The 113,602-nt window shown below is 55.3% G+C and carries 111 protein-coding genes and 1 pseudogene (1 of these 112 running past the window's edge); 62 read left to right on the top strand and 50 right to left on the bottom strand.

Annotated features, from left to right (window positions below; genetic code table 11):
• A protein-coding gene (locus BM205_RS08105; RefSeq protein WP_092414005.1) for an SPOR domain-containing protein crosses the window boundary here: on the top strand, nt 1-190 show its 3' end. 500 nt of this gene lie to the left of the window's left edge; the window shows 190 of its 690 coding nt (coding positions 501-690); its start codon lies off the left edge, out of view; the stop codon is at nt 188-190.
• Here the strand turns inward: BM205_RS08105 and BM205_RS08100 are convergent.
• Nucleotides 141-383, bottom strand: a complete 243-nt coding sequence (locus BM205_RS08100; protein ID WP_092414004.1) for a cysteine-rich CWC family protein — start codon at nt 381-383, stop codon at nt 141-143. The two genes, BM205_RS08105 and BM205_RS08100, sit on opposite strands and share 50 nt — an antisense overlap.
• A gap of 493 nt (nt 384-876) precedes the next feature.
• Here BM205_RS08100 and BM205_RS08095 point away from each other — a divergent pair, with 493 nt between their 5' ends.
• The 10 genes from BM205_RS08095 to argB all read left to right on the top strand — a co-directional run bounded on the left by BM205_RS08095 (nt 877) and on the right by argB (nt 14,314).
• Nucleotides 877-2,286 carry an OprD family outer membrane porin gene (locus BM205_RS08095; protein WP_092414003.1) on the top strand — a complete coding sequence of 470 codons (1,410 nt, stop codon included), beginning with the start codon at nt 877-879 and terminating at the stop codon, nt 2,284-2,286.
• A 43-nt stretch (nt 2,287-2,329) separates the two neighbouring features.
• Complete coding sequence (locus BM205_RS08090; protein ID WP_175511208.1) at nt 2,330-4,414, top strand: glycosyltransferase; 2,085 nt, start codon at nt 2,330-2,332, stop codon at nt 4,412-4,414.
• Nucleotides 4,415-4,538: 124 nt separating this feature from the next.
• Nucleotides 4,539-5,498, top strand: a complete 960-nt coding sequence (locus BM205_RS08085) for a phytanoyl-CoA dioxygenase family protein (RefSeq protein WP_092414001.1) — start codon at nt 4,539-4,541, stop codon at nt 5,496-5,498.
• 64 nt (nt 5,499-5,562) lie between these two features.
• Nucleotides 5,563-7,101: a beta-N-acetylhexosaminidase gene (nagZ, locus tag BM205_RS08080; protein ID WP_092414000.1), complete on the top strand. Its 1,539-nt coding sequence runs from the start codon at nt 5,563-5,565 to the stop codon at nt 7,099-7,101.
• Between the two features lie 130 nt (nt 7,102-7,231).
• On the top strand, nt 7,232-8,548 hold the full coding sequence (locus BM205_RS08075) for an MFS transporter (RefSeq protein ID WP_092413999.1): 1,317 nt from the start codon (nt 7,232-7,234) through the stop codon (nt 8,546-8,548).
• Nucleotides 8,549-8,694: 146 nt separating this feature from the next.
• Nucleotides 8,695-10,089 (top strand): MFS transporter, encoded by a 1,395-nt coding sequence (locus tag BM205_RS08070; protein WP_217646030.1) that lies wholly within the window; start codon nt 8,695-8,697, stop codon nt 10,087-10,089.
• A gap of 17 nt (nt 10,090-10,106) precedes the next feature.
• Nucleotides 10,107-11,009, top strand: a complete 903-nt coding sequence (locus tag BM205_RS08065; RefSeq protein ID WP_092413997.1) for a glucosamine kinase nucleotide-binding domain-containing protein — start codon at nt 10,107-10,109, stop codon at nt 11,007-11,009.
• Nucleotides 11,009-12,145 carry an N-acetylglucosamine-6-phosphate deacetylase gene (nagA, locus tag BM205_RS08060; protein WP_092413996.1) on the top strand — a complete coding sequence of 379 codons (1,137 nt, stop codon included), beginning with the start codon at nt 11,009-11,011 and terminating at the stop codon, nt 12,143-12,145. The genes BM205_RS08065 and nagA overlap by 1 nt, the downstream gene beginning before the upstream one ends.
• Nucleotides 12,138-13,148: an SIS domain-containing protein gene (locus tag BM205_RS08055; protein ID WP_092413995.1), complete on the top strand. Its 1,011-nt coding sequence runs from the start codon at nt 12,138-12,140 to the stop codon at nt 13,146-13,148. Before nagA ends, BM205_RS08055 begins: the two co-directional genes overlap by 8 nt.
• Nucleotides 13,149-13,411: 263 nt before the next feature.
• Complete coding sequence (gene argB, locus BM205_RS08050; RefSeq protein WP_038493964.1) at nt 13,412-14,314, top strand: acetylglutamate kinase; 903 nt, start codon at nt 13,412-13,414, stop codon at nt 14,312-14,314.
• A gap of 82 nt (nt 14,315-14,396) precedes the next feature.
• Here the strand turns inward: argB and BM205_RS08045 are convergent, their stop codons facing one another.
• Nucleotides 14,397-15,116, bottom strand: coding sequence for a pseudouridine synthase (locus tag BM205_RS08045; protein ID WP_092413994.1), 720 nt, complete (start codon nt 15,114-15,116; stop codon nt 14,397-14,399).
• Nucleotides 15,117-15,202: 86 nt separating this feature from the next.
• Nucleotides 15,203-15,781, bottom strand: a complete 579-nt coding sequence (locus tag BM205_RS08040; protein WP_092413993.1) for a DNA-3-methyladenine glycosylase I — start codon at nt 15,779-15,781, stop codon at nt 15,203-15,205.
• A 188-nt stretch (nt 15,782-15,969) separates the two neighbouring features.
• Between BM205_RS08040 and BM205_RS08035 the strand changes: the two genes are divergently transcribed.
• Nucleotides 15,970-16,818 carry a D-amino acid aminotransferase gene (locus tag BM205_RS08035; protein ID WP_092413992.1) on the top strand — a complete coding sequence of 283 codons (849 nt, stop codon included), beginning with the start codon at nt 15,970-15,972 and terminating at the stop codon, nt 16,816-16,818.
• A 182-nt stretch (nt 16,819-17,000) separates the two neighbouring features.
• Nucleotides 17,001-17,294, top strand: a complete 294-nt coding sequence (locus BM205_RS08030) for a DUF493 family protein (RefSeq protein ID WP_092413991.1) — start codon at nt 17,001-17,003, stop codon at nt 17,292-17,294.
• A gap of 12 nt (nt 17,295-17,306) precedes the next feature.
• Here the strand turns inward: BM205_RS08030 and gcvA are convergent, their stop codons facing one another.
• Nucleotides 17,307-18,236 (bottom strand): transcriptional regulator GcvA, encoded by a 930-nt coding sequence (gene gcvA / locus BM205_RS08025; protein WP_092413990.1) that lies wholly within the window; start codon nt 18,234-18,236, stop codon nt 17,307-17,309.
• A 159-nt stretch (nt 18,237-18,395) separates the two neighbouring features.
• Here gcvA and BM205_RS08020 point away from each other — a divergent pair, with 159 nt between their 5' ends.
• The 4 genes from BM205_RS08020 (at nt 18,396) to BM205_RS08005 (ending at nt 21,614) form a co-directional block, all read left to right on the top strand.
• Nucleotides 18,396-18,704, top strand: a complete 309-nt coding sequence (locus BM205_RS08020; RefSeq protein ID WP_092413989.1) for a DUF2917 domain-containing protein — start codon at nt 18,396-18,398, stop codon at nt 18,702-18,704.
• Between the two features lie 151 nt (nt 18,705-18,855).
• Nucleotides 18,856-19,530 carry a lipoyl(octanoyl) transferase LipB gene (gene lipB, locus BM205_RS08015; RefSeq protein ID WP_092413988.1) on the top strand — a complete coding sequence of 225 codons (675 nt, stop codon included), beginning with the start codon at nt 18,856-18,858 and terminating at the stop codon, nt 19,528-19,530.
• A gap of 38 nt (nt 19,531-19,568) precedes the next feature.
• A complete protein-coding gene (gene lipA, locus BM205_RS08010) occupies nt 19,569-20,564 on the top strand; it encodes a lipoyl synthase (protein WP_092413987.1) in 996 nt (331 codons plus the stop codon).
• Between the two features lie 423 nt (nt 20,565-20,987).
• Complete coding sequence (locus BM205_RS08005) at nt 20,988-21,614, top strand: SH3 domain-containing protein (protein WP_092413986.1); 627 nt, start codon at nt 20,988-20,990, stop codon at nt 21,612-21,614.
• A 43-nt stretch (nt 21,615-21,657) separates the two neighbouring features.
• On the opposite strand, the gene BM205_RS08000 is transcribed toward BM205_RS08005, so the two are convergent.
• The 8 genes from BM205_RS08000 to pxpB form a co-directional block, all read right to left on the bottom strand.
• A complete protein-coding gene (locus BM205_RS08000; RefSeq protein WP_092413985.1) occupies nt 21,658-22,074 on the bottom strand; it encodes a F0F1 ATP synthase subunit epsilon in 417 nt (138 codons plus the stop codon).
• Nucleotides 22,075-22,203: 129 nt separating this feature from the next.
• Nucleotides 22,204-22,866 (bottom strand): pyroglutamyl-peptidase I, encoded by a 663-nt coding sequence (gene pcp / locus BM205_RS07995; RefSeq protein ID WP_092413984.1) that lies wholly within the window; start codon nt 22,864-22,866, stop codon nt 22,204-22,206.
• A 12-nt stretch (nt 22,867-22,878) separates the two neighbouring features.
• Complete coding sequence (locus BM205_RS07990) at nt 22,879-23,889, bottom strand: DUF2891 domain-containing protein (protein ID WP_092413983.1); 1,011 nt, start codon at nt 23,887-23,889, stop codon at nt 22,879-22,881.
• Nucleotides 23,890-23,898: 9 nt separating this feature from the next.
• On the bottom strand, nt 23,899-24,885 hold the full coding sequence (locus BM205_RS07985) for a DUF979 domain-containing protein (RefSeq protein ID WP_092413982.1): 987 nt from the start codon (nt 24,883-24,885) through the stop codon (nt 23,899-23,901).
• A complete protein-coding gene (locus BM205_RS07980) occupies nt 24,882-25,601 on the bottom strand; it encodes a DUF969 domain-containing protein (RefSeq protein WP_092413981.1) in 720 nt (239 codons plus the stop codon). Before BM205_RS07980 ends, BM205_RS07985 begins: the two co-directional genes overlap by 4 nt.
• A 93-nt stretch (nt 25,602-25,694) precedes the next feature.
• Entirely contained in the window at nt 25,695-26,522 is an 828-nt protein-coding gene (pxpA, locus tag BM205_RS07975; RefSeq protein ID WP_092413980.1) for a 5-oxoprolinase subunit PxpA, read from the bottom strand.
• Between the two features lie 9 nt (nt 26,523-26,531).
• Nucleotides 26,532-27,509 (bottom strand): 5-oxoprolinase subunit C family protein, encoded by a 978-nt coding sequence (locus tag BM205_RS07970; RefSeq protein WP_092413979.1) that lies wholly within the window; start codon nt 27,507-27,509, stop codon nt 26,532-26,534.
• Nucleotides 27,506-28,159, bottom strand: coding sequence for a 5-oxoprolinase subunit PxpB (gene pxpB, locus BM205_RS07965; protein WP_092413978.1), 654 nt, complete (start codon nt 28,157-28,159; stop codon nt 27,506-27,508). The genes BM205_RS07970 and pxpB overlap by 4 nt, the downstream gene beginning before the upstream one ends.
• 361 nt (nt 28,160-28,520) lie before the next feature.
• On the opposite strand from pxpB, the gene BM205_RS07960 reads away from it, so the two are divergent.
• Entirely contained in the window at nt 28,521-29,033 is a 513-nt protein-coding gene (locus BM205_RS07960; RefSeq protein ID WP_092413977.1) for a winged helix DNA-binding protein, read from the top strand.
• Between the two features lie 47 nt (nt 29,034-29,080).
• Here BM205_RS07960 and BM205_RS07955 read toward each other — a convergent pair whose 3' ends face one another.
• The 7 genes from BM205_RS07955 to BM205_RS07925 form a co-directional block, all read right to left on the bottom strand.
• Complete coding sequence (locus tag BM205_RS07955) at nt 29,081-29,611, bottom strand: TlpA disulfide reductase family protein (RefSeq protein ID WP_092413976.1); 531 nt, start codon at nt 29,609-29,611, stop codon at nt 29,081-29,083.
• Nucleotides 29,612-29,697: 86 nt separating this feature from the next.
• Nucleotides 29,698-31,665, bottom strand: coding sequence for a M48 family metallopeptidase (locus tag BM205_RS07950; protein WP_092413975.1), 1,968 nt, complete (start codon nt 31,663-31,665; stop codon nt 29,698-29,700).
• Between the two features lie 48 nt (nt 31,666-31,713).
• Nucleotides 31,714-32,304, bottom strand: a complete 591-nt coding sequence (locus BM205_RS07945; protein WP_170851160.1) for a LemA family protein — start codon at nt 32,302-32,304, stop codon at nt 31,714-31,716.
• 118 nt (nt 32,305-32,422) lie between these two features.
• Nucleotides 32,423-33,100: a BON domain-containing protein gene (locus tag BM205_RS07940; protein WP_254783795.1), complete on the bottom strand. Its 678-nt coding sequence runs from the start codon at nt 33,098-33,100 to the stop codon at nt 32,423-32,425.
• Nucleotides 33,093-33,689 (bottom strand): phosphoheptose isomerase, encoded by a 597-nt coding sequence (locus BM205_RS07935; protein ID WP_092414058.1) that lies wholly within the window; start codon nt 33,687-33,689, stop codon nt 33,093-33,095. Before BM205_RS07935 ends, BM205_RS07940 begins: the two co-directional genes overlap by 8 nt.
• 169 nt (nt 33,690-33,858) lie before the next feature.
• On the bottom strand, nt 33,859-34,182 hold the full coding sequence (locus tag BM205_RS07930; RefSeq protein WP_371326471.1) for a YraN family protein: 324 nt from the start codon (nt 34,180-34,182) through the stop codon (nt 33,859-33,861).
• A gap of 62 nt (nt 34,183-34,244) precedes the next feature.
• A complete protein-coding gene (locus BM205_RS07925; RefSeq protein WP_092413973.1) occupies nt 34,245-35,396 on the bottom strand; it encodes a penicillin-binding protein activator in 1,152 nt (383 codons plus the stop codon).
• 12 nt (nt 35,397-35,408) lie between these two features.
• Between BM205_RS07925 and rsmI the strand changes: the two genes are divergently transcribed.
• Both rsmI and BM205_RS07915 read left to right on the top strand, forming a co-directional pair.
• Complete coding sequence (rsmI, locus tag BM205_RS07920) at nt 35,409-36,323, top strand: 16S rRNA (cytidine(1402)-2'-O)-methyltransferase (RefSeq protein ID WP_092413972.1); 915 nt, start codon at nt 35,409-35,411, stop codon at nt 36,321-36,323.
• Between the two features lie 252 nt (nt 36,324-36,575).
• Nucleotides 36,576-38,477 (top strand): potassium transporter Kup, encoded by a 1,902-nt coding sequence (locus tag BM205_RS07915; RefSeq protein ID WP_092413971.1) that lies wholly within the window; start codon nt 36,576-36,578, stop codon nt 38,475-38,477.
• 51 nt (nt 38,478-38,528) lie between these two features.
• Here BM205_RS07915 and BM205_RS07910 read toward each other — a convergent pair whose 3' ends face one another.
• The 5 genes from BM205_RS07910 to BM205_RS07890 all read right to left on the bottom strand — a co-directional run bounded on the left by BM205_RS07910 (nt 38,529) and on the right by BM205_RS07890 (nt 42,161).
• Nucleotides 38,529-39,209 (bottom strand): tRNA (guanine(46)-N(7))-methyltransferase TrmB, encoded by a 681-nt coding sequence (locus BM205_RS07910; RefSeq protein WP_092413970.1) that lies wholly within the window; start codon nt 39,207-39,209, stop codon nt 38,529-38,531.
• 131 nt (nt 39,210-39,340) lie between these two features.
• Nucleotides 39,341-39,598 carry a BTH_I0359 family protein gene (locus BM205_RS07905; RefSeq protein WP_014008142.1) on the bottom strand — a complete coding sequence of 86 codons (258 nt, stop codon included), beginning with the start codon at nt 39,596-39,598 and terminating at the stop codon, nt 39,341-39,343.
• Nucleotides 39,599-39,900: 302 nt separating this feature from the next.
• Nucleotides 39,901-40,323: a hypothetical protein gene (locus tag BM205_RS07900; RefSeq protein WP_092413969.1), complete on the bottom strand. Its 423-nt coding sequence runs from the start codon at nt 40,321-40,323 to the stop codon at nt 39,901-39,903.
• A gap of 199 nt (nt 40,324-40,522) precedes the next feature.
• The gene (locus BM205_RS07895; RefSeq protein WP_092413968.1) at nt 40,523-40,735 is read right to left on the bottom strand and encodes a DUF3460 family protein; all 213 of its coding nucleotides are present in this window, start codon (nt 40,733-40,735) and stop codon (nt 40,523-40,525) included.
• A gap of 73 nt (nt 40,736-40,808) precedes the next feature.
• Nucleotides 40,809-42,161 carry a YifB family Mg chelatase-like AAA ATPase gene (locus tag BM205_RS07890; protein ID WP_371326470.1) on the bottom strand — a complete coding sequence of 451 codons (1,353 nt, stop codon included), beginning with the start codon at nt 42,159-42,161 and terminating at the stop codon, nt 40,809-40,811.
• On the opposite strand from BM205_RS07890, the gene BM205_RS23975 reads away from it, so the two are divergent.
• Nucleotides 42,147-43,775, top strand: a complete 1,629-nt coding sequence (locus BM205_RS23975) for a recombinase family protein (protein WP_139227225.1) — start codon at nt 42,147-42,149, stop codon at nt 43,773-43,775. The two genes, BM205_RS07890 and BM205_RS23975, sit on opposite strands and share 15 nt — an antisense overlap.
• A 368-nt stretch (nt 43,776-44,143) precedes the next feature.
• Here BM205_RS23975 and BM205_RS07875 read toward each other — a convergent pair whose 3' ends face one another.
• On the bottom strand, nt 44,144-45,127 hold the full coding sequence (locus tag BM205_RS07875; protein WP_139227224.1) for a hypothetical protein: 984 nt from the start codon (nt 45,125-45,127) through the stop codon (nt 44,144-44,146).
• 774 nt (nt 45,128-45,901) lie between these two features.
• On the opposite strand from BM205_RS07875, the gene BM205_RS07870 reads away from it, so the two are divergent.
• Complete coding sequence (locus BM205_RS07870) at nt 45,902-46,723, top strand: hypothetical protein (protein WP_092413966.1); 822 nt, start codon at nt 45,902-45,904, stop codon at nt 46,721-46,723.
• Here BM205_RS07870 and BM205_RS23970 read toward each other — a convergent pair.
• On the bottom strand, nt 46,720-46,956 hold the full coding sequence (locus BM205_RS23970; RefSeq protein WP_139227223.1) for a hypothetical protein: 237 nt from the start codon (nt 46,954-46,956) through the stop codon (nt 46,720-46,722). The genes BM205_RS07870 and BM205_RS23970 overlap by 4 nt on opposite strands.
• Nucleotides 46,957-46,960: 4 nt before the next feature.
• On the opposite strand from BM205_RS23970, the gene BM205_RS07865 reads away from it, so the two are divergent.
• From BM205_RS07865 to BM205_RS07860, 3 genes are all read left to right on the top strand, one after another.
• The gene (locus BM205_RS07865) at nt 46,961-48,934 is read left to right on the top strand and encodes a replication endonuclease (RefSeq protein ID WP_175511207.1); all 1,974 of its coding nucleotides are present in this window, start codon (nt 46,961-46,963) and stop codon (nt 48,932-48,934) included.
• A 100-nt stretch (nt 48,935-49,034) separates the two neighbouring features.
• Entirely contained in the window at nt 49,035-49,202 is a 168-nt protein-coding gene (locus BM205_RS24245) for a hypothetical protein (RefSeq protein WP_175511206.1), read from the top strand.
• A 52-nt stretch (nt 49,203-49,254) separates the two neighbouring features.
• Nucleotides 49,255-49,758: a hypothetical protein gene (locus BM205_RS07860; protein ID WP_092413964.1), complete on the top strand. Its 504-nt coding sequence runs from the start codon at nt 49,255-49,257 to the stop codon at nt 49,756-49,758.
• A gap of 190 nt (nt 49,759-49,948) precedes the next feature.
• Here the strand turns inward: BM205_RS07860 and BM205_RS07855 are convergent, their stop codons facing one another.
• From BM205_RS07855 to BM205_RS24240, 5 genes and pseudogenes are all read right to left on the bottom strand, one after another.
• Nucleotides 49,949-50,677 (bottom strand): DUF2971 domain-containing protein, encoded by a 729-nt coding sequence (locus BM205_RS07855; protein WP_092413963.1) that lies wholly within the window; start codon nt 50,675-50,677, stop codon nt 49,949-49,951.
• Nucleotides 50,678-50,846: 169 nt separating this feature from the next.
• Nucleotides 50,847-50,954: pseudogene (locus BM205_RS24755) on the bottom strand (magnesium chelatase subunit ChlI); the annotation flags it as partial.
• A gap of 10 nt (nt 50,955-50,964) precedes the next feature.
• Nucleotides 50,965-51,207, bottom strand: a complete 243-nt coding sequence (locus BM205_RS07845; RefSeq protein WP_092413962.1) for an accessory factor UbiK family protein — start codon at nt 51,205-51,207, stop codon at nt 50,965-50,967.
• Between the two features lie 144 nt (nt 51,208-51,351).
• Nucleotides 51,352-51,792 (bottom strand): GNAT family N-acetyltransferase, encoded by a 441-nt coding sequence (locus tag BM205_RS07840; protein WP_092413961.1) that lies wholly within the window; start codon nt 51,790-51,792, stop codon nt 51,352-51,354.
• 284 nt (nt 51,793-52,076) lie between these two features.
• Nucleotides 52,077-52,235 carry a hypothetical protein gene (locus BM205_RS24240; protein WP_175511205.1) on the bottom strand — a complete coding sequence of 53 codons (159 nt, stop codon included), beginning with the start codon at nt 52,233-52,235 and terminating at the stop codon, nt 52,077-52,079.
• Between the two features lie 73 nt (nt 52,236-52,308).
• Here BM205_RS24240 and BM205_RS07835 point away from each other — a divergent pair, with 73 nt between their 5' ends.
• The 15 genes from BM205_RS07835 (at nt 52,309) to BM205_RS07760 (ending at nt 69,549) form a co-directional block, all read left to right on the top strand.
• Nucleotides 52,309-53,097: a TorF family putative porin gene (locus tag BM205_RS07835; RefSeq protein WP_092413960.1), complete on the top strand. Its 789-nt coding sequence runs from the start codon at nt 52,309-52,311 to the stop codon at nt 53,095-53,097.
• Nucleotides 53,098-53,185: 88 nt separating this feature from the next.
• Nucleotides 53,186-53,524 carry a P-II family nitrogen regulator gene (locus BM205_RS07830; RefSeq protein WP_038493850.1) on the top strand — a complete coding sequence of 113 codons (339 nt, stop codon included), beginning with the start codon at nt 53,186-53,188 and terminating at the stop codon, nt 53,522-53,524.
• 13 nt (nt 53,525-53,537) lie between these two features.
• On the top strand, nt 53,538-55,082 hold the full coding sequence (locus BM205_RS07825; RefSeq protein WP_092413959.1) for an ammonium transporter: 1,545 nt from the start codon (nt 53,538-53,540) through the stop codon (nt 55,080-55,082).
• A 126-nt stretch (nt 55,083-55,208) separates the two neighbouring features.
• Nucleotides 55,209-55,757 (top strand): GNAT family N-acetyltransferase, encoded by a 549-nt coding sequence (locus tag BM205_RS07820; protein WP_254783794.1) that lies wholly within the window; start codon nt 55,209-55,211, stop codon nt 55,755-55,757.
• 355 nt (nt 55,758-56,112) lie between these two features.
• Complete coding sequence (gene gshA / locus BM205_RS07810) at nt 56,113-57,411, top strand: glutamate--cysteine ligase (protein WP_092413957.1); 1,299 nt, start codon at nt 56,113-56,115, stop codon at nt 57,409-57,411.
• Between the two features lie 54 nt (nt 57,412-57,465).
• Nucleotides 57,466-58,407: a glutathione synthase gene (gene gshB, locus BM205_RS07805; protein ID WP_092413956.1), complete on the top strand. Its 942-nt coding sequence runs from the start codon at nt 57,466-57,468 to the stop codon at nt 58,405-58,407.
• Between the two features lie 135 nt (nt 58,408-58,542).
• Complete coding sequence (locus tag BM205_RS07800; RefSeq protein ID WP_092413955.1) at nt 58,543-58,947, top strand: PTS sugar transporter subunit IIA; 405 nt, start codon at nt 58,543-58,545, stop codon at nt 58,945-58,947.
• A gap of 42 nt (nt 58,948-58,989) precedes the next feature.
• Complete coding sequence (locus BM205_RS07795) at nt 58,990-59,259, top strand: HPr family phosphocarrier protein (RefSeq protein ID WP_092358004.1); 270 nt, start codon at nt 58,990-58,992, stop codon at nt 59,257-59,259.
• Nucleotides 59,260-59,468: 209 nt separating this feature from the next.
• Entirely contained in the window at nt 59,469-61,223 is a 1,755-nt protein-coding gene (gene ptsP / locus BM205_RS07790) for a phosphoenolpyruvate--protein phosphotransferase (RefSeq protein WP_092413954.1), read from the top strand.
• A 238-nt stretch (nt 61,224-61,461) separates the two neighbouring features.
• Complete coding sequence (locus BM205_RS07785; RefSeq protein WP_092413953.1) at nt 61,462-62,640, top strand: homoserine O-succinyltransferase MetX; 1,179 nt, start codon at nt 61,462-61,464, stop codon at nt 62,638-62,640.
• On the top strand, nt 62,630-63,232 hold the full coding sequence (metW, locus tag BM205_RS07780) for a methionine biosynthesis protein MetW (protein WP_092413952.1): 603 nt from the start codon (nt 62,630-62,632) through the stop codon (nt 63,230-63,232). Before BM205_RS07785 ends, metW begins: the two co-directional genes overlap by 11 nt.
• A gap of 106 nt (nt 63,233-63,338) precedes the next feature.
• On the top strand, nt 63,339-64,574 hold the full coding sequence (locus tag BM205_RS07775; protein WP_092413951.1) for an AmpG family muropeptide MFS transporter: 1,236 nt from the start codon (nt 63,339-63,341) through the stop codon (nt 64,572-64,574).
• A 200-nt stretch (nt 64,575-64,774) separates the two neighbouring features.
• Nucleotides 64,775-66,697, top strand: coding sequence for a PrkA family serine protein kinase (locus tag BM205_RS07770; RefSeq protein WP_092413950.1), 1,923 nt, complete (start codon nt 64,775-64,777; stop codon nt 66,695-66,697).
• A 60-nt stretch (nt 66,698-66,757) separates the two neighbouring features.
• Complete coding sequence (locus BM205_RS07765) at nt 66,758-68,023, top strand: YeaH/YhbH family protein (RefSeq protein WP_092413949.1); 1,266 nt, start codon at nt 66,758-66,760, stop codon at nt 68,021-68,023.
• On the top strand, nt 68,020-69,549 hold the full coding sequence (locus BM205_RS07760; protein ID WP_092413948.1) for a SpoVR family protein: 1,530 nt from the start codon (nt 68,020-68,022) through the stop codon (nt 69,547-69,549). Before BM205_RS07765 ends, BM205_RS07760 begins: the two co-directional genes overlap by 4 nt.
• 28 nt (nt 69,550-69,577) lie before the next feature.
• On the opposite strand, the gene guaD is transcribed toward BM205_RS07760, so the two are convergent.
• The 4 genes from guaD to xdhA form a co-directional block, all read right to left on the bottom strand.
• Nucleotides 69,578-70,930 (bottom strand): guanine deaminase, encoded by a 1,353-nt coding sequence (gene guaD / locus BM205_RS07755; RefSeq protein ID WP_092413947.1) that lies wholly within the window; start codon nt 70,928-70,930, stop codon nt 69,578-69,580.
• A gap of 77 nt (nt 70,931-71,007) precedes the next feature.
• A complete protein-coding gene (gene xdhC, locus BM205_RS07750) occupies nt 71,008-72,096 on the bottom strand; it encodes a xanthine dehydrogenase accessory protein XdhC (protein ID WP_092413946.1) in 1,089 nt (362 codons plus the stop codon).
• 34 nt (nt 72,097-72,130) lie between these two features.
• Complete coding sequence (gene xdhB, locus BM205_RS07745) at nt 72,131-74,494, bottom strand: xanthine dehydrogenase molybdopterin binding subunit (protein WP_092413945.1); 2,364 nt, start codon at nt 74,492-74,494, stop codon at nt 72,131-72,133.
• Nucleotides 74,495-74,538: 44 nt separating this feature from the next.
• Nucleotides 74,539-76,080: a xanthine dehydrogenase small subunit gene (gene xdhA, locus BM205_RS07740; RefSeq protein WP_254783793.1), complete on the bottom strand. Its 1,542-nt coding sequence runs from the start codon at nt 76,078-76,080 to the stop codon at nt 74,539-74,541.
• A gap of 516 nt (nt 76,081-76,596) precedes the next feature.
• Here xdhA and BM205_RS07735 point away from each other — a divergent pair.
• Nucleotides 76,597-77,898 carry an NCS2 family permease gene (locus BM205_RS07735; protein WP_092413943.1) on the top strand — a complete coding sequence of 434 codons (1,302 nt, stop codon included), beginning with the start codon at nt 76,597-76,599 and terminating at the stop codon, nt 77,896-77,898.
• An 89-nt stretch (nt 77,899-77,987) separates the two neighbouring features.
• Here the strand turns inward: BM205_RS07735 and metH are convergent, their stop codons facing one another.
• From metH to rocD, 3 genes are all read right to left on the bottom strand, one after another.
• Complete coding sequence (gene metH / locus BM205_RS07730; RefSeq protein WP_092413942.1) at nt 77,988-81,755, bottom strand: methionine synthase; 3,768 nt, start codon at nt 81,753-81,755, stop codon at nt 77,988-77,990.
• A 120-nt stretch (nt 81,756-81,875) separates the two neighbouring features.
• Nucleotides 81,876-82,754, bottom strand: a complete 879-nt coding sequence (locus BM205_RS07725) for a dimethylarginine dimethylaminohydrolase family protein (RefSeq protein ID WP_092413941.1) — start codon at nt 82,752-82,754, stop codon at nt 81,876-81,878.
• Nucleotides 82,751-83,989 carry an ornithine--oxo-acid transaminase gene (gene rocD, locus BM205_RS07720; RefSeq protein ID WP_092413940.1) on the bottom strand — a complete coding sequence of 413 codons (1,239 nt, stop codon included), beginning with the start codon at nt 83,987-83,989 and terminating at the stop codon, nt 82,751-82,753. The genes BM205_RS07725 and rocD overlap by 4 nt, the downstream gene beginning before the upstream one ends.
• 348 nt (nt 83,990-84,337) lie before the next feature.
• Between rocD and BM205_RS07715 the strand changes: the two genes are divergently transcribed.
• Nucleotides 84,338-84,805 carry an Lrp/AsnC family transcriptional regulator gene (locus BM205_RS07715; RefSeq protein ID WP_092357973.1) on the top strand — a complete coding sequence of 156 codons (468 nt, stop codon included), beginning with the start codon at nt 84,338-84,340 and terminating at the stop codon, nt 84,803-84,805.
• A gap of 23 nt (nt 84,806-84,828) precedes the next feature.
• Here the strand turns inward: BM205_RS07715 and BM205_RS07710 are convergent, their stop codons facing one another.
• Both BM205_RS07710 and BM205_RS07705 read right to left on the bottom strand, forming a co-directional pair.
• Entirely contained in the window at nt 84,829-85,155 is a 327-nt protein-coding gene (locus tag BM205_RS07710) for a type II toxin-antitoxin system RelE/ParE family toxin (protein WP_092413939.1), read from the bottom strand.
• A complete protein-coding gene (locus BM205_RS07705; protein ID WP_092413938.1) occupies nt 85,152-85,424 on the bottom strand; it encodes a type II toxin-antitoxin system Phd/YefM family antitoxin in 273 nt (90 codons plus the stop codon). The genes BM205_RS07710 and BM205_RS07705 overlap by 4 nt, the downstream gene beginning before the upstream one ends.
• 230 nt (nt 85,425-85,654) lie before the next feature.
• Between BM205_RS07705 and BM205_RS07700 the strand changes: the two genes are divergently transcribed.
• Both BM205_RS07700 and BM205_RS07695 read left to right on the top strand, forming a co-directional pair.
• Nucleotides 85,655-86,287 carry a cysteine hydrolase family protein gene (locus BM205_RS07700; RefSeq protein ID WP_092413937.1) on the top strand — a complete coding sequence of 211 codons (633 nt, stop codon included), beginning with the start codon at nt 85,655-85,657 and terminating at the stop codon, nt 86,285-86,287.
• Between the two features lie 43 nt (nt 86,288-86,330).
• Nucleotides 86,331-86,741: a tautomerase family protein gene (locus BM205_RS07695; RefSeq protein WP_092413936.1), complete on the top strand. Its 411-nt coding sequence runs from the start codon at nt 86,331-86,333 to the stop codon at nt 86,739-86,741.
• Here BM205_RS07695 and BM205_RS07690 read toward each other — a convergent pair.
• Nucleotides 86,738-87,049, bottom strand: coding sequence for a 2Fe-2S iron-sulfur cluster-binding protein (locus tag BM205_RS07690; RefSeq protein WP_092413935.1), 312 nt, complete (start codon nt 87,047-87,049; stop codon nt 86,738-86,740). The genes BM205_RS07695 and BM205_RS07690 overlap by 4 nt on opposite strands.
• A 125-nt stretch (nt 87,050-87,174) precedes the next feature.
• Between BM205_RS07690 and BM205_RS07685 the strand changes: the two genes are divergently transcribed.
• On the top strand, nt 87,175-87,333 hold the full coding sequence (locus tag BM205_RS07685) for a DUF3096 domain-containing protein (protein ID WP_092395435.1): 159 nt from the start codon (nt 87,175-87,177) through the stop codon (nt 87,331-87,333).
• Between the two features lie 15 nt (nt 87,334-87,348).
• Here BM205_RS07685 and BM205_RS07680 read toward each other — a convergent pair whose 3' ends face one another.
• Both BM205_RS07680 and BM205_RS07675 read right to left on the bottom strand, forming a co-directional pair.
• A complete protein-coding gene (locus BM205_RS07680) occupies nt 87,349-88,251 on the bottom strand; it encodes a LysR family transcriptional regulator (RefSeq protein ID WP_092413934.1) in 903 nt (300 codons plus the stop codon).
• 47 nt (nt 88,252-88,298) lie between these two features.
• Nucleotides 88,299-89,339, bottom strand: coding sequence for a BMP family ABC transporter substrate-binding protein (locus BM205_RS07675; RefSeq protein WP_175511204.1), 1,041 nt, complete (start codon nt 89,337-89,339; stop codon nt 88,299-88,301).
• A gap of 286 nt (nt 89,340-89,625) precedes the next feature.
• Between BM205_RS07675 and BM205_RS07670 the strand changes: the two genes are divergently transcribed.
• Entirely contained in the window at nt 89,626-90,396 is a 771-nt protein-coding gene (locus BM205_RS07670; protein WP_092413932.1) for a class II glutamine amidotransferase, read from the top strand.
• 43 nt (nt 90,397-90,439) lie between these two features.
• Here BM205_RS07670 and BM205_RS07665 read toward each other — a convergent pair whose 3' ends face one another.
• Nucleotides 90,440-91,207: an exodeoxyribonuclease III gene (locus BM205_RS07665; RefSeq protein WP_092413931.1), complete on the bottom strand. Its 768-nt coding sequence runs from the start codon at nt 91,205-91,207 to the stop codon at nt 90,440-90,442.
• Nucleotides 91,208-91,448: 241 nt separating this feature from the next.
• Between BM205_RS07665 and pyrE the strand changes: the two genes are divergently transcribed.
• Both pyrE and BM205_RS07655 read left to right on the top strand, forming a co-directional pair.
• Nucleotides 91,449-92,114 carry an orotate phosphoribosyltransferase gene (gene pyrE / locus BM205_RS07660; RefSeq protein WP_092413930.1) on the top strand — a complete coding sequence of 222 codons (666 nt, stop codon included), beginning with the start codon at nt 91,449-91,451 and terminating at the stop codon, nt 92,112-92,114.
• Nucleotides 92,115-92,207: 93 nt separating this feature from the next.
• On the top strand, nt 92,208-92,852 hold the full coding sequence (locus BM205_RS07655; RefSeq protein ID WP_092413929.1) for a DUF4124 domain-containing protein: 645 nt from the start codon (nt 92,208-92,210) through the stop codon (nt 92,850-92,852).
• Between the two features lie 52 nt (nt 92,853-92,904).
• Here the strand turns inward: BM205_RS07655 and gatB are convergent, their stop codons facing one another.
• The 4 genes from gatB to gatC form a co-directional block, all read right to left on the bottom strand.
• Nucleotides 92,905-94,359, bottom strand: a complete 1,455-nt coding sequence (gatB, locus tag BM205_RS07650) for an Asp-tRNA(Asn)/Glu-tRNA(Gln) amidotransferase subunit GatB (RefSeq protein WP_092413928.1) — start codon at nt 94,357-94,359, stop codon at nt 92,905-92,907.
• Between the two features lie 92 nt (nt 94,360-94,451).
• Entirely contained in the window at nt 94,452-94,982 is a 531-nt protein-coding gene (locus tag BM205_RS07645; RefSeq protein WP_092413927.1) for a hypothetical protein, read from the bottom strand.
• A gap of 16 nt (nt 94,983-94,998) precedes the next feature.
• Nucleotides 94,999-96,465, bottom strand: coding sequence for an Asp-tRNA(Asn)/Glu-tRNA(Gln) amidotransferase subunit GatA (gene gatA / locus BM205_RS07640; RefSeq protein WP_092413926.1), 1,467 nt, complete (start codon nt 96,463-96,465; stop codon nt 94,999-95,001).
• A 93-nt stretch (nt 96,466-96,558) separates the two neighbouring features.
• Entirely contained in the window at nt 96,559-96,861 is a 303-nt protein-coding gene (gene gatC, locus BM205_RS07635; protein WP_061541870.1) for an Asp-tRNA(Asn)/Glu-tRNA(Gln) amidotransferase subunit GatC, read from the bottom strand.
• A gap of 247 nt (nt 96,862-97,108) precedes the next feature.
• Here gatC and BM205_RS07630 point away from each other — a divergent pair, with 247 nt between their 5' ends.
• The 11 genes from BM205_RS07630 to BM205_RS07580 all read left to right on the top strand — a co-directional run bounded on the left by BM205_RS07630 (nt 97,109) and on the right by BM205_RS07580 (nt 108,793).
• Nucleotides 97,109-98,152 (top strand): rod shape-determining protein, encoded by a 1,044-nt coding sequence (locus tag BM205_RS07630; protein ID WP_041742639.1) that lies wholly within the window; start codon nt 97,109-97,111, stop codon nt 98,150-98,152.
• A gap of 167 nt (nt 98,153-98,319) precedes the next feature.
• On the top strand, nt 98,320-99,330 hold the full coding sequence (gene mreC / locus BM205_RS07625; RefSeq protein WP_092413925.1) for a rod shape-determining protein MreC: 1,011 nt from the start codon (nt 98,320-98,322) through the stop codon (nt 99,328-99,330).
• Nucleotides 99,327-99,839: a rod shape-determining protein MreD gene (gene mreD, locus BM205_RS07620; protein WP_092413924.1), complete on the top strand. Its 513-nt coding sequence runs from the start codon at nt 99,327-99,329 to the stop codon at nt 99,837-99,839. Before mreC ends, mreD begins: the two co-directional genes overlap by 4 nt.
• A 75-nt stretch (nt 99,840-99,914) precedes the next feature.
• A complete protein-coding gene (mrdA, locus tag BM205_RS07615) occupies nt 99,915-101,930 on the top strand; it encodes a penicillin-binding protein 2 (RefSeq protein WP_092413923.1) in 2,016 nt (671 codons plus the stop codon).
• Nucleotides 101,931-101,938: 8 nt separating this feature from the next.
• A complete protein-coding gene (rodA, locus tag BM205_RS07610) occupies nt 101,939-103,051 on the top strand; it encodes a rod shape-determining protein RodA (protein WP_092413922.1) in 1,113 nt (370 codons plus the stop codon).
• A 76-nt stretch (nt 103,052-103,127) separates the two neighbouring features.
• Entirely contained in the window at nt 103,128-104,255 is a 1,128-nt protein-coding gene (locus BM205_RS07605; RefSeq protein ID WP_092413921.1) for a septal ring lytic transglycosylase RlpA family protein, read from the top strand.
• 260 nt (nt 104,256-104,515) lie between these two features.
• Entirely contained in the window at nt 104,516-105,361 is an 846-nt protein-coding gene (gene phnC / locus BM205_RS07600) for a phosphonate ABC transporter ATP-binding protein (RefSeq protein ID WP_254783791.1), read from the top strand.
• 88 nt (nt 105,362-105,449) lie between these two features.
• Nucleotides 105,450-106,430, top strand: coding sequence for a phosphonate ABC transporter substrate-binding protein (gene phnD / locus BM205_RS07595; RefSeq protein ID WP_092413919.1), 981 nt, complete (start codon nt 105,450-105,452; stop codon nt 106,428-106,430).
• Between the two features lie 27 nt (nt 106,431-106,457).
• Entirely contained in the window at nt 106,458-107,237 is a 780-nt protein-coding gene (gene phnE, locus BM205_RS07590) for a phosphonate ABC transporter, permease protein PhnE (protein WP_254783790.1), read from the top strand.
• A gap of 139 nt (nt 107,238-107,376) precedes the next feature.
• The gene (locus tag BM205_RS07585) at nt 107,377-107,871 is read left to right on the top strand and encodes a GNAT family N-acetyltransferase (protein WP_092413917.1); all 495 of its coding nucleotides are present in this window, start codon (nt 107,377-107,379) and stop codon (nt 107,869-107,871) included.
• A 70-nt stretch (nt 107,872-107,941) separates the two neighbouring features.
• Complete coding sequence (locus BM205_RS07580) at nt 107,942-108,793, top strand: D-hexose-6-phosphate mutarotase (RefSeq protein WP_175511203.1); 852 nt, start codon at nt 107,942-107,944, stop codon at nt 108,791-108,793.
• A gap of 10 nt (nt 108,794-108,803) precedes the next feature.
• Here the strand turns inward: BM205_RS07580 and fmt are convergent, their stop codons facing one another.
• A complete protein-coding gene (gene fmt / locus BM205_RS07575; protein WP_092413915.1) occupies nt 108,804-109,757 on the bottom strand; it encodes a methionyl-tRNA formyltransferase in 954 nt (317 codons plus the stop codon).
• A 99-nt stretch (nt 109,758-109,856) separates the two neighbouring features.
• A complete protein-coding gene (def, locus tag BM205_RS07570; protein WP_092413914.1) occupies nt 109,857-110,387 on the bottom strand; it encodes a peptide deformylase in 531 nt (176 codons plus the stop codon).
• A gap of 173 nt (nt 110,388-110,560) precedes the next feature.
• Between def and BM205_RS07565 the strand changes: the two genes are divergently transcribed.
• From BM205_RS07565 to BM205_RS07555, 3 genes are all read left to right on the top strand, one after another.
• Nucleotides 110,561-111,634 carry a LysM peptidoglycan-binding domain-containing protein gene (locus BM205_RS07565; RefSeq protein ID WP_092413913.1) on the top strand — a complete coding sequence of 358 codons (1,074 nt, stop codon included), beginning with the start codon at nt 110,561-110,563 and terminating at the stop codon, nt 111,632-111,634.
• 107 nt (nt 111,635-111,741) lie between these two features.
• Nucleotides 111,742-112,842 carry a DNA-processing protein DprA gene (gene dprA, locus BM205_RS07560; protein ID WP_371326467.1) on the top strand — a complete coding sequence of 367 codons (1,101 nt, stop codon included), beginning with the start codon at nt 111,742-111,744 and terminating at the stop codon, nt 112,840-112,842.
• Nucleotides 112,843-112,988: 146 nt separating this feature from the next.
• The gene (locus BM205_RS07555) at nt 112,989-113,468 is read left to right on the top strand and encodes a Smg family protein (protein WP_092413911.1); all 480 of its coding nucleotides are present in this window, start codon (nt 112,989-112,991) and stop codon (nt 113,466-113,468) included.
• Nucleotides 113,469-113,602 lie beyond the last annotated feature (134 nt).

The following is a 113,602-nucleotide window of genomic DNA, read 5'->3' as shown; positions in this document are numbered from 1 at the left end:
AGCCGCTCAAAAGCAAGTCGCCAGTCTGGCCAAGCGTGGCCTGGGCGGCGCCAAGGTCGGCACGCGCACTGCAAGTTCCAGCAAAGTGGCATTCCAGTTGCGCGATCTGGGTGGCGACGCCAAGATCGCGTTCGACAAGATCAGATTGGATTTTCCTGGCCAGGAAGTGCGTAGCTGCCCGGGGCCTTAGCGATCGGTGCATGATCGGCACCAACTGTTTGTTGTTGCCGCACCAAGCGTTCCAGGCAGTCCGGGCAATAGCACTCCGTGGCTGCCGGCCCGGTGTTGGCCAGCGGCGGCAGCAGGCTGCACCAGCAAGGCTGATCCGCATGTTGGCCGGCGCCACACGAAAACTGTTGCTGGCAGGCGGGGCATTGCGCCATGGTGCGTTTCCTTTGCGTGACTACTACGTAGTGGGCTGACAAATTCCCCCTGTTTTTATTGCCGTCAACAGCAACACGGTTGCTGGCTCTCCTCCAGATCGCTCATCGGCTTTCTGCATGTTCTTCCTCCCGCCTCAGTGTACTCGACATGTAGTGCTGCTCATTCTCCCGAAACTCCGCCCACGCTATTGACGCGAGCGTAGCCGAGCCGGTTCTGCAAGGGGGATTGATTGCTTCAAAGTGCTAGAAGTTGCCGCATTTCCTAGAGCTACGCATCTTATTCCAGCAACGATTTTTACGCCAAAAACCAAGATTTTGCCCCCGAAGCAACAATCTTCTTTTTAAGTATTTTCCTATCTTTTAGCCAATCCGTTGATAACACATTCGCAATGTATTATTATTTATTTAACAATACCAATTAGATACCAGTTAAACCGTTGGAGCTACCAAACGGTGAGATTTATACAATTTTGCATGGAGGAGACCCATCGCAATGAAATTATCATTACGTTACGGCAGCTCAGCCTTGTTGTTGCTTTTGTCGTACCAATTCACCCTAGCCAAAGTGCCGGTGGAGAGTTCTGACGATAGCAGAATGAGTGGTCTGCAACGGTTCAATACCCCCAGCATTGAATCTGCGGCAAATGGAGCGGCTTTCTTTGACGAGAGCGACATTAAGTTTCGGTCAACCTGGTATAGCCGAGACCGCCGCACGAGTGACGGCAAAGATCAGATCAGGGTTTCTGCCGTAGCGCTCGGTATAGACGCACTCTCAGGTTACGCATGGGGTCTCATAGGTTTTGACCTCACGGCGAATCTGAGCGGCAAGCTGGGAGCAAGCCGCGGTTGGTCAGAGGTCTTGTTTCACGATCTTGAAAACAATCAGGAGCGTAGCAACGCAACAATTGGACAAGCTGCGCTCAAGCTCAAATTTACGAATGGCAACGGCAACGATGGCTTGTACCTGCGGGCCGGGTATACGCCGATTGACGTCGGTACGCTGGGAACTTCCGGCGGCTTGCTAGAAGATGCCTATCGTGGCCTGCAAGCGAAATACCAGCTTGGCGCCTTAACGTTTGGCTACGGCTGGGCAGATCGTTTTCGTAACGAGTGGGACGATCGCTACAGCGAAATGACCAGCGGCTGGCATCAGAATCGCGGCCCGTTTGCGGGTACAGCCAACAAGATCAACTACATTCACAGTCTTGGCGTGCGTTATGCCGCGACGGATGCCGCATCTACATTGGTTGATGCCGGCATTGGCGAGGGAGACGGTTACCGCCGCAACGGGCAGCTTGCCGTGGCAACCACAATTCCGCTCGGAGCAAACGCTGCAAATGGAAATGTGCGGGTGACTGGCTATGCGTTTGGTGCGAAGTATCTGTCTGCTCTTTCCGAGTTTACGGACCCATCCATGGAATGGCATTTGGGTAGCTCTGCTACTTACACCCGTGGTCCGTTGGCCTTGAGCGCGGGCTTCGCTACCACGCGTGCGCCGGATTCAGGAGAAATGAATTTTCGTCTGACCGCGTGGGCAAATAGCGACAACCGCAATTACATCCAGACCTGGGGGCAGCTTGACGATTTTGTCTGGCATGGGCAAAAGGTCGTCAAGTTGGGACTGAACTACGATTTATCCGATGCCCTTCAGTTTCCCGGCTTATCGGCAGGCATATCTACCAACCTCTCAGTGGGTTTGCGTAATCAGGATGGCAGTACCGGCCGCATGCGTGAACTGGATGGGCGTCTTTCGTATGCCGTTCAAGGCGGACCGCTGAAAGACATGACGATTGATTTGTTGCCGGGGCGCCTGGTCACACAAAATTTCAGCGGAAAACAAAGTCGTAGTGATATCAAATTTATCGTGGGTTATGCCTGTACGTTTGATAAGTGCTGGCAATGAGGATGCTGCAGATTGCGTTGAACAGTCCCGAGGAAAGGAAAAGATGACGACATTCAATATCGAATATGAAATTCAAATCAGGGATTTGAAATCCGGATTCATTGCTTGCCAGGAGTGGAAGTCTTATTGCATCTCCAATAAAGTGAATGAGTCGGATGCCGAAACACGGCTGAATAAATTAAAAGCAAACTATAGAGAACGTTTGTGCGAATTACAAAAATTCGTCATTTCTCGTTTCGAGGCGTTTGATGCAAGAAATATTTCGTCATTGGTCGGAATCCCTTCTCAATTAATCAGTGACGATGAAAAATTAGTACATCGTATCTGGATGGGTGGAAGTTTGCCGACAATAGCGGTAGAGACGATACGCCAATGGGGCGAGGCTCTAGGTGAAATTGAGTCCACGATGAATATTAGCTATACCAATATTCTTTGGGTCTGGGATAAGAATCAATTGCGAGACGATCCGCTATTCAAATCGGCGGTTGGTGCAGGCCGATATGCCATTGGCTGTTACTCGATCGGAAAAAATGTGCTGGTAGTTAATTGTCTGCATGATCTGATGATCGATTTTGCAGCGGTGAATGCTGATCTCATCAAAGAATTGCACAAGAAAAAATACTTCGTCAATTTATCTGATTTTTTTAGATTGGTGATATTGCAGACATTCGGCGGAATTTACCTTGATGTTGACATCATACCGCACAGGTCGGCCACGATCTTCCTGGCGAAACCCGAAGTTCCAGATTACATGGATTTCAAACTGGACGAAGGCACTGGAAAAATACAGCATTACAACGTGAGCTGGATGAATCTGTTCAATGATGAAAATGGAGTACTGATTTCAAAAAAAGGAAATCGATCACTAAAAAAACTGGTCGAAAAAATGAATGAAAATTTAGAAAAAATAACTTCAAATTTCCTTGAGCAAACCAGCCATCCGGCAGCATCAAAAAAATATGCGTCAATGTTGCATGACGTTACATACGGAGTATGGCAACAGAACATAGGCCATACGCTGCAGAGCTATGACGACATCAGCAAAAATTTTTCTGTTCTTCACTATGGAGAAAAAGAAACCGTTATTGGTGGCTTACATGGAATGCGCCTGGTAGTAGATGCAATAACGAATGTGGAAATCCCGCTAACTGCTGAAGAGGATTACAGCTACAAGCGATGCATCAATACCTTGGAAAGGCTTAATTGGCGCCTGGATAACGCGCTGGATCTGGAGCATATCGCAGCCGTTTCTTATCTCGATGAAATTCCAAGAATGGCGTATCCATCGCAGCTGCGCACCGAAGTCAATAACTGTCACTACTATTCATTCTTGTCGCATGATGAAAAACTGGACCGGGTGAACTCCCTGTTCGGCGCGTATTTGGTCGCAAAAAATTCAGAGCGAATTAAGAAAAGAGATTTTTGGCATAAGGTCAAAGGAGACCAGGCGCGGGCCAATTATCATCTCAGCGCGCCAATTTCCTTCAGCCAGAATCGAGTTGAGAAAACCGAATTGACTTCAGCTACACACACACCTGGATCGATTGATTCTGTTCATTTCGTGCCAGCAAAAAATATGCCGGGCGAAGAGTATAAAAATCGCATGGCGAAACTGCTGTTTTCCACCAGCTATCTTGAGTACTGCTCGTTTAGTAATAAATTAAATTTGCCATTTGTCGAATTGCAAAGACATCAAAATATTGATCAATATATCTCGCATATCTATGGGATGTTCGATCGCGAACGCAAGTTCGCTGGATTCTTTACCGCAGGAACAATGGAAGAATTCGGTAGGGTAAAAGCGGTCTCTTATTATCGAGATGAAATGAAGGCGATGGATGATGCCTACGATGAATTTGTTTCGAAAAATACAGATGCCTCTGATCTATTTGTTCCCAGCCTGGCTGTAGAGCATGGATATCGAGGCAGAGGTCTTTTCAACATGATGTTCAAAGAAATTAAATCGCTGGCTCATCGGAAAGGCAGCAGGCGCATCGTTCTTGCTGTGTGGGGAAAGAATGATGCGTTCCGGATGTACCTTAAAAAGGGATTCAAGATAAGCAGCACCTTCGAGTATGCATATGACATATTTTTCGATCGCTTGCACATTCTCGAGTACGGCGTTTGATCAAAAGATTACGCTGAGATCAAATCGAACCACCGTGGTTTCCAAGGCGGAGCCATGCATCTGACTGGCTCCGTTCCAGTGATTGTGACGGCTAACCAATTTTTTCAACCAGGTTTAAGTCTTTATGAACAAAAAAATAGACAGCATTGATAAAAATAGCATCTCCACCCGCAATTATTCAACTCTTGCAAAGAATGGATTCCGCTTAAATGATCGTTCAAACGGAAACCCATTGCGCATACTCTCCGAAGAGGATTGGCAGTTCTGGACTCAAAATGGTTACATCGTGATCAAGAAAGCTGTTGAGCCTGAAAAGATCTGTAATTTGGAGAGGCTTATGTGGGAATTCGAAGAACTTGATCCTGACGATCAGGGTACCTGGTATCCACCGCAAAAATCAGAATTGAGAAAAACAGAATTAAGCTTCAACGCAGGCATGGTGGAGCTGTATAACCATCAATACCTTTGGGACACTCGCCAAACTCAACGAGTATACGATGCGTTTGTCGATGTCTGGGGTGCGCGTAAATTGTGGGTATCGATCGACAGATTAAATTTCAATTTGCCGCCGGAACCAGGTTTTGAATTCAAGAGTTTCATGCACTGGGATTACGACCCGGAATCCGATCCGCAGAATGTCCAAGGCGTATTGTCCGTTAGCGATCAGACCGACGAGGACGTGGGCGGATTCATGTGTATTCCCGAGCTGTTCAAAAACTATGATTCATGGAAATCGAAACAACCCGGCAACTGGGATTGGTACAGACCAAATGTTGCTGATTTCACGCCCACTCGAGTCCCATTGGGAAAAGGTGATCTTCTACTTTGGAACAGCAAACTTTGTCATGGCATCCGACAGAATACATCCAAAAATAAAGTTCGGATGGCGCAATATATTTCCATGATGCCTGCTCAGGAGAGCAATACCGAGTTAAAAAACTGGCGCATCCGTTCATGGGAACAGCGTCTTGCTCCGGAAGGATACAGCTTGCACGGAGATCCCCGTCACTGGGAAAGAGATAGATATCAAACTGCAAAATTGTCTGCTTTGGGTGAAAAGCTACTTGGAGCGGCAATATGGTAAATGCAGGGCGGTACTTTATTTTCTGAAATTCTCTTCATCATAAAAACGCTGGAAGGATTGGATTATGAATCAGGAATTACAAAAAAAAATAGGGCAGTTATTCATGGTTGGTTTTGATGCCCTAGAGGTAAATGAGGGCATTACCCGACTTATTCAGCAGCAGAAAGTGGGCGGCATCATACTTTTTCGCCGCAATATGCAAACACCTGGACAAGTCGCTACACTTTGCCGCCATTTACAGGAAATCAATGCGCAAGTCAGCGATGTGCCATTGCTCATTGCGCTTGACCAGGAAGGAGGCATGGTGATGCGGATTGAGCAAGGAGTGACGCCTATTCCTGCTGCAATGGCTTTTCAGGCTGCCGGCTCGATACAGGATTGCGAAGCACTAAACCATATCAGCGGCAATGAAATGCGCCAGATTGGTATCAATATGTTCCTGGCGCCGGTTTTGGACGTCAACAATAACCAGCAGAATCCGATCATCGGCGTACGCGCCTACGGCGAAGAACCTGAAAGCGTCATTAAGTACGGCATGGCCGCTATGCGAGGTTTGCAATCCGCCGGCATGATAGCTACCGCCAAGCATTTTCCCGGTCATGGTGATACATCTACCGACACCCATTACGCGATGTCACTGGTGCCCCACGATAAGGAGCGCTTGCACGCGGTGGAATTAGCTCCGTTCAAAGCGGCAATAGCCCAAGGCGTAAACGCCATTATGACGACGCACCTCGCGTTCCCGGCCATCGAGCCAGATATTACGGTCCCTGCAACGCTGTCAAAGGCCGTGCTCACAGACCTGTTACGCGATGAGATGGGCTTCAAAGGAGTGATAATTTCCGACTGTCTGGAAATGGCCGCCATTTTCGAAGGCGTGGGTGTTGCCAGAGGTGCGGTTGCAACATTGCAGGCGGGTGCCGACATAGTACTCATTTCGCATCAGGAAACGCGGCAGCAAGCTGCCATTGAAGCCGTGGTGCAGGCCGTAGAACAGGGAAGCATTTCTATCGAGCGTATCAATGATGCACTTCAACGTGTGTCTCAACTCAAAACAATCAATGCCGTCAGCGAATGGCGCAGCACGCCAACCAGGCCAGAAGGTTTAAGGAAACCTGAGGCGTTGGCGTTAGCTAGAAAGTTGCAAAATGCAGCGTTGCTTGTGCAAGGGAATTTCCGGCCATTGGATGTGGGACTGCCAGTCACGCTGATTACGGTGGAGGTGCGCTCGCGTAGTGAGGTGGATGAGGTAGTGATGGTGCGTAACAAGGAAGCCCGTAGTTCCATGCTGCCAGCTTTGCTGGAAGCGGGCATTAGCGTGCGCGAATACATGCTGTCAGCCGAAGCGTCTGAGGAGGAGGTGGTAAATGCGATTGCATTTGCCGAAGGCGCGCAACAAATTGTGTTGCAAACCTATAACGCCATGTTCGTCAAAGGTCAGCAACGTCTTCTGGCTGCGATACCACACGACAAGCTGTGGGTAGTGGCGGGTCGCTTGCCCTACGATCTGGATCTGGCTCCGATGGCCCAAGGCCGTCTCGCCAGCTATGGCTGTCGCCCGGCTGCCCTGGAACCGATAGTCGAAAAGTTGTTAAGTGCGTAACTGCGAACAGCTATTTTGGAGAACCGCACGTGAGTAAAGACTGTCGGGGCGAGTGTCGTTGCTCCGACTGCACGATGATCTTTACATAAGCTTGAATAAAAACTGACAAAAACGAAAGCATACAGAGACCATGCAAAACGGAAAAACCCCTAAACGTCATCCCATCACATGGGTGCCTACTCTATATTTTGCTGAAGGCCTGCCATATTTTCTGGTGGCGACAATGGCAGGGCTGATGTACAAAAGTATGGGCGTAGAAAACGAGCAGATTGCTTTGTGGACCGGTTTGCTTGGTTTCGTCTGGGTTTTCAAACCGCTGTGGAGTCCCTTTCTAGAGGTCGCGCGCAGTAAAAAATCCATTGTCTTGCTGTTTCAATTTATTGGTGGCGCGGCGCTTGGTTTGTTAGCGCTGGCGTTGCAGTTGCCGGTCTATTTTGCCGCAAGCATTGCCTTGCTGGCCTTGGTGGCGATTGCTTCGGCAACCCACGATATCGCTGCTGATGGTTTATACATCAGCAGCTTAAGTGACAAACAACAAGCTGCTTATGCAGGGTGGCAAGGTAGCTTTTACAATGCTGCGCGATTTTTCTCTCTGGGTGGCTTGGTAGTGTTGGCTGGTTATTTTGAAAAAAAGATGGAGGTAGCGCATGCGTGGTCCATCATTTTTGGAATGCTTGGCGTGATCATGATCGTCTTGGCCACGTACCATTCCTGGGCTCTGCCAAATGCAAAAAATAGTGTGCGTGCCGATGCCGACCCAATCACTATGCGGGGTGTGTTTGCTACTCTGCAAGACGTGATAGTTGATTTTTTTAAGAAGCCGGGCATTTGGCTTGCGATTCTTTTCATCATTTTATTTCGCGCTGCAGAAGGACAAGTGACGACCATCGGACCGTTGTTTCTGCGTGCAGCGCGCGAAGAAGGCGGCTTAGGTTTGAGTACCGGCGAAGTCGGTGTCTTGTATGGGACATTGGCGACGCTGGCCTTCATCGGCGGCAGCATATTGGGAGGTTATTTCACTGCATGGCTAGGATTGAAACGCGCGATGTTCTTTTTAATCCTGGCAATGAATTTGCCTAACGCCGCATTCTATTTTTTAAGCGTGGCGATGCCGAGCGACTTCAGTGTGATTGCTGTTGCGCTCAGCGTCGAGATGTTTGGCTATGGCTTTGGTTTCGTCGGCCTGATTTTATTTATCATGCAAGAAGTGTCGGTCGGTAAATATCGGATGGCCCATTACGCCATCGGCACAGGTGTGATGCAACTTGGTTATGTCCTGTTCAAGATGATGAGCGGAGCGATACAGGCTGCATTGGGATATCAACATTTTTTCTTGTGGGTCCTGTTGTGCACGATACCGGTGCTGGTGTTGTCGCGCATTGTTCCGATAGGACGACATGAAAAGCCGGTGGTGGTTGCCTCTTCCGTTCGTGCAGCTGAAAGTTGATGGCCAACCTTTGGTTTTTCAAACCACGTCCTAAGGACGTGGTCATCCTGACAGATATCCGTCTTCAATGCGATACAGCGACTTGCTACGTCAATGCGGCGTATGCCGCAGCGCAATCCATCTGTTTGTCGCGGTGAGGATCGTGATTGTGTATCGCTCGTTTCTTCCGAAGTCTTCGAATTTCAACAAAAGCGGCGCGTGCGCTTCTTCGCCCCACGCATTTTGCTCAAACTATGCAAAAAATTTCTCTGCTTACCCGCAAGACCATGATGTTTCCATTGGCACTAGTGTTATTTGAATTCTCCGTCTACATCGCAAACAACATGATTCAACCTGGAATGTTGACCGTAACTCGAGAATTTGGCGTTAGCGCGGCTTGGATGGCATCAGCGATGACGGCCTTTTTATTTGGAGGTGCGGTACTCCAATGGCTGTTTGGTCCGCTCTCCGACCGTATCGGACGGCGGCCGGTGATGCTGGCGGGTGTTTTATTTTTCATCTTTTCTTGTTTCGCCATTGTATTTTCAAAGAACATGGAAAATTTCATACTTCTGCGCGTCCTTCAAGGTCTCGGCCTATGTTTTATTTCTTCGGTCGGTTACGCCGTCGTGCAAGAAGCATTTGAAGAAAAAGCAGCAGTGAAAGTTACCGCAATAATGGCCAATGTCGCCATGCTTGCACCATTGGTCGGCCCGATCGCAGGTGCCTTCATGATAGAAGTCTGGTCATGGCGGATAGTGTTTGTGTCTATCGCTTGCATTTCCAGTATTGCTTTCATCGGCCTCGCCCTGCACATGCCGGAAACAGTCAGCAAACGTCAGGACCATCAGGAAAAAGTACCACTGGTACAGATTTGGCACGACTATCGTGCGGTATTCAGCAATCGTTATTTTTTGAGGGGTGCGCTGGCGATGCCTTTTCTGTTGCTTCCATTATTCGGCTGGATTGCGATGTCGCCCATGATGTTGGTGGTCGATGCCCACTTGAGCATGATGGAATATGGCCTCTGGCAAATTCCGGTATTCGGTAGTTTGATTGCCGGTAATCTGCTGTTGGCAAGTAAAACCGATAGCTGGCGTTTGGGTGCCTCCATCAGCTACGCCCTATATCCGATCTTGCTGGGAACATTACTCATGCTGCTTGGCGTAGCACCAGTCAATCCACTGTATTTCATCATCGCCGGGGTCAGTCTTCTGGCATTTGGTCAAGGGCTGGCTTTTGCCGTATTAATGCGCTTTACCCTTACTGAAAGCTCCGTATCAAAAGGTACGGTTGCTGCCGCGATCGGCATGCTCAGCATGTTGATATACGGCTTAGGTATAGAAATTTATAAGCTGTTGTATCTACACTTCGGGATGATCGGATTTGTGATGTTATCCGCGTTGACGATCGCGCTTTATTGGCGTTTGTCGCATGCGGTGGTAAAGCGCGGAATGGCGATACGGGAGCGCGAGAATCCGGGGCAATACGCAACCGGCGAAATTGCAGTGCGCTTGCAGGTGGTAGTTCCGAATGCCATTGATCATTCAAATAGCAAGTAAGCTGAACAGGATCTACAGTGACAACAGACTACGGATATTTGATTGGCGTTGATGGTGGTGGCACCAAAACGCATGTGCGAATCCATACTGCCGACGGCACAGAAATAGCCGAGGCGACCGCTGGACCATCGGCGTTGATGCATGGTCGTCAGGCGGCCTGGGCCGCCATTTGCGATGCGATTCAAGCGGCCTTTTGCAAGAGCGGCATCACTCCGCCAGTATATGAACACATGGCATTGGGGTGCGGCCTTTCTGGTGTCAATGTTCCGCAATGGGCCGACGAATTTTCCGGATTAAACCCGGGGTTTGGCAGCCTTGCCATCGCTTCCGATGCAATTACTACTTTACTCGGTGCGCATCAAGGTAAACCGGGTGCGATCGTCGCCATTGGCACCGGGAGCATAGGGGCAGCGCTGTTGGCCGACGGCAGGCTACGCACGCTTGGTGGCTGGGGGTTTCCCTCAGGCGATGAAGCTAGTGGCGCCTGGCTTGGGTTGCATGCCATTAACCATGTACAGCAAGTGTTTGACGGTCGTGCAAATCCGGACATACTTTCAGCGGACGTCATGCAATTCTGTGGTGGCAACAACGGAAATGGCGATCGCAACTGCGTGCTTGGCTGGCTGGCACGCGCTAATCAAAGCATGTATGCCCAACTGGCCCCGTTGGTGAGCAATCATGTGATACACAGCGCGGTAGCACGCAACATCATGGAGAAAGCGGGAAGTGCAATCGAAAAACTCGCTTTAGCGCTTGATCCTTCGGCGCGATTGCCGCTGGCGCTTTGCGGTGGTTTGGCTGTACCTCTGCAAGAGTTCTTGCCGCCAGCGTTGCGCCAGCGAGCGATCTGCCCGGTAGCTGATTCTGCCGCTGGCGGCTTGATCCTGATTCGTCAACAATTAGCTATGGAATGCATTTAATGCCCGCCATCACACAACTTAACGGCAATATACTGACCCCCCAAGGCTGGGTGTCCGGAGTGGTTCATTTCAATGATCTGATCACCGGTATCAACGGTACGCCTCTGAAATTTGATCCCTCTGATTCAGGCCGCGACGGCGACTATGTCTTGCCCGGCTTTATCGACTTGCACGTGCATGGCGGCGGCGGTCTAGATGTCATGAACGCTGGTGATGCGCCTCACACCATCTCACGCATGCATGCGCAACATGGCACCACCAGTATGCTGGCAACCACCATGACGGCGCCACCTGCCGATCTGGAACATGTATTGCTGGCTGTTGGTCGCGCTTGCCTGACGCGACAAACGGGTTGTGCTCGCATACTCGGTGTGCATCTGGAAGGGCCCTATATCAATCCTGGAAAACTCGGTGCCCAGCCTAATTTTGCGACCGCAGCAACGGTGGGGCAAATAGATTGGTTACGCAGCTTTGCACCGTTGAAATTGATTACCATCGCGCCAGAAATGAGGGGACATTTTGCCTTGATAAAGAGGCTTGGCGATCAGGGGACGCGTGTACAAATCGGCCATACGCTGGGGACCTATGAAGATGGCGTCGCCGCACTGAAAAGCGGTGCAACGGGTTTTGCTCATCTGTTCAATGCCATGACCGCCTTGCGCCATCGGGAACCCGGGATGGTCGGCGCAGCCTTGGCCCATGCCGAATACGCTGAGCTGATTCCCGATTTACTGCACGTGCATCCGGGCGCCATGAAAGCAGCGATACGGGCTATTCCTTACTTGTATTGCGTCACTGACTCCACCGCCGCGTCGGGTATGCCGGACGGTGAGTACATGTTGGGTAGCCAGGTTGTTCACAAATGCCTGGGCGGCGTCCGTTTAGCCGATGGAACGCTAGCGGGCAGCACCTTGACCATGGACCAGGCTTTACGCAATCTGCTCTCAATCGGCTTGACGCTGGAAGAAGCCTCCCTACGTACGTCCACTTATCCCGCCGATTATCTTGGCATTGCCGAACGCGGTCGCCTCAAAACCGGCTGTTTCGCCGACATCCTGGTGTTTGACCGCCAGCTCAAACTCAAAGCCGTTTACGTAGAAGGAGAACAGATTGACCTCAGCCCCACTCATGCTTAAAGAAGCCCAATCCGCCAGCCGGCACGTTGCCATGCAATTAACGCAAGACAGAGAACGTTACGCTGAACTCGGCAGACAACTACGGGCTGAACCGCCCGGCAGTATTTTGACAGTGGCTCGTGGCAGCTCAGACCACGCTGCCAACTATTGCGCATATCTCATCATGGCGCGTTTGGGGCGTATCGTCGCATCCTTGCCAATGTCGCTCGTAACCTTGAATAACGCACCGCTGATAGCGAAGGATGCTCTGGCCATTGCTATTTCGCAATCCGGGCAAAGCCCGGATGTGATCGAACCAATACGTTATTTTCGCGATGCCAGAGCAGCGACGGTTGCGCTGGTCAATGATGTCAGCTCGCCACTAGCTTTGAGCGCTGAATGGGCTATTCCCCTGCATGCAGGGGCAGAACTTTCTGTCGCTGCCACGAAAAGTTTTATTGCGAGCCTGGTTGCTAGCGCATTGTTGACTGGGTATTGGCAAAATGATATCAAATTTCTGGCCGCGTTGGATGCTTTACCAGAAGCATTGGACATCGCCAGCCATACCGATTGGTCAATGGCCTTAGAGGTGTTGGTACCGAGTACCAACATCATGGTAGTGGGACGCGGCGTCAGCTTCCCGGTGGCGTTGGAGTCAGCATTAAAGTTTAAAGAAACCTCCGCAATACAAGCAGAAGCCTTTAGCGGTGCAGAAATCAAGCATGGGCCGATGGCCTTAATCGGCGAGGGTTATCCGCTGCTGATGTTCGCTACCCGCGGGCCGGCACAAGCAGGTCTGTTGAAACTGGCCGAAGAAATGCGCGGACGTGGCGCCAAAGTATTGCTGGCGGCGCCAAGTGATGTCGCGGATCGGGACTTGACTCTGCCTACCGCAGCAACACCGGATCTTGATCCAATCGTAGCGATATTAGCGTTTTATGTAATGGCCGCGCAATTGTCGATCGCCCGCGGCATGGATCCGGATCGCCCACGTCATTTGAGCAAAGTGACGAAAACCAACTAGGAGTGGTCGGCATGTAGCGGCAAGAATCGCTGTTTAGAGAAATTCCCAAAGTCGGGCGGGGTGAAGTCCGACGCGGTGATATGGATCTTGCCGGATGTGCCACAACCGCGACACATGACGTGCTTGCTACACCTAAGCAAGCGCATTTCCATGTAAAATCGCGCTGATCCTTCTCGCAGCGATTTTTAACTCCCCCGAGTTGCAGTCTTTGCACTTTTTTACTTTCTTCTGACAAGCTCAGAACCTCTCTTGTAGGACTGTTCATGGCCGATTTGACCAACGATCTAGCCAACGTTGCCCCAGGAATCAAAGCTGAAATTCTGGCCGAGGCGTTACCGTACATCCGTCAATTCCACGGTAAAACCATTGTCGTCAAATACGGCGGCAATGCAATGACCGAAGAGCGCCTGAAGCACGGCTTCGCGCGCGACGTGATTTTGTTGAAACTGGTCGGCATGAACCCGGTGGTGGTGCATGGCGGCGGCCCGCAAATCGACAATGCCCTGAAGAAAATCGGCAAGCAAGGCACCTTCGTGCAAGGCATGCGGATTACCGACGAAGAAACCATGGAAGTGGTGGAGTGGGTGCTGGGCGGCGAAGTGCAGCAGGATATCGTGATGCTGATCAACCACTACGGTGGCCAGGCTGTCGGCCTGACCGGCAAGGATGGCGGCCTGATCCGTGCGCGCAAATACCGCATGCCAGACCGCGAGCATCCGGGTGAATTCCTCGATATCGGCTTTGTCGGCGAAATCGAAGCCATCAATCCGGCGGTGGTCAAAGCCTTGCAGGACGATGCGTTCATTCCGATCATTTCGCCTATCGGCTTTGGCGCCGACGGCCAGGCCTACAACATCAATGCCGACGTCGTGGCAGGCAAGATCGCGGAAATCCTGCATGCTGAAAAGCTGATCATGATGACCAATATTGCTGGCGTGCAAGATAAGCAGGGCAATCTGGTGACAGACTTGTCGGCACGCGAAATCGATGAAATGTTCAAGGACGGCACCATCTCCGGCGGCATGCTGCCGAAGATTTCGTCGGCGCTGGATGCAGCCAAGTCGGGTGTCAATACAGTGCACATCATCGATGGCCGTATCGAGCATTCGTTGCTGCTGGAAGTGTTGACCGAACAGGCGTTCGGCACCATGATCCGCTCACACTGATTTTCCAGGAAAGCTTGAATCAGTAAAAACGCAAGACTCAGGTCTTGCGTTTTTTTTGCGTTTTTTTTTGCGTTTTTTTGTACTAGGCCGACGGCACCAGCAAAGCCAGGTGTTCCGGCTCCAGATAGCACCATTCCCCCAATTCCAGCTCCAGGGCTTCCAGGGTCAGGCCGCCGATTGCGGTGCGGCGCAACGCCGAGCAATGATTGCCAGCCGCCACCAGCATGCGCTTGACCTGATGATATTTGCCCTGTTCCAGCACGATCTCAATTTCATGCGGGCCCACTATGCGGCAGCTGACGGCGGCCAGAGTCTGCGGCTCATCATGCAACTTCACGCCGGCCAGCAAGCTTTGCACCAGTTCCTCGGTCACAGGCTCATGCGTGGTGGCAACGTATAACTTCGGCACGTGCCGCTTGGGCGACGACTGGGCATGGATGAAGCTGCCGTCGTCCGACATCAGCAGCAAGCCGGTGGTGTCGTGATCGAGCCGTCCAACCGGCTGCACGTCGCGCCAGCTGAACTGTTCCGGCAAGATGCTTAGCACCCCGGGGTGATGGCTGGGTTTGCGCGAGCACTCGATATTGGCCGGTTTGTTGAGCACGATATAGACGTGTTCGCGGTAAACCCATTCTTCATCGAACAAGGTGAACACCAGGCCGTCGGTGTCGGGCGTGGATTTATAGTCGGTAACGGCAACGCCGCCGATGACGACTTCGCCATCTTCAATTAACTCGCGGCAATATTTTCGGCTGCCGAAGCCCTGCGATTGCAGGATTCGGTCTAAGGTCAGTTTAGGCATGGCGGGAATGTAACAGAATGGCGCGGGAACGAAAAGAGGGCGGCGATCCGGGTATCCTGACCGTCGCCCAGGAGGCCGATCGGGAATTACTCTGCCACTGCCTGATGCCGGAAACATTCGACGCAATGGTCGTTCACCATGCCGATCGCCTGCATATAAGCGTAGATGATGGTGGAACCGACAAATTTGAAGCCGCGCTTTCCCAGATCCTTGGAAATGCGGTCGGATAAAGGCGTTTTGGCCGGATTTCCGCCAAGTAATGTCCACTGATTCTGGATCGGCTCGCCATCGACGTAGGCCCATAAGAAAGCATCAAGACCGCCGACTTCGGTGCGCAGGCGCAGATAAGCCTGGGCGTTGCTGATGGTGGCGGCGATCTTCAGGCGGTTGCGGACGATGCCGGCGTCGGCCAGCAGGGACGCCACTTTGACCTCGTCGTAGCGGGCGATTTTTTTTGCGTCCCAGCCGTCGAAGGCGCGGCGGTAGTTGTCGCGCTTGTTGAGAATGGTTTCCCAGCTCAGGCCGGCTTGCGCACCTTCCAGGTTCAGCATTTCGAACAGTTGCACCTCATCGTGGCAGGGTTTGCCCCATTCCTCGTCGTGGTAGGCCAGGTAACGGGGATTGGCGGGATTGGCCCAGGCGCAACGGGTAACGATGGTGGTCATGGTCAGGCGCAGGAGGAACTTTGGCGGTTCCTCGAAGTTGAGGTATGTGTATGCTACCGCATCACGTCAACATCGCGCGCCTCCATCTTGGAGCGATGCTTTCCAGATCATTCGCATACTTTTTTTGCATACCCCATGGTCCGGTGCTGTGCCAGAATTGGACTCTCTACTTTTTTAGGAATCCGATCATGCAAGACCCGCTGGTCTATCTCAATGGCAGCATGACACCGCTGTCCGAAGCGAGCATCCCGGTACTCGACCGCGGCTTCATTTTCGGTGATGGCGTGTATGAGGTGATTCCTATCTACGGCCGTAAATTATTCCGTTCCGAGCATCATCTGGCGCGCCTGTTTCGCAGCCTGGCAAAGATCAGTATTACAAATCCGCATGACAAAGAGCAGTGGCTGGCGCTGATTCAAGGTGTGATCGATGCCCATCCGGCGGATGACCAGATGGTCTACATCCATGTCACCCGCGGCGTCGCCAAGCGCGGTCATGCGTTTCCGAAAGAAGCGCTGACGCCGACGGTATTCATCATGACCAACCCGCTGGTATTGCCGAGCGCGGCATTGCGCGCTAGCGGCGTGCCTTGCGTGTCGATGGAGGATCAACGCTGGCTGCATTGCGAGATCAAGTCGATTTCCCTGTTGGGGAATGTGCTGGCGGCGCAAAATGCTGCCGAGCATGGCGTGGTGGAAGCAATTCAGTTTCGCGATGGCTGGCTGACCGAAGCGTCGTCTTCCAATGTCTGGATCGTCAAAAACGGCAAACTGATGGCGCCGCCTAAGGATAATCTGATCCTGGAAGGGATCCGCTATCGCCTGATCGAGGAATTGTGCGCTGCCGGCGGCATTCCGTTCGAAGCTCGCCGGATTGCGCGTGAAGAGGTGTTTGCGGCGGATGAAGTGCTGTTGTCGTCAGCTACCAAGGAGGTATTGCCGGTGGTTTCAATTGACGGCAAGACTATTGGAAATGGCGAACCCGGCCCCATATACAAACAGTTATACGAGGCTTATCAGGCGGCCAAGGCGGCTTAACTACGGAACGCAGTAGCGCACAGCTGTTGTAGATATTGCAGGGTGGAAATCATTTGGTTTTCTGCCTTGTTTCCTTTTACACATACCATACCGGCAAATCCCGGTCGCCGATAAGCTTTTAGTGCAGGAATCCGTTTCGGGAGTAAACTAGTATCCTGCGTCACCATTAAAGAGCAACCATCATGACCGAGCCCACTGAAAACCAGGTTATCCCCCCTGCTGAAAGCCTGATCGAATACCCAAGCGATTTTCCCATCAAGATAATGGGGCCTACGCATGACGCATTTGCGCCGACCATGGTTGGCGTGGTGGTGCAGCATGATCCGACTTTTCATATCGACAAGCTGGAAGTGCGGCCATCGTCCAAGGGTAACTATACCGGCCTGACTGCTACTGTTCGTGCGACAAGCCGTGAACAGCTGGATGATTTGTATCGGGCGCTGTCTTCGCACCCGATGGTAAAGATGGTGCTTTAAATTCGTATTGAATCATGATGGCTCGGGTCCTCCGGGCCATTCGCTTTGTGCCTTGAAAGTCCTGATTTCGTCCAGCAGCCAGCGATGGAAAGCCTGCACTTGCGGTTTACTCAGTGCTTCCTTGGTGCAGGCGAAATAATAGGATAGCGGGCAGAGCGCGACGACATCGAACAAACGCACCAACTCCCCCGAAGCAATTTCCTGCAGCGCAATCGCGTGCCGCGTCAAAGCAATCCCCAATCCATCCGAAGCCGAACGCAACAGCATCGACGCATCCTCGATCAGCAAGCCGCCGGTCGGTTCCACCAGGTCGATACCCGCGGCCTCGAACCACGGCATCCACGACGATTCGGTATCCATGCGCAACAGGCTGCACTGCTCTAGCTCCTGCGGCGTATTCGGCAGATTGCCGTCACGGTAGTGCGGGCTGGCCACCGGATAGTAATAATCGTCCATCAGTTTTTCCACCACCAGGCCCGGATAGTGGCCCAGCCCGTAGCGCAGGCCGACATCGATAGGTTCGCGTTCCAGGTCATTGAGGTGGCTGCTCGATTGCAGCACTACCTCGGTATCCGGATGCAGGTCGATGAATTTCCACAGTCGCGGCGCCAGCCAGCGTGCGGCAAACGAGGGCAGGGCGGAAATGGTCAAGCGCTTCTGCTTGGCATCCATCTTCAAGGCTTCGGCCGCAAACGCGATTTCATTCAAGGATTTACGGATGACCGCGGCAAAGCGCTGTCCTTGTTCGGTGATCGTGATGCGCTTGCCGTGGCGGCTGAACAACATGATGCCCAGTTCCTGTTCCAAGGCCCGGATTTGATGGCTGATCGCACCCGGCGTCACATAGATTTCTTCGGCGGCGCGCGAAAAGCTGTCATTGCGTGCTGCAGCCTCGAAGGCACGCAGGGCAGAAAGGTTAGGCAATTTTCGGAGATCGGCCATTTTATATGAGGAAAATTAGCAAGGGAGGAGAAAATTACTCGTTTTGTTACTGCCTGTGGATTGTCTAAAATGGCTCTGTAGAAACAAGGAACGTCTATATCAAGTGGTGTGGATTGTGATGTGGCGTCCAATATACCAGTAGTTTCAAGGAGTGACATCATGAGAAAATTATTAGCTAACGAGTCTTTAACCATAGATGCCGGTACAGCCACATCGGTAACCGCCCCGGTAGCCCAAACCCTGCAAATCACGCAAGGCCGCGTGTGGGTGACCGTAACAGGACACGGCGACGACTACTGGTTGTCTGCGGGGCAATTCCTGAGCGTTGCCGCTGACAGTCATATCGTCATCGAAGCGGTCAAAGGCAAAAGTGTGGTGCAAATTCAACAGCAATCGACTCGTCTGCCGTCGTCGAGCGCACGCGCCGGCTTTAGCAAGCCACTCGGCGCTAGTCCGGCAGCTTGCTGATTTGATATCAGATGTGCACCCGCTGCCGTGACGTGGTCGCAACGTCGCCTTGCTCTCGACATTGCGTTTCCGGGTATCGTCAGGCCGCATTCCGGCCTGACGGCGCGCCCGTTGGCGCACGCCGACCCCCGATTTTCGGTACACTTGCGGTATGTCCAGTGCGCAGCAACTCATTTCCCCAGATCTTCTGCCTAGCCCCCAAATCATTCAGCGTGGCGTAGAACCTTATCAAGTCAGTTTTGACGCGATGCGCGCGTTTACCGATTCCCGTTCCCCCGATACGCCAGACCAGTTGTGGATAGTTGAACATCCGCCGGTGTTTACACTGGGTTTGGGAGCCGATCCGAGCCATGTGCTGGCGCCGCACCAGATTCCGGTGATACAGACCGATCGCGGTGGCGAGGTGACTTATCACGGGCCGGGTCAGGTAGTGATTTACCTGTTGCTGGACTTGCGCCGCCGCCGTCCCGCCGCGCGTCTGTTCGTACGTGAATTCGTGCAGGGTATCGAGCAGGCGGTGATCGACACGCTGGCAGCGTATAATCTGACCGGTGAACGCAAGGCCGGTGCCCCCGGGATTTATGTTGCCGACGGCGCCTGGCAGGGTGCGAAGATCGCTGCTCTTGGCTTGAAAGTAAGAGGCAGCGGCTGCACTTACCACGGTGTGTCGCTCAATGTTGCCATGGATCTGACGCCTTTTTCCTGGATCAATCCATGCGGCTACGAAGGCCTCGCCACAGTCGATATGAAAACACTAGGCGTTGATAGTGCTCTCTCAGAGGTGCAGTTAGCGCTTGCTCACAAATTGATAGACCGTTTTAACTGAGTCCTTTTTCGAGACTCCAGCAAGGAAATGCCCAGACCATGACCACAGAAACCACGCCGTCGCTGCCTGCAGAAGCCACCATCGCCACCGCTAGCTACAATCCATCCGAAAAGCAAAAAGGCGCCAGCAAGACTTCGCGCATTCCAATCAAGATTATCCCGATTGAAGCCCTGAAAAAGCCGGACTGGATACGCGTCAAGGCAGCCTCGCCATCGTCGCGGTTTTATGAAATCAAGGACATCTTGCGCGCCAATAGCCTGGTCACGGTTTGCGAAGAAGCCAGCTGCCCGAATATCGGCGAATGTTTCGGCAAGGGCACGGCCACCTTCATGATCATGGGTGACAAATGCACCCGTCGCTGCCCGTTCTGCGATGTCGGCCACGGCCGCCCGGATCCGCTCGATGTCAACGAGCCGGAAAACCTGGCCAAGACCATCGCCGCGTTGAAATTGAATTACGTCGTCATCACCAGCGTCGACCGCGACGATTTGCGTGACGGCGGTGCCGGCCATTTCGCCGATTGCATCCGCCACGTACGGGCGTTGTCGCCGAATACCCGGATTGAAATCCTGGTGCCCGATTTCCGCGGCCGCATGGATCGCGCGCTGGAAATCCTCAACCTGGCGCCGCCCGATGTGATGAACCACAACCTGGAAACCGCACCACGCCTGTACAAGGAAGCGCGGCCCGGCTCCGATTACGAGTATTCACTGAACCTGCTGAAACGCTTCAAGGCGCTGCATCCGAACACGCCGACCAAATCCGGCATCATGGTCGGCCTCGGCGAAACCGATGAAGAAGTACTGCAAGTCATGCGCGACATGCGCGCCCATGACGTCGACATGCTGACCATCGGCCAGTACCTGATGCCAAGCGGGAATCACCTGCCGGTGCGGCGCTACGTGCATCCTGATGTCTTCAAGATGTATGAGGAAGAAGCCTACAAGATGGGTTTTGCGCACGCCGCCGTGGGCGCCATGGTGCGCAGTTCTTACCATGCCGACCAGCAGGCGCATGATGCTGGCATGGTGTGAGCAATCAGTAGTTGACGAGGCTATTTCCATGGGGTTCGCAGACAGGTTTTCGTCGTACTGAATTCCTGTGGATATAGTCAGGCGTGAACCTTGGTGGTCAGATCAATGGCAGGCGCCTTCATCTCGGCAAGGGTAGTTTTTAAGGTCAGGTTGCCGTTTTCGCCGAAAGCGCGATAAAGCTGAAATCTTCCCCAGGATCGTAGTTTGTCAGCTTTTCTATAGTCATTTCATTCGCTCCATTCAACAGCAAGACGCTTTGCCGTTTTGATGTCTTTTACGCATGATTTCATGCGACTATTCATCTCCGTGCCAAGTAATAGCGTGTATCAATGAACCTGGCATTTCCATTAAGTAATTTTCGATGTATTCTTAACAGCGTTCGCGCAGGGCGCAGTATCGATTGTCAATCCATTGGAGATGGTCATGATTCGCATCCGCTTGTTGCCGTTGATTGCAGTCGCTTGCCTCAGCGTTCCTGTTGTCGCGTTCGCTCAGCAGCAGGCTTTTACCAGTAAAAACGTTAATCTGCGGGCCGGTCCGGCACGCGATTATCCGCTGGTGGCGCAGCTTCGTCCCGGCACTCCGGTATCGGTGGCTGGTTGTATCAACGGTTATACCTGGTGCGATGTATCGCTGCCGGACGGCAATCGGGGTTGGGTGTATGCGCAAAACCTGAACTATCCTTACCAAGGCAATCCGGTACCGGTGATGAGCTACGGCAGCAGCATCGGATTGCCGATCATCGCCTTTACCCTTGGCGCTTATTGGAATCAGAATTATCGCAACCGGCCCTGGTATGGACAGCAGTCGCACTGGGCGCATCGGCCGCACCGGCCGCGTCCTCCGGTAGGTGTGCGGCCGCCGCCAAGGCCACATCCGAAACCGCCGGTAGTCAAGCCAGGCAGGCCGCATCCGCAGCCGGGCTTCGGCGGTGGAAATCGTCCGCCACACGGCGCCAGGCCGCCGGGCGGGAACCGGCCATCAGGTGGCAGGCCCCAGGGTGGCGGTGGCCGGCCATCGAATGGCGGAATTACACTGCAACCGCGTTGATTTGCCGTGAGGTGTCTGGCATTAGCCAGGCGCCTCGATCAGGCTATTTGCCGCGTCGCATCTGCGCCAGCGTGGCGAGTTGTGCAGTCGCTTCCGCTAACTCGGCTTGCGCCAGCGCGTAGTCGATATTCGACGCCAGGTTCTGCAAACGTTCCTCGGCCTGCTGCCTTGCCGCGGTGGCTTTGGCTTCGTCCAGATCCTTGCCGCGGATCGCGGTGTCGGCCAGGATAGTTACCGAGTGCGGCTGGATTTCGGCGTAGCCGCCGGCGACATAAATGAAATCATCTTCGCCCGTCAGCCGTTTGATATGGACCGCGCCTGGCTTCAGGCGAGTCAGTAACGGAGTGTGGCCCGGCAAGATGCCCAGCGAGCCGGCGATGCCCGGCAGGGTGACCAATCCGGCGCTCCCGGCGTACAGCTCGCCTTCCGGGCTTACTACAACGACTTGAGTTTCCGACATACGGGTTCCTGTAACTTGACTGCATCATCGGGCGTTTTTCAACGCCCCCGTTAAACCAATGATACAAGATCGGCTTGCCGAAAATCAGGAAATTAGCGGAATCCGTATGCGCCGGCGCATGTACTTGCTTTAGTGCAGCTGGCCGCCGCCTTCGATCACATCCTGCTGCAACGTCATGGCGCTCTGCAGCGCAATCCGTAAACCCTCGATGACCGTATCCAGCGCCAGGCTGGGTTGGCCCGGATGGCGTGCAGCCTGCGAAGGAATATACGGGATGTGAATGAAGCCGCCGCGGACTTTGGGCGCATGTGTGGCCAGCTGATGCATCAAGCCATAAAACACATGGTTGCAGACAAAGGTGCCGGCGGTTTGTGAAACCTCTGCCGGAACACCGGCAGCGCGCATCGCCTTGACCAGGCCCTTGATCGGCAGCGTCGAAAAATACGCTGCCGGGCCGTCGCTATAAATCGGCTGGTCGACCGGCTGGCGTCCGGCGTTGTCGGCAATCCGTGCGTCGTCGACATTGATGGCCACTCTCTCCACCGACAGCTGGCTGCGGCCGCCGGCCTGGCCGACGCAGATGACCAGTACCGGTTTGAGCTCATCGATCAACTGATCCAGCACCTCCAGCGCCGTGCCGAAAACGCAGGGCAATTGACGTGCTGCCACGCTGGCGCCTTCGCACTGCCAGCCGTCCAGCGCGCGTACGGCTTCCCATGATGGATTGAGCGGTTCTTGTTCGAACGGCTCAAAGCCGGTAAGTAAAATGCTGCGCTGAATTTTCTGAACCATAGGTCACCTGTCTTAGTTTGGCGTTTCCATCGCCATCATGGCAAACGTTGCCAGCCAGTGCTCGCCGGCATATTCGCCGCTAACGACATGCGGCAAGCCGGCCTCGATATGGCGGCGTGCCGCTGCAGTCAGCGTGGCGGTGGCCGGGTCATTTTCCGGGAGACGCCGGGCAATCTTTTTCATGCACCAGGCACGACTTAAATTCAAACCATTCAGATGAGCGATTTTCGGATCGCCATGGTCGCTGACCTCGGCCGGATTCATCAGCCGGTCGATGTCGGCCAGCGCCGGCAAATACTGGGCAAACCAGTCGACGAAGACATCCGCATCGAGCACGTCCGCCATCAGCAAAGCTTCGGTCAGCGCGGCCGACAGGAACTCGTCGCCGCCCGGTTCGTAGTGCGCCGGGTAATTGCTGTCGCCCATGAAGTAACGGCAGGCGGCAGTGACCACGGCGCTTTCCAGTTCGCTGTCCTGGCGATGGCGGGCGAAATCGAGTATCAGTTTCAAGGCAAACGCGCTGTTGTAATGCGTGCCGACCCGAATCGCATAGCTGAGCTTGGCGAAATAGCTGAACACGCGGCTGCGGATTTCAGCCACCAGCGGCTCCATGGCCGCCAGCCAGGTTTTGGCCTTGGGGTGCTGCCAGGTTTCCAACTCCTGGGCCAGCGCCATGATCCAGGCCCAGCCGTATGGGCGTTCAAAAGAAACCCGCCCCGGCGCCTGGAAATACGCCAGTTCCTGCTGCATGTTGGCAACGGTGAAGTGCTCGTCGAACAGCGTCGCGATTTCATTCTGCTGCGGCAACGTCGGATACAGGCGGGCGCAGCGTGCCAGCAGCCAGTAACCATGTACCGCGGAATGCCAGTCGTAGCAGCCGTAGAACACCGGATGCATGGCGCGTGGCGTTTGCGCATCTTGCGGGCCGTTCAAGGCGTGCATGATGTAGTTCGGATATTCGTGGCGTAGCGAGCGCAAAGGCAAGCGCGCAAACGCCGCCACCTGGTCAAGAGTTAGGTGCATGGTGTCTCCTTAGCGGAATGCAATGAAGTACATCAGCAAGACGTTAGCTGTCAGCAGCGTCACGGCCGTGGGAATCTGTATTTTGATTACCTTGTATTTGTCGGTCAACTCCAGCAGCGCAGCCGGCACGATGTTGTAGTTGGCGGCCATCGGTGTCATCAGCGTACCGCAATAACCGGCCAGCATGCCGATGGTAACCAGTGGCGCCGGATCGGCGTGTTGACCGGTGATCAGGAATGGCAACGCAATGCCGGCGGTCATTACCGGGAAGGCGGCGAAGGCGTTACCCATGATCATGGTAAACAAAGCCATGCCGACGCAGTAAATCACGACCAGCATGAAACGATTGTCTGGATTGACGAACAGGGTGACTACTTCTTGTACTGATTTGCCAGTCTGAGCAGCGACGAATACTCCGCCCAGCATCGCCAGCATCTGCGGCAGGATCGCGGCCCAGCCGATGGCGTCGACCAGCCGGCGCGATTCGCGTACCGCCTGCAACGGCGTGCCGCCAGTCAGCTTCCAGCCTGCCAGGATCGCGCAGACGCTGGCTACGCATAGCGCCGCCAGCGTCAATTGTTTCTGGTCGAGCAGATAGACGCCGCCGATCGAAACATTCTTCAGCAGCACCGTGCACAGCACGGTGATCAACGGGATCAACAACGCAGGTAGGAAAATCCAATTGCCGAAACGGTTGGCCGATGCCTGGCGTTCCTCGGCGCTGCGTTGTTTGTATGAACCAGCCGACAGCAGGCCGAAACCGGCGATTAGAGAAATCAACACGACTACGGTGCCAATGACACGGTAGGCCAGCGGTTTGCCGAGCCCGGCTACCAACATGTCGCCAAACAGGAACACCGCGCCAAACAGAAACCAGAACAGCGCCGTGGTCAGGCGTTTCGGATTGCCCCTGTCGCGCAGTGTCATGCCGACCAGCAGCATGACAATGATGCCGACCAGGTAATAGATCTCGTTGATGGTGAGGAGGGTCTTCATGCTGTCACCTCCTGGCCTTCGGTTTTTCTCCAGGCTTCGACATCGCGCCGGATGCTGGCGTCGAGCCGGGTCAAGCGCGTCATGTGAATGACGAGCGCGGCGAGGGCAGTCGGGATAGCCCACAGGCCGAGATGGAGCGGTTCGATATTGGTGATGCCGTTTTCCTTCAGGAAGGCATCCATTAGCAGTACTGCGCCGAAGGCGATGAAAATGTCTTCACCGAAGAACACCGCAATGTTGTCGCAAGCGGCAGCGTGAGCGCGGATTTTGTCGCGGATCGGCACCGGCAGTTCGCCATATTTGGCGACCGCAGCGCCTTCTACCATCGGCGCCAGCAAGGGCCGTACGGTTTGCGCCTGGCCTCCGATGTAGGTGAGGCCGAGCGCGCCCAGGAATTGGCGCAACACGAAATACAGCATCAGGATGCGCGCTGAGGTGGCGTTGGCCAAGCTCGCAATCCAATCCTGCGCCCGTTCTTTCAAGCCATAGCTTTCGAGCAGGCCGATCACCGGCAAGATCAGCAGAAAGGTCGCCAGCGAACGGCTGTTGACGAACTTTTCACCAAAGGTTTCCAGCAAAGTCCCGATATCCATGCCTACCGACAGACCGGTCGCAAGACCCGCGACGGTCACGACCAGCAAAGGATTGAATTTCAAGGCAAAGCCTGCCACCACAATCGGTATGCCGATCAGCGGCAATAGTTCTGTTACGGTCATTGCTATCTCCTAATGTTGAGGCGTTCGTTGTTGCGTCGCCGGTTCTGTTGACTTCCTGGTGTTGATTTTTTTGTTTTGTCTTTGTTTTGTCTTTTAGCCCAGCAACGGAAACAGGCTGTCTGCACTGGCTATCCGGGGCGCGCGGATGGCGATGTCCTGCTGCTTCAGCTCGTCATGGATGCGATGCGCAAACGCCAGCGCATGCGCACCGTCGCCGTGCAGGCACACCGTATCCGCCGTGACCGGCGCCCAGCTGCCGTCTGTCGCATGGACTTTGCCGTCACGGATCATATGCATGGTTTGTGCCAACGCCTGCTCTTCGTCTTCGATCAAGGCGCCTGGCGTGCCGCGTTTGACCAGGCTGCCGTCCGCCATGTAGCCGCGGTCGGCAAACACTTCTTCCACTGCCTGCAAGCCGGCGCGATGGGCGGCGGCGATCAGCTCGCTGCCAGCCAGGCCGAACAAGGCCAGCGCCGGATCGACGTCGCGGATCGCGGCGACGATGGTGTCGGCCAGTGCGGCATCGCGCGCTGCCATGTTATACAGCGCGCCGTGCGGCTTGACGTGCGCCAGCTGCACACCATGGGCGCCGGCGATCGCCGCCAACGCACCGATTTGATACTGCACGCCGCTGTAGATTTCGTTGGCCGGAAGCTGCATTTCGGTGCGGCCGAAATTGTCGCGATCGGGAAAACTCGGATGGGCGCCGATGGCGACTCCTTGCGCCACCGCCCAGGTTACGCATTGCTGCATCATCAAGGCGCTGCCGGCGTGCCAGCCGCAAGCGATGTTGGCCGAGCTGACCAGCGCCAGCAATGCTTCGTCGCTACCGTCGCTCTGTTCACCGAGGTCGGCGTTGAGGTCGACCTGATGGTGTCGCTTTCCGTGTCGTTGATCTTGTCGTTTATCTTTCGTGGGCATGGTCTGCTCCTATTTGGCCGGCCGCAACCAGTGCATCGCGGTTTCGATTTGCTGTAGGTATGCCGCTTCCTGGCGCAATTCCTCGCGCGCCTGGTCGGCGTCGCATTCGACAAACTGTATGGTCCGATTGAAGCGCAACTGCGCCAGTTTGGCCAAATCGGCGCCGATCACGACGCCTATTTTTGGATAGCCGCCGGTGGTTTGGGCGTCCGCCATCAGGACGATAGGCTGGCCGGCAGGCGGCACCTGGATTACGCCCGGCAGTACGCCATGGGACAGCAGGTCGTTGCCTTTCTTGATCTTGAGCTCCGGTCCGCTCAGGCGAAAGCCCATGCGATTGCTCTGCGGCGTCAAGGTCCAGCTGCTGTTCCAGAAAGTTTTTTGTGCGGCCACTGTGAACATGTCATATTCGGGTCCGGGTATGACGCGGATCGCCAGTGTTTCGGTATCGTCGGCCTGGTACCAGGCTGGCGGGCGTACACCGAAAGACGCCGCGGTATGCAGCGCCGCGGCGGGGTTGTTCAGTGCGCCGGCAGACAGGCCGTCGCCTTCAGTCAAGGCACGGCCGCCATGGCCGCCAAAGCCGGCCTGCAGATCGGTGGCGCGCGAACCTAGCTGGGTCGCGGAATTGATGCCACCGGCGACTGCGAGGTAAGCGCGCATCCCGTGGCGGGCAGCTTCCAGCGTCAGAATTTGTCCTGCACGCACGCGTACGCTCCACCATGACGGCAGTGCGCGGCCATCCAGCGTTGCCGCGAAATCGGCGCCGCCCAGGGCGATGCGGCAGTCGAACGTGAATTCAAGCTGGCACGGGCCAAGCGTGAATTCGATGGCGGCAGCGTCGCGCGGATTGCCTACCAGCAGATTGGCGATGGCGAGTGCGGTGCGGTCCAGCGCTCCGGATTGGCAGATGCCGAGATGGCGCAAACCGCTGCGGCCCATGTCCTGGACCGAATTGATGCGTCCGGCGCGAAGGATCTTGATCATGCAATCACCTCGCTGGCGACGAAACGTACGCGGTCACCCGGTTGCAGTATGGTAGGAGGATTGGCAGCAGGATCGAACAATTGCAGCGCACTATGGCCGATGAGTTGCCAGCCACCGGGCGAGGCGGCCGGATAGATCCCGGTCTGGCTACCGCCAATGCCGACCGAGCCGGCAGGTACCACCAGCCGCGGTTCGCTGCGGCGCGGGGTGGCCAATTGCGGGTCGAGCCCGCCGAGGTAAGGAAAACCCGGCTGGAAGCCGATGAAATAGACAATATATTCAGCTGCCGTATGGCGTTTGACGATCTCCGCCGGCGTCAAGCCGGTGTGTCGCGCGACTTCTTCCATGTCGGGGCCGCTGGCGCCGCCATAGACCACCGGGATGTCGATTTTTCTTCCAGTCTTCTGGCTGATCGAGGCGGCGTCCCATGCATTTTGGAGTTTCTCCGCCAGTTGCCCGGCGTCGGCCGCTAGCGGATCGAACAGGATAGTCAGGTTATTCATGCCCGGGACGACGTCGCGTACGTGCGGCCAATGCGAGGCTTTGGCAGCGATGGCCCACAAGCGTTGTTGGCATTCCAGGGTAGCGTTGGCCCCTGCATTCAATATCAGGGCGCTTTCACCAAGGACTTGTATGACGGCTTGGGTCATGACGGCTGGCTTCCTTCGTCAGAATAGTCGGCAGTTGCGGCGCAGAGGGTAACACCGCAGGGCGGCGCATGGCTCTGTCCCCGACTGCTGGGACAACACGTTGAATTGCAAAGAAAATGGCGGAATAAGTTAGCAACAGTGTTAGCTGCCGTCGCAGCGTGCTGAATTAGTCTACCCCCAACAAGCTTACTCTTTATCACCAGAGCTTAATTAAGGGGCAATATCGTTCATCAAAAATAAAATGTCAATAATTTGTGTGTAAATAGTTTATGTTGTTGCAGAAACGCAGGCATAAATTCGCTCTGGTTTTTAGCGAAACTAGTTGTATGATTAATTTTTCTTGGCGTTTTGTAGGAAATGTATGAACGTTGCTGCCCCTAAAATCCTGTCTTCGGCCCATCTGGCTTCGGAAAGCAGTGTCGAACTGTCCGAGCTGGAATACGCATTGATCATTGCCGGCAATGCGTTCAATCGCTGGATGGCGCGGTGCATGTCGGCTGCCGGTGTCAAGGATATGACGCCGGTCGAGGTTTCTTTGTTGCATCATGTTTGTCATCGTGAACGCAAAAAGAGCCTGGCGGACATTTGCTTCGTACTGAATATCGAAGATACGCATATTGCCAGTTACGCATTGAAGAAACTGGTGAAAGCCGGCTATATAAAAAGCGAAAAAGTAGGCAAGGAGGCGCATTTTTCCGCGACTGAGAACGGCTACGCGCTGTGCCTCAAATATCGCGAGATGCGCGAAGAGTGTTTGATTACGGTGCTGTCCGATACCGGTTTGTCGAACCAGGCGTTGGGCGATGCGGCGAAACTGTTACGGACCGCCTCCGGCTTGTATGACACGGCTTCGCGTGCCGCGACATCGAGATAGATTTGATTTCTACAGGCATGAAAAAAGGCGCTTGATGCGCCTTTTTTTTATGCTGCTGCCAGTGCTTTATCGAGCAGGGCGTGCAACTCTTCAAACTTGGGTGCGCCAACGTAGCGCTTGATGATGTTGCCTTGCTTGTCGATGACAAAGGTGGTCGGTGTCAGCTTGACGTCGCCAAAGGAATTGGCCATCTTGCTTTGCGTGTCCAGCGTTACCTGGAACGGCAAGCTGCGGGTTTGCACAAAATTCAACACGTAGTTAGGCGGGTCGTAGCTCATTGCCACGGCGACGTAGTCGAGACCCTTGTCCTTGTACATGTTGTAGGTTTGCACCATTTGCGGCATCTCGGCGACACAGGTGGTGCAGCTGGTGGCCCAGAAGTTCACCATCACCACTTTGCCGCGCAAGCTCTTCAGCGATACCTGTTCACCCTTGAGGTTGGTAAACGAGACATCGGGCGCGGCATGCGTGTTTGACATCGACATATAGCCAGCCACGGCTAACGCTACCACCGCTACGGCCGCCGCGGCCTTGATCCAAAGCCGTTTACCGGCGGTATTTTCAACTTGAGCTTGCATGACGGCATCCAATACGGGAAACCCCGAGAATGCTCATTATAACGATCTGTTCGAGGGCCTGCCGAAAGCAGCAGAATTATTGTTAATTAATTATCGAATTGCCACGGATAGGCGTGATAAGTGGCGGCGACCGCCGGCGGGATCGGGGCTTCGATGCCGGCGCAAATTGCGCGCAGGATGTCGGCGCTGGCAATCGGCAATTCAGCGCCGTTGTCGGCGACGGCAAGTAAAGCTTTGATCAATTGCGGTTTGGCCAGCGGCGCCAGTTGATTGGCGTGGTCCAGGGCCAGCCTCACTTGCGGGAAGCCGAGGCTGGCGCCGTCGCAATAGTCCCGGGCTGCGAGCTTGAGTTCCGGGCAAAGCTGCGCACCGCGCAGGAAAGCAGCCATGCGCGCAGCGACGGCGTCGCCACGACTCGTCGATATCGCCACATGCGCTACCAGCGAAAGCAATACGGCGACCTCGCTGTTCAGTTCGGACAGGCGATTGTATTTGATCGGCACCAGACGTCCGGCGCGCGCTGCCAGGCGGCGCGTTAATATGGTCTGCACCACAAATTCTGCTAGCGTGATGCGGCTGTCGGCGGCGATCAGCTGGTCTGCCAGCGCCAGCATCTTGTCGCGTTCAGGTTGCGCCAGCTGACGCAATGCCGGTGTCGCCAGATCGACCAAAGGCAGCCTGGCGCTCAGCGGCAACTGCCTGATCGACTCGGCCAGGAAAGTGGCCAAGGCGGCTTGCTGTGGCGCTTCTTTTTTGAGCATGGAGAGTTGTACATCGCGCTCTGCGCCCGCTTCGCCCAACAACAAGGCATAGACCACAGCGCACGCCGCGACAGGGTCGTGCACCGCGTTTTCGAGCTGTGGTGAAAGCGGCGATCTGCCGCTGCTATTGCCGAACTCAAGCGACGGCGTCGACAATCCGCCCGCTATCGGTGAGGACACCGGCGCAGCCGTGGCGCCCGCGAAACCGGCAGTGACGAATGGCAGATCGGGCATGCGTTCAACGCTCGCTGCATACGGCACTGCCAATTCAGGTGCATCGAGCGGCGTCATGTTACGGCCGTAGATGCGCTTCAAACGCTCTGCCAGCGGCGGGTGCGTGGCAAACCAGCCATCCAGCAAATTGGGGCGGACGCTGCCGAGGAACAGATGCGAGAGTTGTTCCGCTTTAGGATGATTGATTTGCGAGCCGATTTTTTTGCCGTCGGTGAGGCCGCCGATTTTGCGCAGGGCGCCGCCAATGCCTTCGGGATTACGTGTGAACTGGACGGCACTGGCGTCGGCCAGGAATTCACGCTGGCGCGACACCGCGGATTTGATCAGGCGGCCAAAGAATATGCCGATGTAGCCAACCGCGAACAGCACCAGGCCGGCCACGAACAGCACCAGTTGCCAAGGAGGCCCCTTGTCATCGCGCCCACCCCAGTAGCGACCGGCGTTCATTAGCTGCTGGCCGAAGCCTGCGATCATCTGGATACCGAACAAGACGCCGATCAGATGGATGTTCAAGCGCATGTCGCCATTCAGGATATGGCTGAACTCATGGCCGACCACGCCCTGCAATTCGTCGCGCGTGAGCCGGTTCAGGGTGCCGCGCGTGACGGCGACTACGGCTTCATTCGGGTTGTAGCCGGCGGCAAAGGCATTGATCGCATCCTCACGTTCCAGCAGGTAGACCTTGGGACACGCAATACCGGAAGCCAGCGCCATTTCTTCCACTACGTTCAACAGCCGCCGCTCTTGCAAATCGCCACTGGATGGCGAAACTATGCGGCCGCCGGCCATTAGCGCGACGGCATCGCCGCCATCGCGCAGGTTGAAGGTCTGGATCAGGGTGCCGCCGACGATCAGAAGCAGCGTGATCAAGGTATTGACCGCGAAAAAACCTTTGGGATACTGGCGCAGGAAGCCGTGGTGGCTGCCGAACTTGAAGGTCCATACCAGCGCCATCGCCAGATTCACGGCGACCACGATCGCGATCACCGCCAGCACGAACAGGAGCACCAGCTTCCTGGTTTCCTGCCGCGCCTGATGCTGCTGTTCAAAGAAAGTCATGCGTGCCGGTTCAGTTCAAGACGGATTGCGAGCTGAATCCGAACTTGCTCAAAACGTGACCTTGACTGCCTTGCGCTCTTCCGGCGCTTCGGTCGCCTGCAATAATTCTGCCGGCTTGAAAGCAAACATGTTGGCGAATATCGACCCCGGGAATTGCTCGATAGCGGTGTTGTATTCCATCACGCTGTCGTTATAGGCCTGGCGTGAGAAGCCGATTTTATTTTCTGTGCCGGTCAACTCTTCGGTGAGTTGCATCATGTTTTGATTAGCCTTCAGATCGGGGTAGGCTTCCGACAAGGCAAACAGTTTTCCGAGGCTGGCGCTGAGAGCGCCTTCGCTGGCCGCCATTTGCTGCACAGCTGCGGCATCGGTAGCGTTGCCGCCGACCTTGGCATTGGCGCTGACGGCCTGGTTGCGCGCCGAGATCACCGCTTCCAGCGTTTCGCGCTCATGCTTCATGTAACCCTTGGCGGTTTCCACCAGGTTCGGAATCAGGTCATAGCGGCGTTTCAGTTGCACGTCGATCTGGGCGAACGCGTTCTTGAAGCGATTGCGGAAACTCACCAGTCGGTTATAAATACCGACCACCCAAAATACGATGCCAAGCACAATTGCCAGAAAAATGATGAAACCGATCATTGTTTTCCCCAAAAAAAAGCCGCCGGACAATTTGTCCAGCGGCAACGTTATATGACAAGAAGCGGAAAAGCAAGCCGCTTCACAAGCCGGCCCGCTCCGCTGTTTCACGGCAATCGTTTTATTTGGCGCTATCCTTGGCGCTTTCCCGTGGCGCCGATGACATTTGCGTCAATTCGTCTTCGGTGATGTATTCAAACACCTTGACTACTTTTTGCACACCGCTGACACCCGCGGCGATTTCACCGGCACGTTTGCCTTCCCGTTCGGTGACGCGTCCCATCAGGTAAACATTGCCGCGTTCAGTCACGACCTTGATCGAGTTGCCGAACACATCCTTGGCATCCACCAGCGAGGCGATGACTTTACTGGTGATGAACGTATCATTGGAGCGTGCGGAGAAAGTCGACGGTGCGCCGATTGCCAGTTCATTGACCACGGAATGCACGTTTTCGATGGATTGCGCTTCGCGTTCCGCCGCGGCCTTGGCCGCATCGTCACGTACTTCGCCGGTCAGCAATACCTTGCGGTTGTAGCTGGTGATGTTGACATGGCCATCCTGGCCGACGACGCCCGGCATCCGTGTCTCGGCTTTGACGATGATGGACTTGTCTTCAGTCTGCGCACCCAGCGTGCGGCGATCCGTCGCGGCAAAGCCGCTGGCGACAGCAGCGCCGCCCAGCGCTACCGCTACGCAACCTTGCAAACCAATTACTATCGTGCCGCACAATGCTACTGTAGCCAGCGGACGTTGCCAGTTGCTCCAACCTGCCTGCCACCGGTTTTGCCGATCAATCATTCGCATCTCCTCCAAATAAAGCGACATCGATGCCGTCGCATAAGCAGTGAATCGTTAGCAGATGGACTTCCTGGATGCGCGCGGTACGGTCATGCGGCACACAGATATGCACATCTGCTTCAGTCAGTTTCTTGCCGATGGCGCCGCCGCCTTTGCCGGTCATGGCAACGACGCGCATGTCGCGCTCCAGCGCGACATCGATGGCGGCAAGCACGTTGGCTGAATTGCCCGACGTCGAGAACGCCAACAGTACATCACCGGCTTGTCCAAACGCTTGTACCTGTTTGGAAAAGATTTCGTTGTAACTGTAGTCGTTGCCGATCGCCGTGATAATCGAGGTATCGGTAGTCAGCGCCAATGCGGGCAACGGCAGGCGTTCACGTTCAAAGCGTCCTACCAGTTCAGCCGCAAAATGCTGGCAGTCGGCAGCAGAACCGCCGTTGCCGCAGGCAAGAATCTTGTTGCCATTGGACAGCGCAGAGAACATAAGTTCAACTGCGTTGGCAATCGGCCCTGCCAAAACCTCTGCTGCGCGGGCCTTGAGTTCGGCACTTTCGTTGAAATGCGCCAGGATGCGTTGATTTATCATGATGTCGGTATGGAGTGTGAAATGCTGCACTTCAGCCTATTGAGCGATATAGGTTTGATTGGCAGAATTGTTTTCTGATTGATAAGTGTATCGGAATTCTTGCTGTGACTAGTGCGGTTACCATGGTGACCGGATTATAGCGGCGTTGCCGTCGCGGCCGGTAGATCAATCAAGCCTCGAAAGCTTGCCTGATCCATTCGATGGCTTCGTCCTCAATGGCAATCACGTCGAAACGACAGGCCGGCAGATCGGCATAACGCTGCAGGAAGACCTGGGCGGCAATGATGAGTTTGGCTTGTTTGCCGCGCGTTACGCTAGCCGCGGCGCCGCCGTAGCGTTGGCTGCTGCGCTGTCTGACTTCGACAAAAACCAGCAGGTTCAAAGCCGGCTCGGCCAGGATTAAATCGATTTCGCCGCCTTTGCAACGAAAATTCCTTTCGACCAGCTTCAAGCCGCGTTGCTGTAAATAAGCCAGCGCGCGGTCTTCCGCCATCTGGCCGCTGACCTGGCGCGGCGATTGCACTTTCAGGAATTTGATCACGGCGCCAGGCGGAATCAGGGAGCGCCGAGCGGCATGACTATGCCATTTTGGTAGGTAGCGGCCGGCTCTATGCGCTCAAAGCGCGGTGTGCCTGCGCCAAAACTGATATTCAGCTGGCCGGTCACGCCATCGATCTGGAACACGGTATTGCGCGCGGCGATTTCGTGGGCGATGCGAAAAGCATCGATGCCCAGCGCATATAGGCGCTCCAGATCGGCATTGGGGCGCTGGTCGGCGGCCACCGGCTGGTGCGGATATGCCATGACGGCGGGGTGGTCGGGTTCTACCTGCCAGGGAATATCTAGCAGCCGCACGCCGTTAAGTTCAGGGATTTGATGTTCCGGATTATTATCGTTGGAGATCAGCGGATTCATTTGGGAAATACCGAAGATAGGCGTGTCCTCGCCAATCGCGCTGCGTATCTGCTTGGTCTGGTCGGCGTTCAGCGCGGCAAACAGCAAACGCGGCTTTTCACTTTGTATGCGTTGCTGCAATTGTGTCAGTGCGCCGGCGTTGAAGGTGCCGTCTTCCATGCTTAACGTCATCAGGTTGGCGTGCAGTCCGCTGCCTTGCACTTGCTGCATGAAGGCGTTGGCGACGCGCTTTTGCCAGGCTGCATTGGTGCTCAGGACAAATACCGTGCCAGGCGAGTAGTCGGAGCCGACCCAACTGCCGACTTGTCGCGCTTCGGCTTCAATCGACAAGCCGATAGGCAGCAACTGCGCCGGCAGGGCCATTTCTTTGCTGGCGGCAAAATCCGGCTGGGTCAGGGCAATCGTTGGTTTTTCCACTTTGCCGCTCTGGATGATGGCGGTCAGACCTGTGCGCGACAGCGGGCCGACCAGGATATCGTACTTTTTACTGGCAGTGAGATAGGCGGCCAGCATGTCGCCAGGCGTATCGGCGGCTTCGATCACGGTGACGGCCAAACCGCTCTTGTCGCGTTCGTAAGCATTTAAAAATCCTCCGCGCACGGCATCGGCGGCGGCCCCCAGCGGGCCAGAGCGCAAGGGCAGCAACAGGGCGATGCTAGCCAGCGGGATCGTATCGGCGCCGCCATCCAGGCTGGCCGATCCGGCTGTGGTTGTGTTCGCCAGCGCAGGCGGGCACAATCCGTTCAACAGGATACCCGCCACTAGCGTTAGCTTGGCCCATTTATATAACATTCATAACTCCCAATGACTCATCAATCTGCCCGCAACCTCATCAACCCAGCGATTTTGGATGAGGTCGCGCAGCAAGCGTATCCCGCTTCCACATTATATGTGTTGGCCACACCGATCGGAAATGTCTGCGATATCAGCCTGCGGGCCTTGCACGTATTGTCCCTGGTCGATGCAGTGGCATGCGAGGACACCCGGAATACCGCCCATTTGCTGAATCGCTATGGTTTATCCAAGCCTCTGGTGGCGGCGCACGAGCATAACGAACGGGAAGTCGCCGACAAGATCGTCGCGCGCTTGCAGGCTGGCGAGCGCATCGCGCTGGTGTCCGATGCGGGCACGCCTGCAGTGTCGGACCCTGGCGCGCGGATTGTCGACGCCGTGCTGCGCGCCGGTTTGCGCGCCTTGCCGTTGCCTGGGCCATCGGCGGCGGTGACCGCGTTGTCGGTCAGCGGCCTGGTGAACGATCAGTTTCAGTTCGTTGGATTCTTGCCGAGCAAGGCACGGCAGCGCGAGATCGTGCTGGCCGGCTTGGCGGGCGCCACTGCTACATTGGTGTTGTATGAGGCGCCGCATCGGATCTTGGAAACCGTCGATGCCTTGTTGCAGGCCTTCGGGGCCAGCCGCCAAATCGTGCTGGCGCGCGAGTTGACCAAATTGTTCGAGAGCGTGCATCGTTGCCCATTGGGCGAAGCGCCGGCCTGGTTGGCGGCCGACGGCAATCGGCAAAAGGGCGAGTTCGTGTTGCTGATCGAAGCCGCGCCGGTGGCGCTCGACGACAGCGCTGAAGGGGAACGGGTGTTGCAGATATTGTTGGCGGAGTTGTCGATCAAGCAAGCCTCAGCCTTGGCGGCGCAAATTACCGGGCAAAAGAAAAATGCCCTGTACGAACGAGCGTTGGCATTAAAAAACACTGAAGGCACTGAGTAGGGTAGGTATGATAATCTTTTGTCATCGGTAAGTATTGTCATGAACGCCTGAACTTACTCATGAATAGGCACAAATTGCGGCGCGCAGCGATGTATTTTAGCAACGGCAGTAACATTCCCGATTAGTTCCGGCCTGGGGTTCGATAGTAAAATCCGCCTCCTTGTGCAATGCGGTAAAAGATTCAGGCAGTTATCAAATTGAAGTAAGTGGGCCATGTATGCCAGACTTGCCCTTACCAATAAGAGAGAGAACATGAGTAACACGCAAACCAGCAACAGCCCCGGATTCAAGTCATCCCGTCTACACATCATTACGCTGGCTGCGTTAGGCATCGTGTTCGGCGATATCGGCACCAGCCCGCTGTACGCGTTGAAGGAGTGTTTTAGCGCGGAGCACGGCATTCCGTTTACGCCGGCGGCGGTGCTGGGGATTATCTCGATGCTGTTCTGGGCGATCACCATCGTGGTCTCGCTGAAGTACGTACTGTTCGTGATGCGCGCCGATAATAACGGCGAAGGCGGGGTACTGGCCTTGATGGCTTTGTCCCTGCGTACCGCAAAAGCCGGTTCAAGACGGGCCAAGGTGTTAATGATGCTGGGCGTATTCGGGGCTTGCATGTTTTATGGCGACGTCGTGATTACTCCGGCAATCTCAGTGTTGTCCGCGGTTGAGGGGCTGGAAATCGCCACGCCGGGACTATCGCGATATGTGTTGCCGTTGTCACTGGTGATCCTGATTGCCTTGTTCCTGATCCAGAAACACGGCACAACGGTGGTGGGAAAATTATTCGGCCCGGTGATGTTCGTCTGGTTCCTGTCGCTGGGCGTACTAGGCGTCTACAACGTCATCAAAGCACCGGAGATCCTGGTAGCGATCAATCCTTATTATGCTTTCGCATTCATGCAACAACATGCCCTGCAGGCTTTCGTCGTGCTGGGTTCGGTAGTGCTGGTGCTGACCGGCGCCGAGGCACTGTATGCTGACATGGGACATTTCGGCATCCGGCCTATCCGCTTTGCCTGGTTGTTTACCGTCATGCCTTGCCTGATGTTGAATTATTTCGGCCAGGGCGCAAACCTGCTGACCAATCCGAGTGCGATCCAGAATCCGTTTTACCTGATGGTGCCGGACGCCTTGCTGCTGCCCATGGTGCTCCTGGCGACCGCCGCCACCGTGATCGCATCGCAAGCCGTGATCTCGGGTGCGTTCTCGTTGACCAGCCAGGCCATCTTGCTGGGCTTCGTACCGCGCATGCGGATTCTGCATACTTCCGAAGATGAACGCGGCCAGATCTACGTGCCGGTGATCAATTGGATGTTGCTGATACTGGTGGTGGCAGTAGTCCTGGCCTTCAAGAAATCCGACAACCTGGCCGCGGCCTACGGTGTTGCCGTGACTACCACCATGCTGATCACGACCGTGCTGGCAGCGGTGGTCATGCGTACCGTATGGAAGTGGAATCCGTTCCTGGTGGCGTTGGTCATCAGCGCCTTCTTCATTGTCGATTTCGCCTTCTTCGCCGCCAACCTGCTGAAGATTGTCGACGGCGGCTGGTTCCCGCTACTGCTCGGCGGTTTTGCCTTCTTCCTGTTGATGACCTGGTACTCCGGCCGCATGCTGCTGCGTGAGCGCAGCAAGGACGAGGGTATTCCGCTGGAGCCTTTCATTGAAGGCCTTCTGGCGCATCCGCCGCATCGGGTCGAAGGTACTGCCGTGTTCATGACCGGCAATAAGACGACAGTACCGGTGGCGTTGTTGCACAACCTTAAGCACAACCGCATCCTGCACAAGCGCGTGTTTTTCATGAAGATCAGTATCTGGGACGTGCCTTTCGTTGAAGACAGCAAGCGTTTAACCTTGAAGGAATTGGGTAGCGATGTGTATGTGCTGCGCGCGGCTTTCGGCTTCAAGGAAGCGCCCGACGTACAGACTGTGATGGCATTGACGACCGCGCAGTTCGGCCTTGAGTTCGACGTGATGGATACGTCGTTCTTCCTGGCGCGCGACACCGTGATACCGAGCAAGATCCCCGGCATGCGGTTATGGCGTGAAAAGCTCTTTGCCTGGATGTATCAGAATGCCGCCAAGCCTTCTGACTTTTTCCATATCCCGGTGAATCGGGTGGTTGAACTGGGTACCAAGGTCGAAATTTAAATTATCCGGAATATCCCCGCAGACCGTTCTGGTTTGCGGGCTTCCTGGAATTCATGGCTGGCTGAGGTTGACCTGGCAGCGCCACAAATGATGGCCGGAAGCCAGGTATTTACTCTCAAACGGGGTAATCGGCAGTGTCGGCCGATACGCTTCGCAGCCAACGTCCTTGCCACTTAGCTGGCCCAGGGCGCTGGCGCATTCCTCAACATAGATCTGCCAGTTGCTACGGCATTCCAGAATTCCCCCGAGGGCGACGATATCCGGAAACACCGGATGGCCATGCCAGCGGCGGCTCAGCTGGCCAATCTTCGGCCACGGATTCGGATACAGTAAATAGTGTCGTGCCGGGAAAATCCGGGCAGCCAGCAGCAGCCGCCAGTAATCCACCAGATCGGCACGAATCCGCAGGAAGTTGTCCGGCAGCGGCGTCGCGCCCGGCCATAGCGTGTTACGGCCAACCCGGTCTGCAGACTGATCGACTCCAATCACGAAATGATCGGGGTACTGCGCTGCCAGGTGCATGGTCGACAAGCCAACGCCACAACCCGCATCCAAAATCAAAGGCAGGCTGCCGGCGGTGCGCCAGGCGGCAATGCTGTCGTCAAAAGCGCGCTGGTTATAAGCGCTGACCGGTTTTTGAAAAGTGTGCGCCGCATGTTTGGCTACGGTCGCTGCAAGCTGGTCATGAACGCCGCTTTGGGCACTGTGAATCGGGCTGGAATTGGCGTACATGGGGAAGACGTGGGAAATGCGCCGCAAGCGAAGCTACGGCAACAATGCTTAAGCCGTCCCAGTCTTCCTGATGGCTGTCGACGGCGTCGGCAACAGCAGGTTGACTGAAACGAGGTGGATCGGAAAGGAAGTTACTGCAATGTTACCGGCTGACTCATCATCGAGTCATAATTGCCTAAAAAGGCATCGATATCTTCGATGCTCGGCTCGGTCGCAATCAAATCTTCGACCCCTTTACGGAAAAACTCAGCCAAAGCACCAGCAATGAAAATCTCGCGCTTGAATGATTTATCGACGATCTCGTAGCCGCCGAAACGTAAAGCTTCGCGTTGTTCATCGGCACCAAATTCGACGACGCTGTATTGGTCACTGTTATAAATCAGGTTCATATGCGCTCCCGGTAATTAAGACAGAAGGTAATGATCGAGTAAGCAGTTTTCAAGCCAGCAAATGAAAATATTATTTTTTAACTCCTTTTCCGAGAGACATGTTTCAAATGAGACATATTTATCTTGTGAAGAATTTAAATATTTCTTTCATTTATATACTACGCCAGCGTTGATATTTGTCACGAACTAAATATTGATGAAAGCTACAGTTTTTCGTGCCAGCCTTCAGAGTCCGTCTATTCCGTGGGCACTGCCTGCTCGGATCGTTGTTACCAAATATTGCTAATAATGTTGCAGATCCGCTACTCGGACCATTCAAACATGATGTGTTGATGCGATCCCGGCTTGATTGTCACATCGTGGGCCTTGGTCTGGCCGTTCTTGATTGCATCGATGTGATAACGCCCGGCTGGCAGTTGCGCCAGGAGGAAAGGGCCCTTTGATACTGTGTCCAGGACGCTGTTGTGCTTGGCGTCGCTCACTTTCACTTGTACATCAGAAGTAAATTCATCCTTGGGCGCGGCCTTGATGACAAATTCGAGGGTCAAGGAATAATCTTTTGCCGCCTGCTGTATGGCAGTTGATTCGTCTTGCCCGATACCGCCGGAAACATAGGTGGCGACGCCGCTGGTGGTTGGCTGCAGCCGACTTTGCGTAGCATCGGCAGCAAATGCCAGGTTTGCCGACATCAACACTGATAGGGCAAAAAGAGTGCGCTTGTTCATGATGCCTCCTCCAAAATTGCATCTCCCACAATGGGAGAAGAGCTGAATGGGGAAAAATACGACATTGCACAATGCAAGTTGGCGCGACTGTGAGGAATTTGGGGCGCCTACGGAATCCATCTTAGCGGCCACAAATTAAAATAAGCTTAAACCGGCATCGGTGGGGCTAAACGGTATGACCGATTTACTCCTGGCCGAGTTAGCTGTAGTAGTAAGGTTTGGCCGGCACGCTGTCCTCGTCAGCCTTTTTCAATTCGCCCAGGTCGACGTCGCGATCCCAGAATATGTGCCAGCCCCGGCTTTGTTCGTCGATTACTTCTGGATGTTCCTCGAGAAACTTGTCCAGGAACTGCGTGATTTCCGAGACATAGCCTTCATGACCGGCCTTATAGCCTTTCTGTTTGGCAAACATGTGATCTCCAGTCCTGTTATTTTTTGGACTGCCAAAGGCGCAGCGAGTTTCAATGTGTTTTTAATGGGCAAGATCATGGATTCTGCAGCGCCCGTCGATATTGAATTGCTTCAGCCACATGTACAGCGCTGATAGTATCGGCTGCGGCCAGGTCGGCAATCGTGCGCGCTACTTTCAACACCCGATGATAGGCGCGCGCTGACCAGTGCAGATGCGCCATTGCGCCGCTCAACAGCTTTTCACCGGCACCATCAGGTTTGCAATACAGATCGATTTCACTGGTTGACAAGCCATTGTTTTCCTTGCCTTGACGAGCCAGCTGTACCGCGTGGACTTGCGCCACCCTGGCCGCTATGGTGGCTGACGATTCGCCGTCGGCCTGCCTGAGCAATTGATCGTGAGGCACTGCTGCCACCTGGATCTGCATGTCGATGCGATCCAGCAGCGGCCCCGAGATTTTGTTTTGGTAGCGCAAGATATTATCGGGCGTGCAGCGGCATTGCTTGGTGGTATGTCCAAGGTAGCCGCAAGGGCAGGGGTTCATTGCTGCGATTAACTGGAATCGAGCTGGAAAATCAGCCTGGCGCGCCGCCCGCGAAATCGTGATGTGGCCGGATTCCAGTGGTTCACGCAATGCTTCCAGTACGCGTCGGTCAAACTCCGGCAATTCATCGAGGAACAATACGCCACGATGCGCCAGCGAAATCTCACCGGGGCGCGGTGGGCTGCCGCCACCTACCAGCGCTACGCCGGATGCGGTGTGATGCGGCGAGCGATACGGCCTGACTTTCCAACGCGCGCTGGAAAAGCCGCTGGTGAGCGACTGTACTGCCGCTGATTCGAGTGCTTCGCGGTCGCTCATGGGCGGCAGGATTCCGGGAAAGCGTGCCGCCAGCATGGATTTTCCGGTGCCGGGTGGACCCACCAGCAGTACGCTATGAGAGCCTGCAGCAGCCACTTCCAGTGCGCGTTTGGCCTGCGCTTGTCCCTTGACGTCGTTGAAATCGCGGTAGGGAGGCGGCTGTCGCAATGGTTCCTCAACGTGGCGCACCAGCCTGGTTTCTTGCTGCCTGGAGGAAAAGTGGGCGCACACTTGCAATAAGCTGTCTGCGGGGAAAATGCAGGCCTCGCTGACCAATGCAGCTTCATCGGCATTGCCACGCGGCAGGATGAAAGCATGGCGCTCATCGCAATTTGCGGTCATGGCGAAACCACCAACTTGGTGATTGCTATTGACAACAAGTATAGTCCATAAAAATAACGTGATTCGACGTGAGGGAAATTCAAAACGGGAATTTTGCAGCGCCGCACGGACCCGGTCTTTGGATTCCTTGACCTCGGTTTCGGGCAGGCCGACGATAGTAATTGTATGTGACAATACACCAGACACAAAATCACAAGGGGTGAAGACATGGCAGCGGCTTATTCCTACATTCGTTTTTCGAGCGTTGAACAAAAGAAGGGCGACAGCTTTCGCCGGCAGCGTGAACAAAGTTCACTCTGGGCCGATGCGCGGGGAATAATGCTGGATGAAAGTCTCGATATTAGCGATCTCGGAACTTCCGCATATCGGGGGAAAAATTCGACGGATGGCGGTCTCAGTGCATTTATCGCTGCAATTGATGATGGTCGGGTTGCTAAAGGTTCTTTCCTACTTGTGGAGAATCTGGACAGGCTTAGCAGGCAGCCACCGCTTGCTGCTTTGCATTTGCTCCAGTCGATCGTGGAGCGTGGGGTTACTGTAGTAACTCTAGTTGATAAATGTGAGTACACCGGCGAGAGTTTGCAGAACGATCCATCGTCCCTATTGATCAGCATCATTACGATGTTTCGGGCGCATCAGGAAAGTAAGGTTAAGGGAGATCGCGTAAGGTCTGCGTGGAAGCGTAAAAAGCAAAAGGATGCTCGCGAAGGTAAGCCAATAACAAGGATGGCGCCCTCTTGGTTGCGGATTGTAAACGGGGCGTTTGAAATTATTGAAGAGAAAGCCGAAGTAGTCAGAAGAATTTTCGATCTGGCGACGAACGATGGACTTGGGCAACGCGCCATCGTCACAGTGCTGAAGAAAGAACTTGTTTGTCCCATCGGCCGCATAGCGACCTGGAGCGAAACCAGCGTTAGGCGGATTCTCCAAAGTCAGGCGGTTATTGGAGTATATCAACCCAGATCGCTCGATCTCGAACGGCCTAAGATCCGCATCGACGATGGCGAACCAATCGATGACTATTACCCCTCAATAATCCCACGACCACAATTTTATGATGCTCAGCGGTTACGAAAGGAGTCACTGATTCCTAAGGGGCCCCGCGGAACCTCGCTTGCAACGATCCTTACTGGGATCGTTTTTTGCGGAGCCTGTGGCGCTACAATGCGGCGAAAAGGGGCATCAACAAACGACGTACATCACAGGCTTAGGTGCTCCGGATCATGCGGGGCGAGTTCTTGGAAATACGAGCCACTTGAGCTGGTCATCTTAGGCGTCTTGTCGGCCAATATTCTCCCGCATATGCAACTGAACAATAGCGATAAAAAGATATTGCAAGAACAGCTCTCAGAAGCGGAAGCGAACCTGAAAAGTATGGGCGAGCGCTCAGCTCGACTGATAGATGCGTTGGAGAATGGTCTCGATTTGTCCGTTGTACACAAACGATTGCGGGAAGTTGAGGATACGCGTGCGTCGGCTGCAGCCGACGTGAAGCGCCTTCAAGAAGAAATAAAAATTGTTGAAATGCGGCAATTCTCGGGTCTAAACAACAGCAATCCGCATGATGGCATTGTTGAGCTTCTCCAAGGGATTGACGTCGATGATGGAAAAATCAAAGAAAAAATTCGCTATGCACTTAGTCGGAGCGTCGACAGGATAGTGTTGCTCGATAGTAAAGTACATCGTACTGTACGAATGGAAGTCGGAACAGAAGCCCGTCATATTGATATTAATAGAAATGAAATGACTTACAGTTTTCGCGAAGACGCAAGCGTTTCGGGACAACTTGTATTAAAACACCCTATCTCAAAGAACCTCATAGTGATGATCCCATAAGGACTTGAAAACTACCGATTTTCATCTCCTTTTTGAAGAAAAATAGCAATTTATTCAAAAAAATGCTTTGGGCTTGCCGTATTGGAAAACAGAAGCCGTCCGACGTGATATTTTTTACAGATGAGGACGCAATTTTGCATGTCTCACCTCATCGGAAAGAACGCATATGGACGGCTTTACGATTCACGGAAAATTCATCGAAACAACCGATCAACGCGCTTGGCATGACGTAACTAAAATCGGTGCATTTTCGCTTGAAAAAACAAGTGCCAATACTTACAACATAGAAGCTACATGCGACGGACGCGCCGAAATTTTCGGTAGTTTCAAAACTGCAGATGAAGCGCGTCACGCAACCGCGCTTATGCTCATTTCGGTTTCTGGAAAATCATCTGTTTCAGGGGGGAAACAGGATCGTCAGGAGCAAGGTTTTCTTGCATCGCTAACACCACGGAAGTAAGGGCATCAATCCTCTTCTTCAGCAGCCGATTTTCATTTTCGAGCTGCTTTCTGTTTTCTCCCGCAGCAGTTACCGAGGCAGCCTTTTTCCGTATTTCGTCATCCTTAATGCGTAGCATGCCTGATGCTTCGATAAGGCGATTCTGAGACATTAAAATATTACGCCGAGATTGCTCAACTTTCTCCCGATCCAATTCGACAGCTGACGCCGCCGCGATTATTTCAGCGGCTTTCGTCTCTGCGTCATTTATGACGCATCGCGCATGAGTTGTGGCTAACGCAAGGGAAGTGTTCGATTGCTGTTCGGCACGCCATGCAGAACGAGTCAAACGCCGTCTCTTTGGCCCGATCCGTGCCAGCCCTGACTCTACCCCCACATTTTTTGAGTAATCGTCTTGCAGCGCCCTTTCGGCAATTTTATAAGCGTCTGATTTTTCTTTTTTTCCTTCAACCTTGCTGGCCGCTGAAAAACCCGCATGCAGCGACTTTATGCTTCTACCCGCATCACAGCAAAGGGCGTGGATGTGGCCATACGACTCGTCGGTATGCTCCATGACAGTCACCAACGTGCCTTTGTAGTGGTCCTTCAGCCACGCGACCGTACGGCCTCGCCATTCGACGTACAGCGGATCCGATTCGTCAGCCGGGCCGGGATATGACGCCACTGCTCCTAGCAAGATTGGGGTATCGCTGCGCTGCTTTCGCTCCCCCTTAACAGTCGACACTGTCACATTCTTCGACATGTCTTCGACTTGCTCCCACCACAACGCAAGGTCTTCCGCTGCCATGCCAAACAAAAGGGTCGGCGGCTTCGGCGAATCAACGTGCGGGGCCGCGCCTTGCTCGCGGATTGCTTCAGCAATAACCTGACGAGCCGCCAATTTGCCGAGCATCCGCTTACCATTGGCAAGCCTACCAGCGCCGGTTCTCGGCGCGGCCTGGCCTCTCACTCTTGCGTAACATTCTTCTCTTATGAATTGGCAACCCATGATTATCTTTCGACGACTGTTGCCCTTAGATTATCATAGGTCTATTGACCGAATAGACCTAGTAAACTAGGTTCGGCCATTACATGGAGTCAAAGCGAAAATTCACGACCAACCCGGCAGGGCTCCGCCCCGCCACCCCGCAACCGACCGCGGTTGACGCTCGCGGCATGTGGGGTAAAACACACCACACACCGAGAGCTTGAGCATGGGGCGCTACGCGGCATCAAGGGCTTTCGCGGCATAAAACGTGACGAACGGCCGTCACATTTATTCCACGTCCCTTGACCCCTCTTCGCACCAACGATCGGGACTAGCGAACGGATTTTTTACAGGCCCGGTTTCAGGTGGCCGAGCTACGAAACACGGACCGACGATATGAATATGTTGAAAACCATCGGCGCACATTCATTTCAGTTCTCGAACCACGAATTTATAAATAATTCCCAAATCTCTTCCAAGATTTCAATATGCCAAGGCAAAAAATGTCAATATGGAGTTGAAATCAAAGAAATGTTTTCAATACATAATTTGGGGCCATTATTAAAGGCCTTCACGATTATCCGGAACACGCACCAATTGACTGAGTAGACGTTTAACCATGCCTAGGCTGATCCCCAAAAACGAGGCCCTCCTTCCTCGCTGGCATGGTTTCCCCATAAGGAATGCGCGAGGAAACGCATGCTGGAACCTATTACACGTACGATTCAGGGCATTACCTTAGCTGATGCAGCTGCTATCGCAAGCGAAAAAACTGGCAAAGAAATTGCTGGCTCCGATCTGTTATTTTCCGCGTTTGATCGCGTCGATGGCGACCCGCTAACTCTTTACGCGGTCTCACACGAGTTCGTAATGACGCAGGCGTTTGACCATAGCAAGCTGTTTTCCGGTGCAAAGGCAACCGTCAAGCCGCCGCGTGATGCTGAAGTCAAAGCTTCAAACCAGTCGTTTGCCAAGGGCGAGTTATTTCAGCTTCATCCTAAATTCATCGAGCGTTTGGCAATGGTAGGCAGCATGAACGTGTCGGACTGCCCAATTCACAGCGTAACCCACATCCGATCGGATAAAGCAATCCGGAGTTGGACGCCCGCAATCAACAACCATGTAGAAAAGCAGTATTGGACGAAAATTTTTGATTCGCGAATTGTGAACACCGACGATTTCTGCATAACTCTGAACGATATTCGGGTCGATAAAAACGAACTGGTCTCTTTTTTTGGTCTGAAGATCGCCTTGCCTGAACTTAAGCATGATGTCGAGGATGCGACGGAGGTGGCAGATAATGGGCCAATGACCCACTGGATGATGCGAGTACAAGCTGAGGCAAACGCACGATGGATCAGGCTTCGTAAATCTGGGGCGAGCCCTACTAAACATAACCTTCGCGACGATTTGGCGAAATGGTGCCGTGAAAATGACATCCGGACAAAACAAGGTGCTTTCCCGACTGGAGCGTATATCGCCCGGCATGTGCTGAAAAAGTGGGTGCCACCCGTGGATTAACCTGCTTCGGCAAGTTCGGCAAGTTCGGCAAAAAATCTTGCCGAACATTTTGCTGAATCCGACAAATACCGCAGACCCAATGGCAGCGAGCTTCCCGAAGCTTTGCTGCCATTTTCTTTTTCACCCCTTTGCCCAAGTTGCCCAATCAGAGTTAAACCACGCTTCGCATTTCTTATATTTGCGCTGACGTGGCTTGATGTATTCGCGAAGCGCAGCCACGCCAGTTGAGGCATGGCTATGGAAAATCGCTTCGAGGCATTATGTGCGTCGACTGAATCTTATTCCCCGTTCAAGACCGAGCGCGCTCGGCAAGAATGGGCAAAGCTTAAGCAAACTTGGCAAATACCCGAGCGTGCTACGCCAGCGCGGATTGCTCCGCGCCCTTCAATGCTCGGAGTAAGCGCTCTGCTGTCGAAAGAAATGGATGCCGAACAAGGGAGACTTACAGCCGCAGCCTATCTTTCGACGCTTTCAGCTCCATTCGACTTGGCCGAACGTCTTGCGCAACGTCGAGAAGAGCTAACTGATTCAATCGGTGGAATCGGTGAATATTTGCATTACTCAGAGCATGATATCAAGGCGCTTGCGCTGCGACTTGCACAAGAAGAATTAGCGCCGGTGGAGAAAATCGAACAAGCAGAAAAACTTCTCGGAACACAGATTCCAGGTGATACCTTCAACTCCCAACTAGCGCGGGTCTGGGATGCGCGTTTTTGGCGGCGCGCACTTCGCGTGCGCATCATGCGTGCACGCGAGCATTTTTTCCTACGCATGCAGCTGATTGGCAAAGGCAGAGAAAATTATGCCTCCGACTCAACCGTTCGAATGCGCGCCGCGCAAATGGAGCGCCAAGATGCGTGGATGAAGGACACGGTCATTGTGCCTCGTTTTTATACCCCTCAAATGCAAAAAGGCGAACGGTCTTTTGAAGCCCTCTCGTTGGCCAAACTTGCGAAAGGCCCCAAGGAACGTTTCGCGAAATTATATTCGTTCGTCAAAGCGCTGGACGTGTTGAGCATGCAAGCGGGCTTGTCAGCTTCCATGCTAACACTGACACTGGAAGCAGAATGGCATCCCAATCCAGCCAATGGCAATAATTGCTGGAATGGGTTAGCGCCCCGCGCCGGTCATCAATCATTTTGCGATCGCTGGCAAGCAGTGTTACGAGACCTGCATCGCGTGGGGATTCGCATGTCGGGGTTGCGAGTGGCTGAGCCGCATCAAGACAGCTGTCCGCACTATCATATCTGGGCACTGTATCGACCCGAGCACGAGCGGGCGATTCTCATGACCATCATGAAATATTTTCCAAATAAACTTAAAGTGCGGTCCCCGGCTGGACATGAAGATGATACGGCTGGCGACGTGATGTATGACACGCGGGCAAGACTCGCCGTGGACGAGTCGCGTCCACTCACGCATGCGAAAGAGGGTGCGCAAGTTGAGCTGTCGCGCATTGACCGGAGCATTTCGTCTGGCGCCAGCTATGCAATGAAATACTTGCTTAAAACAGTGGATGCAGGAGATGAGCTCAACCTTGAGGCCGGGCTATTTGTTCAAGACGATGTGGAAACGCAGAAGAAAAAAGAGAAGCACAAGCAGTCGGCGAAAAGAGTCGATGCCTTCCGAAGCGTCTGGGGTATCAATCAAGGACAGCTGTTTGGCGTCGCAAAATGTCTGACGGTATGGGATGAGCTGCGTGCCCTTACCACGGCACCCGCGCATCGGTTTCTTAAAAAATTATGGGAGTTGGCACGAGGTGGAAAAGATGAAGGGCGAATTGAGGCAGGGGCCAACATACAAGGAAATGCTGTAGGATTCCTCCGCATGCTTGGCGGCTTGGATGCGGCACGAAACGGCAAATCGAAGTTGGGCCGGAGATTTGCACTCGGGCGTTTAGTCGTGGAGGGAATAAATCGCTATGGCGACATCATCAGGAAAACAAAAGGAGTGACTTTGCTGATGAAAAAAAAGGTGCGCGTGGCAATCGAAATAAAAGGCGTCGGTAATAACGATGCCAAAACAGTGATGGTGTGGAGAATTCAAACTACGCTATTAGCGTCTGTGAAAACGCGTTTGAACGAATGGTCCATGATCAAGAAAAGCGGTGCCCCGCTCGTCATGGCGCGCATGAAAAAATTGTTTTTGCAGGGACTTTTCGAAGACATCGAAAAGTCCGAGGCGGAATCTCTCGTAATTTGCATCTTGTAACGGCCTAACGCAGGTTCTGCAGGGCAGTATGAATTTATCCGGGCACCGGATGTTTTCGTTCGTCCAGGGACGTTGTTGCCTAATTCCGACGATCTAGATAATGCAAACAGTAGCTTTACTTTTCGATAAACTTAATATTTTACTTAGCAAAAATACAAGTCAGGCTGCGATGAGAGTAGGCGAGCAGCCTGACCTGATTTTCGAATGCGGAAAACTTTACTTAGTTATCCAAGGTAAAAATAGTCCATATGGCATTGCCAAAAGGTAACTGCTGATGTAATTTAAGTAACGGCTCATTCGCAGGAAAATCAAAGGGCGTCATGTCAAATCTGAGCACATTCAAGAGACTATGCACCACGGCCGGTGACGTCTTCACTGTTATGCTAATCGCGGTGCTGATCCTGTTCCCGGCATTTATGTGTTCTGTAGGGATATTGATTGTCCTGATGTGGCTTGGGCTGCAAGAACAGGGAAAGGTATCACTGTGGATCATGGGTATTGTGTTTGTTGCAACCTATCTACCCATGCTCGCGGTTTGGCTCTTTAAATCATACGGAGCCCGGATCGGCTTCATCGACTTCTGCAACAAGCATCCGCGCTTCGGTGCCGCAACGATGCTGGCGGTTAATGGCGGCGGAGGGATTTGGCGGGTAGTCAGGATGGTTGGTAAGCTGATTGAGAATGTTATTGCGTGGCTTGCGACCTCAGTAATGGCCCTGCTCGTCTGCATAATCATCGGGGTCATTCTTTACGCGCTTGTCGGTGCGCTGTCGGCGCCATGGTGGGCACTCGTCATCATCTATCTGCTGCTGAAAGAAAAATAAGACTTGGGTGCAATGAACAAACTTTTGCAATTGGCTCCTTCGTGGCGCGCTAGCTTCTCGTTGGGCTGCTGACAACCGAAGATAGGCGACCGGCGCGGGGTGTAACGGAAGCGGTCTGTCGGAGACAGCCGGTGACTTCACTCTTCCGGCCAGAGGCGCCGCAGGTGACTGGCAATTTTCGGGTTGGCTATTACTCCTTGCCGTATTGACGCAGGGCTTCTGCGAGTTGCCTCTGTTTATTCAATGCGGGCTCGACCCCCGAGATGGTTTTCCTCGGTAGCTCACGGTTCGCACACATGTTGAAAGTACCGTGTGCTGCACGGGCCGTCCATATCTCAACATTCGCCTCAGGCTCTGTCCCAATCGCCTCAGCCACATCTACGATTGACAAGGTCGAACGCGCTCCGATGATGACCTCGCGCAGTGCCATACCGTTGTTAAATGAATTGTAGTAGTTGCTATCTCGCCGTTCCTGTAACGCGGCTCGCAAACGGTACTCCTTCTCGTATTTCCAGCCACTGTGCTTGACGTTCAAGCACTTGGCCAACATTGGTTCGTCGACACCTCCAAGCGGCTTGCTGAAATCAATCGGGCTGGGCAGCCTCCTCGAAACGTAGTCAATCTTCGTCAAGTGTGGGCCGTCTTCGATGTCGAATCCGAGGCACATACCCGTGTGTTTGTCGCCGTAATGCGCCCACATCAATGTTGTCCGCCAAGACTTAGAGAAGCAAAGCACGCCATGCTCTTGGGATAGCACGTTCACAACCATCTTTGTGTGCGCCCGAGCTTCCTTGTCAGTCTGCGTAAACGGCAGAAGTTCGAAGGGGTCGTTCAAGTCGGCGTATTGCGCGATTTTTAATCGCTTCTCCCATAGCGACTTCATGCCCCATTGCTTCGCGGTGTAGTAGTACAGACGCATACGATGCCTCCAGCCAAAAAAATGCCCCTTCCTCCGAGCGTGTGTTGAGTCTACTCGACAATCTCAAGTAAAAAAGTAGGTGCAACCATTCAGCAATATGGCAGCTACCGTTCATATGGAACTGGGGCTGAACCCATCAATATCGACAAAAATTATCAGGTGTATTGTTGCCAACGATGGTGAATGACGGGAGGCCGTTGGCCAGGTGGACTTCAACTGTGACGGCGGGCGCTTGCATACCTGCCAGCGCCCGGCTTTTGAGGACAGCCAGCGTCACCGGCGCGGCATCATGGGCGCTTCAGTTGTGCTTCAAGCTCGGTCACGCGGGCTTCCAGTGCTTCAAGTTTTTCACGTGTGTTGGCCAATACCTGCGCTTGCACGTCAAATTCTTCGCGTGTGACCAGATCCAGCTTGGAGAAACCCTGGCCTAGCATTGCCTTGACGTTTTTTTCGATATCTTTGGCAGGTGAATTTTCGATGGCCTGATTGATTTTGGCTTGGATGTCGTCAAAAAAGTTGGGTTTGTTCATGGTCGGTCGCCCTTTAGCAGTAAATAAAAAAAATGATAACCGATACACGCAAACCCGGTATTGAAATCGCGATTCGGCGCGGCAATTTAAGTCATTACTGCTTTGCCGGAATCAGCCGGTTGTCCAAGAGGATTCAGCGCATTTTCAATCGAGCTGCTTGCGATATTGCACAAAGCCTGAACGCACCGCGATGCGGTCGTACAGTTGCATGGCGGTCTTGTTGGTCTCATGCGTCAGCCAGTGCACACGGGTGCTGCCGGCGGCTTTGGCTTCCTGGTACACGTGTTCGATCAGTTGCCGGCCGGCGCCGGTGCCGCGCTGTTGCGGCGAGACGTACAAGTCTTGCAGGTAACAGGAGTTTTCCACCGTCCAGCAAGAGCGGTGGAAAACCCAGTGGACCAGGCCGACTGCCTCGCCATCCACTATCGCCAGTGCGCCGAAGATCGGTTCCTTCGGATCCAGCAAGCGCTGCCAGGTTACCAGTCTTGTGGCCTGCGGAATGTCAACTTCATAAAAGTCCTGGTAGCCCTGCCATTGATGTTGCCAAACAGCAAAATCCTGCTCGCTTAGCGGTTTGATATGCATTTGCGCAAGTGATGCTGGTGATGTTGATTCTGAAGCCAAGATAATCTCCTGTGAGAGTGCGGTGACGGTTGACGAGGGAAGAAACGAAAGCAGCGCCCATCGTAATGATCGTAGCGCCATAAGTTGGCATCATCAAAGATCCAGGATTGATTATATTCATGGGGCCACTGCGAAGCCTGTGCCGCCCTCTCGATGAATCTGGATCCCGTCGGCATTGCGTTGTAGTCAACTACAGACTGTCATGTAGTTATCCCTGAAAATTTTCGCACCAAAGTAGAGCCGATTTAATCGCCCGCTTTATTATGGTGCATTCTTTTGCCAAAACTTCCCACGGAAGAACGTTCCCTCATCATCTGTTTAGTAATAATCGATGAAAGGTGTTGAATAAATATCACCACAACAGGTTGCGGCGGGCCAAAAAGGGCAACCAGACCAGTTGGCATGGGTTCTGCTATGGAAAGCTTGAAGAGTAGTGATTTTGCAGTTTTTCATTTCAACATACCAATAGGGACAACCATGAAAAAGCTGATTCTAGCCGCAGCAATAGCCTCATGTTTTACAGCAAGCCTGGCCTATGCAGAAGATGCCAAGCCCGAAGAAGCCAAGCCGGATAACGAAATCAGTTACAACATCGGCGCCGTCAACGACTATCGCTTCCGCGGTATCTCGCAAACGCGTTTCGACCCCGCAGTGCAAGGTGGCGCGGACTACACCAATAATCCGACCGGCCTGTATGCAGGAACCTGGTTGTCCAACATTAAGTGGATCAAGGATGCGGTCGACAGCGCCAATACCGGCACCGGCGGCAAGGGTCCGGTGGAGTGGGATATCTACGGCGGCAAACGCGGCGATCTGCCTGGCGGTTTCACGTATGACGTGGGCGGTCTGTACTACTACTACCCAACCAACAACTACAGCCAGATCGGCAGAAACGCCAATACTTTCGAGCTGTACGGTCAGATCGGCTACGGCCCGGCCTATTTCAAATATTCGCATGCGATGACCAACCTGTTCGGTACCGTCAACAGCAAGAACAGCGCTTACTACGATGCCGGCGCTAATATCGATGTCGGTGCAGGCGTCACGCTCGGGCTGCATCTCGGCCACCAAACAGTGGAGAACACCAGTTTTGCCAGTTACACCGACTGGAAAATCGGCGCCACCAAGACCTTTGATCAGCTCGCAGGCATCACGTTGGGGCTGGCTTATGTCGGCACCGATGCCAAGGATGGTGCGTACGTTAGCCCGAGCGGCAAGAACCTGGGTCGCAACGGCGTAGTGTTTTCTGTAGCGAAGACCTTCTAATCGACACAAAACAGCAGTATCCACGGCGGCAAGCTAGGGCAATCCAGGCAATCTATGCGAGCCGCCACTCAAAATAAATGAGGCCGACATGAAACTGATTACAGCGATCATCAAACCATTTAAGCTCGACGAAGTGCGTGAAGCACTTTCGGCGATTGGCGTACAAGGCATAACCGTGACCGAGGTCAAGGGTTTCGGCCGTCAAAAAGGCCACACTGAGCTGTACCGCGGCGCCGAGTATGTGGTCGACTTTTTGCCGAAAACGAAAATCGAAGCAGCGGTGGATGACAGCATTCTGGAGCAGGCCGTAGAGGCGATTGAAACGGCAGCCCGTACCGGCAAGATCGGCGACGGCAAGATCTTTGTGTTTGATCTGCAGGAAGTTATTCGTATTCGTACCGGTGAAACCGGCAAAGACGCAATCTAAGGGGATAAAAAAAATGAACAGAATGCTTACTACGATTTTAGCGGCTTGTGCGCTGATCGCGGCAACTTCGATGTTGCCGGCATCAGCCGCCGACGAGGCGTCTGCCAGCGCCAGCGTAGCAACGTCGGCCAGTGCAGATGCTTCAGCTGCTGCACCGGCTCCGGCTGCACCAGCGGTTGCTGCACCAGCTGCAGCTCCTGCTGCTGCCGCTGCCAGTGCTCCAGCTGCAGCAGCACCTGCTGCACTGGTGCCGAACAAGGGCGACACCGCCTGGCTGCTGGTGTGTACCGCGTTCGTGATCTTGATGACTTTACCTGGCCTCGGTTTGTTCTACGGCGGCCTGGTGCGCAGCAAAAACATGCTGTCGGTGCTGATGCAGTGTTTCACTGTATTCTCGCTGATCATCGTGCTGTGGATACTCTACGGTTACAGTATCGCGTTCACGGAAGGCAATGCGTTCTTCGGTGGTTTCAGCCGCCTGTTCTTGCATGGCATGACACCGGATTCGGTCGCGGCCACTTTCAGCAAGGGCGTGGTAGTGCCTGAGTTTGCCTACGTAGTGTTCCAAGGCGCATTTGCTGCGATTACCTGTGCCCTGATCATCGGTGCTTTCGCCGAGCGCGCCAAGTTCTCCGCGATCCTGGTATTCACCGTGTTGTGGTTCACTTTCGCCTACCTGCCGATGGCGCATATGGTCTGGTTCTGGCCTGGTCCTGACGGCTTTACCGATGCTGCCGCCGCCGAAAAAGTGACTGCTGCAAGCGGCTGGCTGTTCCAAAAGGGCGCGCTGGATTTCGCCGGCGGCACCGTGGTGCATATCAACGCTGCTATCGCTGGCCTGGTTGGTTCGTATGTCATCGGCAAGCGTGTCGGCTACGGCAAGGAAGCGTTCAAGCCGCATAGCCTGACCCTGACCATGGTCGGCGCATCGCTGCTGTGGTTCGGCTGGTTCGGCTTCAACGCCGGCTCCGCCCTGGAAGCTAACGGCAGCGCCGCACTCGCATTCATCAATACATTGTTAGCGACTGCTGCTGCTGTACTGAGCTGGAGCGCCGGTGAATGGATCGGTAAAGGTAAGCCTTCCATGCTGGGTGGCGCTTCCGGTGCTGTTGCCGGTCTGGTGGCGATTACTCCTGCAGCCGGTTTTGTCGGCCCGATGGGCGCCTTGATCATGGGCTTGCTGGCTGGCTTCGTCTGCCTGTGGGGTGTTACCGGCCTGAAGAAATTGCTGGGTGCGGACGATGCGCTGGACGTGTTCGGCGTGCATGGCGTCGGCGGTATCATGGGGGCGTTGCTGACTGGCGTGTTCGCTGCACCTAGCCTGGGCGGCACCGGTATCTATGACTACGTCGCCAATGCCGTGGCTCCTGACTACTCGATCCCTGGCCAACTGTGGATTCAGTTTGAAGGCGTGCTGACGACCTTGATCTGGTCCGGCGTGGTTTCGCTGATCGCATTCAAACTGGTCGACATCGTCATGGGTTTGCGTGTTACGGAAGAAGAAGAGCGCGAAGGCCTGGACATCTCCAGCCATGGCGAATCTGCTTATCACGATTAAGTTTTACCGACAGGCGCCGGATAGCCGCAGCAAGGCTATCCGGTGCGACGTTCCACGTAATCCCGGGTCGTTATCGATGGCCCGGGATTTTCGTTTTCTGCCACATCCGTTTCAGGAGATTTCAGTTTGGACCCGACCATCACTCCGCAACGCTTGACCACATGCACGGTCGAAGACGTCAGGGCGGATCAGTTCGATCAGGTAGTAGGCCCGCTGGCCGAGATTCTGATGGCTTGCGTTGAGCAGGGCGCCAGTGTCGGCTTTTTGGATAAGCCGGATACGGAAGATGCATTTTCCTTCTGGTACGGTGTCAGCGGCTCACTGGTGAGCGGCGGTCGTCGCCTGCTGGTGGCGCGCTTCGCCGGCCAGATCGTCGGCACCGTGCAGCTGGTGCTGGCGGCGCCGGCCAATGGTCGTCATCGCGCCGAAATTTCAAAACTGCTGGTACACCCGGACGTCCGGCGCAAAGGCGTTGCGCGGATATTGATGCAGCGGGCTGAGGCAATCGCGCGCGCCGACGGCCGTTCTTTGCTGGTTCTGGATACGCGTACCGGCGATGCCGCAGAATCCTTGTACGGCTCGCTTGGGTTCGAATTGGCCGGCATCATTCCCGCCTATGCCCGTTCGACGACCGGTAAGTTGGCCGATACCAGTTTCATGTACAAGCGGATTTGAATATTGCTGAATATTGGTGATTCTTGCCGCTTCTTGCGTTTGATTCGATATCAATATGGCATTGTTAAAAAGGCGCGTAATAGCGCTTTTTTGTTTTTCGGGACTTTAAAAATTCGCAACTGACCCGATGTAAACTTGGCTCGTATACCCGGTGGCTGCCGGGTCGCTACCAGGCAGCTGAGCCCGCCGTTGGATCGCCATGTTTAGTGGCATCACACCGGGTAACCGGCGAAACAATGCATTTCCCGTTAGAATCTGCGTCTCTTGCCTGTCGTGAAAGTCCTGAAAGTACATTCCATGACAGGCAGTTGCGCAAGTTGCAGACGCTACATAGCTCCCAAAAAGAAAGCTTTATATGGTTCCCCACCTTGTCACCGCCTTGAACGGCCCTTTGCTCGAACTGGAAAAGAAAATTCTCGCGGCCACGCCTGCCATCGAGCGTTGGTTCCGTATGGAATGGCAAGAGCACACACCGCCGTTCTATTGCTCGGTCGACCTGCGTAATTCAGGTTTCAAGCTGGCGCCGGTTGATACCAACCTGTTTCCAGGCGGATTTAGCAACTTGTCGCCAGAGATGTTACCGCTGGCAATACAGGCGGCGATGGCCGCCATCGAAAAATATTGCCCAGATGCCAAGAATCTGTTGTTGTTGCCTGAGCTCAACACGCGTAACACTTTCTATTTGCAAAATGTAGCCCGCCTGATGCAGATTTTCCGCCAGACCGGACTGCATGTCCGGCTTGGTTCGCTTGATGAAAACCTGAAGGAACCGCAAACCATCGAACTGCCGGACGGCAGCACGATCACGCTGGAGCCGCTGGAACGTTCTGCCAATGGCCGTCGCCTGGGCCTGAAAAATTTCGATCCCTGCACCATTTTGCTGAATAACGATTTGTCTTCCGGCACGCCATCGATCCTGGAAAACCTTAACGAGCAAAACCTGTTGCCGCCGCTGCATGCCGGCTGGACCGTGCGCCGCAAGAGCAACCATTTCGCAGCCTACGACGAAGTGGTCAAGAAATTTTCCAAACTGGTCGATGTCGATCCGTGGATGCTGAATCCGTTTTTCGCCAAGGTCGATCAGGTCGATTTCGAAGCCGTCGACGGCGATGACAAGTTGGCCGCCAGCGTCAGCTCGCTGCTGGCAAAGATACGCAAGAAATACAAGGAATACGGCATCACGGAAAAACCGTTCGTGATCGTCAAGGCCGATGCCGGCACCGACGGCATGGGCGTGATGAGCGTGACCGATGTCAGCCAGATCAAGGAACTGAGCCGCAAGCAGCGCGAGAAACTGTCGCTGGGCAAAGCCGGCGGCGAAATCCACGACCTGATCATCCAGGAAGGCGTGCATACTTTCGAACATATCAATGATGCGGTGGCGGAGCCGGTGGTGTACATGATCGACCGTTATGTGGTCGGCGGTTTTTACCGTGTGCATGCAGAACGCGGCATCAACGAAAACCTGAACGCGCCGGGCGCCCATTTCGTACCCTTGGCCTTTGCCCAGCAACATGCGTTGCCGGATATGCTGGCCAAACCCGGCACCACTGCACCGAACCGGTTTTACATGTACGGCGTGGTCGCGCGTCTGGGTTTGCTGGCGGCCTCGCTGGAGATGGAAAAGACCGATCCGAATCCGGAAGAATATTAATACTATTAATATTATTGATTAGCACTCTGTCCTGACAACCATAGGGCCACAAAAATGAAAATTGCTTTCCTCGCCGATCCGCTCGATACCTTCAAGACGTATAAGGACTCAACTTACGCAATGATGGTCGAAGCTGTCAAACGCGGCCATACCATCTATGCGTTCGAGCAAAAAGACATGGCGCTGGAAAGCGGGATTGTCACCGCTAACGTGATTCGCGTCAGCCTGACAGGAGACGATAAGGACTGGTACCGCGCCAGTGCACCGGCGTCCATGTTCTTGTCGGAGTTCGATGCGATCCTGCTGCGCAAAGACCCGCCTTTCGACATGGAATACATCTACACCACGTATCTGCTGGAACTGGCGGAAACACAGGGTGCACGGGTATTCAACAAGCCGCAGGCGATCCGCGACCACAATGAAAAGCTGGCGATTGCACAATTCTCCAAATACACCTCGCCCACGTTGGTGACGCGCGATGCGGCGCGCTTGCGTGCTTTTCACGAAGAGCATCAGGACGTAATCCTGAAACCACTCGACGGCATGGGCGGCACCGGCATTTTCCGGGTCCGGCAAGACGGCCTGAATCTGGGATCGATCATTGAAACCCTGACCGACAACGGTCATCGCACCATCATGATCCAGCGTTTCATTCCCGAGATCGTCGCCGGCGACAAGCGGGTGCTGGTGATTGGCGGCAAAGTCGTGCCTTTTTCGCTGGCGCGGATCCCGCAAGGCAGCGAAGTACGCGGCAACCTGGCTGCCGGCGGCATCGGTGTAGCGCAGCCGCTGACGGCACGCGATCGCGAAATCGGCGAAGCACTTGGACCGGTGTTGCTACAGCGTGGCCTGTTACTGGTAGGATTAGATGTAATTGGTGATTATCTGACGGAAGTGAATGTGACTAGCCCGACTTGCTTCCAGGAAATTAAGCAGCAAACCGGTTTTGATGTTGCCGAGATGTTCATTAATGCGCTGGAAGCGGCGCTGCAGTAATCGCGCTGTAGTAATCGATTTATGTTGTCCTGATCGCCACGGTAAAAGTCGCGAAACAGGATGGTCGTTGTTGTAAAACCGTTATAAATATATAAACCCCGGACAAATCCGCAAGCAGGATTTGAGATTGAAACTATGATTGGCATTCTTCTTTTAACCCACGCCCCGTTGGGCCAGGCATTCATCGCAGCCGCCTCTCACGTGTTTCGCCAGACGCCGGAGCGACTCGAAGCGATCGACGTGATCGCCGACCAGAATCCGATTGAAGTGCAAAAATTGGCAAAACAGGCTGCGGCGCGGCTGGACGATGGTTCCGGGGTGTTGGTGATCACTGACGTCATGGGCGGCACGCCGTCCAACTGTACGCTGCCGTTTTGCACTGGCAGCCAGACTCAGGTGATTGCCGGCATCAGTTTGCCGATGCTGTTACGCGCCTTGACCTATCGTAACGATACTCTTGATGTGGTGACTGAAATGGCGTTGGCCGGCGGTCAGGGCGGTGCGGTGCGGGTTGATAACCGGGTACGGTTGGCGCACTGATAGCCAAGTCTTTCAATAAATCAAATATTAGATAAAAGACAAATGATTCAACAAGAAATCGAAATCATCAACAAACTCGGCTTGCACGCTCGCGCGTCAGCCAAATTTACGCAACTGGCAAGCAAATTCAAATGTGAAGTCTGGATGACCCGCAACAAGCGTCGCGTCAACGCCAAGTCGATCATGGGCGTGATGATGCTGGCAGCAGGCAAGGGCAGCACGATATTGCTGGAAGCCGACGGCGAGGATGAGAAAAACTGCTTTGATGCCTTATATCAGCTGATTCAAGATAAGTTTGGCGAAGGTGAGTAAAACGGCTGGCAGTGAAACGGTCCGAAGTGACACGGCCCGAAGTGACACGGCCCGAAGTGACACGGCCCACACCTAAGCGCCCTTCGACAGTTTCGAGCCCGGTTGCCTTGGAGATGGAGTATTGCCGCTAGCCCGCCTGAATGGCTTCGCGGCGCTGAAACTCTGTCTCGCAATTGATAAAATCATATTCTTTTCAGCGGGCTGACCAGATGGCATCCTTTACCTTACATGGCATTCCGGTTTCGCGCGGCATCGCGATCGGCCGCGCCCATTTGCTGGCGCCGGCGGCAATGGACGTCAAACACTACCTGATCGGCGAAGCCGAGGTCGAAGCAGAAGTCCAGCGCTTGCAAAACGCGGTAACCAAGGTACGCACCGAACTGCAGACTATCCGCAGCGATTTACCCAAAGAATCCCCGCCCGAACTAGGCGCTTTTGTAGATGTCCATCTGCTGATCCTGTCGGACCCGATGCTGGCTGAGATGTCGCTCGATATCATCCGTCACCGCCAATATAACGCCGAGTGGGCGCTGGTGACCCAGATCGACGAGTTGTCGGCGCAGTTCGACGAAATCGAAGATACCTATCTGCGCGAACGCAAAATGGACGTGCTGCAAGTCGGCGAGCGTCTGCTGAAAGTGCTGACCGGCACCGCCACCCGATTACCGGAAGTTGATGGCGATGGCGCTTCTTTCGGGAATATCGTGGTGGTCGCGTATGACATTTCACCGGCCGACATGTTGCAATTCCGTGACCGCGCCTTCGCCGGTTTCGTCACCGATCTCGGCGGCCAGAACTCGCATACCGCGATTGTGGCGCGCAGCCTGGATATCCCGGCCGCGGTCGGCATGAATAACGCCTCCCGGCTGATCAAGCAGGATGACTGGATTATCATCGACGGCGATGCCGGCGTAGTGATTGTCGATCCGGCAACGGTAATACTTAAGCAATATCGGGAGCGGCAGGCGCATCTGCTGCGTGCACGCAGGAAGCTAGGCAAGATCAAGAAGACCCGCGCGGTTACCCTGGACGGTACCGAGATCACCTTGCTGGCCAACATTGAACTGCCTAGCGACTGTGCGGCGGCGATGGATGCCGGCGCCAGCGGAGTGGGGCTATTCCGCTCGGAATTCCTGTTCATGGGCCGGATCGGCCCGCAACATGAGCTGCCGACCGAGGATGAGCAGTTCGAATCGTATCGGCAGGCGGTGATGGCAATGAAGGGGCGGCCGGTGACTATCCGGACATTGGATGTCGGCGCCGACAAACCGATCAACATAGAGGAACAGACCGCGCTGAACCCGGCGCTGGGTTTGCGCGCGATTAGATACTGCCTGGCAGAACCGCAACTGTTCCTGACGCAATTGCGGGCAATTTTGCGTGCCTCCGCCCTGGGGAAGGTGAAACTGCTGATTCCGATGCTGGCACATGCCTTTGAAATCGATCAAACCTTGGCAATCATCGAGCAAGCCAAGCAGCAATTGCGCGATGAAGGCACTGCTTTCGACGAAACCATCCAGATCGGCGCCATGATCGAAATCCCGGCAGCAGCTCTGGCGTTGCCGATGTTTATCAAACGCATGGATTTCCTGTCTATCGGCACCAACGACCTTATCCAGTACACGCTGGCGATCGACCGTGTCGACCATGAAGTCGCGCATCTGTATAACCCGCTGCACCCGGCAGTCTTGTTTTTGTTGTCAACCGTGATTGCATTAGGCCGAAAAGCCGGGATCCCGGTGTCGGTATGCGGCGAAATGGCAGGCGATGTCAAATTCACGCGTTTGTTGCTGGGCATGGGTTTGCTGGAGTTTTCAATGCATCCGGCGCAGTTGCTGGCGGTGAAACAGGAAGTGTTGAATAGCGATCTGGACAATCTGATGCTGCAAACCAAAAAAATCCTGCGTAATACCGAGCCGAGCGCGATTGCTGCGGCAGTCAGCCAGATGCGCATGCCGGCATAATCACTGTCCTGAAGTTCTAGTTTGACGCCAGGCCCCGACTTGGTTATTCTTGAGCTATCGCGCCGATTTGAATGGTTTCACCACCTCAGCTTGCGGGCGCGCGGCATCACCAGATCCCAGGATCAGGCGATGCTAAATAAATACGGCTAAAGCGAGCTTGAAGTACAAGCCCAGAATTTAGCCCGATTAGCGAAAGCTCTCGGGCTTTTTTTATTGTTATCAGGATCAGGTCCCTACAATGTCCCTCGGAATAGTTTCCCCGCAATCCATGCATTTCGCGACGCCGCTGCAGTTGCAAAGCGGCGCGCTGCTGGCGGATTACACGCTGGTGTACGAAACCTATGGCAGTCTCAACGCCGACAAATCGAATGCGGTGCTGGTTTGTCATGCCTTGAACGCCTCGCATCACGTTGCCGGCGTATATCAGGATGACGAAAAGAATGTCGGCTGGTGGGACAATATGGTGGGGCCTGGCAAGGCGCTCGACACCAACAAATTCTTCGTCATCGGCGTCAATAACCTGGGTTCCTGCTTCGGTTCTACCGGACCGATGCATATCAATGCCGCCACCGGCAAGCCGTACGGCGCGGAATTCCCGGTAGTGACCGTGGAGGACTGGGTGCAAGCGCAGGCGCGCCTCGCCGATGCACTGGGTATCACGCAATTTGCCGCCGTCATGGGCGGCTCGCTGGGCGGCATGCAGGCGCTGGCCTGGAGTCTGATGTATCCGACCCGTCTGCGCCACTGTGTTGTGATCGCTTCGACGCCCAAACTATCGGCGCAAAACATCGCTTTCAACGATGTTGCACGCCAGGCGATCCTGACTGATCCCGGCTTTCATGGAGGCGATTATTACGCGCATGGCGTGGTGCCCAAGAACGGCTTGCGCGTGGCGCGCATGGTGGGGCACATCACCTATCTGTCGGATGACGACATGGCGGAAAAATTCGGCCGCGACCTGCGCTCCGGCGCTTACCAGTTCGGCTTTGGCATCGATTTTGAAATTGAATCGTATCTGCGCTATCAGGGCGATAAATTTTCTGAATATTTTGACGCCAACACCTATCTGCTGATCACCAAGGCCCTCGATTATTTCGACCCGGCCAAGGAATTCGGCGGCGATCTGACTCTCGCTTTGAGCAAGACCCAGGCGCAGTTCCTGCTCGTATCGTTCATGACCGACTGGCGCTTTTCGCCGGAACGCAGCCGCGAGATCGTGCAGGCTCTGGTAAACAATAAACGTCGTGTCAGTTATGCCGAGATCGACGCACCGCACGGCCACGACGCCTTTTTGCTGGATGACCCGCGTTATATGGCGGTGGTGGGCGAATATTACAACCGCATCTGGCAGGAGCTGGAGCAGCCGGCCGTATCGAATGCCGTCACTGAAGTGGCAGGAGCAGTAAATGAATTTTGATCAACTAAGCAGTTTGCGCCCGGATCTGGCCTTTATCGCACATTGGGTGCGCGGTGAATCGCAAGTGCTCGACCTGGGTTGTGGCGACGGCGTCATGCTTGATTATCTGCAATCCGACAAGCAATGCGCAGGCTACGGCGTCGAAATCGATGACAGCAAGATTCCCGCGTGCGTGGCGCGCGGCGTTTCGGTGATCCAGCAGGATATGGAAGCCGGGCTGAACCTGTTTGCCGACGATGCCTTCGACACCGTGCTGTGCCTGTCGGCTTTGCAAATGATGAAAAATGTCGAAGGCGTATTGCGCGATATCGCCAGGGTCGGGCGCGAAGCGATTGTATCCTTCCCCAATTTCGCTTACTGGCCGCACCGGGTAGCGTTAATGCGCGGCCGCATGCCAGTATCCAAGACTTTGCCGTACGAATGGTACGACACGCCCAACCTGCGTTGCGCCACCATCAAGGATTTTGAGGAACTGGCGAACGAAGTCGGCCTGGAGGTGCTCGAATGCGTAGCCCTGCATGATGGCCAGCCGATATCGGTGCTGCCTAACTGGCGTGGTAGTCTTGCGGTATTCCGCTTTCGCAAGAAATAAACCGGTAAAAAATACAGGATATGACGCCAGGCCCCGGGCCCCGGAGCATTGCCGGGACCGCGCTCTGGTGTCATATCTTAAACTCCCCGCCGCCGCGGGCGCATCCATGACATCAGATTCAAATTCTTGGCATCACTATCTCAACCGGCGCATGCTGATTTGCGCCTTCCTCGGCTTCAGTTCAGGTCTGCCGCTGTTTATTCTCCTTAGTTTGCTGCAAGCCTGGTTAAGTAAATCCGGCCTTGACGTGAAAGCGCTCGGCCTGTTTGCGCTGGTGATGTTTCCCTACACCTGGAAATTCGTATGGTCGCCGTTGATGGACCGCTTCCATTTCGGCAAACTCGGACGCCGGCGCAGCTGGATGATGCTGACCCAGGCCAGCTTGTTCGTCGCCATCGGCGGCATGGGCATGCTCGATCCGCACACGCAGATAGCGGCGATTGCCGTCATGGCTTCAGTGGTGGCGTTTTTGTCGGCCAGCCAGGATATCGTGATCGATGCTTATCGCCGCGAGATCCTGCCGGATAGCGAACAAGGCCTGGGCGCGGCGATTAACGTCAATGCCTATAAAGTGGCGGGCATGGTGCCGGGCGCCTTGTCGCTGTTCCTGGCCGATCACATGAGCTGGCAGGCGGTATTCTGGATCACCGCGGGATTCATGCTGCCGGGCTTGATCTGCACGCTGATGATCAAGGAGCCGAGCGTGTATGGCGCACCGCCAAAGAACCTGCGGGAAGCCGTCTTGTTACCGTTTCAAGAGTTTATCGCGCGAGATGGCTGGCGCAGCGCCCTGTGGATACTTGCCTTCATTTTTCTGTATAAGCTCGGCGACAGCATGGCAACTGCGCTTGCTACCAGGTTTTATATCGATATCGGTTTCACGCTGACGCAGATCGGTTTGATTTCCAAGACTACAAGCTTGTGGGCCAGCCTGGTCGGCGGCCTGGTCGGCGGCATCTGGATGGTGCAGATCGGGATTAACCGCGCCTTGTGGATTTTCGGCGTGGTGCAAGCGGTAACCATTCTTGGGTTTGCCTGGCTGGCGCAGACCGGTCCCGATCCATTGGTGCTGGCTATCGTGATCGGCGGCGAAGCATTTGGCGTGGGTCTCGGCACTGCTGCTTTTGTTGCCTATATCGCGCGCACCACCGATCCGCGCTACACCGCAACGCAATACGCCTTGTTCACCAGCCTTGCTGCGGTGCCACGTACCTTCATCAATTCCTCGGTCGGTTATATCGTTGCGGAAACAGGCTGGTTCCATTTTTTCATTTTATGTTTCGTACTGGCGTTGCCCGGGATGTTGATTTTATTCAAGGTCGCACCGTGGAATGAAAAGTAAGCGCAGATACTTGTGTAGCAAAAACAGATAAAACCCTGTTGCATCTTAGAAAAAGGTTTAGAATCGAATCGTGTAATCCTCTTCTGGGCCGTATCGAAAGTGTAGTCAGCCGGTCAAGGAACTGCGAGTATCTGAAGAGGTCAAACTCGGTAGAAGTAATCTTCAATTTGTTTTCGCAACATCGTTGATGCGGGGGTGATATGGATATCTACAGCAGCTTTGCGAGTCGGTTCGACAAAACCAGAGAAGAAGAATTTTCCTTAGAAGAATATCTTGCGCTTTGTAAGACTGATCCCAGCTGTTATGCAACGGCCGGGGAACGCATGCTGATGGCGATAGGCGAGCCGCAACAGGTTGATACGCGCCACGATCCATCCTTATCGCGCATCTTCGCCAACAAGGTGCTCAAGGTTTATCCGGCGTTCAAGGAATTCTACGGCGCCGAAGAAGTGATCGAACAAGTGGTCGCTTATTTCCGGCACGCAGCGCAAGGCCTGGAAGAACGCAAACAGATTCTGTATCTGCTGGGTCCGGTTGGGGGCGGTAAATCGTCGATCGCCGAACGTCTCAAACAATTGATGGAACATGTACCGTTTTATTCCCTTAAAGGATCGCCGGTCAACGAGTCGCCGCTGGGTCTGTTCGATTATGAAGAGGACGGCGCGATCCTGGAAGAACAATACGGCATCCCGCGCCGTTACCTGAGATCGATACTGAGTCCGTGGGCCGTCAAGCGCTTGCATGAATTCAACGGCGACATCCGCAAATTCCGCGTAGTCAAACGCTACCCGTCGATCTTGCGGCAAGTAGCCATTTCCAAAACCGAACCGGGCGACGAAAACAACCAGGATATTTCAACCCTGGTCGGCAAGGTCGATATCCGCAAGCTTGAACAATATTCGCAGGACGATGCCGATGCCTACAGCTATTCGGGCGGGCTGTGCTTGTCCAATCAAGGTTTGCTTGAATTCGTCGAAATGTTCAAGGCGCCAATCAAGGTGCTGCATCCGTTGCTGACTGCTACGCAAGAAGGTAACTTCAAAGGCACCGAAGGTTTTGGCGCGATTCCGTTCGACGGCATTATCCTGGCGCACTCGAACGAATCGGAATGGAAGGCATTCCGCAACAACAAGAATAACGAAGCTTTGCTGGATCGTATCTACATCGTCAAGGTGCCGTATTGCTTGCGGGTGTCGGAAGAAATCAAGATTTATGAAAAACTGATACGCACGTCTTCTTTGGGCAAGGCGATTTGTGCACCGGGCACGTTGAAAATGATGGCGCAGTTCTCGATCCTGACCCGTCTGGGTGAACCGGAAAATTCCAGTATTTTTTCGAAAATGCAGGTGTATGACGGTGATAACCTGAAAGATAGCGATCCGAAAGCCAAATCGTTCCAGGAATATCGCGACTATGCCGGCGTGGATGAAGGCATGACCGGGGTCTCGACCCGCTTCGCCTTCAAGATATTGTCACGCGTATTCAACTTCGACTCGACCGAAGTCGCCGCCAATCCGGTGCACCTGATGTATGTGCTGGAGCAGCAGATCGAACGCGAGCAGTTTCCGCAAGAGCTGGAGCAGAAATACCTGTCCTACGTCAAGGATACGCTGGCAACGCGCTATGCGGAATTTATCGGCAAGGAAATCCAGACCGCTTATCTGGAGTCGTATTCAGAATACGGCCAGAACGTCTTCGATCGTTACGTCACCTATGCCGACTTCTGGATACAGGATCAGGAATTCCGCGACCATGACACCGGCGAAAGCTTTGACCGTGCTGCCTTGAATGCTGAACTGGAAAAGATTGAAAAGCCGGCTGGTATCAGCAATCCCAAGGATTTTCGTAACGAGATTGTGAATTTTGTGTTGCGGGCACGGGTCTCGAACGCCGGCAAGAATCCGCTCTGGACCAGTTACGAAAAACTGCGCGTGGTGATCGAGAAAAAAATGTTCTCGAATACCGAAGATTTGTTACCGGTTATTTCATTCAACGCCAAAGGGTCGAACGAAGAATTACGCAAGCATGAGGATTTCGTCAATCGCATGGTCAGCAAGGGTTACACGCCGAAACAGGTACGCTTGCTGTGCGAATGGTATCTACGCGTGCGCAAATCGTCGTAAGGTGCGCATTGGGTACGTATTGAATAAAAGTACCAGCGACTCACCCTAGGAGAGCCGACCGTGTTGCATCAGATAATCGACCGTAGACTGTCTGGCAAGAACAAAAGCATTGCCAACCGAGAGCGCTTTTTACGGCGCTTCCGGGCGGCTATTCATCGCTCCGTGACCGAGGCCGTGCGCGATCGCGGCATCAAGGAAATCGAAAACGCCAAGAGTATCAGCATTCCGCGCAAGGGGATCAACGAGCCGATATTCGGTCACGGTCCCGGTGGCAAGCGTGAGATGGTCCATCCCGGCAACCAGGATTATCTGCAAGGCGATCGCATCGCCCGACCGGATGGCGGCGCCGGCGGTGGCGGCAGTTCGGCCAGCGATCAGGGTGAGGGCGAAGATGAATTCGTGTTCCAGTTATCGCGCGAAGAATTCATGCAGTATTTCTTTGAAGACCTCGAATTGCCGCGCCTGATCAAGACCAACCTGCTCGCGGTGCCGAGCTGGAAAAACATGCGCGCCGGTTATTCGACTGACGGCAGTCCCAATAACATCGATATCGTCCGTTCGCTGCGCAGCTCGCTGGGACGCCGGATTGCGCTCGGCTCGCCGCTGGTGGTCAAGCTGCGCGAACTGGAACTGCTGATGGAGGCGCTCAAAGCGGATCCGGATGACCGGCGCGATGAAATCAAGCGCCTGGAAGACGATATCCATCATCTGAAAGGCCGCATCTGGCGTATCCCGTTCATCGATCCGTTCGACCTGCGTTATGTGAACCGGGTCAAGGTGCCGCAACCGTCTAGCCGGGCGGTGATGTTTTGCGTGATGGACGTATCGGGTTCGATGGACGAGCAACGGAAAGATTTGTCGAAGCGTTTCTTTATCCTGCTCTACCTGTTCCTGACCCGTAACTACGAACATATCGAAGTCGTCTTCATTCGTCATCACACACGCGCCGATGAGGTCGATGAAGATACCTTTTTCCATTCGCAGGAAAGCGGCGGCACGGTGGTGTCGAGCGCGCTGGAACTGATGAAGAAGATCATTGACGAACGTTATCCGCCGGGGGACTGGAATATCTACGGCGCGCAGGCCTCCGATGGCGACAACTGGAACGACGATTCGCCGAAATGCCGGGAGCTGCTGGAAATGGAGATCCTGCCGCGTTCGCGCTATTTCGCCTACATCCAGGTAACGGTCGAAGAGCAGAATCTATGGACTGAATATCAGCAGATCGCTGCGGTCAACCCGCAATTCGCCATGAAAAAAGTGCAGGCCGCCAGCGAGATCTATCCGGTGTTCCGTGAACTGTTTGAAAAGCAGGTGCAGTCATGAACGACCGTCTGATCAATCAACCGCTGCCTTGCCCATCCGATTGGACGTTCGATCTTATCGAGCTTTATAACGACGAGATTGCCCGCGTTGCCGCGAATTACAAACTGGACATCTATCCGATCCAGCTGGAAATCATCACCGCTGAACAGATGATGGATGCCTACGCCTCCGCTGGCATGCCGGTGAATTACCGGCACTGGTCGTTCGGTAAACATTTCCTGATGACTGAGCGCGACTACAAACGCGGGCAGATGGGGCTTGCCTACGAAATCGTCATCAATTCGAATCCCTGCATTGCCTATCTGATGGAAGAAAACACCATGACGATGCAGGCGCTGGTAGTGGCGCATGCGGCGTATGGGCACAATTCTTTTTTCAAGGGCAACTACCTGTTCCAGCTGTGGACGGACGCCCACGCGATCATCGATTACCTGGTCTATGCCAAGATGTACATCGCGGAATGTGAAGAACGCTACGGCTTTTCCAAGGTCGAGGAATTGCTCGATTCCTGTCATGCGTTGATGCATTACGGTGTCGACCGCTATAAGCGGCCGCAAAAATTGTCGCTGGAAAAAGAACAGGCGCAGCGGCGCGAACGCGCGGATTACATGCAGTCGCAGGTCAATGAATTGTGGCGCACCCTGCCTGAAAAAAAGGTGGGAGCGACTGAGCAGGTTGAAGGACGTTTTCCGTCTGAGACGCAAGAGAATCTTTTGTACTTTGCCGAGAAAAATTCGCCGCTGCTGGAATCCTGGGAGCGCGAAGTGATTCGCATCGTGCGCAAGATCGCGCAGTATTTTTACCCGCAGCGCCAGACCCAGGTCATGAATGAAGGCTGGGCCACGTTCTGGCACTACACGATTCTCAACACGCTATATGACGAGGGCAAGCTGACTGACGGTTTCATGATGGAGTTCCTGCACTCGCATAGCAACGTGGTATATCAACCGCCAGTCACTAAATCGTATTACAGCGGCATCAATCCATATGCGCTCGGTTTTGGCATGATGACCGATATCCGCCGTATCTGCGAAAATCCGACCGACGAGGATCGCGAATGGTTTCCCGAGCTGGCAGGAACGCCTTGGCTGGACACCTTGCATTACGCGATGCGCAATTTCAAGGATGAAAGCTTTGTCGCGCAATACCTGTCGCCGAAACTGATACGCGACATGCGCCTGTTTGCCGTGCTGGACGATGAACGTCGCAGCGAACTGGAGGTGTCGGCCATTCACAACGAGGCTGGCTACCAGTACGTGCGGCAAGCCTTGTCGCGCCAATACGATATCAACCACCGCGAACCGAACATCCAGGTCTGGTCAGTCAACACGCGCGGCGACCGCAGCCTGACACTACGTCATTTCCGCAGCGATGACCGGCCGCTGGCAGACGGCACCGATGAAATATTGCGGCACATGGCGCGCCTGTGGCAGTTCGATGTGTATCTGGAGAGTGTCGACGACAGTGGCAATGTTTTGCAACGCTATGAATGCGTTAGTGAAAACAAGTACATGCTGCGGCCGTAGAGCGGGCACATTGTGCCCATCATAAGTCTTACACGTTAGCCGCGGCCCGGCTATGTACCAGTTTGCCGGCTGCATAGGTAGCGGCAATAGTCCGGTCATCTCCCAGCAACGCCAGCGCAAACAACAGTTCTTCCAGATTTTCCGTACGTTCGCTGCGGCGCGCCAGTAGCGGCGTGGCTTGCGGATCGAGCACGATGAAATCGGCTTCGGCGCCGGCGACGAAATTGCCGATCGTTCCTTCCAGTTGCATGCTGCGCGCACCACCCAGCGTAGCCAGGTAAAACATGCGTAGCGCTGGCAGATAAGTGGTTGCCATACGCGCCACCTTGTAGGCTTCGTTCATGGTTTGCAGCATGGAGAAACTGGTGCCGCCACCGACATCGGTAGCCAGCGACAGTGGCATTCCGGCAGCATCGGCGCCTTTGAAATCGAACAAGCCGCTGCCGAGAAACAGATTCGAAGTCGGACAAATCGCGATAGCCGATTGCGTCTCCGCCATGCGTTGACGATCATGGTTGTCGAGCCAGACGCAGTGGCCGTACATGGAGCGCGGACGCAACATGCCGTATTTGTCGTACACATCCATGTAGCTGCGCGAATCGGGGAACAGCGATTTTACCCAGGCAATCTCATCGATATTTTCCGCAGCGTGGGTTTGCAGATACACGTCCGGATAAGCCTGTGCCAGCTCGCCCGCCAATTGCAACTGGGCATTGCTGGAAGTAGGCGCGAAACGTGGCGTGATGGCGTATAACTGACGACCGCGCTTATGCCATTTTTTCAGCAGCTCTTCAGTATCGCGGATACCGCCTTCAGCGGTGTCCTGCAAGAAATCAGGGCAGTTCCGGTCCATCAGCACCTTGCCGGTTACCATCCGCAGATTGCGCGCTTCGCTGGCATTGAAGAAGGCATCGACCGAAGTCGGATTGACTGTGCAATACACCATCGCGGTGGTAGTGCCGCAGCGTAGCAATTCGTCGATAAAAAATTTCGCGACGTCTTCGGCGTGCGCTGGATCGTCAAATTTACGCTCGGTCGGGAACGTATATTTTTCCAGCCATGGCAGCAAGCCCGGCGCCGGCGAGGCGATCATGTCGGTTTGCGGATAGTGCAGGTGGGTGTCGATAAAACCCGGCAAGATGATCTTGCCGCGGTAATCCTGAATTTTCAGTTCGGTTTTCAGTTCGGCGCGCAATTGCGCCGACAACTGTTGATAGTCGCCAGCCGCCACTACCTTGCCGTCGGCGATCAACAGCAAACCATCCTCATGCCATTGATGAGCATCTGCATGATGGGCCGGATCGGCGGTGAAATGGAGAACGCTAGCGCGGTATGCCTGCAATGTGGACTGATCGATATTGCTGAAGCTGATGGCTGCCATGAAACTATCCTTGAATGAAAACGCGTACAAACGCGTTATGAATAACTAAACCCGAACTAAACCCGACTGAAATCGAGCTATATTTCTTTGACAAGCTGCGAGCCCAATTGCGGTGCCGCTGTCAATTCTTGTTTGGCGATCTGTTCCCAGACCTGCAGCAACTGCGCGGTGACCGAGGCAGCGATGACTGCCGGCTCCTTGCCAACGATACCGGGAATACCGATCGGGCAGACCATGTCGGCCAACCGCTCAAGGGGAATGCCGCGCTCATGCAAGCGATGCTCGAACTGCATGCGCTTGCTCTTCGAGCCGATCAAGCCGAACCAGGCAACGCCATCACGCTGCAGAATCTGCGCCGACAGGCGCTGGTCCAGCGCGTGATTGTGCGTCATGACCAGGAAGCTGGAGCCGGCCGGAGCACTATCCACCAAGGCTTCCGGCGTATCGGTAGCTTCGACGCAGACGTTGGCGGGTAACTCATCCGGAAACATTTCTTCTCGCTCATCGATCCAGACCACCCGGCATGGCAAATCGCCGAGTGCCTTGACGATCGCCGCGCCGACATGGCCGGCGCCAAACAGGAATAATTGCGGCCGTGTCGCCAGGCACGCATCGAGCAGCCAGCGTTTACCGTTTTCGTCGCGCAAAACCAGGCAGGCGCCGAAGGCGTTGACTGATGGCGTCGATAGAGACGGCAGGGTCGGCAGTCGTCCCGGTCCATGCAGGCGTTCGCCATCGCCATCGCATAGCGCCGGTGACGCTGCATCATCCAGGGCGACCAGGCGCCAGCTGTCTTCGGCCTCGCGCAAGCGGCGTTGCAGGAAACTGAAATAATCCGCCGCGGCTGGTGTTACCCGTTCAAACGCCAGATGCACGACGCCACCGCAGCATTGGCCCAGCGAAGGGCCCAGGGAAAACCGTTGCAGGCGACGCTCACGGGTAAGCGACAAGCCCTCATCCAGCATTTCGCGGGCGATCCGGATCGCCTGCAATTCGAGATGGCCGCCGCCGATGGTGTCGAACTGGCCGACCGCCGTCACCACCATTTTTGCGCCCGGCTCGCGCGGACCGGAACCTTCGACCTGCGCCACGGTGACCAGGATCGCCGTGGTGGTTTGCGAAGGTTGCGTGATGAGCGTGGTTAGCGCATCCAGCCAGTTGCTCATGGTGAGTCTCCCGATGATGGGTAAGTACGCTGGATCAGGCCGCACGCGCCATGGCGCGCACAGCATCGACCGACTTGAGAATCGCTTCGCTGGTTGCAGGTGCATTCAGCGGCGGATTGAAGCGCTTGCCACCGACACTGGCAATCGCATCGCGGATCGCGAAAAATACAGAGAATGGCAGCAGCAAAGGCGGCTCGCCAACGGCTTTGGAGCGATGGATGCTGTCTTCGACATTGCGGTTCTTGAACAGGTTGACGCGGAAATCCTGAGGGCAATCTGAAATGCCGGGGATCTTGTAAGTCGATGGCGCGTGGGTCATCAGCTTGCCGTCCTTGTTCCACCACAGTTCTTCCGTGGTGAGCCAGCCCATGCCTTGAATGAACGCACCTTCAACCTGGCCGATATCCAGCGCCGGATTCAGTGACTGGCCAGCATCGTACAAAGCATCGGCGCGTAGCAATTTCCATTCGCCAGTGAAGGTGTCGACTACCACTTCCGATACCGAAGCACCGTAGGCAAAGTAAGAGAACGGCCGGCCCGTCATGGTTTTCGGATCCCAATGCAAGCCTGGGGTGGCGTAAAAACCGTCAGACCACAATTGAACCCGTGACAGATATGCCTTTTGCGCCAGCTCGCCGAATGCCATGCTGTGTTCGCCGAGATGAATTGCGCCGGCGGCGAAAGTCACCGCCTTGGCATCGCCGCCGTGCAATTTGGCGAAGAACTCTGCCAGGCGCTGGCGAATGGTATGCGCAGCGTCCTGTGCCGCCTTACCGTTCAGATCGGCGCCGGTAGAGGCTGCAGTAGCCGAAGTATTGGCGACCTTGCTGGTATCGGTCGCACTGACGCGAACCAGTTCCAGCGGGATTCCGAGTTCATGCGCCACGACCTGCGCGACCTTGGTGTTGATACCCTGGCCCATTTCGGTGCCGCCGTGATTGACCAGTACCGAACCGTCGGTGTACACGTGCACCAGCGCGCCGGCCTGGTTAAAGTGGGTGACGTTGAAAGCGATACCGAATTTCACCGGTGTCAGCGCCAGGCCTTTTTTCAATACCGGGCTGGTGGCGTTGAAGGCTTCGATGGCAGCGCGGCGTTGGCGATATTCGCTACTGGCTTCCAGTTCGGCCACCAACTCGTGAATCACGTTATCGACGATCTTCTGGCCGTATTGTGTGACGTTGCGGCCTTCTTCATCGTTCCGGCCATAGAAATTCAGCTTGCGGATATCGAGTGCGTCGCGGCCCAGGTTGCGGGCGATTTCATCGACGATGTATTCAATCGCAATCGCACCCTGCGGACCGCCAAAACCACGGAACGCTGTGTTCGACTGGGTATTGGTCTTGCCGCAACTAGCCTTGATGTCGACATCGGACAGATAGTAGGTATTGTCGAAATGGCAGACTGCACGGGTTGCTACCGGCGCCGACAAGTCAGCCGAAAAACCGGCGCGGCTCACCATGTCGACTTTTGCAGCGACTATCCGGCCGGCATCGTCGTAACCCACTTCGTAATCGTAATAGAAGCAATGGCGTTTGCCGGTGACCATCATGTCGTCGTCGCGGTCGGCGCGCAGCTTGACCGGGCGCTTCAACTTGGCCGCCGCAATTGCCGCCACCGCCGCCCACAATGCCGATTGCGATTCCTTACCGCCGAAGCCACCTCCCATGCGCCGGCATTCCACCACGATGTTATGCGAATGCACGTCCAGCGCGTGCGCCACTACGTGCTGCATTTCGGTCGGATGCTGGGTCGAACATAGCACCAGCATACCATTTTGTTCTTTCGGAATAGCGTAGGAAATCTGGCCTTCCAGGTAAAACTGTTCCTGGCCGCCGACATACAACTGGCCACTGGCACGATGCGGTGCGCTCTCGAAAGCTTTCTGCGCATTGCCGCGCGCCAGGTGCATCGGCGGCAATACATAGGATTTTGCCGCATGCGCCGCTTGTGGCGTCAGGATGGCTGGCAGTTCTTCATAATCGATGACTACCTTGCGCACCGCCCGGCGGGCGTTGTCGTGGCTGTCAGCGACTACCGCGAAGATTGGCTGCCCCACATATTCGACCAAGCCCTTGGCCAGGATAGGATCGTCGTGAAGGATAGGACCGCAATCGTTGGTGCCGGGGATGTCGGCCTCAGTGAATACTGCCACCACGCCAGGTGCGCTGCGCACGGCATCGAGGTTGATCGAGCGAATCCGGGCATGAGCTTTTTGCGACATGCCGAGCGCGGCGTGCAATGTGCCTTGCGCTTCCGGGATGTCGTCGGTGTAGGTGGCTTCGCCCAGCACGTGCAATATCGCCGATTCGTGCGGATGCGATTGACCGACTTCCGCCCAGGCAGTGCTGCTGTCTTGCGGCGCGGTTTTCATAAAAACTTCAGTTTGCTTATTCATGATGTCTACTCTTTGTTTTTGCCGGCTGTGAACTTATTGTCAACTCAAGCGCACACGAAAGGATTCACCTGATCGGTACGCAATGGCGCATCGACACGGGTTTCCAGCCAGAACCGGCGCAGCAGGTTTTGCGACGTCTTCATCCGATATTCGGCGGAGGCGCGCATGTCGGAGAGCGGTTTGTAATCGTCGGTCATCAGCGCTACCGCGGCTTCCATCACGCTTTCAGTCCAGACCTGCCCGCGCAATGCAGCTTCGGTCAGTGCAGCACGCTTTGGCGTGGCCGCCATGCCACCGAAGGCGATCCGGATATCGCTGATCTTATCGCCGTCGAGGGTGACGGAAAACGCTGCGCAGACGGCTGAAATGTCCTGGTCGAAACGCTTGGCCAGTTTGTAAGTACGGAAGCGTTGTCCCGCATGCGGCAATGGAATCCGTACGCCTTCGACAAATTCATCGGCCTGCATGTCTTTTTTCATGTAGTCCAGGTAGAGCGCTTCCAATGGCATCACACGTTGCCCGGCCGGACCGCGCAGAACGACTTGCGCGCCGAGTGCAATCAGCCATGGCGGCGAGTCGCCGATAGGCGAACCGTTGGCGACGTTGCCGCCGAGGGTGCCGGCATTGCGGATCGGCAGCGAGGCAAAGCGTTGCCACATTTCAGATAATTCCGGATAGATCTTGCAGATCTCGGCGTAGGCATCGTTCAGCGTTACGCCAGCCCCGATTTCAAGTTGTCCGTCGCGTGTGACCATCGCGTTCAGTTCAGTCACCTGGCCGAGGTAGATGATGTCGCCCAGATCGCGCATCTGCTTGGTTACCCACAGGCCGACATCTGTCGAGCCTGCCAGGATGCGTGCGTTCGGCTTGGCGGCGCGTACTTCCACCAGTTGCGCCAGCGTGCGCGGTGCGTAAAAAGTCTGGTCACCGTGCTTGTAGACGAATATGTCGTCACGCTGCAAAGGCTGCAGCGCATGTTGCAAGGCTTCACGATCGAAGCCGACTGCCGGCAATTCGCCCATCCGGTGTGCGGCGTCGATGATCGGGCGGTAGCCGGTGCAGCGGCACAGGTTGCCGGATAACGCGATGTCGATATCCTTGCGTTGCAATGGCTGGCATGCACCTGCATTGGCGGCAGTTCCAGCGGACTTGCACGCCGGAACCTGGCTGCCATCGTTTTTCAGATACAGGTCCCACAGCGACATCACAAAACCCGGCGTGCAGAAACCGCATTGCGAGCCGTGGCACTCAACCATGGCTTGCTGGACCGGATGCAATGCGCCGTTGGCTTGCTTCAGGTCTTCAACTGTATACAAGGCTTTGCCATCCAGTGTCGGCAGAAACTGGATACAGGAGTTGACTGATTTGAGTGTGACGCCATTCGCAGTCTGTTCGCCGATGACGACAGTGCAGGCGCCGCAATCGCCTTCGGCGCAACCTTCCTTGCTGCCGGTGCAGTGCAGGTCTTCCCGCAGGTGTTGCAAGATGGTGCGGGTAGGCGCTGCCTGATCTACAGTGTGGATTTCGCCACGGTAGTAGAAGCGGATGACATTCTCGGCCGTGGAATTAGGTGCGGGCGTAGACAAGACAATCTCCAATCGAGTGGCGACTGTTGCAAAAACCGTGTCTTCGGGGCCGTATCGCCGGTATTGCCTGTGGGCTCTACCGCTCGTTACATGTGGCCAGACTGACTTTGCAACGGTCTATTAATTATGACCCCAGATTAGCATTTGCGCCGCAGCTCCATATAGCGATACGGCTAATGTCAGGTATCTTTAAAATGGAATAGAGAACGCATAAGTAATTCCATTTGGCAAATATAGGTATTGCCGGAGCGACATTTTTGATCGATGACCGATTATTGACGTATTTGATAATTTTCAAAGCATTTCAGGCGCGGAAAAATCTTTGGAGGCCACAATTGCAGGGCTATCAATGCGGTAGCGGGAGCGGTTATCATCACTCCTGAATAATCAATATTTCCAACGGAGCATAATTGTGACCCCATCCCGTAGCACAGTATTTTGCCGGAACTCCGCATCAAGCGGCGCAACACGGCAGCCAGAAAACCAAAAACAACAATAATCAAGGAGACATACACAATGCAGCTGCTCGAGAATTTTTTCAAGCTTAAAGAAAACGGCACGGACGTGCGCACCGAACTGATCGCCGGACTCACCACTTTCCTGACGATGGCTTACATCATCTTCGTCAACCCGGCCATCCTGGGCGATGCCGGCATGCCGAAGGGCGCCGTCTTCGTCGCCACCTGTGTGGCAGCCGCCATCGGGACCCTGATCATGGCCTTGTACGCCAATTATCCGATTGCGCTGGCGCCCGGCATGGGTCTCAACGCCTACTTTGCCTATGCGGTGGTGAAGGGCATGGGTGTTTCGTGGGAAGTGGCGCTGGGCGCCGTGTTCATTTCCGGTTGCCTGTTCATCATCGTCAGCCTGGTCGGTATCCGCGGCATGATCGTCAACGGCATTCCACCCACGATACGGATTGCGATTACCGCCGGTATCGGCTTGTTCCTGGGTTTCATCGCGCTCAAGAGCTCGGGCCTGGTGGTCGCCAATCCGGCTACTTTCGTGCAAATCGGCGATCTGCACCAAATCCCGGTGATCCTGTCGATTATCGGCTTCCTGCTGATCGTGGTGCTGGATCACCTCAAGGTCAAGGGCGCGATCCTGATCGGCATCCTGACCGTTACCGTACTGAGCTTTGTGGTCGGCGGCAATACCTTCACCGGCGTGGTGGCGATGCCGCCATCGATCGAGCCGACCCTGTTCAAGCTCGACATCATGGGCGCCTTGTCCATGGGTATCCTGAACATCGTGCTGGTGTTCTTCCTGGTCGAGATGTTCGATGCGACCGGCACCATGATGGGTGTGGCGAACCGTGCCGGCTTGCTGGTCAACGGTAAGATGGCGCGTCTTAACAAGGCTTTGCTGGCAGACAGCACGGCGATTGTCGCCGGCACTTTGCTGGGTACATCCAGCACCACCGCCTATGTCGAAAGTGCTGCGGGGGTGCAGGCTGGCGGCCGTACCGGTTTGACCTCGCTGGCGGTCGGCATCCTGTTCCTGGCTTGCCTGTTCATCTCGCCGCTGGCCGGCGCCGTGCCAGCCTACGCCACCGCACCGGCATTGTTCTATGTCGCCGGCCTGATGCTGCGCGAGCTGGTGCACCTGAACTGGGAAGACAGCACCGAAAGCGTGCCGGCCGTGATCACCGTGCTGATGATCCCGTTCACCTATTCGATCGCCAACGGGATTGCCTTCGGCTTCATCTCGTACGCAGCCTTGAAACTGTTCACCGGCCGCGCGAAGCAAGTGCCGGTGATGGTCTGGGTTATTGCGGCGATCTTCCTGTTCAAGTTCATCCACCTGGGTGGCGATTGAGGACCGGATTGCTTAAAAGCTGAAGAGGAATAAAAAAAGGGAGCGTTTCAAAACGCTCCCTTTTTTACAAGTTCGATCATAAGTTCGATTTACAAATTCGGCGCCAGCCAGCGCTCGACATCGTCCTTGCTCACATTGCGCCGAGCCGCCATATCGCTGACCTGATCGTCGCCAATCTTACCGACCACGAAATACTTCGATTCAGGATGGGAAAAATAAAAGCCGGATACCGCAGCGCCAGGATACATGGCGAATGACTCGGTGAGCAGCATGCCGATTTCGTCGCACTGCAACAGCTTGAACATGTCAGCCTTGACCGTGTGTTCCGGGCAGGCTGGATAACCGGGAGCAGGGCGGATGCCGCTGTAGTTTTCCTTGATCAAGGCTTCGTTGGACAAGTTTTCGTCCGGAACGTAACCCCACAAATCCTTGCGCACCCGCTCGTGCAGGTATTCGGCGAAAGCTTCCGCCAGGCGATCCGCCAGCGACTTCAGCATGATCGACGAATAGTCATCGTGCGCATCTTCAAAGCGCTTTTCGTATTTCTCGATGCCGAGGCCGCTGGTGACGGCGAACAAACCGATATAGTCGGCAATTCCGGAGGATTTCGGTGCGATGAAATCGGACAGGCATTGATTCGGACGCGCAACGCCGTCGATCACCGGCTTCACGGTTTGCTGACGCATGCCGTAGTAGGTAAACGCAACTTTGCTACGGGTTTCGTCGGTATAGATTTCGATGTCGTCGTCATTCACCGTATTGGCCGGCATCAATGCGATGACGCCATTGGCAGTCAGCCAGCGGCCGTCGATCAGTTTCTTCAACAGCGCCTGGCCTTCCTCGAATACCTTGCTGGCAGCTTCACCCACCACTTCGTCTTTGAGAATGGCGGGATACGGGCCGGCCAGATCCCAGGTCTGGAAGAACGGACCCCAGTCGATGTAACGCGCCAGTGTGCCCAGGTCGACGTTTTTGAACACGCGGCGACCGATGAATTTAGGTTTGACCGGCGCAAACTGCAACCGGGTGCGATTCTCACGCGCGGCCGCCAACGTTAACAGTGGCACCGCCTTCTTGTTAGCGTGCTGTTCGCGAATCCGTTCGTAATCGAGCGCGATGTCGCTGATGTACTGATCGCGCTGTTCCGGCGTCAGCAGGGATTGCGCAACCGATACCGAGCGCGAAGCGTCCGGTACGTAGACTACAGGGCCCTCGTAATTCGGCGCAATCTTGACTGCAGTGTGAGCACGGCTGGTAGTGGCGCCGCCGATCAGCAACGGCATCTTGACGCTGCGGAAATACGGATCGCGCTGCATTTCCTTGGCGACGTGCGCCATTTCTTCCAGCGACGGTGTAATCAAACCGCTCAGGCCGATGATGTCGGCATTCTCGGCTTTTGCCATTGCCAGGATTTCCGAGCACGGCACCATCACGCCCATGTTGACCACTTCGAAATTATTACACTGCAAGACCACCGACACGATGTTCTTGCCGATGTCATGCACGTCGCCCTTGACCGTGGCGATCACGATCTTGCCTTTGGGTTTGGCGGCAATGCCGGTCAGCTCTTCATGCAGGCGTTTTTCTTCTTCAATGTAGGGAATCAGATGAGCCACAGCCTGCTTCATCACGCGCGCCGATTTGACCACCTGCGGCAAGAACATCTTGCCCTGGCCGAACAGGTCGCCGACGATGTTCATGCCATCCATCAGCGGGCCTTCGATCACATGGATCGGCCGGCCGCCGTTGCCAAGCAATTCTTGCCGCGCTTCCTCGGTATCTTCCACGATCCACTGCGTGATACCTTGCACCAGCGCGTGCGCCAGCCGTTGCTGGACTGTGCCGCTACGCCATTCCAGTGTCGCTTCTTCTTTCTTGTCGCCAGCCTTCAAGGTCGAGGCGATTTCGATCATGCGTTCGGTCGCGTCTTCGCGCCGGTTCAATACAACGTCTTCGACCCGCTCGCGCAGTTCTGCAGACAGATTGTCGTACACGCCCATCATGCCGGCGTTGACGATACCCATCGTCATGCCGGCTTTGATCGCGTGATACAGGAACACGGTGTGGATTGCTTCACGCGCCGGATCGTTGCCGCGGAAGCTGAAACTGACGTTGGAGACGCCGCCGCTGATCTTGGCGTGCGGCAGGTTCTCGCGAATCCAGCGAGTGGCGTTGATAAAATCGACTGCGTAATTGTTGTGCTCTTCGATGCCGGTCGCAATCGCGAAAATGTTCGGATCGAAAATGATGTCTTCCGGCGGGAAGCCGATCTGATCGACCAGCAACCGGTAGGCGCGCTCGCAAATTTCGATCTTGCGCTCGTAGGTATCGGCCTGGCCTTTTTCGTCGAAGGCCATGACGATCACGGCTGCGCCGTAGCGGCGGCACAATTTCGCCTGGCGCAGGAATTCCGGTTCGCCTTCTTTCATCGAAATCGAGTTGACGACAGCTTTGCCTTGCACGCACTTCAGGCCCGCTTCGATCACCGACCATTTGGACGAGTCGATCATGATCGGCACCCGGGCGATATCCGGTTCCGAGGCGATCAGGTTGAGGAAGCGCTGCATCGCCGCCACCGAATCCAGCATCGCTTCATCCATGTTGATATCGATGACTTGCGCGCCGTTTTCAACCTGCTGGCGTGCTACCGCCAATGCTTCATCGTATTGCTCGTTGAGGATCAGCCGCGCGAAAGCCTTGGAACCGGTGACGTTGGTACGCTCGCCGACGTTGACGAACAGCGAGTCGTCGTCGATGGTGAATGGCTCTAATCCCGACAGGCGCATCTCGTGCGTGGTTTCCGGAACGGTGCGGGGCGCAATGTTGGCGACGGTGTCGGCAATCGCCTTGATATGCGGCGGCGTGGTGCCGCAGCAACCGCCGGCGATGTTGACGAAGCCGCTTTCGGCGAAATCCTTGAGCAGCGACGACGTGACGTCCGGGGTTTCATCGAAACCGGTATCGCTCATCGGATTGGGCAGGCCGGCGTTGGGATAAATACAGACGAAGGTATCGGCAATTTTCGACAATTCTTCGGCGTAGGGCCGCATCAATGCAGCACCCAATGCGCAGTTGAGGCCAACCGTGAGCGGCTTGGCGTGACGGATCGAATTCCAGAAGGCCGGTACGGTTTGTCCCGACAAGATGCGTCCGGAGGCATCAGTCACGGTGCCGGAAATCATGATCGGCAGGCGCAGGCCAGATTCTTCAAAGAAGGTATCGATGGCAAACAGCGCCGCCTTGCAATTCAAGGTGTCGAAAATGGTTTCGACCAGCAGCACATCGGCGCCGCCTTCTACCAGGCCGCGGGTCTGTTCCAGATACGACGCAACCAGCTGGTCGAAGGTGACATTGCGTGCTGCCGGATCATTCACGTCAGGCGAGATCGACGCCGTTTTCGGTGTCGGTCCGAGTGCGCCGGCGACGAAGCGCGGTTTGTCCGGCGTCGAATATTTGTCGCAGGCGGCACGCGCCAGCCGCGCCGAGGCGACGTTCATCTCATAGGCCAGATGCGCCATATGGTAGTCGTCCTGGGCCACCGTGGTGGCGCCGAAGGTATTACTTTCGATCAGGTCGGCGCCGGCTGCCAGATATTCCTCGTGGATAGCGCTGATGATGTGCGGCTGGGTCAGCGACAACAGCTCGTTATTGCCTTTGACGAACAACTCGCGGCCGGGGCCGGTGAAGTCGATGAAACGACCGTTGGGGCCGCCGCGATAATCTTCTTCCGTCAGCTTGTATTGCTGGATCATGGTGCCCATCGCGCCATCCAGGATCAGGATGCGTTGCGCCAGCAGCTGGCGCAGGCGGGCTTCAGTGGTCAAAGCAGTGGTCGAAGTTGTGGCGGAAGGCGTCATTAGCGTACTCTGGTCAGTTAGAACGCAAAAAACCCGGTCGCCGATAGCGCCGGGTTGTTTGCAAGGGCAATGCCAGAAATTATACGTTAAATCAATGGCTTGCGTATGGCCCTTAGCTGATTACGCAGCTTCCTGACGGGCTGCCCGCGTAAGGCCCTGATGTGGTTCATTCAGCTTCAGGGTCAGGCATTTTGCCGCACCGCCAGCCTTGAGGAATTCAGTTAATGCTGTCTGATGTACAACGAAGCCATGCGCTTGCAACTGCGTGACCAGGGCGTCGGATGCCTGGTTCAGGAAGATATGACGACCGGAATTGACAGTATTGCAGGCAAAATGCAGGGCATCTTCACTGCTGACGATGATCCGTTTGTCGGCAGGAACGCGCGCCGTGATCTCGGCTTGTGACGCCGCATCGAACGCTTCCGGGAAATACATCACGTAGCCACCGGCCAGAGGACAGAAGCAGGTATCCAGATGATAAAAGCGGGCGTCGACCAGTTTCAACGGCTGTACTTCAATGTCCAGCAATTCCGACAAGCGGGTGGCGCAGGCGATGTCCGAACGATGGCCGTGACCGAACCACAACAGGTTTTCGCTGCGATCCATCAAGGCGTCGCCGGCGCCTTCGAAAGGCAATTCCGGCGGCAAGGTCAGCACCTCGAAACCATGGGCGGTAAACGCTGCGTCGAAATAGACTTCCTCTGCTTGCCGTTCGACATGGCGGAAACGCGAGAGCACCACTTTATTGCCCAACACCACACCTGCATTGGCGGTAAACACCAGATCAGGAACGCCCGGCATGGCCGGCATCATCTTGATGTCAGCGACCTGTCCGATAGCTTCCACCAACGCCAGCCACTGTTGCATGGCGACGCTACGGTTACCATGCGCGATATTGCCAGCCATCCACGGATTAATGACGTAAGAAACTTCAAAATGGTCTGGAGCGCACATCAGGAATGTGTCCTCCGCGGTATGGTCCAGCAAGTGGTTGGTCATGCGTAGCTCCTTTCGGTCAGGTGGGCGGGTGGTGAAGATAAAGATGAAAATGTATGTCTGATAGCTTCCAGTGCTGCGTCGATATCATTGGCGGTAATGACCAGCGGCGGCGCAAAGCGCACTACCGTGTCGTGTGTATCTTTTGACAATATACCTTGTTGCATCAGGCGTTCGCAGAATTCGCGGGCAGAAATGAAGCTCGGGTCGAGATCCATGCCGATCAGCAGGCCTTTGCCGCGGATCTGCCGGATTGCCGGGTGTTGTATCGCACGCAAGCCAGTCAGTAAGTGCTCACCCATGCGCTGAGCGTTGTCTGCCAGCTTTTCATCACGCAACAAGCGCAATGCCGCATGGCCGACTGCAGCCGACAGCGGATTGCCGCCGAAGGTGCTGCCGTGGTCGCCAGGCGTAAATACCGCCATCAGGTCTTCCCTGGCCAAAAATGCCGATACCGGCAGCAAGCCGCCACCGAGTGCTTTGCCCAGAATCAAACCGTCCGGCTTGATGCCGTCGTGATCGCTGGCCAGCAAGCGGCCGGTTCGGCCGAGACCGGTCTGCACTTCGTCGCAAATCAGCAACACATTGTGGCGATCGCAGATTTCGCGGCATTTCGCCAGGTAGCCTTCGGGCGGCACGATGATGCCGGCTTCGCCCTGGATCGGCTCCACCAGGAAAGCTGCGGTGCGCGGGGTAATGGCCGCTTCCAGCGCAGCAGCATCGCCAAACGGCACGCTGACGAAGCCGCCGGAAAACGGTCCGAAACCGTCGCGGTACTGGGCTTCCGACGAGAAACCGACGATGGTGGTGGTGCGGCCGGCAAAATTGCCGCGGCACACGATGATTTCGGCAGTCTGGTCGGCAATGCCTTTTACCTTATGACCCCATTTGCGGGCCGCCTTGATGGCCGTTTCCACGGCTTCCGCGCCGCTGTTCATCGGCAGCGCCTTCGGCATGCCGGTCATTTCGCAGAGCAGTTGCAGGAATGGTCCCAGCTGGTCGCTATAAAACGCCCGGGAGACAACCGCCAGCTGGCCGGCCTGTTTGCTCAATGCCGCTACCAGCGCAGGATGACTATGGCCGAAACTCACGGCGGAGTAGGCCGACATCATGTCCATGTAACGCTTGCCGTCCTGATCCCACAGCCAGATCCCTTTGCCGCTGCTGAGTACTACTGGCAGCGGTGAATAGTTGTGCGCGCAATAGCGGTCTTCGAGAGTTATTGCATGGTTCTTCATGGCGTACTCCTGGTGAGGCCACTTCTAAGAGCTTGTCCAAACTTTGCCGCAAGCGGGGCAATCTCGCTCTTGCGATGCTCACCGTACTTTCGTACGGCTGCGCTTCTCAGAACGACCTTGCCCCGCTTGCGACAGATTTTGAACAACCTCGAAAAGCCTGGTGATGTATCGACGAATGGTCGATGACATCATCCCGAGTTTCGGGGCGCTTAGAGGTAGCTGCAAAGTGTTGTTTTATATGTGTGTTGCATCTGGCTACATGATAATCACAAGCACTGGAAATATTTGTGCATAATTGATCATCAATTGGATGTAATCTGCACGAATCGTGCATGGAAGGGGAGTGAGATGGAAAAACTGGATCGTTATGACCGTATTTTGCTGCGGACCTTGCAGGCTAACGGGCGAGCTTCGAATGTGGAGCTGTCCGAGCAAGTCAATTTATCGCCACCGCAGTGCTATCGGCGGGTGCAGCGGCTGGAGAAAGAGGGCATCATCCGCGGTTATGCGGCGCAAGTAGAGCCGGCTGCGATCGGCCTTGGCGTGGTTGCCTTCGTCAACCTTAATATCGCGCGTGAACAGTTCAAGCAGGTGCGCAAGCTGGAAAAGGCGATCCGCCTGTTTCCGGAAATCCTGGAGTGCTACACGATTTCGGGGGATTTCGATTATTTGCTGAAGGTGGCGGCGAGCGACCTGAAGTCGCTGTCGGCTTTCCTGACCGATCGTTTGATGCAGGTGCCGGGAGTTGCCGGCGTGCGGTCGATGGTGTGCCTTGAGGAGATCAAGCCGTCCAGTCCGTTGCCATTGGCGGATTGAGGAATGAAGAAGGGACGCGGAGGTTAGATTCTTAGCAGTCTCTTTGTCAGCAGCGATCTCATGTCCTTGCGGATATCGCAAACGATGTGGATAAAGATGGTTTCCTGGCGAATTTCATAAATGATTCGGTTCATGCCAGAGATAACTTGCCGATATTGAGTGAGATTCAAACTCTCAATTTCCTCAGGCACGTTTCCCTTGAGCGGGAAAGTACCAAGGCTTGTCACAGATTTTTTGAGTTTGCCGTAATTGACCTGCCATGCTTCCTGACCAAAATTATTGGTGATGTAGGTTTTCAGCTCCTTCAAATCCAACTCTGCCGAACGCAGAAAAACGACTTGAAAGCTCATTGCGGATCTTTTTTGTCCAATTCCGCAAATACGTCTTCCGCTGTACGGATTTGTCCTTGTTCAATCTCGCGGTTGCCGAGCGCCAGAATCTTTAGCAGCGACAGGGTTTCCTCATGTTCCTCATATGAGCGCACATCCATTACGACAAGTTTGGCTTCGCCATACTGAGTGATGAGCATGGGTTCGCGGGTCTCTGTGATCTCTTTGACGATCTCTGCTGCATGACTCTTGAGATAGCTGATCGGTTTGACTTGAGTCGAGAATTTCATTGCTGAGTTCCTTGCGCGGTTGCCGGACGGATCGTATGTTTTTGCTATGATCGAATGGACTGATTATAGTCTGAATTTAGTCCACCCCTTGCTTCCCCCGTCAATTTAGGCGATTTATACCATTCCGGCATTTGTGCTAATCCAGCACAAATAATGTGTCGCCAGCCTGCTGTTCTCTGCCTGGCCGCAAGCTTAACCTGTGTACTCCAGATTACAACAAGGAGTTCCACATGACTACCTCGGCTAGCAAACTGAACGGCAATCCAACCATTCGCACCATCGCTGGCGCTGCACCCAGCACCAGTCTCGATCCAAAGTCGACTGCCTTGCTGGTGATTGATATCCAAAACGAATATTTTGACGGCCAGCTACCGATTCCCGACGGCATGCTGGTGCTGCGTAACGCCAATCGCCTGATCTCGCTGGCCGATCGGCATGGCATGCCGGTGTTTCATATCCAGCAATGGAGCCCGGCCGCGCGGCCGTTGTTTACCCAAGACACAGTGATGGCTGAGATTCATCCGGAAGTGCAGCGCGCTCCGCATCATTCGACCATTCGCAAGCTTTTCGCGAGCTCTTTTGCCGGCACTGATTTGCAACAGCAATTGCTGGCAAAGGGTATCAAGACACTGATCATCAGCGGTTTGATGACCAATAATTGCGTGGCGGCTTCGGCTTTCGACGGCGCCGCCAACGGCTACAAAGTCATCGTCGCCAGCGATGCCAGCGCCACCCGCGATATTGAAGCCTGGGACGGCAGCGTGATCAATCACAAGGATCTGCATCGGGCGGTGCTGACCGGAATATCTGATGCGGTTGCAGAGATCCGCACTACCAGTGCGATTCTCGAACTGGTCAACTGAGGTTTGTGTTTTTAATTAATTAACTAAACTTGGAGTTCGCATCATGCCTATCCTCACCGTACTGCTATCCACCCCACCCGACACTACCGTTTCCGCCAAGGTCGCCAGCACCTTGTCGCGCCTGACTGCGGCGATCCTGCACAAGAAACCGGAATTGACGTCGATTGCGATTTCGCATGTCGATCCGGCGCACTGGTTTGTCGGCGGCCCGTCCTTGGCGGCACAGAAAAAAAACAGTTTTTTCCTCGACATCCGGATCACCGATGAAACCAATACCGCCGATGAAAAGGCGGCTTACATCGAAGCCGTGTTCAAGGAAATCGGCGCTGTGCTGGGGGATCTGCATCACGAAAGTTATGTCCATGTCCACGATGTGCGCGGCGCAGCTTATGGTTTCGGCGGACTGACGCAAACGCATCGGGCGGTGGCGGCGCGCCTGCAAGCCACGCGCTAACCGGAGACGGGTATTACGCTGGCCCGAGGCTCTTCGATTACCAGGTCAGATTGCGGATAGGCGATGCACGGCAGTATGTAGCCGTCCTTTTTTTCATCGCTGCTCAGGCCCGGCCACTCAATCCGGTAACGTATCTGCCCACTCAGCAGACGGCACATGCAGGTACGGCATGTGCCGTTTCTGCACGAGCTCGGTAAATTGACGGCTGCGTGTCGCGCAGCCTCAAGCAAAGGGACGGCGCCGGATGTAACAAACGTCGATCCCTTTGGCTCAATGCGAACGGTGAATTCGTCCGGCACAAGTGACATTCTGTAACCCTCTAAATTGCGACTGATAAATCATCGTATGATGGCTGCGATCTTGTAAAATCCCCAGCCCGACCGCCAGCGTGAGGCGGGTTGCGTTTACCATTTTCCATCATAAAAATTTGCCTATGAATCTTCATCTTTCGCTTGTACCGGTGGTTTCCTTGCTTGCCGGTGTTTTGATCCTGGTCATGCCCAAACTCTTGAACTATATCGTCGCCTTCTATCTGATCGCCATCGGTTTGATTGGTTTGTTTGGCGGCGGCCATTTCCACCTGCATTTATAGAGCATCTGGGGGGCGTCAATCCCAGCGCGGAGTGCTGTACCAGTCTGCCGCAAAATCGACAAACGCCCTGACTTTCGGCGACAGGTGCCGGTTTTGCGGATAGATCGCATATAGATCCCGTGGTTTCATCGTGTAGTCGGGCAAGATTTGCAACAGGTCACCGCGCCGCAGATCCTCATGTACGATGAAAGAACTGGTAGCGGCGATACCCAGGCCAGCCAATGCCGCCGAGCGTAAAGCGATACCGGTGTTGGCTTGCAGAGTACCGCGTACGTTCACCGTGTGCTCGCTGCCGTCGGCGGCGTGGAACTGGAATTCATTGGATTTTTGCGCCAGCGTATAAGTCAGGCAATTGTGCTGCGTCAGGTCGCTCGGCTGCTGCGGTACGCCATGCCGTTGCAGATATGCCGGTGCGGCCGCCAATAGTATCTCGCAGCGTGCCAGCCGTTTGGCCACCAGGGTCGAGTCGGGCAGGGAGCGGGTCAGGCGCAGCGCGACATCGAAGCCTTCCTCAATCACATCGACCAGGCGGTCGTTGCAGACCAGGTCCACACTGAGTTGCGGATTGGCCAGGATGAATTGCGGCAGCCATTGCGCCAGTTCCAGCGTGCCGAACGCCATCGGCGCGTTAATCCGCAACATGCCGGAGGGGCGCGCCTGATGTGCCGACACGGCCTGGGCGGCGTCATCTATCTGATCGATGATCTGGCGGCTGCGTTCGTAATATTCCTGGCCGGCCTCGGTCAGCGCAAAGCGGCGCGTGGTGCGATTCAGCAGTTGCGCACCCAGCTGCAGCTCCAGCTGGCGCACCTGGCGCGAGACGATGGTGTGCGACTGGTTGAGTTCTGCGGCGGCAGCGGTGAAGCTGCCGGTCTCGACTACGCGCCGGAATGCGCGCATCGCTGCCAGTTGATCCATGCCGCTCCACCCTGAATAAAACCACCACGCTATCAGAATCGCGGCATTTAATCCATTTTGAGCGCGCCGCTGACGATGGCCTTGTTGGCTTCGCGCAGTTTTAACACCACCGGCCTCTGACGCAGGATTTCACATTCCGAATAAGCGGCATCCAGACCCAGCGCGGTCAAGGATACCGCCCCTTCTTTCAAGCCGAAATCAAAGCGTGGTTCGGTCGAGCCCGCGGTCGAACTGTTAACCAGCAAACCTACCGCCATCACGATTGCCGTATCGGCATGCACTTCGACGTTGTCGAGCACGCGTCCCGCAGCTTGTATGCATTGGTTGACGCCGCTGCCGATCGCCTTGGCGCGCGACTGCGGTGTCAAAGCCTTGAATACGCCGGAATTGCTGCCGGCGGCCGCAGCCCAGATGACGTCGACACCGTCGCCGAGCATGGTTTTGGTCAACATTTCTGCACGCGACGGATCGTTGAAGGGTTGAACGCCTTCCACCCACATCGGTTCATGAATCGAGATACCGGGTTTGGCCGCGCGTGCGCCGGCCACGAAAGCCTCGCTGTTTTTCAGGCGCAAGGGGGTGTTAACGGCGCCGATCATGCCGATCTTGCCGGCGCTGGAAGCTAGTGCAGCCTGCATGCCGGCCAGATAACTAGCTTCATTTTCGCGGAAAGTGATGCAAGTGATGTTGGGAGCGGCGTTGGGGATGCAGTGTTCCAGAATCAAAAAGCGGGTTTGCGGCGCCTGGCGTGCTGTGTTCTCCAGGATTTCCTTGAATTCAATGCCCATCAGCACCACAATCTTGGCGCCTTGCTTGACCGCATTGTCCAGTTGCTGCTGGCGGCCGGCGCGGGTCGCCACGCTTTCCAGGGTGCTGGCTTGCATCCGGTATATTTTGGCAGCGTTATTGACGCCGCTAGTGCCTTGTTGCAGCAGTACATCGTCGTTGTTCGGCACCGGCCGCACGTAGATGATCTTGGGCAGGTCGGCAGCGCTGGTAATGGCACTCACGCTTGCCAGCAGCAGCGCCAACGGCAGCAACAAGAGCCACCAGCGCGTAGGCGGCTTGTGATGTTTATGGCATTCCATTTTGCTAATAGCGGGGCGTGTGTCCGTGCAGGACGTGTGGGGGGCCAGCGACATTGTCTCTTCCTCTTTATAAGGCGCCGAATCTGATGTCGGCACGCATTTGTTCTCACATATTGCTGGTAAAGCGGCTCCGGGCCATTTGAGGGCGGCTATACAAGGTATAGCGCCGAGGTGATATGTGGCGGCGTAGCCTCCATATTTAACTTTTGATTAGCGCTGCTGCGTGATACCGTTATCAAGTTGCAATTTGCGCGCTGTTCCCGTCTATTTCACTTGGTTCACGAATATGTGTCAGTTACTTGGAATGAACTGCAATGTGCCGACCGACATTGTGTTCAGTTTTACCGGTTTTGCCACGCGTGGCGGCCAGACCGGCCATCATAGCGACGGTTGGGGTATCGCCTTTTTCGAAGGTAGCGGGGTGCGTCATTTCGTCGACTACCAGGCGGCAATTGCATCGCCGGTAGCGGAGTTGATCCGGCGCTGCCCGATCAAATCGAAAAACGTCATCGCCCATATCCGCAAAGCCACGCAAGGTCAGGTGGCGTTGCAGAATTGCCATCCGTTTGTGCGTGAATTATGGGGCCGCTACTGGGTGTTCGCCCATAACGGCGATCTCAAGGAGTTTACGCCGCACCTGGACGGGCCCTACCGGCCGGTAGGCAATACCGACAGCGAACTGGCGTTTTGCTACCTGTTGCAACAGCTACGGCAGCGCTTCGGCGACACGCCACCGCCGCAGGCCGTGCTGGCGCTTGCATTGCGCGAACTGACACAGCAGATTGCCGCCCACGGTACCTTCAACATGATGTTGTCGGACGGCTCGGCGCTGTACACGCATTGCTCGACCAATCTGTATTACATCGTGCGCCAGTTTCCGTTTGCCGAGGCCCATCTGTCGGATGAAGATGTCAGCGTCGATTTTTCGCAAGTAACTACACCGCAAGACCGGGTGGCAGTAATTGTCACGGAGCCGTTGACTACCAATGAGGTATGGACCAAGTTTAACGAGGGCGACCTGATCGTCTTTGTCGACGGCCAGCCGGTGTCGCTGTAAAACTTATCCTTAGACTTGCCATCAGGCGCGCCCTTATCCAGACTCAGCTGTAGTCGATCGTCAGCGGCGCGTGGTCCGAGAAGCGCTCATCCTTGTAAATCGCCACGGCATGCGCGTTGGCCGCGATGCCAGGCGTGGTGATATGGTAATCGATGCGCCAACCGACGTTCTTGGCCCAGGCCTGGCCGCGATTGCTCCACCAGGTGTATTGCTCATCACGCTGGTCGACCACGCGGAAGGCGTCGACCAGGCCGACTTGTTCAAACAGATGGGTGAGCCACGCGCGTTCTTCCGGCAGGAAGCCTGAATTCTTCTTGTTGCCCTTCCAGTTTTTCAGGTCGCGTTCCTGATGTGCGATATTCCAGTCGCCGCAAATGACAACTTCGCGGCCGCTTTCCTTGAGTTGTTGTAGGTGCGGCAGGAAGGCTTCCATGAAGCGGAACTTGGCAATCTGCCGCTCTTCGCTGGAAGATCCGGATGGGCAGTACAGCGAAATCACCGTCAGATCACCGAAATCGCATTCCACATAACGTCCCTCGGCGTCGAATTCAGGATTGCCAAAGCCGATCCGTACTGCGTTCGGCTTACGCTTGCTGTAGAGGCCGACTCCGGAATAGCCCTTCTTTTCAGCGTAATGGAAGTGTCCGACGTAACCCTCAGGCGCGAGGAATTCGGGCGTCATGTCGGCGGCTTGCGCCTTCAGCTCCTGGACGCAGATGAAATCGGCAGACTGTTTGGCCATCCATTCAAAAAAGCCTTTTCTGGCCGCTGAGCGGATACCGTTGAGATTGGCGGAAATGATTCTTGGCATGTTTGATCGATAAAAAAATATTAAGGGGGGATGCCCGGTCAAGCTCTAAGGATAACCGAAGGGCGTTGGTCGTGTGCGGCAGCCGTCGGCACTTGCAGTTAAAAATCCAGCTGCGGGCAGGCACGGTGTTTGCACTTACTGCTGTGGAAGGGGTGAACTCCATTTAAAATGGCGGTTTGGTGTCGCTATTGCACTGCAAATAGCGACAAAATTTGTCAGCATCAACCGTCTGGAGTGCATTTTGAACAATTTACGTCAACAATTTATTGAATTTGCGGTGAAGGCCGGAGTGCTGAAGTTTGGCGAGTTCGTGACCAAGGCCGGGCGTACCTCGCCGTATTTTTTCAATGCGGGCATGTTTAACGAGGGGGGCGCACTGGGCCAGCTGGCGCAATTTTATGCACGCACCCTGATCGATTCGGGTTTGCAATTTGACATGTTGTTCGGGCCAGCCTACAAGGGCATCACGCTGGCATCGGCGACCGCGGTGGCGTTGGCGGCGCAGGGACGCAATGTGCAGTTTGCCTATAACCGCAAGGAAGCGAAGGATCACGGCGAGGGCGGCAACATCGTCGGCGGCCCATTGAAAGGGCGGGTATTGATTATTGACGACGTGATTTCGGCCGGAACTTCGGTGCGTGAGTCGGTCGAGATGATTCGCGCTGCCGGTGCTACGCCATGTGCGGTAGTGATTGCGCTGGACCGGATGGAGCGGTCCGGCAAGGATGATGCACTGTCGGTTAATTCGGCAGTGGAAGAAGTGACGCAAGCGTACGGCATGCCGGTGATTTCGATCGGTAACCTGAACGACTTGCTGGAATATATTTCCGGCGCTGGCGCAGATGCCGAGCTGAACCGTTATCAAGCTGCAGTAGCAGCTTACCGGGAACGTTACGGCGTAGCGTGATTGCTAATCGGTGATCGCACTGCGTGCGGCACAGCTGAGTCATAGCCAGACGCCGGATTGCAACATGCAAAGTGTCGACACGTGGATGACCGAATGAATCGTATTGCTCTTACTCTTAAGCGGGGTTTGTTTCTCAGCGCGGCAGGCCTGCTGCCGCTACTTGCGCACGGCCAGATTTATACCTGTAAGGATGCTGCCGGGCGTACGGTGACCGCCGATCATCCGATGCCGGAATGTTCTGATCGAAAAGTCCTGGAGTTGAGTAAGGCTGGTATGGTCAAGCGGGAAATCCCGGCGCCGCTGACCACTGAGCAAAAGCGCCAGCAGCAAGCGTTGGAAGACAAGCGTCGGGCCGAGGTGGCAGCGGAAGAGCAGCAGCACCAGCAGGATCGCGCCTTGCTGTCTCGTTATCGTAGCGAAGCCGATATAGAGTCTTCGCGCCGTTATTATTTGTCGTTGTCGCAGGATTTGATCAAGCGCGACCAGGTCGGCATCGATGATGCGAAGTATCAGTTAAAAACTGCCTATACGGAAGCCGAGTTTTACAAGCACAGGAAAACGTTGCCGGCTTCGCTGCGCAACAAGATAGACGAAGCCAATCGGGACATCGCCTACAACCAGAAAAACATGGTGGACCATCAGGCCGAGTTGGGGCGCATCAACGGCAAGTTCGATGAAACGGTGAAGCACTATCGGGAATTGATGAGTGCCATGCCTGAGGCGCAGGCCTCGCGCTAAGAATTTTTGAGACGGTGCAATGCGGCCGGCGCTTGCGCCGGCCGCATGCGTTTTAAGCAGTCAGTTTCTGTTTCAGCAGTTCAGTCAATTGCGCCGGATTGGCTTTGCCCTTGCTGGCTTTCATGGCTTGCCCTATCAGGGAATTAAAGGCTTTCTCCTTGCCGGCACGGAATTCTTCGACCGACTTGGGGTTTGCGGCCAATACTTCATCGATGATCTTTTCCAGTGCGCCGCTATCGGAAATTTGCTTCAGGCCCTTGCTTTCGATAATCTCGTCGGCCAGGTTTTCCTGCACGGATCGGGCTTCCCACATGGCGCCGAATACTTCCTTGGCGATCTTGTTGGAAATAGTGCCATCCTCAATCCGTTGCAGCAATACCGCCAATTGTTTCGGGCTGACTGGCGCCTCGGAGATGTCGACATTTTCGCGGTTCAAAGTGGAAGACATATCCCCCATCAGCCAGTTAACCGCAGGTTTGGCTTGCGCGCCGCTGGCGGTGGCCGCCTCAAAATAGCCCGCCATTGCCTTCGATTGCGTCATCGCCGCAGCATCATAGGCCGACAAACTGAAGTCGCGCACAAAACGTTCACGCATCGCGTCTGGCAATTCAGGCATGGTTGCCCTGACGCGCTCAACCCATTCTGCACTGATCGCCAGCGGCGGCAGGTCAGGATCCGGGAAGTAGCGATAATCCTGCGAATCTTCCTTGCTGCGCATCGAACGGGTTTCTTTCTTGTCCGGGTCGTACAGGCGGGTTTCCTGCACGACAGTGCCGCCATCTTCGATCAGTTCAATCTGGCGGCGTATTTCATAATTAATCGCCTCTTCCATAAAATTGAATGAATTGAGGTTCTTGATTTCGGTGCGGGTACCGTAGGCGGCCTGCCCGACCGGGCGCACCGAGACGTTGGCGTCGCAACGGAAGGAGCCTTCTTGCATATTGCCGTCGCAAATCCCCAGCCACATCACCAGCGAGTGCAAGGCTTTAGCGTAGGCGACCGCTTCGGCAGCGCTGCGCATGTCCGGTTCGGTGACGATTTCCAATAGAGGCGTGCCGGCGCGGTTGAGGTCGATGCCGGTCATGCCTTGATAGTCTTCATGCAGCGATTTGCCGGCGTCTTCTTCCAGATGGGCGCGTGTCAGCTGCACGGTCCTGAGTTCGCTCTTGCCGTCTTTTTCCAGGAGGAAGGAGACCTTGCCGCCTTGTACCACCGGGATTTCAAACTGGCTGATCTGATAGCCTTTCGGCAGGTCGGGATAGAAATAATTCTTGCGCGCGAAGATCGATTGCGGCGCAATCGTTGCATTCACCGCCAGGCCGAACTGGATTGCGCGCTCTACCGCGCCACGGTTCAGCACCGGCAGCACGCCAGGCAGCGCCAGGTCGACCGGGCTGGCCTGGGTATTGGGGGCTGCGCCAAACTGGGTCGACGAGCCGCTGAAAATTTTTGAGTTGGTCGAGAGTTGCGTATGCGTTTCCAGACCGATCACGACTTCCCACTGCATAATAATTTCCTTATTTCTGATTTGTTGGGGACAGAGTAATTCGGCGCACGGCGGCGCCTCTTAAACCCTACCCGGGCGGCTCTTTCCCGCAATTAGCCTGGATAACTACAGTCGCCGGTTTTGAGATTCACCGACAGCTCAGTAAAGTTTACTCTTGATCCGCACAATGCCGGGCAGCTTGGCAAAACATGCAATTTGTCGCCCTCGCGCTGTAAACGGATGCTGCAATTCATACCGTGATTGAAAGAATCGTAGCCGCGTTGATGGCGTGCCGCGACCGGATCTTTCAAGGTGATGCGCCAGTTGTCTTTCAATCCGTCGTGCTGAAGTTCGGCTTGCACCCCGTCGCCGGTATCGATGCTGCATTCGAAACCGTGGGTCGGCCGGTATTGCGCCGATTCCCAACGTAACGCCTCAATCTTGTCGCCATCCAGCTTGAATTCGCCGGTGTCGCCGTAAATTACTTTCTCACCGTCTTCGTCACGCGTCAGCGAGCAGCCGAACTTGGTGTGCAATTGCTGTGCCTGGACTGCCGGCGCCATCAACGCAGCGCTCAAGACCAGCACAACAGACACCGTCAGCTTAGCGCGGCGAGCAACGACAAAGCGCAAGATCGATGACATGGTTTGGCGATCGTTCTTATTCAGGGCTGCGCAAATGCCAGTCCGTCACGCGTTGATACTGATGCGCGACGTTCAGCAGCTTGGCCTCGTCGTAATAATTGCCGATGATTTGCAGTCCGACCGGACGCTTTGCATTCTTCTCGCCCTGGCCGAAACCACAAGGTATCGACATGCCCGGCAAGCCAGCCAGGCTGGTCGACAACGTGTAGATATCCGCCAGGTAGTTGGCGACCGGATCGTCTGCCTTGGCGCCCAGATCCCACGCCACGGTCGGCGATACCGGCCCCATGATGACGTCGCATTGGCGGTTCGGCCCGGTCAGCGCGTTCTGGAAATCCTGCGCAATCAGGCGCCGGATTTTTTGTGCTTGCAGATAGTAGGCATCGTAATAACCATGCGACAGCACATACGCGCCGACCAGGATCCGGCGCTTCACTTCTTCGCCGAATCCTTCCGCACGCGACTTCTTGTACATGTCGGCCAGGTCTTTGTAATCGGCGGCGCGGTGGCCGTAACGGACACCGTCGAAACGGCTCAGGTTGGACGATGCTTCGGCTGGCGCAATCACGTAATAGACCGGGATCGACAGCTCGGTTTTCGGCAGCGAAATATCAACCAGCGTAGCGCCCAGTTTTTCATATTCCTGCAGCGCTGCGCGCACGGCTTGTTCGACATCGGCTGACAGGCCGCTGCTGAAATATTCACGCGGAATACCGATGCGCAGGCCCTTCAGGTCCTGGTCCAGGCTGGCGCTGAAATCTTCTTTCTTGCGTTCCAGGCTGGTCGAATCACGCGGATCGAAGCCGGTCATCGCGTTCAACAGCAGCGCGCAATCTTCTGCGGTTTGCGCGATCGGGCCGGCTTGGTCCAGCGACGAAGCGAAGGCGATCATGCCGTAGCGCGAGACGCTGCCGTAAGTCGGCTTGATGCCAGTGACGCCGCACAACGAAGCTGGCTGACGAATGGAGCCGCCGGTATCGGTGGCGGTCGCGGCTGGTGTCAGGCGCGCGGCTACGGCGGCGGCTGAACCGCCGGATGAGCCGCCTGGAATTGCGGTTTTGTCCCAAGGATTTTTCACCGGGCCGAAATGCGAATTTTCATTCGACGAACCCATCGCGAATTCATCGCAATTCAATTTACCCAAGGTCACCATGCCGGCGTTATTGAAGTGTTCCACCACGGTGGCGTCGAACGGACTGGTGTAGTTTTCCAGCATTTTCGAACCGGCGGTAGCGCGCCATCCGCGCGTCACGAAAATATCCTTGTGGGCGATCGGCACGCCGGTCAGCGGCGTGCTGTCGTTTTGCGCCAGACGCTGGTCGGCGGCGCGCGCCTGTTGCAGCGTCAGTTCCTGGTCGACATGCAAAAATGCATTCAGATCGCTGTGTCCGATGCGCGCCAGATACAGTTGCGCCAGTTCCTCGGCCGAAATCTTCTTTTCGTGCAGTAGCACCGACAGTTGCTTGAGAGTTTTGGTATGCATGAGAATTTTTTAAAATCTGCTGACTTAATTTATTGGAGCAAATGGCGGGCGGGCAAAAAATTTGGCCACCCCGCCTATTGAAGGCAGAGTAATTTATTCGATTACCTTTGGCACCAGATACAGGCCATCTTCAGTTGCCGGCGCTACCTTTTGATAATCTTCGCGATGATTCGACTCGGTCACCACGTCGTCGCGCAAGCGTAGCGACAAATCCTGCTGAAGCGCCGCAATCGGGTGGCTCAGTGGCTCGATGCCGGTGGTATCCACCGCCCGCATTTGCTCGACCAGCGAGAAAATACCGTTCAGTTTATCGAGCGTGGAAGCCGCCTGGTCTTCGGTGAGTTCGAGGCGTGCTAAATTGGCAATGCGCTTAACGTCGGAAAGGGCTAATGACATGATTTTCGATGGCGCACGAGGGCGCTGCTGCTATTATGGTTAAAAAAGAAACACTTCGCCTGCCGATGACTTCTCAGATTTTTGTAAAAAGCAAGCATTTTGAGCGCTATACGCCCTAATTTGAGTCAAATTATAAGGTAGAATGTTGCGTCCATGCGGCAGGTAATAGATCTTTACCATGCGCCGGATACTAGACACCCCCCTAAAAAACGTTTGAGCGCATCATTGTTGCGCATTGGAACAATTCATGTTTGGATTTTTACGCAGTTACTTTTCGAATGACCTGGCGATTGACCTGGGTACCGCGAATACGCTGATTTATGTACGCGATCAAGGTATCGTCCTGGATGAGCCATCGGTTGTTGCGATTCGACAGCAAGGCGGCCCTAACGGCAAGAAGACGATTCAAGCTGTCGGTCGTGAAGCAAAACAGATGCTGGGTAAAGTCCCTGGCAATATCGAAGCGATCCGGCCGATGAAAGACGGCGTGATTGCCGACTTTACCGTCACCGAGCAGATGCTCAAGCAATTCATCCGCATGGTGCACGACACCAAGCTGTTCAAGCCTTCGCCGCGCATCATCATTTGCGTACCGTGCGGTTCGACCCAGGTTGAGCGCCGCGCGATTCGCGAATCCGCGCTGGGCGCAGGCGCATCCCAGGTATTCCTGATCGAAGAACCGATGGCGGCAGCAATCGGCGCCGGTTTGCCGGTGTCGGACGCAACCGGTTCGATGGTGGTCGATATCGGCGGCGGCACTACCGAAGTCGGCATCATCTCGCTGGGCGGCATGGTCTACAAAGGCTCGGTGCGCGTCGGCGGCGATAAATTCGATGAAGCCATCGTCAATTACATCCGCCGCAACTACGGCATGCTGATCGGCGAACAAACCGCTGAAGCCATCAAGAAGGAAATCGGTTCCGCCTTCCCGGGTTCGGAAGTACGCGAAATGGAAGTCAAGGGGCGCAATCTGTCCGAAGGCATTCCGCGCTCGTTCACTATCTCCAGCAACGAAATCCTGGAAGCCCTGACCGACCCGCTCAACAACATCGTTTCCGCCGTCAAGAACGCGCTGGAACAGACGCCGCCGGAATTGGGTGCCGACATCGCCGAAAAGGGCATGATGCTGACCGGCGGTGGCGCCTTGCTGCGCGATCTGGACCGTCTGTTGATGGAAGAAACCGGCTTGCCGGTGATTGTCGCCGAAGACCCGCTGACTTGCGTGGTGCGCGGCTCCGGCATGGCGCTGGAACGGATGGACAAGCTGGGCTCGATCTTTTCTTACGAGTAATCCAGGCTGATGCGACGCTTGCCCGACCTCTTCAGCGTGATCTTGAGGTCGGGTAGCGGCAACCGGGTCGGTGCACAAGTGCATACGACCCGTTGTCATATCTAGGGTATCAACATGAATGTGTTTTTACCGCCAGTCACTGACCAAACCGAATCTGTCCATTACTGATGGAATACAGTCCACCACCCCTCTTCAAGCAAGGTGCTTCGGCTCGCGCCAAGGCGGTGATATGCACGCTGTTGGCGCTGGCGCTGCTGATTGCCGATTCACGCATCCATGCTTTGCTGTTGCTGCGCCAGACCGTCGGCACCGCGCTCTATCCGTTGCAGATGGTGGCTTTGATGCCGCGTAACGCAGCCAATAGCGTGATCGATTATTTTTCTTCGCTGTCGACGGTGGAAAAAGAAAATCAGGCTCTGCGTAGCCAGCAAGGCGAGCGCGCCCAGCAATTGCAACAGGCGCAACTGCTGGTCGCTGAAAATGCGCAACTGCGCAACTTGCTGGGAGCCGAACAGCGTGTGCCGGTGAAGTCCCTGATGAGCGAAATCCTGTACGACGCACGCGATCAGTTCGCTCGCAAGGTGATCTTGAACCGCGGTTCGCGGCATGGTGTTGCCACCGGCCAGCCGGTGATTGACGATACCGGCATCGTTGGCCAGGTGACGCGCGTCTTCCCGTTTACCTCCGAGGTGACGCTGCTGACCGACAAGGATCAGGCGATCCCGGTGCAGGTGCTGCGCAACGGTTTGCGTAGCGTCGCCTACGGCCGCGGCCAGTCCGGCTACCTGGATTTGCGTTTCGTGTCTTTCAATGCCGATATCAAGAAGGGCGATGTGCTGGTGACTTCCGGTATCGACGGCGTTTATCCGGCCGGCTTGTCGGTGGCCAAGGTAGTGCAGGTCGAATCGAAATCGACCGATGCATTTGCCCATATCGTTTGTGAGCCGATCGCCGGCATCGACAGGCACACCCAGTTGCTGATCCTGCTGGTCGACCCGAGCCCGATCGCGCGGCCGGACGACGAAGCGGCGGTCCCTGACAGTAAAGCCGACATACTCAGCAAACGCCGGCTGACCGAAAGCACGCGCGACAAAACCAGAGAAGCAGCGAAAGAAGCGGTGAAAGACAATAACCCCGACGGCGCCCGCAAGAATCCGCAAGGAGCAGGTGTCCGATGATGCGTCCTCATTACATCCTGTTGCCGGCCAATCCGTTGTTCATTGCGATGACGTTGCTGCTGGCGTTCCTGCTCAACTTGCTGCCGTGGGGGCAGTGGCCAGGCGTGCCGGATTTCGTCGCGCTGGTGCTGGTGTTCTGGAGCATTCACCAACCGCGCAAGATCGGCATCGGCATTGCCTTTTGCATGGGCTTGCTGATGGATGTGCACGAAGCCACCTTACTCGGTCAGAACGCGCTGGCCTATACTCTGCTATCGTACTTCGCGATCATGATCCATCGCCGCGTGCTATGGTTCTCGGTGGGCGTCCAGGCTTTGCACGTGCTGCCTTTGATGTTGTTGACACAGTTGATACAGCTGGTCATCCGCATGTCCGTCAGCGGCAAGTTCCCCGGCTGGCTGTATTTTTCCGAGAGCTTTGTCTGCGTAGCATTGTGGCCGTTAGTAGTGTGGCTGTTGCTGGCGCCGCAACGTCGTGCGGTCGACCGCGATGACAATCGCCCAATTTGATATTCATCGCCGGCAGCCGATGTTGCCAGTGTTGCCAATCGCAACTCCGATGTCAGCTTTAGCCTTAGTTTACCCATGACCGAATTTAAAAACACCGAGCGCGAACTACGAAATTTCCGGTTGCGGATCTCGGCGGCCGTGGTTTTCGTGCTGATCTGTTTCGGCTTGCTGGGCGCGCGCTTTGTCTGGTTGCAAGTGATACGCCACGATGCCTACGCGGCGCAAGCCGAGGACAACCGGATTTCGCTGGTGCCAGTAGTGCCGAACCGCGGCCTGATCATGGACCGCAACGGCGTCGTCCTGGCGCGTAATTATTCCGCCTACACACTGGAAATCACCCGTTCCAAAATCAAGGGCGATCTCGAAAGCGTGATTGACGATCTGGCGCAGATCGTCAGCATTACACCGAAAGACCGGCGCCGCTTCAAGAAATTGCTGGAAGATTCCAAGAGTTTTGCCAGTCTGCCGATCCGCACCCGTCTGACCGACGAAGAAGTGGCGCGCTTCACCGCGCAGCGTTATCGCTTCCCGGGGATCGATGTACAGGCGCGCTTGTTCCGTCAATATCCGCTGGGCCAGGTGGCGGCCCACGTGATCGGCTATATCGGCCGCATCAACCAGAAGGATGCCGATCGGATCGAGGACAGCGACGACGCCGCCAACTATAAAGGCACCAGCTATATCGGCAAGGATGGCCTGGAAAAGAGTTACGAGCAGCAGTTGCACGGCACCACCGGCTACGAAGAAATCGAAATCGCCGCCAGCGGGCGCGCAGTGCGCAACATGTCGCACGTTTCTGCGATACCGGGCAACAACCTGATCCTGTCGATCGATATCGAACTGCAGAAGGTGGCAGAGGAAGCATTCGGCGATCGCCGCGGCGCTCTGGTAGCGATCGAGCCGTCCACCGGCGACGTGCTGGCGTATGTCTCGCAGCCGTCGTTCGACCCCAACCTGTTTGTCGAAGGTATCGATCAGCAAAGCTGGGACGAACTGAATAATTCACCCGATCACCCGTTGATCAATCGCCCGATGAGCGGCACTTATGCGCCAGGATCGACCTACAAGCCGTTCATGGCGCTGGCAGCGCTGGAGCTGGGCAAGCGCACCACGTCTTTCGCCATCAACGATATCGGCTATTTCATGCTGGGCGGGCACCAGTTCCGCGACGACAAGGTAGGCGGCCACGGACGAGTAGACATGTACAAGTCGATCGTTGAATCCTGCGATACCTATTACTACATGCTGGCCAACGACCTGGGCCCCGACACCATCCACGATTTCATGAAGCCATTCGGTTTCGGCCAGTTGACCGGTATCGACCTGGAGCACGAGCAGCGCGGAATATTGCCGTCGACTGACTGGAAGCGTAAATACTACAAACGGGTGGCAGCGCAGAAGTGGGTTGGCGGCGATACGATTTCACTTGGAATCGGCCAGGGCTTTAATGCTTTTACGCCGCTGCAGATGGCGCATGCGGTAGCTACCCTGGTCAACGATGGGGTAGTGATGAAACCGCATCTGGTGAAGATCATAGAAGACGGCACAACGCGCACGCGGACGGAAACCGTGCCGAAGGAAAGTTACCGGATTCCGCTGAAGCAGGAAAATATCGATTTCATCAAGAAGGCGATGGTGGGCGTAACGCATGAAGGTACCGGTAGAGCAATATTTGCCGGCGCCGGTTATGAATCGGGCGGCAAGACCGGAACAGCCCAGGTCTTAGGCATCAAACAAGGCGAGAAATACGACAAGCGGCACAATAACACGCGCCTGGCCGACAATGCCTGGTACACCGCGTTCGCACCTGCCGACAAGCCGCGCATAGCGATTGCCGTAATTGTCGAAAATGGCGGCTTCGGCGCTGCTGCTGCGGCGCCGATCGCGCGCAAGGCGCTGGATTTCTACCTGCTGGGCAAACGTCCGGGGGACAGCGGCAAGCCAGCCTCGCCAGCGGCACCTGGGACAGCACCGGTGTCGGTGGAAGACGATACCGCGGCGCCGGCACAGCGTGACAACCAGGCCAAGCCCGCCGAGGGTACTGAAGACGCCTATAAGCCGGGCGAAGAAACCCCAGGTAATCGCGAGTAATTGGAACCATGAATCTGACCGATAAACATACCGTCTGGCAAAACATAAAATCGCATATCGCGGTGTTTGACGGCGCCTTGTCGCTGATTATGTTTCTGATATTGTCAGTAGGCATCGTCACCCTGTATTCAGCCGGGATCGATTTCCCGGGAAGAGTCGAAGACCAGTTGCGCAATATCCTGGTGGCGTTCGTCATCATGTGGATTGCCGCCAATATTCCGCCGCAGACCTTGATGCGGTTTGCGATACCGGCCTACGCACTGGGCGTGTCGCTGCTGATTGCGGTGGCAGTGTTCGGAATAGTAAAAAAAGGTTCGCGCCGCTGGATCAATATCGGCATGGTCATCCAGCCTTCGGAAATCATGAAAATCGCGATGCCATTGATGCTGGCCTGGTATTTCCAGAAGCGCGAAGGCATGATCACCTGGCGTGATTACGTGGTGGCGGCACTGCTGCTGGCAGTGCCGGTCGGCTTGATCATCAGGCAACCGGATCTCGGCACCGGCACCTTGGTGCTGGCGGCAGGATTCTATGTGATCTTCCTGGCCGGCTTGTCGTGGCGCATCCTGATCGGCCTGGCAGTGGCGGCCGCCGCCAGTCTGCCGGTGCTGTGGTCGGTGCTGCACGACTATCAGCGGCAACGCGTGATGATGCTGATCGACCCCACTTCGGATCCGCTCGGCAAAGGCTTCCATATCATCCAGTCGACCATTGCGGTCGGCTCCGGCGGGATTTTTGGCAAGGGCTGGCTGAAAGGCACGCAGGCCCATCTGGAATTTATTCCGGAACGTACCACCGACTTTATTTTTGCGGTGTTTTCCGAAGAATTCGGGATGATCGGCAACGGCGTCCTGCTGTTCCTGTACATGTTGCTGATCGGCCGCGGCATGATGATCGCGGTCAACGCGCCCACCATGTTCACGCGCCTGCTGGCGGGTTCCATCACGTTGATTTTCTTTACTTATGCATTTGTCAATATGGGTATGGTCAGTGGCATTTTGCCGGTGGTTGGCGTACCTTTGCCATTCATGAGCTATGGCGGCACCGCGCTGGTTACTTTGGGACTAGGCGCCGGCATATTGATGAGCATCCAGCGCCACCGTAAATTGATACAAACCTGACCATGGTTGAACTTGTACGGCAAAAGCCGGGTCCATCCATGCAATTATTTGTGTCCAAACGCCGTCAGGAGAGTGCATGGTAGGCAAGCAAAGCGGCAAAGTCCGCTGCTACAACGTTGTTACATATTCCGGGGCCTTGCTGCTGTCGCTGATTCTGGCCGGCTGTGGCACCTCGCCACAAACATCTTCGACGCCGTCGGCGCCGGTCCAGTCAGGATCCGCCGGTAAAACTGCCGGCCGTAACGTACCCGCGCTGCCACCAGCAGGCTCCGGGCGCGGCGGCTACTACAAGGATGACGGCCCGGGCGACGCCACGCCGGAAGGGCTGCTGGATACCCCGGATGCGATTCCCGTTGTTGAACCCTACTCGCGCACAGGCAACAAGCCGTATGTCGTGTTTGGCAAGACTTACACCCCGTTGACAGACGACCAGCCGTTCAAGCAACGCGGCGTCGGCAGCTGGTACGGCAAGAAATTCCATAAGCAAAAGACATCTTCCGGCGAATTGTACGATATGTACAAGATGACAGCCGCCCATCCAACCTTGCCGATTCCGTCCTATGCCCGGGTGACTAACCTGAAAACCGGCGCGCAAGTGATCGTGCGGGTCAATGACCGCGGGCCGTTTCACTCAAGCCGTATTATCGACCTGTCTTATACCGCTGCGCTGAAACTGGGGTATCTGGGCAGCGGCAGCAGCCAGCTGGAAGTGGAGCGTTTGCTGCCGGCAGATATTGAAGCTATCAATAAACAGCGCGGCAACGCGCCGGCATCGCAGGCCGCGACGTCGCCCGCACCGGCACCGGCACCGACCAGGAGCGAGCCGCCCAGGGACAACACGGCCGCCGCCACAGTGACTACCGAAGCGGTCGATATGCCGGTGTTGACTGCACAACCGCTGCTGATCAGTCCGGAGCCGCAGGTGCAGACACCAAGTGCAAGCGCGGCCGCCGGCAACAGTAATTCGCTGGCCGCCGGGTTTTACCTGCAGTTCGGGGCATATTCGCAGCAAGCCAATGCCGACGGCGCCCGCGCCCGCCTGATGCAGGAGTTGTCGGGGCTGGTCACTTCACTTGACAGCATTGCGGTGAATGGCTTGTATCGTTTATATGCCGGCCCATACACCAGTCGGGTTGACGCCGACAGCGTCCTGCAACAGATCCGGCAACGCACCAGCGCTGCGCCAATCATCGTCCAGCGTTAGATCGCACGGCGTTATCAATCCAGCCACATGCCAGTGATGGCGGTGCGCTTCCTATACAGCCGATCCGGCCGTGTCCTGTAGTTGTTCAACAAAGCATTCCATTGCAAGCCAGTAATAGTATGTAAAAAGCGGGCTTGAATACGCTTGCTCTAGATGTTCGCCTTGGTTTGTTGTAACCGAATGGTCACAGAAACTTCATACGCCTGACATATTTGACCGCAATACTTCGGCCATTCAAAAGCGCAATGGCGGTAAATATCATGGTTGAAATCAAAGGTTTGTCAAAGACGTTTCGCGGCGGTTTTCGCGCATTGGACAACGTCAGTCTGCGTTTCGCCCAAGGCGAGATGGTGGCATTGATCGGTGCATCCGGTTCTGGGAAATCGACTCTTTTGCGACATATTTCCGGGCTGATGGCTGCAGATAACAGCGGTGGAACAATCTCCATCGATGGCAATGCGGTGCAGAAGGATGGTGTCGTCGATCGCAATATCCGTGCAGTGCGGGCCAACGTCGGTTTCGTCTTTCAGCAATTCAATCTGGTCGGCCGCTTGCCGGTGTTGACCAATGTGTTGACCGGCGGCCTGTCACGCATGCCGCTCTGGCGCAGCTGCTTCAAAATATTCACAGCCGAGGAGAAAGCGCTGGGCCTGGAAGCGTTGGCGCGGGTTGGCATTTCCGACCACGCCTACAAACGCGCTTCGGCACTCTCCGGCGGCCAGCAGCAACGGGCTGCAATCGCCCGCACCATCGTGCAGAAGGCACGTGTGGTGCTGGCCGACGAGCCGATTGCTTCGCTGGATCCGGAATCGGCGCGGCGCGTCATGCAAACGCTGGCCGACGTTAACCAGCGTGATGGCAGCACGGTCATCGTGTCGCTGCATCAGGTTGATGTGGCCTTGCGTTTTTGTCCGCGTACTGTGGCGCTGCACAAAGGCCGCGTGGTGTACGACGGCCCGTCCAGTGCCTTGACGGAGCCAATGCTGCGCGAGTTGTACGGCAGTGAAGCAGAAGACATCCTGGGCGGCTCCAATAGCCTGACCCGGCCCGCAGTAGCAGTACCAACGCCGTTCGATAGTGTACCGGCGCTGGCAGTCGCGGCCTGAACGTACATTCTGTCATTGAACTTTATACCTATCGTTACCCCGATCGTCATCCCTATCAGCCATACCAAACACTCAGGAGTTTCACATCATGTTTGCAAAATTATTTTCCGGCGCCGCAATGACAGTGGCAATGCTGGCAGCGACGGCTTCCGTAGCCCATGCCGACGACGTCAAAGAATTGAACTTCGGCATTATTTCGACAGAATCGTCGAAAAACCTGAAGCAAGACTGGCAGCCGGTGCTGGATGAGTTAAGCAAGCGCACAGGCATCAAGGTCAACGGCTTCTTCGCGTCCGACTACGCCGGCATTATCGAAGGCATGCGCTTCGGTAAAGTGCAGATGGGCTGGTTCGGCAACAAGTCGGCGATGGAAGCAGTTGACCGTGCCAGCGGCGAAGTGTTTGCACACGTGCTGAATCCGGATGGCAGCGCTGGTTACTACAGCCTGGTCGGCGTGCAAAAAGACAGCCCGAACAAGAGCATCGAAGACATCTTGAAAAATTCGAAGAATTTGACCTTCGGTATCGGCGATCCGAACTCGACTTCCGGTTTCCTGGTGCCTAGCTATTACATTTTCGCCAAAAACAACGTCGATTCGAAGACGGCGTTTAAAGTGATCCGCACTTCCAACCACGAAGCCAATATCCTGGCAATCGCCAACAAGCAGATCGATGCAGCCGTGTTCGCCTCGGACACCATGGACCGGATCGAAGAGCGTCAGCCAGCAGTTGCCAAGGAAGTCCGGATTGTCTGGAAATCGCCGTTGATCGCAGCCGATCCGCTGGTATGGCGTAAAGACCTGTCGGCAGACGTCAAAGCCAAGGTCAAGAATTTCTTCGTCACCTACGGCAAGACCGGCCCTAACGCAGCGCAGGAAAAGGCGCAACTGGCCAAGCTGAATTACAGCGGTTTTGAAGCTTCCAGCGACGCTCAGCTGACCCCTATCCGTCAGCTGGAGCTGTTCAAGCAAAAAGGCAAGCTGGAGTCGGATGCTAACCTGAGCGCCGAAGACAAGAAAGCCAAGCTGGACGACATCAACCGTAAATTGTCCGACCTGGCCAAATCCTAAGCAATGACAAGTCCTGTATCTCTGAAAATGCAAAACACGCTCCCTTTACCGCCCAAGCAACCGATTGGCCGGACCTTGTTCTGGGGCGTGTTGCTGGCAGTCCTGATCGCATCGTGGAAGGGCGCCGACATGCGCCCGCTCGAGTTGTTGCGCGACGGCGGCAACATGGGTATTTACGCCGCCAGTTTCTTCCCGCCTGATTTCCACGATTGGCGTACCTACCTGCAAGAATTGCTGGTAACCATACAAATCGCGGTCTGGGGTACGGCGCTGGCGGTGGTGTGCGCGGTGCCATGCGGCTTGCTGGCATCTTCCAATATCGCTCCGGCCTGGGTCAACCAGCCGGTGCGCCGCTTGATGGATGCGGCACGCGCAATCAACGAAATGGTGTTTGCAATGCTGTTCGTGGTGGCGGTTGGCCTGGGCCCGTTTGCCGGCGTGCTGGCACTGTTTGTGGCGACTACCGGGACTTTGTCCAAGCTGTTCTCGGAAGCGGTCGAAGCTATCGACCCGCAGCCGGTCGAAGGGATACGCGCTACCGGCGCCAATGCGCTGGAAGAAATCGTCTACGGAGTGCTGCCGCAGGTGATGCCTTTATGGATTTCCTACGTGCTATATCGTTTCGAAGCCAATGTCCGTTCGGCGACGGTGGTCGGCATGGTCGGCGCCGGTGGCATCGGCGTGATTCTGTGGGAAGTGATCCGCAGCTTCGAATATGCCCAGACTTGTTCCGTGCTGATCATGATCGTGGTTGCAGTAAGCGTGATTGATCTGATGTCATCGCGTTTGCGCAAGCTCTTCATCTAAGTAATTCATTCTGTTTTCGTATACATGATTGGCGCGCAGCCTGCGATTTGTCGCAGGCTGGTCGCGCCATTTTTCTATCCGCGGAATTTTCGGTATAGTCTTTATCCTCTCGAATCAATCCGACACGGAGTAAAGACCCATGACTGCCACCGCTTCCGATCATCCTTTGCCACGCGCTACTGTTACCGTGCGCCAGGCTACCCCTGACGACGCCGAGACCCTGGTAGCGCTGCTGGCCGAGATGGACGATGAACCGACGCGCGCCACGCTGGACGCTGCCGGCGCCCGCCAGATCATGGCCAGGATGGCTGCCTATCCGTATTTCCGGGCATTCCTGGTCTATGCCGACGACGTGGCGGTGGGCACTTTCAGTCTCCTGGCTTTTTGCAGCCTGACCCATGAAGGTACACAGCAGGCCGTGATGGATGCCGTCGTCATCAGCCGCGCATGCCGGGGGCAGGGTATCGGTAGCGTGATGCTGGATCATGCCGTGCGGATTGCTGGCGAGGCAGGTTGTTACAAGATTGCGCTGTCGTCCAATCTGAAGCGTATGGACGCGCATCGCTTCTATGAAAATTTCGGCTTTACGCAGCACGGCATCAGTCTCGCCGTTCGGGTTCCCAAGTCGATATAGTGCACTCGCTTGCGGCAAGCGGGTGCCGCAAGCGGGTGCATAATATGCCCTAGCCACAGGAGACACGATTTTGCCAAATTCAGAAAATCTGCAAGCAACCGACGATTTCATCATTGCAACTGCCGCCGACGGCGCGCAGGTGGGAGTGACGCTGCATGGCGGCCATGTCTGTTCCTGGCGTACACCGGATGGCGTCGAACGTTTGTTCATGAGCCCGTTGAATTCATGGCTTAGCGACAGCGCCATCCGCGGCGGCATTCCGGTGATTTTTCCGCAATTCGCCAGCGAAGGGCCATTGCCCAAGCATGGTTTTGCACGCACCAGCGCCTGGACCTTGCTGGAATCTTCGCGCCAGATAGACGGCAGCGGGCTGATTCGCCTCGGCCTGGCCGATTCAGAGAAAACCCGGCTGGTATTTTCACACGCGTTTGCGCTCGAATTGCGCGTGCAATTTTCCGGTGAGATGTTGAATAGCGAGCTGACGGTGACGAATAATGGCGATCAGCCTTTCGAATTCACCTGTGCCTTGCATACCTACTTGAATGCAGATATTACCGATGCCGCAGTGTACGGCCTCAAAGGCTATCGCTATCGCGACTCTGTCGACAACCGCCGTATCAAGATTGCGGATGAAGAAGTCCTGCATATCACCAAGGAGGTCGACCGGGTTTATTTTGCAGTCGATAAACCGATTACCCTAGGTGGCCGCAAGCAAAGCATGATTGCAACCCAGACCGGGTTTGCCGATGCGGTGGTGTGGAATCCGTGGGAAAACGGCTGCGAGCAAATTGCCGATCTGAAGCTGGATTCTTATCGGCACTTCGTGTGTATCGAGGCTGCCACGGTTGAACATCCAATTACATTGGCGCCGCATACAGCCTGGCGCGGCGCTCAAAATTTGGAATGCGTGTTGATCGCTTAACTGAAATCGCCTAGTCGAATTTCCCGCCCTGCATCGGGAACGCCTTTAAGAACTCAGCCACCGGCAGGCGCTTGCCGCCCGGTTTCTGCAATTCTGTAATACGCAATGCGTCGCTGCCGCAAGCCACGATCACGCCATCTTGCGGATCGGCGCTGATGATCGTTCCCGGCGCGTGCTTGCCATCCGAGGCAACTACTTTTGCCTGCCACAATTTCAAAGTGACTCCAGCGAACGCGGCTGAGGCAGCAGGGAACGGATTGAATGCGCGTATCTTGCGCTCCAGCGCATCGGCTGGCAGTGTGAAATCGAGGGCGGCTTCTTCCTTGCTGATCTTGGCGGCATAGGTTACGCCTTGCTCCGGTTGCGGCGTTGCCGGCAGGGCGTTTTGCTCCAGGCGACGCAGTGCTTCGACAATCATGTCGCCACCGAGTTTTGCCATCTTGTCATGCAGGGTGCCGGTGGTGTCGTCGTCGCTGATCGCCATTTTCTCGATCAGCAACATGGCGCCGGTATCCAGCCCTTGATCCATCTGCATGATGGTGATGCCGGTCTCGCTGTCGCCGGTTTCAATCGCCCTGTGGATAGGGGCGGCGCCGCGCCAACGCGGCAGCAGCGAACCGTGGATGTTGAGGCAGCCGAGCGGCGGGATGTTCAACACACTGAGCGGCAGGATCAGGCCGTAAGCGGCCACCACCATGATGTCGTGTGGCGTCGCCTGCAGCAGTTCATGCGCTTCCCTGGCTATCTCGGGGTACTTGCCGTCCAGCCGCAGCGAGACCGGTTGCGCTACCGGTATCTGATGTTCCAATGCAAATTGTTTGACCGGCGATGCATGCAGTTGCATGCCGCGGCCCGCCGGGCGGTCTGGCTGGGTCAGCACCAGCGGAATCTGATGACCGGCTTCGTGTAAGGCTTTGAGCGCCACGGCGGCGAATTCGGGGGTACCGGCGAAGATGATTTTCATGGGGCGATAGTACAGCAGGAGGCCAAAAACGATCGCGGGACAAACTGCAAGAGTCGCCAGGCGCTTCTTGCAGTTTGTCCCGCAACATGGGAAAGATGCTTATCTGGTAGCGTATTGCTTGTCGCGCTTCTGCTCGCGTTCTTCCTTGAGCATCTTGGCCTTGATCCGGTTGCGCTTCAAAGGCGACAGGTATTCAACGAATACCTTGCCCATCAAGTGATCCATCTCATGCTGGATACATACCGCCAGCAAGCCATCGGCGTCGACTTCAAACGGTTTGCCGTCGGCATCCAGTGCGCGCACCTTGACCCGCGCCGGGCGTTCGACGCCGTCGTAGACGCCAGGCACCGACAGGCAGCCTTCGTCGTAAATCTGTTTTTCTTCGCTAGCCCAGAGAATCTGCGGATTGATGAAAACGCGCAAGTCGTTGCCGGTATCGGATGTATCGATGACCACCAGTTGTTCATGGACATCGACTTGCGAGGCAGCCAGGCCGACACCAGGCGCTTCGTACATGGTCTCAGCCATGTCGGCGATCAATTTTTTGAGCCGAGTGTCAAAAACTGTCACTGGTTTGGCAATTTTGTGCAAACGAGCGTCAGGGTAGCGCAGGATATTTAATAAAGACATACAAGGTTACGTAACAATTTAGGCGATTTGGAAGGGGGTTTCTCTTGCTAGTTCAATCGATTATGGGCAAAATTTGATTCACTATGGCAAGTTTTTTGCTTTGCCTCGATCACAGCCGTGGCGACGAACCAGCTTGTAAGCGCCAATTTAACGCAGTATCCACCGGAAACAATATGAAAAAGTTTAGCACAGCTGCACTCCTTCTTGCTTTAAGCACCGGATTTGGCTTCTCTGGCATGGCTCACGCCCAAGCCGCCAAGACCATGCGTTGTGAATTTTTAGCCAACGCTCCGGATCAGCATGTAGTGGTGCGCGGCGATACGCTGTGGGGAATTTCCGGGAAATTCTTGCAGCATCCGTGGTGCTGGCCGCAAGTATGGGGCTTGAACCAGGACCAGATCCGCAATCCGCACTGGATCTATCCAGGCCAGATCGTTTATTTCGACCGCGCCAACGGCCGTCTGCGCCTTGGTAATACCACCAGCGGCGAACCCGGCCTAGTGAAATTGTCGCCGCAAACCCGCGTGCAAGGTATCGGACGCGATGCGATCACCGCCATTTCAACCGATGCCATCGGCCCGTTCCTGTCGCAACCGCTGATCATTGAAGGCGATGATCTGCACACTGCACCGCATATCGTGGCGGTCCAGGATGGCCATCTGAATCTGGGTAAGAGTGATAAAGCCTATGTACGTGGAGATTTGGGCGACGCTTCTGCGTTCCAGGTTTTCCGTCCCGGCAATCCGCTCAAGGATCCGGATACCGGCAAGGTCATCGCCAATGAAGCGCTGTACCTCGGTACCCTGAAACTGGAGCGCAGAGGCAAGACTCCTGACGAGGCAGCGACATTCAGCGTGGTCGACACCAAGGAAGAAATGCAAGTTGGCGATCGCATCATTCCACGGCCGGTCGAACCGATCCTGAATTATGTGCCGCATGCACCGGCCAGCACAGTCAACGCCCGAGTGGTCTCGGTCTATGGTGGCGTGGCAACTGCTGCGCAGAACCAGATCCTGACCATCAACCGCGGCAAGGCTGACAATATCGATATCGGCACGGTGCTGCAACTGTACCGTTTCGGTAAAACCATTAAGGATCCGGACGATCATAACAACAAGGTCAAGCTGCCGGACGAACAATACGGTACCCTGTTCATTTTCCGCGTGTTCAACCATATTTCGTATGGCTTGATCATGGAAGTACAGAACGCGGTCGATATTGGTGACATCGCCAGATCGCCAGAATAAAGGTAATTGCTGTTAATAAAGATAATCTTCATGACGATGGCGGCGGTATAAACCGCCGCCCTTCCGCTGCAACCAATGCAATCGATGTAGACGAACTGGCAGCCTGGTTGCGTCTCGAGCAGACTGCCGGTGTCGGCGCGGAAACCGCACGTCGGCTGCTGGTTGCCTTCGGCTTACCCGCAAACATTTTTTCATCTTCCTTTTCGGCCTTGCACAAAGTCGTGCCGGAGCGGATTGCCTACGCCTTGCTGGCGGCACCTTCGGACGCTGTCCTGGCACTGACGGCACGGACGCTCGAATGGCTGCAGCAACCCGGTAATCAGTTATTCACCTTGGCCGACAGCGCCTATCCGCAAGCCTTGCTGGATATCACCGATCCACCGCTCATGCTGTATGTGAAGGGGCGCGCCGAATTGCTGGCGCGGCCGGCCATGGCCGTCGTCGGCAGTCGCAACGCTACAGCTCAGGGCATCGCCAACGCCGATCGTTTCGCTGAAATCCTCAGTCAGCGCGGGCTGACCATCATCTCCGGCATGGCTCTGGGAGTCGACGCTGCTGCGCACCAAGGTGCTTTACGCGGTGCAGCAGGCAATCCTGACGGCGGTAGCACCGTAGCGGTAATCGGTACTGGCGCCGATATTGTTTATCCGGCGCGCAATCGCGGCCTGGCGCATCAGATTGCCGAGGCCGGCTGCATCGTCAGCGAGTATCCGCTGGGGATGCCCGGCATCGCTGCCAATTTCCCGCGCCGCAACCGCATCATTTCGGGCCTGGCGCGCGGTGTGCTGGTGGTTGAAGCCGCAGCGCAGTCCGGCTCGCTGATCACTGCCAGGATGGCGGCCGAGCAGGGGCGCGATGTGTTCGCGATTCCCGGTTCGATTCACTCGCCGTTGTCCAAAGGCTGCCATCAACTGATCAAGCAGGGGGCCAAGCTGGTGGAGTCGGCGCAGGATATCCTGGAAGAGCTGAGGCCTTTGCACGGAGTGGAGGCCATTGTTGCAGCGACACCGGTTGCCGAGGCTGTCGGTGGCACCAATCAGGAGTTGCAGGGGTTACTTGCCGTACTCGGGTATGATCCGGTCAGTTTCGACGTTCTGGCGGAGCGCAGCGGCAACGACGCTGGCAGCCTGAACGGCCAGTTGCTTGAGCTGGAACTGGCTGGACTGATTGAAGTTTTGCCCGGTGGAATTTATCGCCGTATCGGCTGATTCGGGCAGCATTGCATAAATCCTGCGATACTTGTATACGTATACAGGACGGTCGGAAGCCCCAGTTTGTCGTTGTTTTCACGGTTACCGTCGTACTTTACCTGTCTTACCTTGTCATATTCTTACCTTAGCGATACAGTAGAACCATGTTTGAAGTCCTTGTTTATCTGTATGAAACTTATTATCGGCCCGACGCCTGTCCTGAACCGGAGGCTTTGGTCAAGAAGCTGTCGGCCATCGGCTTTGAAGAAGACGAAATCACCAAGGCGCTCGGCTGGCTGACCGACCTGGCAGAAACCAACCACGAGTTCGCCGATAAATACCCGCAGCAAACCGCTTTTTCTTTTGGCATCCGCATTTATGCTCAGCAGGAAATCGACGTGCTGGGTATTCCTGCGATTGGTTTCATCCAGTTCCTGGAGTCGGCCAAGATGCTCAACCCGGTGCAACGCGAGATTGTCATTGAACGCGCGTTGTCGGTCAGCGAGACGCCGGTCCCGCTCGATAAACTCAAGGTGATCGTGTTGATGGTGCTATGGAGCCAGGGCAAGGAGCCGGACGGCTTGATGTTCGATGAACTGTTTATCGACGAAGACGACGATCCTGAGCCACGCCAGCTGCACTAAACGCTGCTTACACCTGCCGCAGGCTGGCCAGACCGAGGTCACGGCGCTTGCGATTTTTCCAACAACCCGCTTATCATTGGCCGCATTAATGCGGCGCAGGCTGTGAAAATTTGTTGCGAGTTACTGCAACGAGT

Source organism: Collimonas sp. OK307 (genome assembly GCF_900113705.1).
GTDB lineage: Bacteria > Pseudomonadota > Gammaproteobacteria > Burkholderiales > Burkholderiaceae_D > Collimonas.
The sequence above is the reverse complement of the archived record's forward strand: the minus strand, read 5'-3'. Positions and strand labels throughout refer to the sequence as shown.

Excerpts from the sequence above, each read along its gene's own strand:
- BM205_RS07860 (WP_092413964.1), top strand. The coding sequence starts at position 49,255 with ATGTCAAATCTGAGCACATTCAAGAGACTATGCACCACGGCCGGTGAC.
- gatB (WP_092413928.1), bottom strand. The coding sequence starts at position 94,359 with ATGCAGTGGGAAGTCGTGATCGGTCTGGAAACGCATACGCAACTCTCG.
- gcvA (WP_092413990.1), bottom strand. The coding sequence starts at position 18,236 with ATGGCCGATCTCCGAAAATTGCCTAACCTTTCTGCCCTGCGTGCCTTC.
- BM205_RS07950 (WP_092413975.1), bottom strand. The coding sequence starts at position 31,665 with ATGACTTTCTTTGAACAGCAGCATCAGGCGCGGCAGGAAACCAGGAAG.
- nagA (WP_092413996.1), top strand. The coding sequence starts at position 11,009 with ATGCCCGCCATCACACAACTTAACGGCAATATACTGACCCCCCAAGGC.
- BM205_RS07645 (WP_092413927.1), bottom strand. The coding sequence starts at position 94,982 with ATGTCATCGATCTTGCGCTTTGTCGTTGCTCGCCGCGCTAAGCTGACG.
- BM205_RS07695 (WP_092413936.1), top strand. The coding sequence starts at position 86,331 with ATGCCTATCCTCACCGTACTGCTATCCACCCCACCCGACACTACCGTT.
- BM205_RS07980 (WP_092413981.1), bottom strand. The coding sequence starts at position 25,601 with ATGACCGTAACAGAACTATTGCCGCTGATCGGCATACCGATTGTGGTG.
- BM205_RS07925 (WP_092413973.1), bottom strand. The coding sequence starts at position 35,396 with ATGTTATATAAATGGGCCAAGCTAACGCTAGTGGCGGGTATCCTGTTG.
- BM205_RS08085 (WP_092414001.1), top strand. The coding sequence starts at position 4,539 with ATGAACAAAAAAATAGACAGCATTGATAAAAATAGCATCTCCACCCGC.
- BM205_RS07990 (WP_092413983.1), bottom strand. The coding sequence starts at position 23,889 with ATGCACCTAACTCTTGACCAGGTGGCGGCGTTTGCGCGCTTGCCTTTG.
- xdhC (WP_092413946.1), bottom strand. The coding sequence starts at position 72,096 with ATGAGCAACTGGCTGGATGCGCTAACCACGCTCATCACGCAACCTTCG.
- BM205_RS08090 (WP_175511208.1), top strand. The coding sequence starts at position 2,330 with ATGACGACATTCAATATCGAATATGAAATTCAAATCAGGGATTTGAAA.
- BM205_RS08075 (WP_092413999.1), top strand. The coding sequence starts at position 7,232 with ATGCAAAACGGAAAAACCCCTAAACGTCATCCCATCACATGGGTGCCT.
- BM205_RS08100 (WP_092414004.1), bottom strand. The coding sequence starts at position 383 with ATGGCGCAATGCCCCGCCTGCCAGCAACAGTTTTCGTGTGGCGCCGGC.
- BM205_RS07715 (WP_092357973.1), top strand. The coding sequence starts at position 84,338 with ATGGAAAAACTGGATCGTTATGACCGTATTTTGCTGCGGACCTTGCAG.
- BM205_RS07865 (WP_175511207.1), top strand. The coding sequence starts at position 46,961 with ATGGAAAATCGCTTCGAGGCATTATGTGCGTCGACTGAATCTTATTCC.
- BM205_RS07870 (WP_092413966.1), top strand. The coding sequence starts at position 45,902 with ATGCTGGAACCTATTACACGTACGATTCAGGGCATTACCTTAGCTGAT.
- BM205_RS07970 (WP_092413979.1), bottom strand. The coding sequence starts at position 27,509 with ATGATCAAGATCCTTCGCGCCGGACGCATCAATTCGGTCCAGGACATG.
- BM205_RS07705 (WP_092413938.1), bottom strand. The coding sequence starts at position 85,424 with ATGAAATTCTCGACTCAAGTCAAACCGATCAGCTATCTCAAGAGTCAT.
- fmt (WP_092413915.1), bottom strand. The coding sequence starts at position 109,757 with ATGAAAATCATCTTCGCCGGTACCCCCGAATTCGCCGCCGTGGCGCTC.
- BM205_RS07985 (WP_092413982.1), bottom strand. The coding sequence starts at position 24,885 with ATGAAGACCCTCCTCACCATCAACGAGATCTATTACCTGGTCGGCATC.
- rocD (WP_092413940.1), bottom strand. The coding sequence starts at position 83,989 with ATGAAGAACCATGCAATAACTCTCGAAGACCGCTATTGCGCGCACAAC.
- BM205_RS07785 (WP_092413953.1), top strand. The coding sequence starts at position 61,462 with ATGTCCCTCGGAATAGTTTCCCCGCAATCCATGCATTTCGCGACGCCG.
- BM205_RS07775 (WP_092413951.1), top strand. The coding sequence starts at position 63,339 with ATGACATCAGATTCAAATTCTTGGCATCACTATCTCAACCGGCGCATG.
- BM205_RS07930 (WP_371326471.1), bottom strand. The coding sequence starts at position 34,182 with ATGGCGGAAGACCGCGCGCTGGCTTATTTACAGCAACGCGGCTTGAAG.
- guaD (WP_092413947.1), bottom strand. The coding sequence starts at position 70,930 with ATGGCAGCCATCAGCTTCAGCAATATCGATCAGTCCACATTGCAGGCA.
- BM205_RS07665 (WP_092413931.1), bottom strand. The coding sequence starts at position 91,207 with ATGCCAAGAATCATTTCCGCCAATCTCAACGGTATCCGCTCAGCGGCC.
- pxpB (WP_092413978.1), bottom strand. The coding sequence starts at position 28,159 with ATGACCCAAGCCGTCATACAAGTCCTTGGTGAAAGCGCCCTGATATTG.
- mreD (WP_092413924.1), top strand. The coding sequence starts at position 99,327 with ATGATGCGTCCTCATTACATCCTGTTGCCGGCCAATCCGTTGTTCATT.
- rodA (WP_092413922.1), top strand. The coding sequence starts at position 101,939 with ATGAATCTGACCGATAAACATACCGTCTGGCAAAACATAAAATCGCAT.
- BM205_RS07855 (WP_092413963.1), bottom strand. The coding sequence starts at position 50,677 with ATGCGTCTGTACTACTACACCGCGAAGCAATGGGGCATGAAGTCGCTA.
- BM205_RS07945 (WP_170851160.1), bottom strand. The coding sequence starts at position 32,304 with ATGATCGGTTTCATCATTTTTCTGGCAATTGTGCTTGGCATCGTATTT.
- BM205_RS07955 (WP_092413976.1), bottom strand. The coding sequence starts at position 29,611 with ATGCAAGCTCAAGTTGAAAATACCGCCGGTAAACGGCTTTGGATCAAG.
- ptsP (WP_092413954.1), top strand. The coding sequence starts at position 59,469 with ATGGCATCCTTTACCTTACATGGCATTCCGGTTTCGCGCGGCATCGCG.
- gshB (WP_092413956.1), top strand. The coding sequence starts at position 57,466 with ATGAAAATTGCTTTCCTCGCCGATCCGCTCGATACCTTCAAGACGTAT.
- BM205_RS07935 (WP_092414058.1), bottom strand. The coding sequence starts at position 33,689 with ATGATAAATCAACGCATCCTGGCGCATTTCAACGAAAGTGCCGAACTC.
- BM205_RS08055 (WP_092413995.1), top strand. The coding sequence starts at position 12,138 with ATGCTTAAAGAAGCCCAATCCGCCAGCCGGCACGTTGCCATGCAATTA.
- BM205_RS08035 (WP_092413992.1), top strand. The coding sequence starts at position 15,970 with ATGCAAGACCCGCTGGTCTATCTCAATGGCAGCATGACACCGCTGTCC.
- BM205_RS07900 (WP_092413969.1), bottom strand. The coding sequence starts at position 40,323 with ATGAACAAGCGCACTCTTTTTGCCCTATCAGTGTTGATGTCGGCAAAC.
- BM205_RS08040 (WP_092413993.1), bottom strand. The coding sequence starts at position 15,781 with ATGACCACCATCGTTACCCGTTGCGCCTGGGCCAATCCCGCCAATCCC.
- BM205_RS07565 (WP_092413913.1), top strand. The coding sequence starts at position 110,561 with ATGAAAAAGTTTAGCACAGCTGCACTCCTTCTTGCTTTAAGCACCGGA.
- BM205_RS24240 (WP_175511205.1), bottom strand. The coding sequence starts at position 52,235 with ATGCCAACTGGTCTGGTTGCCCTTTTTGGCCCGCCGCAACCTGTTGTG.
- BM205_RS07675 (WP_175511204.1), bottom strand. The coding sequence starts at position 89,339 with ATGGAATGCCATAAACATCACAAGCCGCCTACGCGCTGGTGGCTCTTG.
- BM205_RS07915 (WP_092413971.1), top strand. The coding sequence starts at position 36,576 with ATGAGTAACACGCAAACCAGCAACAGCCCCGGATTCAAGTCATCCCGT.
- pxpA (WP_092413980.1), bottom strand. The coding sequence starts at position 26,522 with ATGCCCACGAAAGATAAACGACAAGATCAACGACACGGAAAGCGACAC.
- BM205_RS07655 (WP_092413929.1), top strand. The coding sequence starts at position 92,208 with ATGAATCGTATTGCTCTTACTCTTAAGCGGGGTTTGTTTCTCAGCGCG.
- xdhB (WP_092413945.1), bottom strand. The coding sequence starts at position 74,494 with ATGAATAAGCAAACTGAAGTTTTTATGAAAACCGCGCCGCAAGACAGC.
- BM205_RS07875 (WP_139227224.1), bottom strand. The coding sequence starts at position 45,127 with ATGCTCGGCAAATTGGCGGCTCGTCAGGTTATTGCTGAAGCAATCCGC.
- gshA (WP_092413957.1), top strand. The coding sequence starts at position 56,113 with ATGGTTCCCCACCTTGTCACCGCCTTGAACGGCCCTTTGCTCGAACTG.
- gatC (WP_061541870.1), bottom strand. The coding sequence starts at position 96,861 with ATGTCATTAGCCCTTTCCGACGTTAAGCGCATTGCCAATTTAGCACGC.
- mreC (WP_092413925.1), top strand. The coding sequence starts at position 98,320 with ATGGAATACAGTCCACCACCCCTCTTCAAGCAAGGTGCTTCGGCTCGC.
- lipB (WP_092413988.1), top strand. The coding sequence starts at position 18,856 with ATGTCCAGTGCGCAGCAACTCATTTCCCCAGATCTTCTGCCTAGCCCC.
- BM205_RS07585 (WP_092413917.1), top strand. The coding sequence starts at position 107,377 with ATGACTGCCACCGCTTCCGATCATCCTTTGCCACGCGCTACTGTTACC.
- mrdA (WP_092413923.1), top strand. The coding sequence starts at position 99,915 with ATGACCGAATTTAAAAACACCGAGCGCGAACTACGAAATTTCCGGTTG.
- BM205_RS07630 (WP_041742639.1), top strand. The coding sequence starts at position 97,109 with ATGTTTGGATTTTTACGCAGTTACTTTTCGAATGACCTGGCGATTGAC.
- BM205_RS07940 (WP_254783795.1), bottom strand. The coding sequence starts at position 33,100 with ATGATTGATCGGCAAAACCGGTGGCAGGCAGGTTGGAGCAACTGGCAA.
- BM205_RS07825 (WP_092413959.1), top strand. The coding sequence starts at position 53,538 with ATGAACAGAATGCTTACTACGATTTTAGCGGCTTGTGCGCTGATCGCG.
- BM205_RS07910 (WP_092413970.1), bottom strand. The coding sequence starts at position 39,209 with ATGTACGCCAATTCCAGCCCGATTCACAGTGCCCAAAGCGGCGTTCAT.
- rsmI (WP_092413972.1), top strand. The coding sequence starts at position 35,409 with ATGACTCATCAATCTGCCCGCAACCTCATCAACCCAGCGATTTTGGAT.
- BM205_RS07685 (WP_092395435.1), top strand. The coding sequence starts at position 87,175 with ATGAATCTTCATCTTTCGCTTGTACCGGTGGTTTCCTTGCTTGCCGGT.
- pcp (WP_092413984.1), bottom strand. The coding sequence starts at position 22,866 with ATGGTTCAGAAAATTCAGCGCAGCATTTTACTTACCGGCTTTGAGCCG.
- BM205_RS08005 (WP_092413986.1), top strand. The coding sequence starts at position 20,988 with ATGATTCGCATCCGCTTGTTGCCGTTGATTGCAGTCGCTTGCCTCAGC.
- BM205_RS07960 (WP_092413977.1), top strand. The coding sequence starts at position 28,521 with ATGAACGTTGCTGCCCCTAAAATCCTGTCTTCGGCCCATCTGGCTTCG.
- BM205_RS23975 (WP_139227225.1), top strand. The coding sequence starts at position 42,147 with ATGGCAGCGGCTTATTCCTACATTCGTTTTTCGAGCGTTGAACAAAAG.
- BM205_RS07680 (WP_092413934.1), bottom strand. The coding sequence starts at position 88,251 with ATGGATCAACTGGCAGCGATGCGCGCATTCCGGCGCGTAGTCGAGACC.
- metW (WP_092413952.1), top strand. The coding sequence starts at position 62,630 with ATGAATTTTGATCAACTAAGCAGTTTGCGCCCGGATCTGGCCTTTATC.
- BM205_RS07670 (WP_092413932.1), top strand. The coding sequence starts at position 89,626 with ATGTGTCAGTTACTTGGAATGAACTGCAATGTGCCGACCGACATTGTG.
- BM205_RS08045 (WP_092413994.1), bottom strand. The coding sequence starts at position 15,116 with ATGCCTAAACTGACCTTAGACCGAATCCTGCAATCGCAGGGCTTCGGC.
- BM205_RS07690 (WP_092413935.1), bottom strand. The coding sequence starts at position 87,049 with ATGTCACTTGTGCCGGACGAATTCACCGTTCGCATTGAGCCAAAGGGA.
- BM205_RS24245 (WP_175511206.1), top strand. The coding sequence starts at position 49,035 with ATGCAAACAGTAGCTTTACTTTTCGATAAACTTAATATTTTACTTAGC.
- argB (WP_038493964.1), top strand. The coding sequence starts at position 13,412 with ATGGCCGATTTGACCAACGATCTAGCCAACGTTGCCCCAGGAATCAAA.
- BM205_RS07760 (WP_092413948.1), top strand. The coding sequence starts at position 68,020 with ATGAACGACCGTCTGATCAATCAACCGCTGCCTTGCCCATCCGATTGG.
- metH (WP_092413942.1), bottom strand. The coding sequence starts at position 81,755 with ATGACGCCTTCCGCCACAACTTCGACCACTGCTTTGACCACTGAAGCC.
- BM205_RS08030 (WP_092413991.1), top strand. The coding sequence starts at position 17,001 with ATGACCGAGCCCACTGAAAACCAGGTTATCCCCCCTGCTGAAAGCCTG.
- BM205_RS07700 (WP_092413937.1), top strand. The coding sequence starts at position 85,655 with ATGACTACCTCGGCTAGCAAACTGAACGGCAATCCAACCATTCGCACC.
- lipA (WP_092413987.1), top strand. The coding sequence starts at position 19,569 with ATGACCACAGAAACCACGCCGTCGCTGCCTGCAGAAGCCACCATCGCC.
- BM205_RS08020 (WP_092413989.1), top strand. The coding sequence starts at position 18,396 with ATGAGAAAATTATTAGCTAACGAGTCTTTAACCATAGATGCCGGTACA.
- BM205_RS07835 (WP_092413960.1), top strand. The coding sequence starts at position 52,309 with ATGAAAAAGCTGATTCTAGCCGCAGCAATAGCCTCATGTTTTACAGCA.
- BM205_RS23970 (WP_139227223.1), bottom strand. The coding sequence starts at position 46,956 with ATGCCTCAACTGGCGTGGCTGCGCTTCGCGAATACATCAAGCCACGTC.
- BM205_RS07555 (WP_092413911.1), top strand. The coding sequence starts at position 112,989 with ATGTTTGAAGTCCTTGTTTATCTGTATGAAACTTATTATCGGCCCGAC.
- BM205_RS07735 (WP_092413943.1), top strand. The coding sequence starts at position 76,597 with ATGCAGCTGCTCGAGAATTTTTTCAAGCTTAAAGAAAACGGCACGGAC.
- gatA (WP_092413926.1), bottom strand. The coding sequence starts at position 96,465 with ATGCATACCAAAACTCTCAAGCAACTGTCGGTGCTACTGCACGAAAAG.
- BM205_RS07840 (WP_092413961.1), bottom strand. The coding sequence starts at position 51,792 with ATGCATATCAAACCGCTAAGCGAGCAGGATTTTGCTGTTTGGCAACAT.
- BM205_RS07725 (WP_092413941.1), bottom strand. The coding sequence starts at position 82,754 with ATGACCAACCACTTGCTGGACCATACCGCGGAGGACACATTCCTGATG.
- BM205_RS07800 (WP_092413955.1), top strand. The coding sequence starts at position 58,543 with ATGATTGGCATTCTTCTTTTAACCCACGCCCCGTTGGGCCAGGCATTC.
- BM205_RS07895 (WP_092413968.1), bottom strand. The coding sequence starts at position 40,735 with ATGTTTGCCAAACAGAAAGGCTATAAGGCCGGTCATGAAGGCTATGTC.
- BM205_RS07845 (WP_092413962.1), bottom strand. The coding sequence starts at position 51,207 with ATGAACAAACCCAACTTTTTTGACGACATCCAAGCCAAAATCAATCAG.
- BM205_RS08095 (WP_092414003.1), top strand. The coding sequence starts at position 877 with ATGAAATTATCATTACGTTACGGCAGCTCAGCCTTGTTGTTGCTTTTG.
- phnD (WP_092413919.1), top strand. The coding sequence starts at position 105,450 with ATGTTTGCAAAATTATTTTCCGGCGCCGCAATGACAGTGGCAATGCTG.
- phnC (WP_254783791.1), top strand. The coding sequence starts at position 104,516 with ATGGTTGAAATCAAAGGTTTGTCAAAGACGTTTCGCGGCGGTTTTCGC.
- BM205_RS07830 (WP_038493850.1), top strand. The coding sequence starts at position 53,186 with ATGAAACTGATTACAGCGATCATCAAACCATTTAAGCTCGACGAAGTG.
- BM205_RS07710 (WP_092413939.1), bottom strand. The coding sequence starts at position 85,155 with ATGAGCTTTCAAGTCGTTTTTCTGCGTTCGGCAGAGTTGGATTTGAAG.
- BM205_RS07795 (WP_092358004.1), top strand. The coding sequence starts at position 58,990 with ATGATTCAACAAGAAATCGAAATCATCAACAAACTCGGCTTGCACGCT.
- BM205_RS07905 (WP_014008142.1), bottom strand. The coding sequence starts at position 39,598 with ATGAACCTGATTTATAACAGTGACCAATACAGCGTCGTCGAATTTGGT.
- BM205_RS08000 (WP_092413985.1), bottom strand. The coding sequence starts at position 22,074 with ATGTCGGAAACTCAAGTCGTTGTAGTAAGCCCGGAAGGCGAGCTGTAC.
- phnE (WP_254783790.1), top strand. The coding sequence starts at position 106,458 with ATGCAAAACACGCTCCCTTTACCGCCCAAGCAACCGATTGGCCGGACC.
- BM205_RS07605 (WP_092413921.1), top strand. The coding sequence starts at position 103,128 with ATGGTAGGCAAGCAAAGCGGCAAAGTCCGCTGCTACAACGTTGTTACA.
- nagZ (WP_092414000.1), top strand. The coding sequence starts at position 5,563 with ATGAATCAGGAATTACAAAAAAAAATAGGGCAGTTATTCATGGTTGGT.
- def (WP_092413914.1), bottom strand. The coding sequence starts at position 110,387 with ATGTCTTTATTAAATATCCTGCGCTACCCTGACGCTCGTTTGCACAAA.
- BM205_RS07770 (WP_092413950.1), top strand. The coding sequence starts at position 64,775 with ATGGATATCTACAGCAGCTTTGCGAGTCGGTTCGACAAAACCAGAGAA.